The 111,724-nt window shown below is 41.0% G+C and carries 121 protein-coding genes and 2 tRNA genes (2 of these 123 only partly in view); 73 read left to right on the top strand and 50 right to left on the bottom strand.

Annotated features, from left to right (window positions below):
* The 3 genes in view from rseP to K217_RS07465 are tightly spaced (at most 16 nt apart) and all read right to left on the bottom strand, a layout consistent with a single transcriptional unit that may run on beyond the window.
* On the bottom strand, positions 1-109 hold the beginning of the coding sequence (gene rseP, locus K217_RS0103840; RefSeq protein ID WP_029551815.1) for an RIP metalloprotease RseP. 1,181 nt of this gene lie to the left of the window's left edge; only the first 109 of its 1,290 coding nucleotides appear in the window; it begins with the start codon at positions 107-109; its stop codon lies off the left edge, out of view.
* Positions 97-1,419: a glutamate-5-semialdehyde dehydrogenase gene (locus tag K217_RS0103835; RefSeq protein WP_029551814.1), complete on the bottom strand. Its 1,323-nt coding sequence runs from the start codon at positions 1,417-1,419 to the stop codon at positions 97-99. The genes rseP and K217_RS0103835 overlap by 13 nt, the downstream gene beginning before the upstream one ends.
* Positions 1,420-1,435: 16 nt before the next feature.
* Positions 1,436-2,098, bottom strand: coding sequence for a coiled-coil domain-containing protein (locus K217_RS07465; protein WP_052178070.1), 663 nt, complete (start codon positions 2,096-2,098; stop codon positions 1,436-1,438).
* Between K217_RS07465 and leuB the strand changes: the two genes are divergently transcribed.
* Together leuB and K217_RS0103820 are read left to right on the top strand one after the other, a co-directional pair.
* A complete protein-coding gene (gene leuB / locus K217_RS0103825) occupies positions 2,097-3,191 on the top strand; it encodes a 3-isopropylmalate dehydrogenase (RefSeq protein WP_029551812.1) in 1,095 nt (364 codons plus the stop codon). The genes K217_RS07465 and leuB overlap by 2 nt on opposite strands.
* Entirely contained in the window at positions 3,173-4,663 is a 1,491-nt protein-coding gene (locus K217_RS0103820) for a hypothetical protein (RefSeq protein ID WP_029551811.1), read from the top strand. The genes leuB and K217_RS0103820 overlap by 19 nt, the downstream gene beginning before the upstream one ends.
* On the opposite strand, the gene K217_RS0103815 is transcribed toward K217_RS0103820, so the two are convergent.
* The 5 genes from K217_RS0103815 to K217_RS0103795 are packed head-to-tail and all read right to left on the bottom strand — an operon-like array spanning position 4,650 to position 8,530.
* A complete protein-coding gene (locus K217_RS0103815; RefSeq protein ID WP_029551810.1) occupies positions 4,650-4,883 on the bottom strand; it encodes a hypothetical protein in 234 nt (77 codons plus the stop codon). The two genes, K217_RS0103820 and K217_RS0103815, sit on opposite strands and share 14 nt — an antisense overlap.
* On the bottom strand, positions 4,849-5,259 hold the full coding sequence (gene fliS / locus K217_RS0103810) for a flagellar export chaperone FliS (RefSeq protein ID WP_038028094.1): 411 nt from the start codon (positions 5,257-5,259) through the stop codon (positions 4,849-4,851). The genes K217_RS0103815 and fliS overlap by 35 nt, the downstream gene beginning before the upstream one ends.
* Complete coding sequence (fliD, locus tag K217_RS0103805; RefSeq protein WP_029551808.1) at positions 5,256-6,587, bottom strand: flagellar filament capping protein FliD; 1,332 nt, start codon at positions 6,585-6,587, stop codon at positions 5,256-5,258. Before fliD ends, fliS begins: the two co-directional genes overlap by 4 nt.
* Before the next feature lie 3 nt (positions 6,588-6,590).
* Positions 6,591-6,965, bottom strand: a complete 375-nt coding sequence (locus K217_RS0103800; protein ID WP_029551807.1) for a flagellar protein FlaG — start codon at positions 6,963-6,965, stop codon at positions 6,591-6,593.
* Positions 6,966-7,015: 50 nt separating this feature from the next.
* Positions 7,016-8,530 carry a flagellin N-terminal helical domain-containing protein gene (locus tag K217_RS0103795; protein ID WP_029551806.1) on the bottom strand — a complete coding sequence of 505 codons (1,515 nt, stop codon included), beginning with the start codon at positions 8,528-8,530 and terminating at the stop codon, positions 7,016-7,018.
* A gap of 75 nt (positions 8,531-8,605) precedes the next feature.
* On the opposite strand from K217_RS0103795, the gene K217_RS0103790 reads away from it, so the two are divergent.
* Positions 8,606-9,307 (top strand): SapC family protein, encoded by a 702-nt coding sequence (locus tag K217_RS0103790; RefSeq protein ID WP_029551805.1) that lies wholly within the window; start codon positions 8,606-8,608, stop codon positions 9,305-9,307.
* Here the strand turns inward: K217_RS0103790 and K217_RS0103785 are convergent.
* Positions 9,304-11,433, bottom strand: a complete 2,130-nt coding sequence (locus tag K217_RS0103785; RefSeq protein WP_029551804.1) for a methyltransferase domain-containing protein — start codon at positions 11,431-11,433, stop codon at positions 9,304-9,306. The genes K217_RS0103790 and K217_RS0103785 overlap by 4 nt on opposite strands.
* Before the next feature lie 58 nt (positions 11,434-11,491).
* On the opposite strand from K217_RS0103785, the gene K217_RS0103780 reads away from it, so the two are divergent.
* On the top strand, positions 11,492-11,824 hold the full coding sequence (locus K217_RS0103780) for a (2Fe-2S) ferredoxin domain-containing protein (RefSeq protein WP_029551803.1): 333 nt from the start codon (positions 11,492-11,494) through the stop codon (positions 11,822-11,824).
* A gap of 15 nt (positions 11,825-11,839) precedes the next feature.
* Here the strand turns inward: K217_RS0103780 and hfq are convergent, their stop codons facing one another.
* The 4 genes from hfq to smpB are packed head-to-tail and all read right to left on the bottom strand — an operon-like array spanning position 11,840 to position 14,445.
* Positions 11,840-12,082, bottom strand: a complete 243-nt coding sequence (gene hfq, locus K217_RS0103775) for an RNA chaperone Hfq (RefSeq protein ID WP_029551802.1) — start codon at positions 12,080-12,082, stop codon at positions 11,840-11,842.
* A gap of 11 nt (positions 12,083-12,093) precedes the next feature.
* Complete coding sequence (locus K217_RS0103770; protein ID WP_029551801.1) at positions 12,094-13,065, bottom strand: ADP-ribosylglycohydrolase family protein; 972 nt, start codon at positions 13,063-13,065, stop codon at positions 12,094-12,096.
* On the bottom strand, positions 13,065-13,934 hold the full coding sequence (locus K217_RS0103765) for a zinc metalloprotease HtpX (RefSeq protein ID WP_029551800.1): 870 nt from the start codon (positions 13,932-13,934) through the stop codon (positions 13,065-13,067). Before K217_RS0103765 ends, K217_RS0103770 begins: the two co-directional genes overlap by 1 nt.
* 46 nt (positions 13,935-13,980) lie before the next feature.
* The gene (gene smpB, locus K217_RS0103760) at positions 13,981-14,445 is read right to left on the bottom strand and encodes an SsrA-binding protein SmpB (protein ID WP_029551799.1); all 465 of its coding nucleotides are present in this window, start codon (positions 14,443-14,445) and stop codon (positions 13,981-13,983) included.
* Between the two features lie 53 nt (positions 14,446-14,498).
* Between smpB and cysS the strand changes: the two genes are divergently transcribed.
* Both cysS and folD read left to right on the top strand, forming a co-directional pair.
* Positions 14,499-15,974 (top strand): cysteine--tRNA ligase, encoded by a 1,476-nt coding sequence (cysS, locus tag K217_RS0103755; protein WP_029551798.1) that lies wholly within the window; start codon positions 14,499-14,501, stop codon positions 15,972-15,974.
* A complete protein-coding gene (folD, locus tag K217_RS0103750) occupies positions 15,956-16,831 on the top strand; it encodes a bifunctional methylenetetrahydrofolate dehydrogenase/methenyltetrahydrofolate cyclohydrolase FolD (RefSeq protein ID WP_029551797.1) in 876 nt (291 codons plus the stop codon). The genes cysS and folD overlap by 19 nt, the downstream gene beginning before the upstream one ends.
* Here folD and K217_RS0103745 read toward each other — a convergent pair.
* Entirely contained in the window at positions 16,808-17,206 is a 399-nt protein-coding gene (locus K217_RS0103745) for a hypothetical protein (RefSeq protein ID WP_029551796.1), read from the bottom strand. The two genes, folD and K217_RS0103745, sit on opposite strands and share 24 nt — an antisense overlap.
* Positions 17,203-20,643, bottom strand: coding sequence for a reverse gyrase (gene rgy, locus K217_RS0103740; protein WP_029551795.1), 3,441 nt, complete (start codon positions 20,641-20,643; stop codon positions 17,203-17,205). The genes K217_RS0103745 and rgy overlap by 4 nt, the downstream gene beginning before the upstream one ends.
* A gap of 93 nt (positions 20,644-20,736) precedes the next feature.
* On the opposite strand from rgy, the gene K217_RS0103735 reads away from it, so the two are divergent.
* The 11 genes from K217_RS0103735 (at position 20,737) to tpx (ending at position 29,053) form a co-directional block, all read left to right on the top strand.
* On the top strand, positions 20,737-21,930 hold the full coding sequence (locus K217_RS0103735; RefSeq protein ID WP_029551794.1) for a glycosyltransferase: 1,194 nt from the start codon (positions 20,737-20,739) through the stop codon (positions 21,928-21,930).
* Positions 21,931-21,933: 3 nt separating this feature from the next.
* On the top strand, positions 21,934-22,578 hold the full coding sequence (locus tag K217_RS0103730) for a DUF554 family protein (protein WP_029551793.1): 645 nt from the start codon (positions 21,934-21,936) through the stop codon (positions 22,576-22,578).
* A 21-nt stretch (positions 22,579-22,599) separates the two neighbouring features.
* The gene (locus tag K217_RS0103725) at positions 22,600-23,676 is read left to right on the top strand and encodes an aminopeptidase (RefSeq protein WP_029551792.1); all 1,077 of its coding nucleotides are present in this window, start codon (positions 22,600-22,602) and stop codon (positions 23,674-23,676) included.
* Positions 23,634-24,338, top strand: a complete 705-nt coding sequence (locus K217_RS0103720) for a Crp/Fnr family transcriptional regulator (RefSeq protein WP_029551791.1) — start codon at positions 23,634-23,636, stop codon at positions 24,336-24,338. The genes K217_RS0103725 and K217_RS0103720 overlap by 43 nt, the downstream gene beginning before the upstream one ends.
* A 50-nt stretch (positions 24,339-24,388) precedes the next feature.
* Positions 24,389-25,003 carry a ribosome hibernation-promoting factor, HPF/YfiA family gene (gene hpf, locus K217_RS0103715; protein ID WP_029551790.1) on the top strand — a complete coding sequence of 205 codons (615 nt, stop codon included), beginning with the start codon at positions 24,389-24,391 and terminating at the stop codon, positions 25,001-25,003.
* A gap of 27 nt (positions 25,004-25,030) precedes the next feature.
* Entirely contained in the window at positions 25,031-26,074 is a 1,044-nt protein-coding gene (locus tag K217_RS0103710) for a ribonucleotide-diphosphate reductase subunit beta (protein ID WP_155991116.1), read from the top strand.
* 40 nt (positions 26,075-26,114) lie between these two features.
* Positions 26,115-26,495 (top strand): aspartate 1-decarboxylase, encoded by a 381-nt coding sequence (gene panD / locus K217_RS0103705; RefSeq protein ID WP_029551788.1) that lies wholly within the window; start codon positions 26,115-26,117, stop codon positions 26,493-26,495.
* Positions 26,492-26,992 (top strand): 6-pyruvoyl trahydropterin synthase family protein, encoded by a 501-nt coding sequence (locus K217_RS0103700; RefSeq protein WP_029551787.1) that lies wholly within the window; start codon positions 26,492-26,494, stop codon positions 26,990-26,992. Before panD ends, K217_RS0103700 begins: the two co-directional genes overlap by 4 nt.
* A 21-nt stretch (positions 26,993-27,013) precedes the next feature.
* The gene (gene rpsU / locus K217_RS0103695; protein ID WP_029551786.1) at positions 27,014-27,214 is read left to right on the top strand and encodes a 30S ribosomal protein S21; all 201 of its coding nucleotides are present in this window, start codon (positions 27,014-27,016) and stop codon (positions 27,212-27,214) included.
* A 72-nt stretch (positions 27,215-27,286) separates the two neighbouring features.
* Entirely contained in the window at positions 27,287-28,462 is a 1,176-nt protein-coding gene (locus tag K217_RS0103690; protein WP_029551785.1) for a pyridoxal phosphate-dependent aminotransferase, read from the top strand.
* An 81-nt stretch (positions 28,463-28,543) separates the two neighbouring features.
* Complete coding sequence (gene tpx / locus K217_RS0103685) at positions 28,544-29,053, top strand: thiol peroxidase (RefSeq protein ID WP_029551784.1); 510 nt, start codon at positions 28,544-28,546, stop codon at positions 29,051-29,053.
* Between the two features lie 27 nt (positions 29,054-29,080).
* Here the strand turns inward: tpx and K217_RS0103680 are convergent, their stop codons facing one another.
* Complete coding sequence (locus K217_RS0103680) at positions 29,081-30,079, bottom strand: hypothetical protein (protein ID WP_029551783.1); 999 nt, start codon at positions 30,077-30,079, stop codon at positions 29,081-29,083.
* A 168-nt stretch (positions 30,080-30,247) separates the two neighbouring features.
* Here K217_RS0103680 and K217_RS0103675 point away from each other — a divergent pair, with 168 nt between their 5' ends.
* On the top strand, positions 30,248-32,713 hold the full coding sequence (locus K217_RS0103675; RefSeq protein WP_231476990.1) for a BamA/TamA family outer membrane protein: 2,466 nt from the start codon (positions 30,248-30,250) through the stop codon (positions 32,711-32,713).
* Here the strand turns inward: K217_RS0103675 and galU are convergent.
* Positions 32,679-33,566, bottom strand: coding sequence for a UTP--glucose-1-phosphate uridylyltransferase GalU (gene galU, locus K217_RS0103670; protein WP_029551781.1), 888 nt, complete (start codon positions 33,564-33,566; stop codon positions 32,679-32,681). The two genes, K217_RS0103675 and galU, sit on opposite strands and share 35 nt — an antisense overlap.
* Before the next feature lie 34 nt (positions 33,567-33,600).
* Between galU and K217_RS0103665 the strand changes: the two genes are divergently transcribed.
* Entirely contained in the window at positions 33,601-34,782 is a 1,182-nt protein-coding gene (locus tag K217_RS0103665; protein ID WP_029551780.1) for a class I SAM-dependent methyltransferase, read from the top strand.
* On the opposite strand, the gene K217_RS0103660 is transcribed toward K217_RS0103665, so the two are convergent.
* Positions 34,758-35,525, bottom strand: coding sequence for an ABC transporter ATP-binding protein (locus K217_RS0103660; protein ID WP_029551779.1), 768 nt, complete (start codon positions 35,523-35,525; stop codon positions 34,758-34,760). The genes K217_RS0103665 and K217_RS0103660 overlap by 25 nt on opposite strands.
* A gap of 183 nt (positions 35,526-35,708) precedes the next feature.
* Here K217_RS0103660 and truA point away from each other — a divergent pair, with 183 nt between their 5' ends.
* The 9 genes from truA (at position 35,709) to K217_RS07620 (ending at position 42,945) form a co-directional block, all read left to right on the top strand.
* Positions 35,709-36,452 carry a tRNA pseudouridine(38-40) synthase TruA gene (truA, locus tag K217_RS0103655; protein WP_029551778.1) on the top strand — a complete coding sequence of 248 codons (744 nt, stop codon included), beginning with the start codon at positions 35,709-35,711 and terminating at the stop codon, positions 36,450-36,452.
* 124 nt (positions 36,453-36,576) lie between these two features.
* On the top strand, positions 36,577-38,793 hold the full coding sequence (locus tag K217_RS0103650; protein WP_029551777.1) for a penicillin-binding protein 1A: 2,217 nt from the start codon (positions 36,577-36,579) through the stop codon (positions 38,791-38,793).
* The gene (locus K217_RS0103645) at positions 38,793-39,326 is read left to right on the top strand and encodes a gamma carbonic anhydrase family protein (RefSeq protein ID WP_029551776.1); all 534 of its coding nucleotides are present in this window, start codon (positions 38,793-38,795) and stop codon (positions 39,324-39,326) included. Before K217_RS0103650 ends, K217_RS0103645 begins: the two co-directional genes overlap by 1 nt.
* The gene (locus K217_RS0103640; RefSeq protein WP_029551775.1) at positions 39,301-39,663 is read left to right on the top strand and encodes a toprim domain-containing protein; all 363 of its coding nucleotides are present in this window, start codon (positions 39,301-39,303) and stop codon (positions 39,661-39,663) included. Before K217_RS0103645 ends, K217_RS0103640 begins: the two co-directional genes overlap by 26 nt.
* A complete protein-coding gene (locus K217_RS0103635) occupies positions 39,620-40,114 on the top strand; it encodes a hypothetical protein (RefSeq protein ID WP_029551774.1) in 495 nt (164 codons plus the stop codon). Before K217_RS0103640 ends, K217_RS0103635 begins: the two co-directional genes overlap by 44 nt.
* A gap of 59 nt (positions 40,115-40,173) precedes the next feature.
* Positions 40,174-41,124: a bifunctional phosphoglucose/phosphomannose isomerase gene (locus tag K217_RS0103630; RefSeq protein WP_029551773.1), complete on the top strand. Its 951-nt coding sequence runs from the start codon at positions 40,174-40,176 to the stop codon at positions 41,122-41,124.
* Between the two features lie 238 nt (positions 41,125-41,362).
* Complete coding sequence (locus K217_RS0103620; protein ID WP_029551771.1) at positions 41,363-42,223, top strand: menaquinone biosynthesis family protein; 861 nt, start codon at positions 41,363-41,365, stop codon at positions 42,221-42,223.
* Between the two features lie 36 nt (positions 42,224-42,259).
* Positions 42,260-42,742 (top strand): OmpH/Skp family outer membrane protein, encoded by a 483-nt coding sequence (locus K217_RS0103615; RefSeq protein ID WP_029551770.1) that lies wholly within the window; start codon positions 42,260-42,262, stop codon positions 42,740-42,742.
* Positions 42,739-42,945: a Trm112 family protein gene (locus K217_RS07620; protein ID WP_081820024.1), complete on the top strand. Its 207-nt coding sequence runs from the start codon at positions 42,739-42,741 to the stop codon at positions 42,943-42,945. Before K217_RS0103615 ends, K217_RS07620 begins: the two co-directional genes overlap by 4 nt.
* On the opposite strand, the gene K217_RS0103610 is transcribed toward K217_RS07620, so the two are convergent.
* On the bottom strand, positions 42,872-43,552 hold the full coding sequence (locus tag K217_RS0103610) for an HAD family hydrolase (RefSeq protein ID WP_029551769.1): 681 nt from the start codon (positions 43,550-43,552) through the stop codon (positions 42,872-42,874). The two genes, K217_RS07620 and K217_RS0103610, sit on opposite strands and share 74 nt — an antisense overlap.
* A complete protein-coding gene (locus tag K217_RS0103605; RefSeq protein ID WP_029551768.1) occupies positions 43,530-44,459 on the bottom strand; it encodes a LysR family transcriptional regulator in 930 nt (309 codons plus the stop codon). Before K217_RS0103605 ends, K217_RS0103610 begins: the two co-directional genes overlap by 23 nt.
* 107 nt (positions 44,460-44,566) lie before the next feature.
* Between K217_RS0103605 and ffh the strand changes: the two genes are divergently transcribed.
* The 8 genes from ffh to K217_RS0103565 all read left to right on the top strand — a co-directional run bounded on the left by ffh (position 44,567) and on the right by K217_RS0103565 (position 52,169).
* A complete protein-coding gene (gene ffh / locus K217_RS0103600; RefSeq protein WP_029551767.1) occupies positions 44,567-45,880 on the top strand; it encodes a signal recognition particle protein in 1,314 nt (437 codons plus the stop codon).
* A gap of 114 nt (positions 45,881-45,994) precedes the next feature.
* On the top strand, positions 45,995-47,275 hold the full coding sequence (locus tag K217_RS0103595; protein WP_029551766.1) for a YncE family protein: 1,281 nt from the start codon (positions 45,995-45,997) through the stop codon (positions 47,273-47,275).
* Complete coding sequence (locus K217_RS0103590; protein WP_029551765.1) at positions 47,275-48,543, top strand: CobW family GTP-binding protein; 1,269 nt, start codon at positions 47,275-47,277, stop codon at positions 48,541-48,543. Before K217_RS0103595 ends, K217_RS0103590 begins: the two co-directional genes overlap by 1 nt.
* On the top strand, positions 48,540-48,806 hold the full coding sequence (locus K217_RS07725) for a hypothetical protein (RefSeq protein ID WP_155991115.1): 267 nt from the start codon (positions 48,540-48,542) through the stop codon (positions 48,804-48,806). The genes K217_RS0103590 and K217_RS07725 overlap by 4 nt, the downstream gene beginning before the upstream one ends.
* A 52-nt stretch (positions 48,807-48,858) precedes the next feature.
* A complete protein-coding gene (locus K217_RS0103580; RefSeq protein WP_038028092.1) occupies positions 48,859-49,095 on the top strand; it encodes a DsrE-related protein in 237 nt (78 codons plus the stop codon).
* A gap of 13 nt (positions 49,096-49,108) precedes the next feature.
* Positions 49,109-50,527 (top strand): hypothetical protein, encoded by a 1,419-nt coding sequence (locus K217_RS0103575; protein ID WP_029551763.1) that lies wholly within the window; start codon positions 49,109-49,111, stop codon positions 50,525-50,527.
* Between the two features lie 44 nt (positions 50,528-50,571).
* A complete protein-coding gene (locus K217_RS0103570; RefSeq protein ID WP_029551762.1) occupies positions 50,572-51,444 on the top strand; it encodes a metal ABC transporter solute-binding protein, Zn/Mn family in 873 nt (290 codons plus the stop codon).
* On the top strand, positions 51,441-52,169 hold the full coding sequence (locus K217_RS0103565) for a metal ABC transporter permease (RefSeq protein WP_029551761.1): 729 nt from the start codon (positions 51,441-51,443) through the stop codon (positions 52,167-52,169). Before K217_RS0103570 ends, K217_RS0103565 begins: the two co-directional genes overlap by 4 nt.
* Here the strand turns inward: K217_RS0103565 and K217_RS0103560 are convergent.
* From K217_RS0103560 to argH, 3 genes are read right to left on the bottom strand one after another with little or no spacing between them, the layout of a single operon-like run.
* On the bottom strand, positions 52,161-52,892 hold the full coding sequence (locus tag K217_RS0103560; protein WP_029551760.1) for a 6-carboxyhexanoate--CoA ligase: 732 nt from the start codon (positions 52,890-52,892) through the stop codon (positions 52,161-52,163). The two genes, K217_RS0103565 and K217_RS0103560, sit on opposite strands and share 9 nt — an antisense overlap.
* Positions 52,889-53,116: a hypothetical protein gene (locus K217_RS0103555; RefSeq protein WP_029551759.1), complete on the bottom strand. Its 228-nt coding sequence runs from the start codon at positions 53,114-53,116 to the stop codon at positions 52,889-52,891. Before K217_RS0103555 ends, K217_RS0103560 begins: the two co-directional genes overlap by 4 nt.
* Complete coding sequence (gene argH / locus K217_RS0103550) at positions 53,113-54,489, bottom strand: argininosuccinate lyase (RefSeq protein WP_029551758.1); 1,377 nt, start codon at positions 54,487-54,489, stop codon at positions 53,113-53,115. The genes K217_RS0103555 and argH overlap by 4 nt, the downstream gene beginning before the upstream one ends.
* 89 nt (positions 54,490-54,578) lie before the next feature.
* Here argH and K217_RS0103545 point away from each other — a divergent pair, with 89 nt between their 5' ends.
* The 11 genes from K217_RS0103545 to K217_RS0103495 are packed head-to-tail and all read left to right on the top strand — an operon-like array spanning position 54,579 to position 66,686.
* A complete protein-coding gene (locus K217_RS0103545; protein ID WP_029551757.1) occupies positions 54,579-56,543 on the top strand; it encodes an aconitate hydratase in 1,965 nt (654 codons plus the stop codon).
* A complete protein-coding gene (locus tag K217_RS0103540) occupies positions 56,540-57,538 on the top strand; it encodes a malate dehydrogenase (protein ID WP_029551756.1) in 999 nt (332 codons plus the stop codon). Before K217_RS0103545 ends, K217_RS0103540 begins: the two co-directional genes overlap by 4 nt.
* A gap of 14 nt (positions 57,539-57,552) precedes the next feature.
* Positions 57,553-58,113 (top strand): tetratricopeptide repeat protein, encoded by a 561-nt coding sequence (locus K217_RS0103535; protein ID WP_029551755.1) that lies wholly within the window; start codon positions 57,553-57,555, stop codon positions 58,111-58,113.
* A complete protein-coding gene (gene glyS / locus K217_RS0103530) occupies positions 58,110-60,095 on the top strand; it encodes a glycine--tRNA ligase subunit beta (protein WP_029551754.1) in 1,986 nt (661 codons plus the stop codon). Before K217_RS0103535 ends, glyS begins: the two co-directional genes overlap by 4 nt.
* Before the next feature lie 2 nt (positions 60,096-60,097).
* A complete protein-coding gene (gene ppsA / locus K217_RS0103525) occupies positions 60,098-62,659 on the top strand; it encodes a pyruvate, water dikinase (RefSeq protein ID WP_029551753.1) in 2,562 nt (853 codons plus the stop codon).
* Positions 62,656-63,525: a type IV pilus biogenesis protein PilM gene (locus K217_RS0103520; RefSeq protein ID WP_029551752.1), complete on the top strand. Its 870-nt coding sequence runs from the start codon at positions 62,656-62,658 to the stop codon at positions 63,523-63,525. The genes ppsA and K217_RS0103520 overlap by 4 nt, the downstream gene beginning before the upstream one ends.
* Entirely contained in the window at positions 63,522-64,169 is a 648-nt protein-coding gene (locus tag K217_RS0103515; protein ID WP_029551751.1) for a PilN domain-containing protein, read from the top strand. Before K217_RS0103520 ends, K217_RS0103515 begins: the two co-directional genes overlap by 4 nt.
* Complete coding sequence (locus K217_RS0103510) at positions 64,166-64,828, top strand: hypothetical protein (RefSeq protein ID WP_197017591.1); 663 nt, start codon at positions 64,166-64,168, stop codon at positions 64,826-64,828. The genes K217_RS0103515 and K217_RS0103510 overlap by 4 nt, the downstream gene beginning before the upstream one ends.
* Positions 64,825-65,049, top strand: coding sequence for a hypothetical protein (locus K217_RS0103505; RefSeq protein WP_029551749.1), 225 nt, complete (start codon positions 64,825-64,827; stop codon positions 65,047-65,049). The genes K217_RS0103510 and K217_RS0103505 overlap by 4 nt, the downstream gene beginning before the upstream one ends.
* Positions 65,030-66,319: a 30S ribosomal protein S12 methylthiotransferase RimO gene (gene rimO / locus K217_RS0103500; RefSeq protein ID WP_029551748.1), complete on the top strand. Its 1,290-nt coding sequence runs from the start codon at positions 65,030-65,032 to the stop codon at positions 66,317-66,319. Before K217_RS0103505 ends, rimO begins: the two co-directional genes overlap by 20 nt.
* The gene (locus K217_RS0103495) at positions 66,312-66,686 is read left to right on the top strand and encodes a RusA family crossover junction endodeoxyribonuclease (protein WP_231476989.1); all 375 of its coding nucleotides are present in this window, start codon (positions 66,312-66,314) and stop codon (positions 66,684-66,686) included. Before rimO ends, K217_RS0103495 begins: the two co-directional genes overlap by 8 nt.
* Here K217_RS0103495 and K217_RS0103490 read toward each other — a convergent pair whose 3' ends face one another.
* Complete coding sequence (locus K217_RS0103490) at positions 66,687-68,060, bottom strand: LysM peptidoglycan-binding domain-containing protein (protein WP_038028091.1); 1,374 nt, start codon at positions 68,058-68,060, stop codon at positions 66,687-66,689.
* The gene (locus K217_RS0103485; protein WP_029551745.1) at positions 68,029-68,322 is read right to left on the bottom strand and encodes an acylphosphatase; all 294 of its coding nucleotides are present in this window, start codon (positions 68,320-68,322) and stop codon (positions 68,029-68,031) included. The genes K217_RS0103490 and K217_RS0103485 overlap by 32 nt, the downstream gene beginning before the upstream one ends.
* 117 nt (positions 68,323-68,439) lie before the next feature.
* Between K217_RS0103485 and fliN the strand changes: the two genes are divergently transcribed.
* Positions 68,440-68,814, top strand: coding sequence for a flagellar motor switch protein FliN (fliN, locus tag K217_RS0103480; protein ID WP_029551744.1), 375 nt, complete (start codon positions 68,440-68,442; stop codon positions 68,812-68,814).
* On the opposite strand, the gene K217_RS0103475 is transcribed toward fliN, so the two are convergent.
* Together K217_RS0103475 and K217_RS0103470 are read right to left on the bottom strand one after the other, a co-directional pair.
* Entirely contained in the window at positions 68,811-69,251 is a 441-nt protein-coding gene (locus K217_RS0103475; RefSeq protein WP_029551743.1) for a ribonuclease H-like YkuK family protein, read from the bottom strand. The genes fliN and K217_RS0103475 overlap by 4 nt on opposite strands.
* On the bottom strand, positions 69,229-69,576 hold the full coding sequence (locus K217_RS0103470; RefSeq protein WP_029551742.1) for a hypothetical protein: 348 nt from the start codon (positions 69,574-69,576) through the stop codon (positions 69,229-69,231). The genes K217_RS0103475 and K217_RS0103470 overlap by 23 nt, the downstream gene beginning before the upstream one ends.
* Before the next feature lie 18 nt (positions 69,577-69,594).
* Between K217_RS0103470 and mnmG the strand changes: the two genes are divergently transcribed.
* Both mnmG and K217_RS0103460 read left to right on the top strand, forming a co-directional pair.
* The gene (gene mnmG, locus K217_RS0103465) at positions 69,595-71,439 is read left to right on the top strand and encodes a tRNA uridine-5-carboxymethylaminomethyl(34) synthesis enzyme MnmG (protein WP_029551741.1); all 1,845 of its coding nucleotides are present in this window, start codon (positions 69,595-69,597) and stop codon (positions 71,437-71,439) included.
* A gap of 1 nt (position 71,440) precedes the next feature.
* The gene (locus K217_RS0103460) at positions 71,441-72,817 is read left to right on the top strand and encodes a high affinity choline transporter 1 (RefSeq protein ID WP_029551740.1); all 1,377 of its coding nucleotides are present in this window, start codon (positions 71,441-71,443) and stop codon (positions 72,815-72,817) included.
* Here the strand turns inward: K217_RS0103460 and K217_RS0103455 are convergent.
* The 3 genes from K217_RS0103455 to K217_RS0103445 are packed head-to-tail and all read right to left on the bottom strand — an operon-like array spanning position 72,791 to position 76,047.
* Positions 72,791-74,008 (bottom strand): 2,3-bisphosphoglycerate-independent phosphoglycerate mutase, encoded by a 1,218-nt coding sequence (locus K217_RS0103455; protein ID WP_029551739.1) that lies wholly within the window; start codon positions 74,006-74,008, stop codon positions 72,791-72,793. The genes K217_RS0103460 and K217_RS0103455 overlap by 27 nt on opposite strands.
* A 45-nt stretch (positions 74,009-74,053) precedes the next feature.
* The gene (locus K217_RS0103450) at positions 74,054-75,478 is read right to left on the bottom strand and encodes a hypothetical protein (RefSeq protein ID WP_029551738.1); all 1,425 of its coding nucleotides are present in this window, start codon (positions 75,476-75,478) and stop codon (positions 74,054-74,056) included.
* Positions 75,475-76,047, bottom strand: a complete 573-nt coding sequence (locus K217_RS0103445) for a GTP-binding protein (protein ID WP_029551737.1) — start codon at positions 76,045-76,047, stop codon at positions 75,475-75,477. Before K217_RS0103445 ends, K217_RS0103450 begins: the two co-directional genes overlap by 4 nt.
* Before the next feature lie 57 nt (positions 76,048-76,104).
* Here K217_RS0103445 and K217_RS0103440 point away from each other — a divergent pair.
* Positions 76,105-76,178, top strand: a tRNA-Lys gene (locus K217_RS0103440).
* Here K217_RS0103440 and glmU read toward each other — a convergent pair.
* Both glmU and K217_RS0103430 read right to left on the bottom strand, forming a co-directional pair.
* Positions 76,160-77,569 (bottom strand): bifunctional UDP-N-acetylglucosamine diphosphorylase/glucosamine-1-phosphate N-acetyltransferase GlmU, encoded by a 1,410-nt coding sequence (gene glmU, locus K217_RS07565; protein ID WP_029551736.1) that lies wholly within the window; start codon positions 77,567-77,569, stop codon positions 76,160-76,162. The genes K217_RS0103440 and glmU overlap by 19 nt on opposite strands.
* A 143-nt stretch (positions 77,570-77,712) precedes the next feature.
* Positions 77,713-78,153 carry a nucleoside deaminase gene (locus K217_RS0103430; RefSeq protein WP_029551735.1) on the bottom strand — a complete coding sequence of 147 codons (441 nt, stop codon included), beginning with the start codon at positions 78,151-78,153 and terminating at the stop codon, positions 77,713-77,715.
* A 20-nt stretch (positions 78,154-78,173) separates the two neighbouring features.
* Between K217_RS0103430 and miaB the strand changes: the two genes are divergently transcribed.
* Positions 78,174-79,484: a tRNA (N6-isopentenyl adenosine(37)-C2)-methylthiotransferase MiaB gene (miaB, locus tag K217_RS0103425; protein WP_029551734.1), complete on the top strand. Its 1,311-nt coding sequence runs from the start codon at positions 78,174-78,176 to the stop codon at positions 79,482-79,484.
* On the opposite strand, the gene K217_RS0103420 is transcribed toward miaB, so the two are convergent.
* The 7 genes from K217_RS0103420 to K217_RS0103390 are packed head-to-tail and all read right to left on the bottom strand — an operon-like array spanning position 79,470 to position 87,000.
* Positions 79,470-80,624, bottom strand: coding sequence for an ABC transporter permease (locus tag K217_RS0103420; RefSeq protein WP_029551733.1), 1,155 nt, complete (start codon positions 80,622-80,624; stop codon positions 79,470-79,472). The genes miaB and K217_RS0103420 overlap by 15 nt on opposite strands.
* Positions 80,621-81,304 carry a PilZ domain-containing protein gene (locus tag K217_RS0103415; protein WP_029551732.1) on the bottom strand — a complete coding sequence of 228 codons (684 nt, stop codon included), beginning with the start codon at positions 81,302-81,304 and terminating at the stop codon, positions 80,621-80,623. The genes K217_RS0103420 and K217_RS0103415 overlap by 4 nt, the downstream gene beginning before the upstream one ends.
* 41 nt (positions 81,305-81,345) lie before the next feature.
* A complete protein-coding gene (locus K217_RS0103410; protein WP_029551731.1) occupies positions 81,346-81,927 on the bottom strand; it encodes a tRNA threonylcarbamoyladenosine biosynthesis protein TsaB in 582 nt (193 codons plus the stop codon).
* The gene (gene gatA / locus K217_RS0103405; protein WP_029551730.1) at positions 81,924-83,363 is read right to left on the bottom strand and encodes an Asp-tRNA(Asn)/Glu-tRNA(Gln) amidotransferase subunit GatA; all 1,440 of its coding nucleotides are present in this window, start codon (positions 83,361-83,363) and stop codon (positions 81,924-81,926) included. The genes K217_RS0103410 and gatA overlap by 4 nt, the downstream gene beginning before the upstream one ends.
* 13 nt (positions 83,364-83,376) lie before the next feature.
* On the bottom strand, positions 83,377-84,309 hold the full coding sequence (gene fabD / locus K217_RS0103400; RefSeq protein ID WP_029551729.1) for an ACP S-malonyltransferase: 933 nt from the start codon (positions 84,307-84,309) through the stop codon (positions 83,377-83,379).
* 43 nt (positions 84,310-84,352) lie between these two features.
* Positions 84,353-86,686 carry a Lon protease family protein gene (locus K217_RS0103395; RefSeq protein WP_029551728.1) on the bottom strand — a complete coding sequence of 778 codons (2,334 nt, stop codon included), beginning with the start codon at positions 86,684-86,686 and terminating at the stop codon, positions 84,353-84,355.
* Positions 86,683-87,000: an MTH1187 family thiamine-binding protein gene (locus K217_RS0103390; RefSeq protein WP_029551727.1), complete on the bottom strand. Its 318-nt coding sequence runs from the start codon at positions 86,998-87,000 to the stop codon at positions 86,683-86,685. The genes K217_RS0103395 and K217_RS0103390 overlap by 4 nt, the downstream gene beginning before the upstream one ends.
* Positions 87,001-87,130: 130 nt before the next feature.
* On the opposite strand from K217_RS0103390, the gene K217_RS0103385 reads away from it, so the two are divergent.
* The 8 genes from K217_RS0103385 to K217_RS0103350 are packed head-to-tail and all read left to right on the top strand — an operon-like array spanning position 87,131 to position 94,352.
* On the top strand, positions 87,131-87,451 hold the full coding sequence (locus K217_RS0103385; protein ID WP_029551726.1) for a hypothetical protein: 321 nt from the start codon (positions 87,131-87,133) through the stop codon (positions 87,449-87,451).
* A 3-nt stretch (positions 87,452-87,454) separates the two neighbouring features.
* Positions 87,455-88,246 carry a 3-methyl-2-oxobutanoate hydroxymethyltransferase gene (gene panB / locus K217_RS0103380; protein ID WP_029551725.1) on the top strand — a complete coding sequence of 264 codons (792 nt, stop codon included), beginning with the start codon at positions 87,455-87,457 and terminating at the stop codon, positions 88,244-88,246.
* Positions 88,239-89,876: a GspE/PulE family protein gene (locus tag K217_RS0103375; RefSeq protein ID WP_029551724.1), complete on the top strand. Its 1,638-nt coding sequence runs from the start codon at positions 88,239-88,241 to the stop codon at positions 89,874-89,876. Before panB ends, K217_RS0103375 begins: the two co-directional genes overlap by 8 nt.
* A complete protein-coding gene (locus K217_RS0103370) occupies positions 89,873-90,271 on the top strand; it encodes an acyl-CoA thioesterase (protein ID WP_029551723.1) in 399 nt (132 codons plus the stop codon). Before K217_RS0103375 ends, K217_RS0103370 begins: the two co-directional genes overlap by 4 nt.
* 51 nt (positions 90,272-90,322) lie before the next feature.
* Positions 90,323-91,576, top strand: coding sequence for a M16 family metallopeptidase (locus K217_RS0103365; protein ID WP_029551722.1), 1,254 nt, complete (start codon positions 90,323-90,325; stop codon positions 91,574-91,576).
* The gene (locus K217_RS0103360) at positions 91,573-92,826 is read left to right on the top strand and encodes a M16 family metallopeptidase (RefSeq protein WP_029551721.1); all 1,254 of its coding nucleotides are present in this window, start codon (positions 91,573-91,575) and stop codon (positions 92,824-92,826) included. The genes K217_RS0103365 and K217_RS0103360 overlap by 4 nt, the downstream gene beginning before the upstream one ends.
* Before the next feature lie 48 nt (positions 92,827-92,874).
* On the top strand, positions 92,875-94,065 hold the full coding sequence (locus K217_RS0103355) for a (Fe-S)-binding protein (RefSeq protein WP_029551720.1): 1,191 nt from the start codon (positions 92,875-92,877) through the stop codon (positions 94,063-94,065).
* Between the two features lie 8 nt (positions 94,066-94,073).
* Positions 94,074-94,352 carry a hypothetical protein gene (locus K217_RS0103350; protein ID WP_029551719.1) on the top strand — a complete coding sequence of 93 codons (279 nt, stop codon included), beginning with the start codon at positions 94,074-94,076 and terminating at the stop codon, positions 94,350-94,352.
* Here the strand turns inward: K217_RS0103350 and K217_RS0103345 are convergent.
* From K217_RS0103345 to epmA, 4 genes are read right to left on the bottom strand one after another with little or no spacing between them, the layout of a single operon-like run.
* Positions 94,309-95,268 (bottom strand): bifunctional riboflavin kinase/FAD synthetase, encoded by a 960-nt coding sequence (locus K217_RS0103345; RefSeq protein ID WP_038028089.1) that lies wholly within the window; start codon positions 95,266-95,268, stop codon positions 94,309-94,311. The two genes, K217_RS0103350 and K217_RS0103345, sit on opposite strands and share 44 nt — an antisense overlap.
* Positions 95,256-95,846: a LabA-like NYN domain-containing protein gene (locus tag K217_RS0103340; protein ID WP_029551717.1), complete on the bottom strand. Its 591-nt coding sequence runs from the start codon at positions 95,844-95,846 to the stop codon at positions 95,256-95,258. Before K217_RS0103340 ends, K217_RS0103345 begins: the two co-directional genes overlap by 13 nt.
* Positions 95,847-95,855: 9 nt before the next feature.
* Positions 95,856-97,076: a baeRF12 domain-containing protein gene (locus K217_RS0103335; protein ID WP_029551716.1), complete on the bottom strand. Its 1,221-nt coding sequence runs from the start codon at positions 97,074-97,076 to the stop codon at positions 95,856-95,858.
* Entirely contained in the window at positions 97,073-97,984 is a 912-nt protein-coding gene (gene epmA, locus K217_RS0103330) for an elongation factor P--(R)-beta-lysine ligase (protein WP_038028088.1), read from the bottom strand. Before epmA ends, K217_RS0103335 begins: the two co-directional genes overlap by 4 nt.
* A 37-nt stretch (positions 97,985-98,021) precedes the next feature.
* On the opposite strand from epmA, the gene K217_RS0103325 reads away from it, so the two are divergent.
* From K217_RS0103325 to K217_RS0103270, 11 genes are all read left to right on the top strand, one after another.
* On the top strand, positions 98,022-99,116 hold the full coding sequence (locus K217_RS0103325) for a glycosyltransferase (RefSeq protein ID WP_231476988.1): 1,095 nt from the start codon (positions 98,022-98,024) through the stop codon (positions 99,114-99,116).
* Positions 99,117-99,277: 161 nt separating this feature from the next.
* Positions 99,278-100,462, top strand: a complete 1,185-nt coding sequence (locus tag K217_RS0103315; RefSeq protein ID WP_029551712.1) for a porin — start codon at positions 99,278-99,280, stop codon at positions 100,460-100,462.
* Positions 100,463-100,554: 92 nt separating this feature from the next.
* Positions 100,555-100,761 carry a hypothetical protein gene (locus K217_RS0103310; protein ID WP_029551711.1) on the top strand — a complete coding sequence of 69 codons (207 nt, stop codon included), beginning with the start codon at positions 100,555-100,557 and terminating at the stop codon, positions 100,759-100,761.
* The gene (locus tag K217_RS0103305; protein ID WP_029551710.1) at positions 100,762-100,989 is read left to right on the top strand and encodes a hypothetical protein; all 228 of its coding nucleotides are present in this window, start codon (positions 100,762-100,764) and stop codon (positions 100,987-100,989) included.
* Positions 100,990-101,301, top strand: a complete 312-nt coding sequence (locus tag K217_RS0103300; RefSeq protein ID WP_029551709.1) for a hypothetical protein — start codon at positions 100,990-100,992, stop codon at positions 101,299-101,301. It abuts the gene before it with no gap.
* Positions 101,302-101,550: a hypothetical protein gene (locus K217_RS0103295; protein ID WP_029551708.1), complete on the top strand. Its 249-nt coding sequence runs from the start codon at positions 101,302-101,304 to the stop codon at positions 101,548-101,550.
* Between the two features lie 47 nt (positions 101,551-101,597).
* A complete protein-coding gene (gene sucD / locus K217_RS0103290; protein WP_029551707.1) occupies positions 101,598-102,479 on the top strand; it encodes a succinate--CoA ligase subunit alpha in 882 nt (293 codons plus the stop codon).
* Positions 102,480-102,547: 68 nt separating this feature from the next.
* Positions 102,548-102,766 carry a ferredoxin gene (locus tag K217_RS0103285; protein WP_029551706.1) on the top strand — a complete coding sequence of 73 codons (219 nt, stop codon included), beginning with the start codon at positions 102,548-102,550 and terminating at the stop codon, positions 102,764-102,766.
* The gene (locus K217_RS0103280) at positions 102,730-102,945 is read left to right on the top strand and encodes a ferredoxin (RefSeq protein WP_029551705.1); all 216 of its coding nucleotides are present in this window, start codon (positions 102,730-102,732) and stop codon (positions 102,943-102,945) included. The genes K217_RS0103285 and K217_RS0103280 overlap by 37 nt, the downstream gene beginning before the upstream one ends.
* Complete coding sequence (locus tag K217_RS0103275) at positions 102,938-103,699, top strand: MBL fold metallo-hydrolase (protein WP_029551704.1); 762 nt, start codon at positions 102,938-102,940, stop codon at positions 103,697-103,699. The genes K217_RS0103280 and K217_RS0103275 overlap by 8 nt, the downstream gene beginning before the upstream one ends.
* Complete coding sequence (locus K217_RS0103270) at positions 103,696-104,172, top strand: YqaA family protein (RefSeq protein ID WP_029551703.1); 477 nt, start codon at positions 103,696-103,698, stop codon at positions 104,170-104,172. The genes K217_RS0103275 and K217_RS0103270 overlap by 4 nt, the downstream gene beginning before the upstream one ends.
* A gap of 2 nt (positions 104,173-104,174) precedes the next feature.
* On the opposite strand, the gene K217_RS0103265 is transcribed toward K217_RS0103270, so the two are convergent.
* The 4 genes from K217_RS0103265 to atpA form a co-directional block, all read right to left on the bottom strand.
* Positions 104,175-104,246: transfer RNA gene (locus K217_RS0103265), tRNA-Ile, on the bottom strand.
* Positions 104,247-104,260: 14 nt separating this feature from the next.
* On the bottom strand, positions 104,261-104,992 hold the full coding sequence (locus K217_RS0103260) for an aminotransferase class IV (protein WP_052178068.1): 732 nt from the start codon (positions 104,990-104,992) through the stop codon (positions 104,261-104,263).
* On the bottom strand, positions 104,992-105,783 hold the full coding sequence (locus K217_RS0103255; RefSeq protein WP_029551701.1) for a DUF72 domain-containing protein: 792 nt from the start codon (positions 105,781-105,783) through the stop codon (positions 104,992-104,994). Before K217_RS0103255 ends, K217_RS0103260 begins: the two co-directional genes overlap by 1 nt.
* Positions 105,780-107,291 (bottom strand): F0F1 ATP synthase subunit alpha, encoded by a 1,512-nt coding sequence (gene atpA / locus K217_RS0103250; protein WP_029551700.1) that lies wholly within the window; start codon positions 107,289-107,291, stop codon positions 105,780-105,782. Before atpA ends, K217_RS0103255 begins: the two co-directional genes overlap by 4 nt.
* Before the next feature lie 180 nt (positions 107,292-107,471).
* Here atpA and K217_RS0103245 point away from each other — a divergent pair, with 180 nt between their 5' ends.
* Positions 107,472-108,998: a bifunctional ADP-dependent NAD(P)H-hydrate dehydratase/NAD(P)H-hydrate epimerase gene (locus K217_RS0103245; RefSeq protein WP_029551699.1), complete on the top strand. Its 1,527-nt coding sequence runs from the start codon at positions 107,472-107,474 to the stop codon at positions 108,996-108,998.
* Entirely contained in the window at positions 108,961-109,431 is a 471-nt protein-coding gene (locus tag K217_RS0103240) for a murein hydrolase activator EnvC family protein (protein WP_052178066.1), read from the top strand. Before K217_RS0103245 ends, K217_RS0103240 begins: the two co-directional genes overlap by 38 nt.
* Here K217_RS0103240 and K217_RS0103235 read toward each other — a convergent pair.
* The 3 genes from K217_RS0103235 to K217_RS0103225 form a co-directional block, all read right to left on the bottom strand.
* Positions 109,423-110,937: a tRNA nucleotidyltransferase/poly(A) polymerase-related protein gene (locus tag K217_RS0103235; RefSeq protein WP_029551697.1), complete on the bottom strand. Its 1,515-nt coding sequence runs from the start codon at positions 110,935-110,937 to the stop codon at positions 109,423-109,425. The two genes, K217_RS0103240 and K217_RS0103235, sit on opposite strands and share 9 nt — an antisense overlap.
* 46 nt (positions 110,938-110,983) lie before the next feature.
* Positions 110,984-111,193 carry a cold-shock protein gene (locus K217_RS0103230; protein WP_029551696.1) on the bottom strand — a complete coding sequence of 70 codons (210 nt, stop codon included), beginning with the start codon at positions 111,191-111,193 and terminating at the stop codon, positions 110,984-110,986.
* A 124-nt stretch (positions 111,194-111,317) separates the two neighbouring features.
* Positions 111,318-111,724: the 3' portion of a polyprenyl synthetase family protein gene (locus K217_RS0103225; protein WP_052178064.1), read on the bottom strand. 466 nt of this gene lie beyond the right edge of the window; the window shows 407 of its 873 coding nt (coding positions 467-873); its start codon lies beyond the right edge, outside the window; its stop codon occupies positions 111,318-111,320.

Raw genomic sequence — 111,724 nt, 5'->3', positions numbered from 1 at the left:
AAAAGACTTCCACCTTTACACCAAAAAGCTTGGCAAACAAGAAGTGCCCAAGCTCGTGAAACCAAATTAAAACACCTATGAGTACTAAAAAAGCTACTACGTATTCCATTCCGCAAGAATCTCGTCAGGTATTCTAAAGTTATCCCTAAGTTGCCCGTTGCCAAGTATTACAAACTTTTGTATGGTTAGCTCTTCCAAAGCCATTGGACCTCTTGCGTGTATTTTGTCTGTGGAAATACCCATCTCTGCTCCAAGCCCAAACTCGTTGCCATCGGTAAATCTTGTAGATGCATTAACATAAACCGCAGCGGAATCTACTTCTGCAAGGAACTTCATAGCCTTTGTGTAATTTTCTGTTATTATGGCGTCTGAGTGCTTTGAACCATACTTTTCTATAAATTCTATGGCTTCGTCCAAACTGCCCACCACCTTTATGGCAAGTATCAAGTCCAAAAACTCTTCGTAGTAATCCTCCTCCGTTGCGGGAACAGCCTTCACAAAGTCAAGCTTTGGATGGGATTTTATTACCTTTAGGCTCTCTTCATCGCACCTTAGCTCCACACCAGCCCTTCCGAGTATGTAGGCCATCTTTGGAAGAAAGCTATTAAGAATATTTCTGTGGATTATCAGGTTCTCTACCGCATTGCAAACAGATGGTCTTTGAACCTTTGCGTTATAAACTATGTGATAAGCCTTTTCCAAGTCCGCCTCTTCATCTACGTATATGTTGCAAACTCCTTTGTAGTGCTTTATAACCGGTACTTTTGCGTTTTCGGCTACCGCCCTAATTAAACTTTCTCCACCCCTTGGAATAGCTACATCTACCTTACCCTCCATTTTAAGGATTTCCCAAACTATCTCCCTTTCCGGTCTATCTATGAACTGAATAGCTTCTTCCGGAAACCCCTCTTTAACTGAAGCTTCTCTTAACAGTTCCACAAGCGCCCTGTTTGAGTTTATAGCTTCCTTTCCACCTCTGAGTATTACAGCGTTGGAAGACTTTATACAAAGGGAAGCTGCCTCTACGGTTACGTTGGGCCTTGCTTCGTAGACGATAAAGATCACACCCAAAGGCACCCTCATCCTTCCAACCCTTAAGCCGTTGGGAAGGGTCCACATACGGGTTATTTCTCCCACAGGGTCCGGAAGGCTCGCCACATCCTTCAGCACCTTTATCATACCATCTATTCTTTTGTCGTTTAGAACAAGCCTATCTATCAAAGCAGGAGAAAGACCTTGGGCTACCGCATACTCCACATCTTTTTTGTTTTGCTCCTTTATGTGGTCCCTTTTTTTGTCCAAAAGCTCTGCAGCGGTTAAAAGGGTTCTGTTTTTTACCTCCGTAGGAATAGAGCTCAAGGTCCTTAATACCTTCCTTGCCCTATCTACCTTTTCTTCTGCATAAACTTTTAGCTCCATGGCAGAACTCCTTAACTTAGTTTGATAGTTTTGATTCAAGCTTTTCTACCCTAAGAAGTATATCGTTGATTATTTCTTTGTTCGAAATAGCTTCCTTTAATTCACCGCTTATCTCAGATAGTTTATAATGCAGATAGTCTATCCTACTGTTTATCTGATCAATCCTTGCGGTGTTTTCCCTTATCTCGTATTTTAGTTCAGCCCTTATTTCGTCAATTCTTTTGTTTGTTTCGTCAATCCTTATAGTATTTTGCATGATTTCTGCTTTCAGTTCAGCCCTTGTTTCGTCAATTCTTTTGTTCGTGTCGTCAATTCTTTTGTTTGTTTCATCAATCCTCATAGTATTTTGCATAATTTCTGCTTTCAGTTCAGCTTTTGTCTCATCAATTCTTTTGTTTGTCTCATCAATTCTTTTGCTAAGCTCGTCTATTCTTTTGTTTGTTTCGTCCAACTTTCTTTCCAAGGCAAGCTGACGTTCTTCCAAAGCGCTCATTCTGGCTTCTATGCCAGCCATTCTTGCGTTCATTGATTCAATAGCCAATCTGTATCCGCTTAGCTCACCGCTCACAGATACCTTAAAGTCCCTAAGTTCTTCTTTTATCTCTCCAAGGACAACATCCTTTAACTTTTCCAAAATTTTCTCCAAATCCACAGGATATATTATAATTCTTTCCCTCATGGGGGTCTATAAAATAGCGGTTTTGAAAGGGGACGGAATAGGTCCAGAGATCGTAGATTCTGCAATAAAAGTGCTAAGGCATGTGGAAAAGCTCTCTGGACACAGCTTTGAGTTGGAAGAGGGTCTAATTGGTGGCATAGCCATTGACCAAAAGGGTGAGCCTCTTCCAAAGGAGACCCTGGACCTATGTTTGCAAGCGGATGCGGTGCTTCTTGGAGCGGTGGGTGGTCCAAAGTGGGATAACCTACCCACATCCAAAAGACCGGAGAAAGGATTACTGCAGATAAGAAAAGCTTTGGACCTTTACGCAAACTTAAGACCTGCAAAGGTTTATGAGCCTCTGATTCAAGCGTCTCCCTTAAAAGAAGAAACCGCAAGAGGAACTGACTTTATCGTAATTAGGGAACTGACCGGAGATGTGTATTATGGAGAACCAAGGGGGATCTTTATAGAAAACGGCAAGCGTGTTGGCATAAACACCATGAGATATACGGAAGATGAGATAAGGAGGGTTGTAAAGAAAGCCTTTGAGATAGCAATGAAAAGAAGAAAGAAGCTAACCAGCGTGGATAAGTCCAACGTGCTTGAGGTTAGCGGGCTTTGGAAAGAGATCGTGGAAGAGGAGAGTAAAAATTACCCGGAGGTGGAGTTGGAACACCTTTACGTAGATAACTGCGCAATGCAGATAGTAAGAAGGCCCTCTTCCTTTGACGTGATCGTCACAGGAAACATCTTTGGAGACATACTCTCAGACGAAGCTGCGGTAATAACAGGAAGCTTGGGTATGTTGCCTTCTGCAAGCCTTGGAGAAAGGTATGCCCTTTATGAGCCAGTGCATGGCTCTGCTCCAGACATTGCGGGTAAAGGCATAGCCAATCCAATAGCCACCATACTTTCAGTTTCCATGATGCTAAGGTATTCGTTTAACTTAGAAAAGGAAGCGCAAGCCATAGAAAAAGCTGTGGAAAAAACTCTTGAAAAGGGCTACAGAACACCGGACATATACTCGGAAGGTTGCCTAAGGGTTGGCACCCAGCAAATGACTGACGCTATAATAAAGTCCTTGGAGGAAGTATGGCAAGAGTTATATTGATCTTTCTATTTTTTCTCTCCTTTGGCTTTTCGGACGAGCTGAAGGAAAAGCTAAAAGCCTTCTTTGAGAGGGAAGGTTACGTTATAAAGGTAGAGGGAGATAGGGTTTGGGTGGATATAAAAAATCTGAGAGAAAAGGAAGAGCTGACAGTCCTTAGGGAAGGAGAAGAGATCATCCATCCTATCACAAAGCAATCCCTCGGGAAAGAGTTAGAAAGAATTGGTAAGATAGTGGTGGAAGAGGTTAAAGATAACTTTTCCGTGGGAAAGCTGGTAGAAGGTAGAGGTATAAAGCCCGGTGATAGGGTAAAGGTTGAGATAAAGAGTCTTTGCTACGAAGGCTCAGAAGAGGGATACTTTCTGTTAAGCTCTGTGTTTGCCAGAGTAGAAAAGGGTAAAGGTTGCGCTTATACAGTTAGAGAATTTGAAAGGGGCTATGGGGTAGAATTTAAGGGCTCTGCTATAGCTTTTTTTGAAAAACCTACAGTGGGAGTGCCAAAGGCAAGCTTAGAGGACATAAATATTTTGGTTAAAGGAAAGTTTGTAAAACAGCTACCAGGTCTCCCCATCTCTGCGGATGTGGGAGATGTGGCAGGAGACGGAAAGGACCATCTGGTAATTCTCTTTTCTGGAAGGGTAGAGGTGTATGAAATCGTCAGAAACGACATAGTTTTAAAAGCTTCTTACTCTTTACCTGCGGGAGTGCCCGTATCCGTAGTGGTGGCATCCATAGGAGATGAAAAGAAGGATTACATAATCGTAAATATGGTCTCTGGAACAAGGGCAAACTCTGTAATACTCAAGATGGTAGGCGGAGTTTTAGTGCCTGTGCTAAAGGATGTGCCATACATAATGGGTGTTTTGGACAAAACAAAACCAAAGGAAACCTTTCTGGGCCAAAGGTTTGACTCAAAGGTAAAGTTTGGTAACGTGCTGAGGTTGAGTTTTGAAGGAAACAAACTCCAAGAAAGAGGCTTCTTTTTAGCACCAAGGGGTTTTAGAATAGACTCTGCCATATACTACGAAAACTATCTAATTTTTGTGGATGGGACCGGAAGGCTAAAAGTCTTTGAAGGTGATTCGGAAGTTTATGCGTCGGAAGACAGCTTTGACGGTTCCTACGCTTACGCAGAAATAGTTGAGGATATAAAGGACAGAGTGGTTTTCTATCCAAAACCGGCTTTGGTTAATTTGCTAAACTTTAGGTTTGCCTTGGTGCCAAAAAACACGGCAGGGAACGTGCTTAAAATTTTGGACATTCTTAAGTTTTCCAGAGGGGAGCTTGTGATAGTTGGAGAAAGGAAAAAAAGTCTCGTGTTCTCAAAGACAGTTAGGGGAAGCGAGTTTTTGGAAGCCATTCAAGCGGTAGTTAGCACAAAGGACGGAAGGGTTTTTGTTCTTACAGGAAGAGTGGGCACCATTCCGGTGCAAGATAAAGGAGAATTATACGAGTTAGAATTTAGACTCCTTTAAACCTTCTTAGATTTACAAGTGCCTGCGCTAAGGAGTTTCTGTAATCCTCTGCGCACTTTATCGTGTGTTCTATAAGCCTTAGCAATTCCTCAGCCTGCTCTTTTGTTAGGTTGTCCATTGGAAGACTGGAAAGCTCCTGAAGTTTCTCAAGAGCTGTGTTTATTTGCCTTTCCTTTAGAGCTAACTCACATTCCAGGAGCAACCTTTTGGCTTTTTCCATAATGGATCCTTTCTACCTCTTCCCAAGACTCCCTTAAGCCTTTGAGTATGTTTATTATCCTTTCAAGCTTTGCTGGGTCTTCTTTGAACATCTGGGACGTTAGCTCATCCATCAAAGCAGTGTATATCTCCCTTAGGTTCTTTGCTATCTCTCCTCCTTTTTCCATGTTCAAGGTTGCGTCCAACACGTTTATGATCTCTAAGGCTTTTCCTATGGCTTGGTATTTTCTCTCTTTCAAATCAAAGTCCTCTGAAGGGCTGTCCATCAACTCAAGGGCGGTTTCAAGGGAAGAAATAGCCTTATCGTAAAGCATTATAACAAGACGCACTGGGTTTGCATTCATCACCATGTTTTCAAGGTAAGGGTTATTGATCATTTTTTACCTCCTTGCATTTCAGATAGGGATACTATAAAGATTCTCATTCTTTCCATGATCTCTTGCGCCTGGTTTATAAAAACTTCCACGCTGGAAAACTCACGCTTTAATCTTTGCTCTTCCTCGATCAACTGTTCCTGAAACTTAGCCATCCTTTCGTTTATGTCATCTATACTGGACTGATAGTCGTTGATGAAGAACTGAAAGTCTATCCTTGTTTGTTCCAAATAGGTTCCATAGCTAATTTTTAAACCTTCTATTAGTCTCTTTAGCTCTTGGGGATTGTTAGAAGCCAGCTCATCCACAGCAGAGCCGTTAAAGGTAAGTGTTCCATCTTCGTTATAAGAGACTATACCGTATCTGAATAGAGGGTCCAACATGTTTGCCAAAGAGTTTTTAACTCCTGTTATTATCTGATCACCTTGGAATAGCCCTTTATCTTTGTCCGTCATCTCGTTTATCTGCTTAACAACAGCGTTGTATTTATTCACAAAGTCCGAAAAGAAATTCTTTACCTTTGAGTAATCGTCCCTTATGGTTATCGTAGCGCTCCCAGTATTCTTCAGTTCTACGGTCAGACCAGTTATTACGTTTTCCAAAGTGTTTGAGGGATTGCTAAAGGTAGTGCTTCCTATGGTGATCTGCGCATTCTTGGCAAATTGTAGAGGGTTGCCGTAGTCAAGCCCCCAGGTTCCGTTTAGGTTCATAGCGCTTGCTTCAGAAATTACAAAGGTGTTAGTTGAAGGGTCTGTTTCCAACCTTGAGTCTGCCTCGTTCTTTTCAGATAGCATAAGTCTGTATTTTGTTCCGTCGTAAAAGATGCTTGCCACTATTCTTGAGCCTGCCCTTTCGTTTATCTGTCTTACAAGGTCCTCAAGCTTGCCACTACCTGCGCTTATACTAAAAGTTTCGTAGTCACCATCGTCTTTTGCATATCGCAGTTGAAAGTCGTTCCAAGTTATGGTATCGTTCAGATCCCTTACTCCACCTCTTGAAAGCATTATTTCCTTAGAAGATAGCTGATCTACGGTTACGTTTAAGGTTACGTTAGGGGCATCTGCACTTGCAGTGGCAGTTAGTACGTCCGTGTTAGAAGAGGTGGCACTTTTTTGCTTGAATAGGTCCTCCACTGAAAGGTTGGAAAAGAGGTTGTTGAAGGCGTCTACAGCATTTGCCAGCTTTGATAGGCTCTCTTGCTTTGCTTTTATCTGAGCGCTCTCCTGAGCCATCCTCTCAAGGGGCAAAGACTTTATGCGCAAGATTTGATCCACTATGGAACCCCAGTCAAACTTCCCGGTTATGTTGCTAAAGTAAATCTCTCCAGCCATGATTTATACCTCTTTTTCTATAAGCAAACCTAAAAGCTGGTCTATGCGTTTCATAAGCTCCAAAAGATAGTCAGGTGGTATCTGTCTTATTACCCTGTTGGTCTCCCTCTCTATAATCTTCACCACCGGTATTTCCAATTCCTGGTCTATGTCTATTTTAAGGTATTTGCTTAGCATGTCAAACTTTCTTTTTATTTCCTCAAAAAGCCTTTGGAGTTCTTCAGAGCTTACTTTCCTCTCAGCTTGAGCTTCTTTTATCTGTTGCTCCATTTCTTTTTGGATCTTTTTTAGCGTACCTTCTACGTTGGACAAAAGCTTCTGTCCCTCCACGTTTAACTCTTTGTATTCAAAACCTTGACTTACCTTATCTACCCTCATGGCTAAAACCTAAAAAAAGGAAGGGTCAAAGACCCTTCCTTAAATACTTTTTACCTGAGAAGCTGTAGCACCAACTGAGGCAATGCGTTCGCCTGCGCCAACATAGCTATAGTGGACTGCATCTTTATTTGTAGTTTGGTGAAGTTTGTCATCTCTTCTGCGTAGTCGGTATTCCTAATGACGTTTTCCGCTTCCTTGGTATTGTCATAGGCTACCTTTTGGGCGTCAAAGATAGACTGCAGGTTGTTCATCACCGCACCAATGTCAGAACGCAGTCTATCCACATACTGCATCGCCTTTTTGGTAATAAGCAGAGCCCTTTCTGCTCCCTCGTTTGAAGTTACATCTATGGCGTATAGGTTAGTGAAGGTGGAGTTTATAGTAGCATCAGGCCCAGTTCCACCCACAATATCAATCCCACTTTCATTTACCACAAAGCTGTCTGTTCCTGCTATATGCAAGCTACCCACCTTTATGGCGTGGGCAGTGCCTGAACTCGTAAAAGAAAAACTATTTGCACCTTCTAGAAGTTGGCCAAGGTTAACATATACAGTGCCACTTGATACGTTAACTTCAGCCTCTATGCCTATTGTCTCTCCGTTGGAAGTTTCCAAGACTAACTTTCCGTTATCTGCACGGGCTGAAATGGGGGAGTTTGCTGCAGAAGCTGCGGAGTTGATCTGAGTCACTAAATCGTTCAGCGTGGTAGCTGCGGTAATTCCAGTTATTGAAAAGGTAGGACTGGTTACGCTTTCTTGTCCAATGTAAAAGTGAAGTGTCACAGTACCATCGCCGGTGATTAATCCAGTGTAAGTTTCTGCCACACTTCTGTTGCTTGCGGTTGCCTCTATGCCCATGGCAGCCAAAGTGGCGTTGTTGTTTATGTTGCGTGCGGCGGTAGCAGCGTCAACAAGGTATGTTCCAGAAGTAACACTCAACACATTCTGCCCCGCTACCCTTAAGTATTCGGTTGCTGAAGATAAAAGAAACTCGTCTGGAGCAGAAGAAGAAATTTCTCCGGTACCTGAGGTAATACGTCCAGTTCCGCTTACTATATGCGCTCCCAAGGACTCAGCCCTCACGTCCCCTATGGAGACTAATACAGTTTGATCCATCCTTGGTCCGTAGTGGATGTATTTGCCGGTAAATGTTCCATCCAAAAGCTTGATCCCGTTGTATTCTGTGTCTGTTCCGATCTTTTGGATGGCGTCCCTTAGGTTTGCTATTTCCTGTTGTAGAGAAGCTCTCGCGTTGGGGTCGTTGATATCGTTTGCTGCTCTTACTGCCCTTGCATAGATCCCCCTTAGCCTTTCAAAGATCTGACCAGCTGCATTTTCCGCAATCCTGAGGGCGGATATGCCAGTTCTTATGTTCCTGTTGCCTTCTTCTAAACCGGTAGCAACAATGGACAGCTGGTCTGCTATAAACAGCCCTGCTGCGTCATCTGCAGCTTCCAAAATCCTCATACCCGTAGACAACCTCAGGAGAGACTTGTTCATCTCCCTTTGGTTTACAAGGTATGCGGTGTGGGTTGATGCAGCTTCGTAGTTAAAGTTGATCCTCATAGCTAACACCTCCTTTAAGGTTTTCTAATTCTTTATATCGGACTTTTTTTCAATTTTTTAATTAAAATTTCTTCCGTGTTGGGGGTTTTTCGGGCTATAAAAAAGCCTACGTTTCTTGATACTGAGTTGCACAAAGAGCTAAGGATAAAGCTTCCAGAAGATTACAGCTTTTGCTGGGACGTGGATGTGGTGCCTGTAGGGTTTTCCGAAATCTTGAGCGTTTCTATGTATTATCCGGTGTTTTTTGGTGTTTCAGAAGGGGAAGTATTTCCTTTTGTGGTGATGGGGATAAACCGTAGGAACGTATATTTAGATCCCGAGGGAAGGTTCAAGGTGGATGTAATACCCAATGCGATAAAGCTCTATCCTTTTTCTGTTGTGCGCACAAAAGAAGGAGAAGTCAAGCAATGGACGGTGGTATTTGATAGGGTTTGGGAAGACAAAGAAGGAGAAAGGCTCTTTGATGAAGAAGGCAATGAAACCGCCTTTTTCTCAGACATAAAGTCCAAGCTTGAGGAGTTGGCTTTTGACTTTGAAAAGGCTCTCAACTTCTCCAAGGAGATGTTAGAAATTGGATGTCTAAAGCTTCTTTCAAGCTTAGAGGTGGAAGCCAAGGGGGAAAAGGCAGTTTTTAAGAACGTGCTAATAGGAAACATTGACACCCTTTCAAAACTTTCTCCAGAAAAGCTATATTACCTAAACAACGTAGGCTATCTACCCATTTTGTATTCCGTATACTTCAGCATCAGAAACTTTAAGCTTTTTGACCTTCTTTAGTGAGGCCACATAATATCTGCGCAGGATATGGCAATGCTGTCTTGCAAAACTTTCTCCCAGTTTATACCACTATCACCTTTTACTCCTATGGCAAACTGAAAGTTACCAAGCAGTCGGGCATTTACATAAAGAGGTTTCAGATTTTCAAGAATTATGTAAGCTACCGTTTGTGGAGTAAGGTTGATAATTCTGTTTTGGTTGTCCTTCAACTGAACCGCTTTTGGAGTAATACCCTCAAGGACAGTTCCAGTCAAAAGAGGCTCGGTAAAGACTACAACCTCCTTAAAACCTGCCAACTTCAGCGCATAAAAAAGCGTCCAGGGCTTGAACCTGTTGATGTGGTTCGGTGGATAGTCACCCCACCACCATTTGAACTTTCTGTAGCTCAGCGCCATGTTTTCAAACTTAAAGTAGGGGGGACAGCTGAGGATCACAAAGCCACCCTCTTCTAACATACTGTAGATCTCATTTAAAAACTTCATCGGCTCCTCTAAGTGCTCAATAACCTCAAAGGCGGTGATTACCTTGTAAGGGCCTCTGTAGTCCTCCGGAAGCTCGTCAAAGGTCAAAGCCTTTACAACCTTAAGTTTATACTTTTTCCTTGCTATTTCTACTGCCTTTTCTCCCGCATCCATCCCGTAAACGTCAAACCCAAACTTTTTGGCTATTAAAAGAAAGTTTCCAGTGCTACAACCCACATCCAACAGCTTTCCCTTTGGAATCAGAGAAAGTATAGGTAGTAGAACGTTAAACCTTGGCAATCTTTCCCATTTTTTGCGCTCAAGCTCTTCCTCTTGGGCATCCAAATAAGATGTGTAAGGTATTTGGGTAAATTCTAACAAACCTTCTGTTTCTCCCTCATAAGCTTGGTCGTAGTCCATAGCCCTTCTTGGATAGCTAAATTGCAAACCACAGGATGGACATTCAAATATGCGGTAGCCGTTTATTACCTCAAAAAGGCTAAAGTTAGAAGAGTTCTGACACAACGGACACCTTTCTGGCTTTGGATAGTCTTCCTGAGTTGTTAGTTCTGCATCCCTTAGGGCGTAGTATATAACCTTTGGTGGTATGTTCTCAAAGCATGGACTGTAAAACTGGTTTTTAAGCTTTGCCTCTGGGCATGGCTCTCCTATGGCATGTATTCCACAAGGAGACTTGCAAGTTTGCCCGGTGTAATTTGCCCTTACGGGAATAACCGTTGGATAGGTGCCTGCGGTATTGAATATCTCTATTGGACCACTTATGGCAACGGTGGGTTTTTTTAGACCACCTGCTATGTGAAGGGTGGCGGTGTCTGTGGTTAATACGACGTCTGAAAGATAAACAGCAGCAACCAAGTATCTTAAGTCCTTCATAAGGTAAGATAGGTTCGCAGCCTTTATTCCGTAAATGTCAAGGGAAGTTTCCACTACGATGTCTTCTGTTGGAAGACTGCACACTACGGGCACGTATTCCTTTGAAATGTATTCTTCCAAATCCTTCAGCATCTTTGGTGGTAAGGTGCGATGAACAGAGGAGGCAAGGTAATGGAAAAGCAAAACCTTTTTACCACCAGACAGCCTTCTTATTTCTTCAAAAACGGGCCTTAGTTCCTCCACCACTTTATGGTCTACATAAACGTCCGGCGTTTCGTCTTCCGCAAAGTATAGCCTTAGTTTCCACAAAAACCACTTGACCATGTTGAGGTTATCAAAGGATGGAGTATTGACCATCTCCACAGCCCTTACTATGTAGTTTGCTTTCAACACATCCCTCAGTAGTGTAGGATGGGGGAGTAATCTATCTATATAGGGCAGTTTTTCTAAAACAGGCTTTGCCCTGCCAGACACCGCTACCCAAAGCTTAGCCCTCGGATACCTTCTTTTTAGTTCCCTAAGTGCTACCGTAGAACAAAGCACGTCTCCTATTGCTCCTTGCATAAAGACAAATATGGTTTTACCGTTTAGATTTTCTCCTTCGTAAATGGGCGGAAGTTTTGTGGATGTTTGTTTGAAGCTTTCCCGAATTTGCTCAGGCAAGAGCTTAAAGACATCCTCTGCAAACAAAAGCTCCTCTCCTTGGTTTATGCTGAACTTGTATCCGTTAAACTCAAAGTTAAGCTTTTTTGTTGCCCTGACGGTAATCATTGGGTGCATTATAAACCATCGCTTATAATTTATGCAAAAAAATTTAAGGAGGTAAAGCATGGAGTTTAAGCACGTGTTCGTATGCGTCCAGCAAAGGCCACCGGGACATCCTATGGGCTCCTGTTCGGACAGGCAAAGCAGGGAAGTTTTGCAAAGGTTTATGGAAAAACAGCAAATGGACCCTGAACTTTTTATGAGCTGTATGATAACACCCACAGGTTGTTTAAATGCCTGTGGAGTGGGACCTGTGGTAGTGGTTTATCCAGAAGGTGTGTGGTATGGAAGGGTAAGACCAGAGGATGTGGATGAGATAATAGAAAAGCACATCAAAAAGGGAGAGGTAGTGGAGAGGTTGGCTATTTCTAAAGGCAAACCTCCGGGAATGTTTTAAAACAAAGCCGGGCATTTAAGCCTGCCCGGGTACACCTTCCTCTTCAAATTCAATCTGAATATGTTCCGAAGGCACTATGGTGCTTATGGCATGTTTGTAAACTAAGGTTTGTTGTCTTTTATCTTCTATAAGGATTGTAAAGGTATCAAAGGACTTTATCCTACCTTGAATGCGCACTCCGTTGATGAGATACACGATCACTTTCACTTTTCTTTTCCTTATAGTGTTCAAAAAGGATTCCTGTAAATTATAAGGCATAAGGCAACCTCCTATCTTTCTTGTGTTATTTCAAAAAGTTTTTTGGCTAAGAAAATATAATAATCTGAGTTTTCCAATTTTTCAACAAGTTCCCTATCAAAAGCTTCTGCACCAAAGTAGGCTCCTATGTATGAACCTACCAAGTAGCCTATGGAATCTGTGTCTCCTCCAAATTTACCATAAGAATTCACACTCTCAAAGAATGCCTTTTGGGGATCATCTAAGTTGCTTAAAAAGATAAACAGAGAAAGGGGAAAGGCTTCCAAAACGTAGGTAGAGTTGCCAAGGGCTGTTATAGCATCGTTCAAAGAAGCACGCTTTTGTAAAAGATCTTTCACGCGCTCTATGTCTTTTTTGCTATTTTCATACTTGGCAAACTCTTGTAGAAAGGAAAGAAGGTTTATTCTTTGCTTTAGCTCCTCCAGATGCCACTCTCCGCTTACCAAACTTGCAATGAAAACAGAAAGCATGGCTGATACGTCATAAACTTCTTTGCTTCTATGAGTCATGATGCATACCAACCTTCCACCTTCTGCAGAAAGATAGGGATTATAAAAGTGGAAAAGTCCCACAACCGTGCTTCTTAACACACCTTCCACAGAAGAAGAGTAAAAACAGGCTTTCTCTAAGCTTATTCCAGAGGAAAGAAGGTCTATGGCTGTTAATAGGGCCGGATCTGGATAGCGATGCTTTGACTCTTCTTTTCTCCACTTTACCAGCTTGCTAAAGAAATGATAGGGGTCTATGCCCTTTCTTTCTACTATGCTTTCAAGAAGCAAAAGACTAATGGTTGTCTCATCAGAAACTTCTTCGGGCTTAAAGCCGTAAGCTGGACTTTGGGGATGGGGATCTACGAATCCTTCTATCGGTCCCCCGTAAAAGCTGAATACTTCTTCCTCAGTTAAGTCTTCTACCGATTTTCCTATTGCATCTCCCAAAGCGGCACCAACGATGGTGCCGACAAACTTACTCTCAAGGTCCATCAGTATAGCTTACCCATTCTTCTTGCCAGCTCTTTTAGCCTCTCTATCCTCTTTTCTGTGGGCGGGTGAGTAGAAAAGAGCTCCCATATGCCTCCACCTTTTAGCGGATTTTCTATGAAGAGGTGGGCAGTTCCTTGATTGACCTCTGCAGGGATGTTATAAACGTAATAGTGGATCTTTTCCAAAGCCCTTGCCAAAGCAAGAGGGTCCCCGCTTATCTTTGCACCCGTTTCGTCCGCCAAATATTCCCTTGACCTTGAGATTGCCATCTGAATTAGAGTAGCTATTATGGGAGTTACGATTATCAAAAGAATACTGCCTACTATAGATAAAGGATTTTGATTGCCCTCTTCATCCCTTGAGTGTCCAAAAAGCAAAGCAAACTGAAGCATATTAACCAAATAAGAAATCGCTCCAGCAATCGTAGCAGCCATTGTTGCTACAAGCACGTCTCTGTTTTTGATGTGTCCAATTTCGTGGGCTAAAACACCCCTAAGTTCGTCTCTATCTAACAACCTGAGTATGCCGGAGGTTACCGCTACTACACCATTGCTCGGACCCCTTCCGGTAGCAAAGGCGTTTGGCTGTTCCATCGGGACTAAATAGATCTTGGGTTTTGGTATGTTTGCCCTCTTGGCAAGTTCCTCCACCATGGCGTGCAACCAAGGAGCCTCTTCGTAGCTTATCTCCCTTGCACCATACATAGCCAAAACGATCTTATCGGAAAACCAGTAAGTCAAAAAGTTCATAATGCCGGCAAGTATTAGCGCAATGGTCATACCAACTTTACCAGCTATCAGATTTCCTACAAACAGAAATATACCGGTTAGCAAACCAAGCAGTAGCACGCTTCTAATCATGTATCCCATACTTTTTCACCTCCTGCAGTAAAGGGGTTTTTATATAAATATAATCTTATCGCCAATGCTTTAGTTCTCTTTCCATCTGTCTTTTCATATCCCTTTCCCTTAGCTCTTCCCTGCGGTCGTATGCTTTCTTACCTTTTACCAGCGCAATTTCTACCTTTACCTTCCCGTTTTTGAAATAAACCCTTAGGGGTATTATGGTAAAACCTTTTTGCTGAACTTTACCAAAAAGTTTAAGGATTTCCCTTTTGTGCAGTAAAAGCTTTCTCTTCCTCAAGGGATCAGGTGGTTTTATGGTAGCATACCTGTATGGAGCTATGTATAGGTTATAAAGCCACGCTTCTCCGTTTTCTATTCTTACAAAACTGTCCTTGAAGGAAACCGTTTGCTTGTTTCTGAGAGCCTTTACCTCTGAACCTTCAAGCACAATACCCGCTTCGTAGGTTTCTATAACCTCATACTCTGCCTTTGCTTCTTTGTTGTAAGCTACGGTAAATTCTCCCGTTTTTTTCAACTTTAGCCTCCTGAGTTGTTTTCAAACACTTTTACGCATTATAATCTAAAGCTATGGGCTTGAAAATATACAACACCTTAAGTGGTAAATTGGAGGAATTTGTGCCTATAAATCCACCTGAGGTTAAGATATACACGTGCGGTGTAACTGTTTATGATGATTCCCACGTGGGACACGGTAGAAGCTTGATAGTCTTTGATGTGTTCAGAAGGTATCTGATGCACCTTGGTTATAAGGTAAAGTTTGTCAGGAACTTCACCGATGTGGATGACAAAATCATAAACAGGGCAAAAAGCGAATGCACGGACTTTATGACCATAGCCAACAGATACATAGCAAGCTATTACAGAGACATGGAAGCCATAGGTGTAAAACCTGCAGATGTAGAGCCAAGGGTAACTGAACACATAAAGGAGATAATAGAGCTGATATCAAAGCTTATTGAGAAGGGTTACGCTTACGAATCTGGTGGAGATGTTTATTTTTCCGTATCCGCATTTCCCGAATACGGTAAGCTTTCAAAGAGAAACCCTGAGGAGTTGGAGGCAGGTGCGAGAGTAGAACCCTCCGAAAAGAAAAGAAATCCTTTGGACTTTGCCCTTTGGAAGTCCGCAAAGGCTGGAGAGCCTGCGTGGGATTCTCCCTGGGGTCCAGGAAGACCAGGTTGGCACACCGAATGCGTAGCAATGATATTCAAACATTTAGGCGAAACCATAGACATACACGCAGGAGGTTTGGACCTTGTTTTTCCTCATCACGAAAATGAAATAGCTCAGGCTGAAGCTTGCACCGGAAAGCCTTTTGCAAGATACTGGATGCACAACGGACTGGTAACCGTAGGCGGTCAAAAAATGTCCAAGTCCCTTGGAAATTACATAACCCTAAGGGAAGTTTATTCTAAATACCATCCAGATGTTTTAAGACTTTTAGTTCTCTTTACCCACTACAGAAGTCCCTTAGACTTCTCTTGGGAAAAGATGGAAGAGACAAAAAAGGCTTACGAAAGGCTAAGAGATGCGGTTCTTGATCTAGAGTTGTTAAAAAACTTTCCTACTGTGGAAGCTTCCGGCGCACCTCATCCACTCTTTGAAAAGGTAAAGGAAGCGGAGGAGAAATTTTTTGAAGAATTAAGTGAAGACTTCAACACACCCGCAAGCTTAGCCCAAATTTTCAACTTAGTTTCGGAACTAAATAAAATAAAGAAAAGCGCCTTTGAAAGAAAGGCAATAACTACACAAGAACTGTCTGCCTATCAGTATGCGGTAGATTCCATTCTAAAACATGTAAAGGGTATATTTGGAATACTCGAAGACATAAAGCCAGAATGTCAAAAGGTTCAGAAAGTGGAAACAGAGCAAGAAAAACCTTTTGTGGATGAAAGACTTATAAGCCTTTTAGTGGATGTTAGAGATAGGGCAAGAAAGATAAAACAGTATGAATTAGCTGACTACATAAGAGAGGAACTTAAAAAATTGAACGTGATTTTGGAAGATACTCCGGCAGGGACAAAATGGAAGGTTCAACGATAATCTTAGATGGCAAAGCGCTTTCAGAAAATATAAGGCAGAAGATAAAAGAAGAAATACAAAGTTACATAGCAAAAGGCTTAAGACAACCCTGTTTGGCAGTGGTGCTCGTAGGGGACGATCCTCCGAGTGTGGTGTATGTAAGGAATAAAAGAAAGGCGTGTGAAAACGTAGGAATAAAGTCTTTGCTTTATCATCTTCCTTATAACACTAACCTCAGTGAGCTTTTGGAACTGATTGCAGAGTTAAACGCAAAAGAAGATGTGGATGGTATTTTAGTGCAATTGCCTTTGCCAAAACACATACCTATGGAGGATGTGATCTTGGCAATTTCACCAAAAAAGGACGTGGATGGATTTCATCCAGAAAACATGGGTAGGCTCTTGGGAAGGCTTGAAGGAGGCTTTATCCCATGCACTCCCTTAGGCATAGACCTTCTTTTAAAACACTATCAAATAGACTTAAAGGGAAAAGACGTGGTTATTGTGGGTGCAGGGTTTATAGTGGGAAGGCCCCTTAGTGCGCTTATGCTTTGGAGGGATGCAACAGTTAGCGTCTGCCATATACATACGAAAGACATAAAAAAATACACCCTTGAAGCGGACATATTAATATCCGCCACGGGAGTTCCACACCTTATAAAGGAAGATATGGTAAAAGAAGGAGCGGTGGTGGTGGACGTAGGAATAAGCAAAGTAGGGGATAAAATTTTGGGAGATGTAGATTTTGAAGCGGTTAAAAACAAAGCCTATGCTATTACACCCGTGCCAGGGGGTGTGGGACCTATGACGGTAAGCGCTTTACTTCTGAATACCCTTCAGGCATATAGAAGAAACTTAGGCAAAGAACACCAACCTTAGCATCCATCCTGTTATAAGCTGAAAACCAACCAAAACCAAACCGAGAAGGCCAAGAATAAATCCAATCTTCTTGGAGCCTTCACTTTTTAGCTTAAAGTAAGCCAAAGTTATGAAGGAAAATACTGTTAGCAGTATGCCGTTCCATTTGTGAGGAAAAGCCCAAAGGAAAGGCAGTTTTGATGCAACCAGCGGAACTTCTGACAATCTAAAACCAAAAAACACCGCTAAAAGAAGGATAAAAGAAAGGACTACGTTTCCGTATAGGGCATACCTGTTTAAACTTTCTCTGCCTGAAAGACTACTCAATATATACATTGAAAACACAACAATAGCCAAGAAAATGGCAGTGTAAGAAAACATTGGGTGTAGTATCATCGCCTTACCTCCACTTCTTGCTCAACACTTATTATGTCCTGATATAAGTCTTTAAGGATCTTTTGGTAGTCCGCTTTACCCTCTGCAACTAAATCCATAAGCTCCTCCAACTCCTTTGTAAATTGCTCAGAGAGAAACTTTTTAATTTTTTCCTCTTTGCTGAGATATTCATACACCATCTTACCCAAACTTGTAGGTATCAAGAAGTTCTTTCTCTCTATCACGTATCCCCTTTCAATTAGCTTGGATATTATCATTGCATAGGTGGATGGTCTTCCCACGCCTCTGTTTTTCATCTCTTGCACAAGCTCTCCATGAGTGTAAAGGTAGGCTTTTGGTTGTTTTCTGAACTGCTTTAGCTCTCTCACGTCCAATTTTCCCTCTAAGGACAAACTCAGTTCCAAAGGAAGAACCTTGTTCCAACCATCTTCCAACACTTCCGCTATGATTTCCTTTTTTTGCTCCAAATTCCCTGCCTTTATTAGAATCTCCTTCACTTTAACTTTTACCGGCTTCATCTGGCTTGCGACGAACCTTTTGAATATTAGCTCGTAAAGAAGTATGTGCTGATTGGTTATGCCTTCAAGCTGTCCGCTCACCTGCATGGACCTTAGTTCTTCTGGTTCAAGCATCTTTGTAGGTCTTATACACTCGTGGGCTCCACCCTCTCCCCAAACCCTTGGATTAAAGTATTCCTCTCCAAACTCTTCTTTTATATACTCCTTTGCTAAGGCAATTCCGTAATCGGAAACCCTCACTGAGTCTGTCCTGTGGTATGTTATAAAACCAAGTTCAAAGAGCGTTTGGGCAAGCTCCATTGTCTTTGGAAGGGAAAATCTATACTTGTCGCTGGCGTCCTTTAGCATGGTGTCCGTTCTATAAGGTGGTGGAGGATACCTTAACTCCTCCTTCTCGGAAAGAGTATGCACTTCCACATACTCTAAGCTGTCAAAAAACTCCTTTGCGGATTGCTTGTCTTCAAACGAAAATTCAACTACGAGCCTTCTGTCCTTTTCTCCTAAATTTACCAAAACTTTATAGATCTTTTTTCTGTGTTCTTTTTCCCTTTCCACTATCCAACCAAGAACGGGTGTTTGAACCCTTCCTGCGGACAGCCAGTTTTTACCAAAAGCGGACCAAAGCATTTGTGAAAACTCAAACCCAACCCATCTGTCCGAAACCCTCCTGACTATCTGCGCCTTAACCTTGTTTTCGTCCACATCCCTTAGCTCGTTGAGGGCTTTGACGATAGCCTTTTTTGTTATCTCGTGAAATTCCATACGTTTTATGCTTTTAGCAAAGGGCTTTAGAAGTTGAGCTATGTCCCACCCTATTTTTTCCCCTTCCGCATCTGGGTCCGTCGCTATGAAAACTTCTTCGCTTTCAAAAGCCAACTTTCTCAAACTTTCCACCAATTCCCTCTTGCCCTCTATGACCTCATACATAGGTTGAATTCCATCGTTCAAAATTACTCCATGAAATCCACCTTCATTGACCAGGTCCAAAACATGTCCCAAAGATGCGGTTATCATCAAATAACGGCTTTCGGTTGAAGTCTCCAAAACCTCATGACCACCAACCCTTCTTCGCACAGCCTTTCCAAAAAAGTTGGCAATGGTCCGGGCTTTGTTGGGAGATTCCACCACTATAAGGACAGGTTTTAAAAGGTCAGTGTTGTTGGAAGGTTTCTCACTCTTTATAAACTCTCTTATAAGGTTCCTGTCCTTTTCTATCTCCTGCATCAGCTCCTCAAGGTTTATCTCTCCCACTTTAACAAATTGAATGTCTTCACTAAACCACCTTACCTTTTTAATTAAATGATTGAAAGCTCTTTTGTCATCTACGAGAACTAAGCTAAGCCCTTTGCTTATTCCACCTGCAAACATTCGTGAAGTCCTACCGCTCGCCTGCAAATAACCGGTCACGTCCGAAACTACCAGCTGATAACCTTCCTCCGTAACCCTCAAACTCACATCTTCGGACTGTCTGAGAATGCTTAAAACCTCTTCTGACCTAAGGAATTCTTCCAGCTCAGCCTTTAACCTATCTATCTTAGCCTTCAACTCAGGCTTGTCGCTTAGAAATTCTTCAGTGAGATACTGATAACTTCTTAACTGAGAAAGCCATCCATCAAGCTTTTGAGAAAGTTGAGGAAGTTTCTTAACTATGTTAGACCTTATGGAACTCAAAGCCCAAAGAAGATGGGACAGATTAGACTCAAGCTTTAACGAAACCACTATCTTTGGCACCCCATAAAACAGAGCATACCTTACTACATGAGGCATGTCAAAGCCACGGGCTAAGGGATTTCTGTAGGATGCTATGCCAATTAGCACATCCACCTGCCCACTTTCAAAGAGCCTTAGGTTTTCTTCCGTCAGCTCTTCGTAGGTTAAAGAAGATATACCCTTAAAGCTTAGCTCTTCTTTAAGAAGATCCACGTATTCCTTACCTTTGTCCGAAGGCACAAAAATAAGACCTCCTTTTCCAAGTTTTCTTATCCACTCTTCCAAAGGTAGGGCATTGATATCTTCGTAAGCATCCACTATGTTTCTCAGGTAAAAGGTAGGTGTGCCTACCTCAAAACCAAGAAGTTCTCTAAAAAGCTTTATCCTGCTGGACTTTGGGTTAGAGGTTGCAGAAGAAACCACAAGGACTCCAGCCTTTTGGTTAGATATCTCCCGTAGTTGTTTGGAATAATCCCTGATCTTGTCCCAGTCCTCCTGACTTTTGTTTGGTTTTTCCTTAAGCTTTATCAGTTTTAGGGCAAGCTCTATATCTTCCTCTGTATATCCCAAAAGGTATAGGGCTTTATCCACGTTCTTTGCAGTCTTCAAAAAGGAATCTACGTCATCCACAAAGATAAAAGAAAAGTCCTTTGGTATAATTTGATAGTTCTTGTAAAGAAACATAGAGGTGGTGATCAAAACGAGGAATTGCCCTTCTACAAGCCTTTTCTTCTTTTCTTCCTTTTCCTTGTTTTTGTCATCTCCAAAGAAAAGTATTTCATTTTCCTTTATGCCAAAATCTTTGAGCTTTCTTACCGTTTGCTCAACCAAAAGCTTTGTAGGAAGTATCACATAGGACTTTTTCCCCTTTTTTGCCAAAAATGAAACCATGGAAAGGCCAAAGGAGGTTTTACCCACACCCGTAGGTGCAAGGAGGGCAAAAGAACTTCCAACCAGCACCCTTTTAGCCCAAGTTTTCTGAAGAGCCCACGGACTTGCAGAAAGTCCCCTTTTAAACTCCTCCATCCACTCCAAAAGCTCCTCTTCCACATTGCATATACTCTTCAATGAACCATCTTTGATACTTTTACAAAGATCATGCTCCACAACCGGAAGACACCTCTCACAAGGAAGACCCTTTGTTAGCCTTTCCGAAGATATATCCCCACCACAATTAGGACACAATTTACTGAAGATAGCCTTTATCATCACTAACTAATTATATACGCTAGGTGAAAAATTACTTAAGCACAGGGATATTATAAATTAAGCGCTTTACTAATTTTAAGTTATAATCAACATATGCGAGTAGCGTTTTTAAAAGTCGGAGAATACGAAGGTTTAGCAAGACACTTTAAAGCTCTTGTCAGAAGCTTCAAAGAAAAAGGTGCAGAAGTGTTGGAGTTAAACATAGCAGAAGGAGAGTTAAACGAAAAAGTTAAAGAGCTTTTAGACTTCTCACCCTTTTTCTGTATAGACCTAAACGCCAACGGTGTGATTACCGTAAATCAAGAGGATAGCAAGAAAGCTCTTTCTGATGCCGCTGGTTTTGTGCATGTGTCTATCTTCACAGATGAACCTTTGTTTAACTTTCCACCGCTTATGGATATAAGCTCTGCCACCAACTTTCTGCCAATAGTTTGTGACCTCAAATACGCAGACAGCTTAGCTTTCCTTGGGATAAAACAGATACCCTCTTACATTACACCTTTCTTAGACCTTCAGCAGATGAAAGAACCAAGCATAGAAAGGAATATAAACCTTGCCTTCTTTGGACCCGCAATAGACCCAAACATCATTGCAAACCATGTCGCTCAAAGTGTTAAGCAAGAGTTCTTGGGCGTATTCTTTGAAGTGGGAGATTTTATGTTTAGAAATCCAGAAGTCCATATACTTCAAGCCCACGACTATATACTTTCAATGTTTAACCCGAACCTTCAGGAAGAATACATCAAGTGGAAGCAAGAAAAACCTCAGGAGTTTTTAACCTTTTTAAATCAAATATCCCTTTATGCTACCGCAAAGAAAAGGTGGTTTTTGCTTAGCTTTCTTGACGGCATGGAGTTAAAGATCTTTGGGGAAGTTCAGGGAGAACTCTTTGAAGGACATCAGTCCATAGTGCCTCAGAACTGGAACGAGCTTCTGGATCTTTTGGGACAAAGTCTTATTGTTATCACTTCCTATCCTCACAGCGTACCAACGGGCATAGGCTTTGTCCCTTTGGAGGTAGCATGTATGGGATGTGCCATGTTTGTGGATTACAGGGCAACCCTCCCTGGCTTTTTCAATCCAGAAGAAGAAGTAATAACCTATCTTCCGTTGGACAGAGCTGAAATAGAAGAGAAAGTTCTTTATTATTTGGACAATCCGGACGAAGCTTTAGAAATTGGAGAAAGGGCAAGACAGAAAGTCTTTGAAAGATACACACCCCAAGACAGAGCAGACTTTCTTTACGAGCTATTTTCCAACATACTTAAAACCTCTCAGCAAAGCTAACATATGTTTGTGGGCTTTGGCACACTGGTAAATACAGCACTTATTCTCCTTGGTTCTGCTGTTGGACTATACGCCAAAAGATACATACCGGAAAGGTTTAAAAACGGTATAACCCACGCCATAGGAGTTTTTACGATCCTTTTGGGAATAAAGCTCCTGACAGAGAACAAACCGGAGATTCTAAAAATTTTCTTTTTGCTCCTCTTTGGAAGTGGGATTGGATATATACTGCGGTTGGAAGAGAGGATGGAAAGGCTTCAGGGAGAGAAAAAGTCTGGATTTTTGACCGCATCTTTGCTTTTTACCATTGGTCCAATGACCTTTATGGGATGCTTTCTTGAGGCAAACAAGAAAGACAGTAGTCTTTTACTTTCAAAGGCACTTATGGATGGGATCTCTTCAACTATCTTAAGTAGTGTATTTGGAAGGGGAGTTTTATTTTCCGCTTTTTATGTCCTTGCTTTCCAAGGGACTTTAACCTTTGGATTTTACCTTTTGGGAAAGTTTGTAGGAGATCAATCTGTTGCAAACACCCTCTTTTTAGGTGGAGGCCTTCTTATCGTGCTGGGTCTTAAAATCTTTGGACTTCTTGAGCAAGTCAGGCTTATAAATCTTCTTCCCTCTTTACTGCTTTCCTTAACCGTTTAAAAAGTATTAAATTTTTATTACATGTTTGAGACTCACATAGAAAGGCTCTATCGTGTCAATATGAATTTGAAAGAGAGCGAGAGTCTGCTTTTAATTACTGACGATACAAAAAGCTATTTGATTGACCTTCTTGAGGAATTTTACGAGGTTGGAAGATCAATATCTAAGCAGGTAAAAAAAATATGCTATCCTTCCCTTGGACAGCACGGAAAGGAGCCACCAGAAGAGGTATGGTTAAACACCTTTGGCGAAGTTGCAATAGATGAGCTAAAAAAGAGAGGTCTGTTTGACAGAATACTAAACAAAGAAAATTATTCAGAGGAAGAGGTTTTAAGCATACTCAAAGAGCATGCAAAGGATGTGCCTCAGGTGGTGGTAGCCTTTCCATACTACTCCACAACCCATACCTTTTACAGAAAAGTTCTTACGAAATACTTCGGGGTAAGGTATGCATCCATGCCCCTTTTTGAACCAGAAATGTTTTACGGTCCCATGGATGTGGATTGGAACGAAGTAGGCAAAATTAGCACAGAAGTGGCGGATATACTAACCGAAGGGGAGTGGGTGGAAATAAAAGCAGATGGAACTCAACTGGAGTTTTCCATAAAAGGAAGGTATGGTATAGCGGATACGGGCCTGTTTCACAACCCTGGAGATTACGGCAATCTACCTGCTGGAGAATCCTTTATCGCACCGTTGGAAGATTCAGCTTACGGTAAGATGACCATTCTTTATGGACCTGACAGGCAATTCGATAGTCCCTTAACCTTCAAGTTTAAAGATGGTGCAGTAGAAGAGGTTGAAGGTTTTGATCAATACGTAGAGTATTTAGAAAAGGTTTTCAAAGAGCACGAAAGGGCAAGGATCATTGCAGAGTTGGGCGTGGGGACAAATCCAAAGGCAAAAAGGGCAGATAACATTTTGGAATGTGAGAAAATAATGGGGACAGTGCATATAGCCATAGGGGACAATCACACCTTTGGTGGTATCAATAAAGTTCCCTTTCACACAGATTACGTTATCTTTGAACCAACAGTAATGATAGGAGGAAAAGGATGGCAAAAGTTACTTCTGCAGAAGGGAAGATTAAGGATTTAAGAAAACTGCACCTTTTTGAGGACCTTTCTGAAAATGAGCTTAAACAAGCCATTCAATATATGCAAGAAAAGACCTTTAAAAAAGGTGAATATCTGTTTTTTGAAGAAGAGGCAGAACCTGGCATATACATACTTCTTGACGGATTGATAAAGCTTTTAAAAGAAACTCACGATGCAAAAATAGTAATAGTTCGTCTTGTATATCCGGGCGACATATTCGGTTGGATAGAATGGGGAAAAAGAACTCCCAAAAATACCTACACAGCTAAGGCTATAACAGAATCAAGAACCCTTTACATATCTAACAAAGATTTTATAAACTTGGCCATAAAACATCCTGCCATTGCTATTAAAATGACCTGTGAGGCTACTGCAACCTTGTTGCAAACATATGAAACTTTAAAGAGTATAGCGGGCGGTAAGGTAGAGGAAAGAATCGCAAAGGTCCTTTTAGAGATAGCAGACAGAATAGGTAAAAAGTATGAGGATACCATAGTCATAGATGCTCCATTGACGAGGAACGACATAGCAGAAATGACCGGCACCACTGTGGAAACTACCATAAGGGTAATGAGTAAGTGGAAGAAGATGGGCATTATAAACACCGAAAGGGGTTTTATAGAGATACTTAAACGTAGAGAGTTGGAAAGGTTATCGGTTTAGCAAAAATTTGTTAAAATTTTTATACTTCCACAAACATTTGGAGGTTTCTTATGAACATAGAATTTGTGGGAAAGGCGGTTCAGTGGACAGACGCTATGAAGAGTTTTGTAGAAAGTAAGTTGGAAAGGTTTTCTAGGCTTTTAAAAGAAGCGGAAGAAGATCAAGTAGAAGTTGTAGTAACCCTATCCGCTTCAAGGGCAAAGCATAAGGAATACGCAGGTGAAAGCAGACCTACAGTTTATAGGGTTGATTTGGATCTGTACTTAAAAACCTGGGGCGGTGGGGTCATCCACGCATGGGAGGAGGATATAGACGTATTTTCCGCATTAGACAAGGTGCTTGATGAAGCGGAAAGGCAGATAATAAAGCTAAAACAGAGAAGATTGGAACAAAGAAGGCGCGGTGCTAAGATAAAGGAAGAAGTTATAAACGCTATGATTGCACCTTCTGAGGAAAGGGAAAAACCTCAGATAATTGAGGAAGAGCTGGTAATAGAAAAGCCCATGAGCGAAGAGGATGCCATCCTTGAGCTTCAAGAAAGTGGTGTCTATTTTCTACCTTTTATAGACGCCAAAACAGGAGAATTGAAAATAGCTTACAGAAAAAGAGGGGGAAGTTTTGGTATATTGAACACTAAGTGTAAAGAGATTTCTCAGAAAATCTAACATCCCCCCAGGTATGCTATACTTTTTATGTTAAAAACTGACATGGAAAGGGTGCTAATTTTTAATCCAAAAGGGGACCGTTCCGCAAGTAAAAGAAGGATCGTCTTTGGAAATCCAACCAACATAATGGAGCTTAACAACATAAAATACCAATGGGCATACGATCTATACAAAACCATGGGTTTTACCAACTTCTGGATACCGGAAGAAATACCAATGCTGGAAGACAAAAAGCAATACGAAAAACTGCTGTCTGAACACGAAAAGAGGGCATACGAACTTGTGCTGAGCTTTCTTATAGCCTTGGATAGCTATCAAGTGAATATGCTAAAGGAGTTTGCAAGGTATTTGACCGCACCAGAACTCGTAATGGCTATTACCTCTCAGGAATTCCAAGAAGCGCTACACTCTTACTCTTATCAGTTCATACTGGAAAGCGTGGTTGATCCAAGAAAGGCAGATGAAATATACAACTACTGGAGAGAAGACGAAAAACTTATGGAAAGAAACAAAGTAATAGCGGAGCTTTACAACGAATTCATAAGAAAACCTAACGAAGAGAATTTTATAAAGGCGGTTTTTGGGAACTATGTGCTTGAAAGCCTTTACTTCTACTCTGGTTTTGCCTTTTTCTACACGCTGGGAAGACAAGGGAAAATGTTAAACACTGTCCAGCAGATAAAGTACATAAACAGGGACGAGCTAACGCATGTGACACTTTTTAGAAATATAATCAACACTTTAAAAGAGGAATCGCCTGAGCTTTTCACTCCTGAGATAAACAGGTGGGTTTATGAGTTTTTCAAGTTTGCGACAGATAAGGAAATAGAGTGGGGCAAATATGTGACCAACAACCAAATTCTTGGGCTAAACGACAAGCTTATTGAAAGATACATAAAGTATTTGTCCAACCTTAGACTTTCTCAAATCGGCTACAAGCCTCTCTATCCAGAAGTTACGGAAAATCCTATGAAGTGGATAGATCAGTTTAGAACGATAAATGACACAAAGACGGACTTCTTTCAAGCAAAACCCCAAACTTACGCCAAAAGAAGCGAGCTGAGGTGGTGAGCTTGCAAAAATCTAAGGATTTTTATATTTTTATACTCCCATGAGGAGGTTTCTGCTAAAATCTAAGATACACAGAGCGCGTATAACTGGCACAGAGTTGCACTACGAGGGTAGCCTGTCCTTAGATGCAGGCCTTATGGAGGCAGCAGACCTTTTGCCTTATGAAAAGATAGAAGTATATAACATAAACAATGGAGTTAGGTTTTCCACTTACGTTATACCCGCACCTAAGTATTCTGGAGAAGTGAGGTTAAACGGAGCTGCAGCAAGATTAGGAGCAGTGGGAGACATAATCATAATAGCATCCTATGGCCTTTTTGACCAAGAGGAGCTGAGCGGTTTCAAACCAACACTTGTATATGTGGATGAGTTTAACAGAATAAAGGAGGTAAAAAGAGAAATATTGGAGGAGCTTGTTTGAAGTGGCAGATATCAAAGACCTTTAGATTTGAAGCAGGACACAGGGTTTGGAAACAAAACTTAACGCATGGGAGAGGTTCAAACTTTTCCTTAGGAAAGGAAATACCTGTAAACAAGTGTGTCAACCTACATGGACATAGTTATGTCTTGGAAGTGGTTTTGGGTTCGGATAGTCTATCCGAGCAGGATATGGTAATAGACTTTTATCACGTCAAGAATGCCCTAAAAGATTTAATAGACACCATAGACCACAGCTTTATAATAGACGTAAATGACCCGATGTATCCAGAACTCAAACAGTTGGCAGAAAAGTACGGAGCATTAAAAATATTTCCCGTAGACTTTTGTCCTACAGCGGAAGCCCTTGCCAAATTCTTTTATGATTTCTTAAAGCAAAAACTAAAAGAAGCAAATTTGTTGGAAGAGGTTAAAGTAATAAAAGTCGTCCTTTGGGAGACCGCAACCTCAAAAGCGGAGTATTCGGAAAACGTGTTATAATTTATAGAGGAGGTGAAAAAGTTGGTATTGGTGGTGGTTGAAGAAAATGAACCCTTTGAAAAGGCACTCAAGAAATTTAAGAGGATAGTAGAAAAAGAAGGAATACTAACAGAAGTAAGAAGACGCCAGTTTTATGAAAAACCAAGCGAGAAAAGGAAAAGAAGAGAACGCCAAGCGAGAAAGAGAATAATTAAGGCTATGAAGAAGAGAAATCTTATCTAAAACTAAACTCATTACCCAATTTCGCTAAAAATAACTCAACGCTTTACCAAATGTGTTTTATAATAAAAGATCATGCTATCCAAAAGAGTATCTCACATAAAGCCTGCACCTACGTTAGCGCTAACCGCTAAGGTAAATTACCTAAAAAGTCAAGGCGTGGATGTGATAGGTTTTGGGGCTGGAGAGCCAGATTTTGACACTCCAGAGTTTGTGAAGGAAGCGTGTATAAGAGCCCTAAAAGAAGGAAAGACAAAATACAGCCCTTCTGCTGGAATTCTTCCTTTAAGAGAAGCTCTTTCAGAAAAGCTTTTAAAAGAGAACGGTGTAGAATACAAACCATCGGAGATAGTCGTAACAGCAGGTGCTAAGATGGCATTGTATTTAGTTTTTACCGCTATACTTGAGGAGGGGGATGAGGTTCTACTACCTTCTCCGTATTGGGTCACCTATCCAGAGCAGATACTTTTATGTGGGGCAAAACCTAAGGAAATAATGCTCAGTGAAGAAAAGCAATTTGTATTAACCGCTGAGGATATACTGCCCCATATAACGAGAAGAACTAAAGCTTTGGTTCTAAACTCCCCATCCAATCCTACTGGAGCAGTAATCCCGGAAGGAGAGATGAGAAAGATAGCAGATCTGTGTTTAAAACACCGCATATTTATAATCTCGGATGAATGTTATGAAGCTTTTGTGTATGACAATGAAAAGTTTGTAAGTCCTGCAAGCCTTTCTAAGGAGATCAGAGAAATAACCTTTACTGTAAATGCCTTTTCAAAGACCTATTCTATGACAGGTTGGAGGATAGGTTATGTAGCATGTCCCGAAAAGTTTTCTAAGATTATAGCAGATCTTAACAGTCAGACCATTTCCAATGCAACAACCTTCGCACAGTATGGTGCCCTTGAAGCTCTGAAAAACCCAGAGAGTAAAAAATTTATTCAAACTATGCATAATGCCTTTCAAAGAAGGAGAGATTTAGCATACGAATTACTTAATCGCATACCCAACGTCAGCGTAGCGAAGCCAAAAGGCGCTTTTTACATATTCCCAAATCTGAGTTTTTACTCCGCTAAATTAGGTTCTGATCTTGCACTGGCTGAATTTTTGTTGGAAAAGGGCAATGTGGCTGTAGTTCCAGGGTCTGCCTTTGGAAGGGAAGGTTACATAAGAATTTCTTATTGCGTTTCAGAGGACATACTTGAAGAAGGAATACACAGAATAGAAAAAACCTTAAGCTTTTTATAAAACTGAGATTAATCATTGTTTGAGACTTATAGGTTTATTTAAAATAAGTAGTAAAAAAAAATTTAAAAGGAGGTATGCGGAATGGCTCAGACTGTTAATTTAAAAGGTAATCCTGTTGCTTTGTCTGGTCCAACTTTGGAAATTGGACAGAAGGCGCCAGAGGCAATTGTGGTAACCAAGGACCTTCAGGAAAAGACTGTGGGTGGTGCAAAGGGGGTAGTTCAGGTTATAGTTACAGTACCCTCCTTGGATACACCTGTATGTGAAACTGAAACTAAAAAGTTTAACGAGCTAATGGCTGGTATGTCTGGTGTTGATGTAACAGTAATTTCTATGGATTTACCCTTTGCTCAGAAGAGGTTCTGCGAAAGCTTTAACATAGGCAACATTACAGTAGCCTCTGACTTTCGCTACAGAGACATGGAAAAGTATGGAGTTTTGATATCCGAAGGGGTGCTAAAGGGTATTCTGGCAAGGGCAGTTTTTGTTGTGGACAAAGAAGGATACATAAGATACATCCAACTTGTTCCAGAAATAACTCAGGAACCTAACTACGAAGAGGTAGTACAAAAGGTTAAGGAGCTTCTATAAATTTACTCCCCCCTTTTTGGGGGGTTTTTACAAATACAAGCTAAAGGTCCTTTTTTCATCACGTGTGCTTGATTCTACATCTTTAAATTTGCCTTCTTTCTTTCCTTCTTGCCCCTGTCTAAACTCCCACAGAAGGTTTTTACCGTTTATGCTGAAAAAATCTACCCTTAAACCCATTTGGGAAAGACTTTCTATAAGCCTATAGCTATCGTATGCTGATGGCACCTTTATGTCTTCTTTGATATTCAAACTTATACTCAGCGAATCTTTCACAAACCTTATCCTTAGGTCTCCATTTTCAAACTTTACATGAAAGATTTTATGCTCCTGCGCACCATAATGTTTTGCATTTCTTACTTCTTGAGTTGGCTTTAACTCTTCTTCAAACTTTAGGACTAATGGTTCTGAGTCGTAACTATCTACGCGCTCCGCTATCTTGTCTTTAATCTTCTCGGGATAGGATATATCAGGTTTATTATCTTCAACACTGTGCCTTATGCGGGACACTTTAGATTGAATGAGATTTTCCAAATTTATGTTTTCATTATGCTTTTCTGTAGCAAAAACTTTGCGAATAAGATTATCTATTTTTTGCTCATTGCTTATTGAGATTGAATGTGGAAAATCCGTTGTGCTGTTTTTTTCACCCATTGGTATAAAATCCTGTAAAACTTTTGTGTTGTTAACCATTTGATCTTTATTTAAACTTGGATAATTGTGTATTTCGTCTTTAGAGCCTTCAACAGGAGCTTTGTTTTCAATTTTTACATTTGGTTGTTGAAAGTCTTCCATGTTTATGTTCAAAGCCTGAAATCCTTTTGGGAATATTTGGATGTTTTCAAAAGACTGCTTATCTTTCTTTGACTGATGAAAGACTAAATCAGTAACTTCTGAACGTAATGTTTCGTCACTTAAGATTAGGTTCAGAACCTGCTCAAAACACAAACAATGAGTAAGGAAAAAGGAATAAGTGTCTTGATTTTCTACATTAAAAACCTTCTTATTAACCCCCCCTATGATTTCCATTGTTTAATATTTATGTCAATGAAAGGCTTTTGTCAATTTCTTTTTGTGTGGTGGGCTGTTATATATCTCCTACCTCTTTCTTCATTTTCTAAGGTATTGCTTATCTCCAACTATCCATTACCCAAGAACAACTTTGAGAGTGTTTTGAATGAAGAAAATTATTCCAAAATGGTGGAAATTTTAAGAAGCTTGGACGAGATAAAGGATGTAAGTGTAGAGGAGAGGAATGGAGATGTGATAATAAGAGTAGAAAGATATCCTATATTGAAAGAGATAAAAATAAGGGGAAACATGGCAGTTTGGAAAGAAGAAATACTAAGCTACTTAGCCCTTTATGAAGGTATGGCGTTAAAGGACGTTGATGCACAAGTTATAGAGAACAAGCTAAGGGAACTATACAGGGAAAGGGGATTTCTTGAGATGCAAGCAAAGGTAGAGCTTGTGATTGATGAATTTGGGTTCGCCAAGATAGATATAAACATAAAAGAGGGCGATGTGTTTTTCCTTGGTGGTGGAATATACAAGGGTTCAAGCTTGGATGCTGAGTTCTTGGACGAAAAATTGGAGTTAATAAAAGGCAAGATAGTTAAGGAGGGGGAGTTAGCCAAAAAGGTTTTTGATCTGCAAGAAGCTTACATAAGCTTAGGTTTTTGGGATAGTTATGTATATTACGAAGGTTTGCATAAAGTAAGTGCGAATAAGCCTTTTTTAAGCGTTTTTATGCCAACAGGTCCTAAGATTAAAAGGCATCCGCTAAAACTGTTAGGGTCACTTGCAGAAGGTTTTAAGAATCTTTTTAGCCATCCTATAAGCACGTTAAAGACCGCTGTAGGTAAAGGAAAGCTTGCCTATCCAGTATTTTCTGTGTTTGAAGGGAAAAGGTATGAGGTCTTTTTTGAAGGAAATCAATTTTTCAATCAGGAAGAGCTGTTGAAGGTTTCGGGTTTAAGAGAGATGGGAGTAGATCTGTTTTCTTTGGAGGAAGCTAAGAATAGGCTTATAGATCTTTACCGTTCAAAGGGTTTCTTTGATGTGGAAATTAGTTATAGTTTGGATGATGAAAAAATTTACTTTTACATAAAAGAAAATAAAAGGTATGGTGCGGTTATAAATGGCGAATATACAGAGTATGATGAAGATATTTTTGAAAAGCGACTAAGAGATATATTGACAGAGATAAAAAAACAAGGATACACCCTTGCGGAAGGTAGTATTAAAAAAGAGTTAGACAAGGAAAAGGGAATTGTGATGGTTTCCTTTGAAATATCCAAGGGAAAAAGGCAAATACTGAGAAGCATCTCATACCCCGGAGATGATAGGGAAATTAAAAAAATATTTCAAGAGATAAACAGAAAGCTTCCAGCGGTATATGACTCTTCCATAATAGAACAGCTAAACGTAAGGCTTAGTAGGTATCTTGAAGGTAACGGTTACATGGAGGGAGTCTTTGACATAGATGTTATTTTGGAAGAAAGTGAAGATACAACTTTTTATTCCTATGTATACAAGGTTGTTAAGGGTCCAAGGTATAGGTTGGGTATGGACCTATACTACGGTGCAAACGTAACAAACAGAAGAGAGCTATCTTACATGACGGTAAAAGAGGACTTTTATACGGAAAGATCCTTAGATGAAACCTTGTATAACTTTATAACAAGCAATTCCTTTGTGGGAGTCAAAATAGACACCTTTTTGGACAAGGATAAAAAGCAGGTTCATAGACTAATTAAACTTCAAGAGGATAAAAGAGGATTTTACGACTTTGGACTCGGATACAACACACAAGAAGATTTGATCTTAGACCTAAGCGTTGGTCTTAAGAATCTGTTTGGAGTTGGTTTAACCACTACTCTCAATTACAAACTTACCGGAAAAAGGGAAACCTACGGTTTAAACTTTGAAGATCCTTTCCTCTTTACCAGAAAACTTTGGTTTAAAAGTAGTCTTTTCAAAGATCATCGAGAGCACAAATCTTACAGCCTTGGCACAGAAGGCTTTGCCTTAAGCCTAGGATACAGGATTACCAGATGGAGCTCTATAGGTCCCGTTTTTTCTATTACAAACAATAGGTTTTTAGGTAGTAGCGCTACAATTAGTAAATATGGACTGTTTTTGTTGAGGGAATACAAAGACGATATTTTCAATCCTAAGCGTATCCAATACAATAACTTGAGTTTTTTTAAAGCTTACGGAGATTTTAGTTACAATAAACTTGAGCTTTCCACCTTTTACCTTATACCTATAGGTTCAAACTTGAACTTAAGCTTTAAAGTTGCCGGCGGTACTGCTCAGGGCAAAGTCCCCATCTTTGATAGATATTTTCTTGGGGGTTTCAGAGACTTAAGGGGCTATTCTTTTGAGGAGATAGGCCAACCAAACGGTGGTAAATCTTTTGTCTTTAGTAGGCTTGAATTAGAAATTCCCTTAAAAGGTTCTATTGTTATGATTCCTTTTTACGATATAGGGGGCGTAGAACCTTCTAACAGTCTTCCAAAGGACATCAAGCACAGTTTTGGTTTTGGAGCAGGTGTTAGAACACCTATAGGTCCAGCAAGAGTAGATTTAGCCTTTCCAGGAGAAAAAGATTTTTTAAAAAAATTTAAGCTTTACCTGTCTGTTGGTTATATTTACTGACAATATCTTCAAGAAATCTGAGAAAATCGTCTCTGAGGTCTTCCCTTTTTAGAGCATACTCTACCAAAGTGGTTAGGTAGCCAAGAGGAGTGCCTGTATCATAAACCTTTGATTCAATCTTTATTGCATAAACCACCTCATCCTCAAGCAAGAGTCTTATGGCATCAGTTAGCTGTATCTCCCCTCCTTTACCTATGGGGGTTACTTTAAGCTTTTCAAAAATCTTTGGAGTAAGAAGATACCTGCCAACTATGGCAAGGTTTGATGGCGCTTCTTCTTTTTTGGGTTTTTCTACCAAATCTTCCACAAGATATATATCCTCTTCTATGTGTTTTACCGAAACAATACCGTATTTGCTTACCATTTCCTTATCAACTTCAAACACCGCTATAACGCTTTTGCCAAAGCGCTCGTATATTTCTATCATCCGCTTTATTACATTTTCCTCTCCATCGATGATTACATCTCCAAGGGCTACTATAAAGGGCTCGTTTCCTACAACAGGTTCTGCGACAAGAACCGCATGACCTAAACCCAATTGTTCCTTTTGTCTTATGTAGATTGGGTTTGTTAGCCTGCTTATTTCCCTTACATTTTTCAACAGGTCATCTTTGCCAGCCTGTTCCAAGTGCTTTTCAAGGTCTGAATTTATGTCAAAGTGATGCTCTATAGGTCTTTTGTGCCTTCCGGTTACAAAGATTATGTTATCCACACCCGCATGAAGACACTCCTCCACTATGAACTGGACCACTGGTTTGTCGATGACCGGGAACATCTCCTTTGGCATTGCCTTTGTTGCCGGGAGAAACCTCGTCCCCCACCCTGCAACTGGTAAAACCGCCTTCCTTATCATAAATTTTTATTTTAGCGCAAAGGAGGGGAATAAGATGGTAGAAGGTCTGATAAAGGATCTATCAAGCCGCGTTAAAGGTGGGTTATCAGTAGAATTTTACGATGGAAGGGTAATAGGAGAAGGTAAGTGTAGGGTTGTGATAAAAGATCCTAAGGTGCTTAAAGATATTCTTAGGGACCCTGAAATGGGTTTTGGAGAACATTACATTAAAGGAAATATTGAAGTTAGAGGAAATCTGGAGGATTTGCTCTGCGGATGTCTGAATTATTTTAGCGAAAAGGGAAAACGGTTAGAATTTAATCCCTTAAAGTTTATTCTTAAGCTATTCAATCTGTTAAAGTTTATAGAAACAAGAGAGGTTCAAAGGCACTATGATTTGGGAAATGATTTTTACAGCCTTTGGCTTGATGAATCTTTGACTTACTCCTGCGCCTTTTTCAAATCCAATGATTCCACCTTAGAAGAGGCTCAGCAGGAAAAGAGGAAGATAATATACGAAAAATTGCAGTTAAAGGAGGGAGACAGGTTGCTGGACATAGGATGCGGATGGGGATCTATCATCCTTGAAGCTGCAAGGCTGTATGATGTAGATACAGTAGGGATAACTGTTTCTAAGCAGCAGTACGATTATGTGAAAAAGAAGATAAAGGAATATAACTTGGAGCAAAAAGTTAAAGTATTCCTCCTTCATTACGAAGATTTGCCAAAGTTAGGGCTAAAGTTTAACAAGATTGTATCGGTGGGCATGTTTGAACACGTAGGGAAAGGAAGGCACAGAAAGTTCTTTGAAGTGGTTTCAAGTATTTTAGAGGAAGGTGGGCTATTTTTACTTCATACAATAGGTAAGGTGCATCCTTCTACTCAGAGCAGGTGGATAAGGAAGTATATCTTTCCCGGAGGGTATTTGCCTTCAATAGAAGAGGTATTGAGAGCTACAAAAGGTTTAGATTTCAATCTCATAGACTTGGACAACTGGAGGATACACTACTACTTTACTTTGAAGGAGTGGTTAAGAAGGTTTTACAGGGTAAGCGACTACGTTATAGAAAAATACGGGAAGGATTTTTATAGGATGTGGGAGCTGTATTTGACCGCCTCTGCGGTTTCCTTTTATATTGGTAGCAATCACCTGTTTCAGTTTCTGTTTTCAAAAGGTGTAATAAACGATTATCCTGTGATGAGACGGGTTTTTTATGATCCTTTGCTTGTTACTTGAAGTTGGCCAAAGCCACTTTTTAAGAACTCTCTAACAAATTCATCTTCGTGCGTCAGAACTTCACGGGGTGTGCCTATAAATACCACTTGCCCATCTTTGATTATCATTATCCTATCCGATATGTTAAAAGCGGAAACCATGTCGTGGGAAACCACTAAAGCGGTGGAGGACGTTTTGTCCCTAAGTTCCTGAATAAGATCATCTATCAATCTGCTGGTTATGGGGTCTAAGCCAGAAGTAGGTTCATCGTAGATGATAAGTTTGGGTTCTGTCGCTATGGCACGAGCTATTCCCACCCTCTTTCTCATCCCACCGGAGAGCTCTGCAGGATAAAGTTCTAAGGTTTCCTCTCCCAAGCCTACCATTTTTAGATACCTTAGCGCTATTGTTTTTAGCTCTTCCTCTTTCATCCGTGAATGTTCAAGATAGTAAAAAACTACATTTTCCCAAACCTTAAGACTATCAAAGAGGGCAGCACTTTGAAAAACATATCCAATACTTTTTCTGAGTTCGTTCAGCTGTATAGGGCTTAGTTTTGATAGGTCATTTCCAAAAACCTTAATTTGACCACTGGTAGGCTTTTGCAAACCAACTATGCACTTTGTAATGGTGGTTTTACCGCTTCCACTCCCCCCAAGTATGGTAAATATTTCCCCTTCTTTAACCTGAAAACTAACGTCCTTTAGTATTTGCCTTCCGTTTATAATTAGGTTTAGGTTGTTAATCTCTATGACAAAGGACATTTCTTCCTCTGAGCTGTGTTAAATTATATCAAAAGCGTTGAGTTGTCTTATTAGAAAGCCCTTTGGAGAGCAAGGATTTTTAATATCCCTAAACCCTAACAAAGGTGGTAATGAAAGAATGCGTTGAGAAGGTAGGAAGGATAAGATAGAGTTTTGCGTGTGTAGTTTTTTATTATATTTTTGATGCACAACTACTGTCTGATGCTTTCTTTCGTAGGGACAAATTTTCACGGTTGGCAAGTGCAACCAAATCTGAGGACTGTGCAGGGAGTTTTGAGTGATGCTTTGGGCACACTCTTTGGAGAAAAAATAAAGCTAATAGGTTGCTGTAGGACGGATGCAGGGGTTCATGCAAAGGAATACATAGCCAACTTCAAAAGCTCCAAGACCTTTCCCTTAGAAAATCTTTTGAAAGCTCTTAATGCGGTGCTACCTGAAGACGTAGGTGTAAAAAAGGTGTGGTTTGAAGACCTTAGCTTTAACGCTAGGTATTCCGTATCCGGTAAGCTTTATGTTTATCGGGTTTTTCCTTCCCATACGAGGGACCCTTTTTTGGAACCTTTTCTGTGGCGCATCCCCTATAATTTGAACAAAGAAATCATGAAGAAAGGTGCGGAGCTTTTTCTTGGAAATCACAACTTTTTAGGCTTTGCCAAGTTAGAAGAGGAGGACAACCCCTTTGTGGAGCTTGAGGAATGTAGTGTGGAAGAAGTAGATGGAATAATAGAGATAAGGGTAAGGGCAAGGAGGTTTTTGAGATACATGGTAAGGCGCATAGCGGGATGTTTAATTTACTTAGGTATGGGTAAGCTAACCATCAGCGATATTAAGGAATTCCTAAACGGTAAAAGGTGTCCTTACACCGCCAAAGCAAAGGGATTAACTCTTGAAAAGGTTTTCCTTCCAAAAAGCCTTACGGACGCATAACCATTCGCTTAGCCTTCCAATTATAATATAACACACTGTGTTTGGAATAATACAGTTTAAATTATCCTTTAGCCAAGTAGAAGCTTTCTTTTGGGGACGTAAAGATGAATAATTGGATAAAGCTATGCGGAAAGTTGCTTATAAGCTATTTTTACTTTTGGTGGTAGTTTTGGGGGCATCTTTCTTGCTTTCAACAGTTTTTGTCCTTTTAATCTACTTCAGTCTTCCTTCGCCCGAAGCTCTCAAGAACTGGAAACCACCGCAAGCTACAGTTATTTACGATCACAAAGGAAGACCTTTTGGAGACATTGGCATTCAAAGGAGGTATTACGTTGAGCTAAAATACATACCATCGCACGTCAGGCACGCCTTTATATCCGCAGAAGACAAAAACTTTTACAAGCATTTTGGCATAGACCCCATAGCTATACTCAGGGCTCTTATAACAAACATCCTCAGCGGAGACATCAAGCAAGGAGCATCCACCATAACCCAACAGCTGGCAAGGAACCTGTTCTTAACTCCCGAAAAAAGCCTTTCAAGAAAGATAAAGGAAGCTTTGCTGGCTATAAAGATAGAAAGGGAGTTTTCAAAGGATCAGATACTGGAACTTTATTTAAATTACATCTACCTTGGACAGGGTGCTTACGGTGTGGAAGCAGCATCAAAGATATACTTTGGTAAGTCAGTAAAAGAGCTGACGGTGGATGAGGCGGCGGTCCTTGCAAGTCTCCCAAAGGCTCCCACAAAATACAATCCCTTTAGAAATCCCGAAAGGATCTTAGAAAGAAGAAACTATGTGCTTTCAAGAATGTTAGAAGATGGATACATAACTCAGGAAGAATTTCAGGCATACAGTCAAAAACCCATAAAGCTAAGATTAGAAAACAGATATTATGGCATGGATTACTTCTTGGACTATGTAAAAGAATACGTGGTGGAGAAATACGGTGAAGTTATCCTTGCAGGGGGATATGCCATCTATACAACCATAGACAAAGACCTGCAGGAGCATGCAAGAAGGGTTTTGGAAAGAGGCATTTTCCGTGTTGCAAAGGCAAACGGAATTCCATCCCTTCCCTCGGATTACTACGAAGCGGAGAGGATGTATAAAGAGCAAAAGGTTGATATAAGACCAGGAAAGGTTCTTATAGGAAAGATCAAGAACGTCTTAGGGGACGAGTATGTTGTAGAGATCGGTCAAGAGGAATTCAGAGCAGAGAAAGGAGAGCTTACGTTTGAAAAGGGCGATTACGTATTTGTCCGATTTTACAGGGTAAAGGGCAAGCTCAAGTGGGAGGTGTTGCCAGACCTTCAGGGTGCCTTGGTAGCTCTTGATGCAAAAACCGGTGCTATTAGGGCAATGGTAGGTGGATATTCTTACATGAGAAGTCCCTTCAATAGGGCGGTTTACGCCAAAAGACAACCTGGATCTGCCATAAAGCCAATTATATACCTATCTGCTTTGATGAAAGGATACACTCAGGTGAGCATAGTGGACGCAAGCCCCAAAAGTTTTTACGATCCATCCACTGGAAAGGACTGGACACCCAAAAACTACGAGGGAATAGACTACGGGCCAGTTTCCTTAAGAACTGCGTTGGCTAAGAGTATAAACACCGCTACGGTGAATCTTTTGGCAGAAATAGGCTTTGACCTTCCTATGGAGGTTGGAAGAAGTCTTGGACTGGAACTAAAACCTTACTACTCAATGGCCCTTGGAAGCATAGAGGTTACGCCCTTAGAGCTCACCTCCGCCTATCAAGCCTTTGCCAACTTAGGTGTTAGATGCAAACCCTACTTTGTGGTAAGGATCATTTCTTTGGATGGGAGGGTGTTGGAGGAAAACGGTCCCCAGTGTGAGCAGGTGCTTCCACCTCAAGAAACGAGGGTGCTTGTGGATATGCTAAGGGCTGTGGTTTTGGAAGGAACTGGTGTTTCTGCTTCTTCCATTCAAAGATACGTAGCAGGCAAAACCGGAACCACCAACGATTATATGGACGCATGGTTTGTGGGCTTTACTCCACACATAGTGGCAGGTGTTTGGGTTGGGTTTGACTTGAAAAGAAGTATGGGGAAAGGAATGGCTGGCTCAAAGGTTGCCCTTCCTATCTGGATTGACTTTATGTCCCTTGCAGCTTACATGTATCCACAGGAGGATTTCCCAATACCAGAAGGGGTAGTTTTTGTGGAGTGTCCTACCCCCATGGCCTTCGTCAGTGGCACAGAAAGTGTGTGTAGTCCAGAAATCCAGAAGGAAAAAGATCAGCAGGACGAATTAGAGGGTATAGTGGATCCAGAGTTTTTGCAGGAAACACCTAAGGTGAAGGAGGTTCCATAATGGCTTTAATAAAACCTTACAGGGGGATATATCCTAAGATCCATCCTTCTGTTTATATGTCCGAAAATGTGGTTGTTATTGGAGACGTAGAAATAGGCGAGGATTCAAGTTTGTGGTTTGGAACAGTAGTCAGAGGAGATGTAAATTACATACGCATAGGTAAAGGGACAAACATTCAGGACAACTCTGTAGTGCACGTGACCCACGAAACTTATCCAACCATCATAGGTGATTATGTAACTATTGGACACAGGGTGGTGCTTCATGGATGTAAAATAGGAAATTTCGTTTTAGTTGGCATGTCTGCGGTGGTGATGGATGGGGTAGAAGTGGAAGATTACGTGCTAATAGGCGCAGGTGCGCTGCTAACGCCGGGAAAGAAATTTCCATCCGGTGTTTTGGTAGCTGGCTTTCCCGCAAAGGTAGTTAGAGACCTCAAACCTGAAGAGATAGAAATGATAAAACAGTCTGCTTATAATTACATCCTATACAAAAACACATACTTAGATGAATCTAAGGGAAGTTTTAGATGAACTAAGGTTAGCTTCAAAAAACGCAGTTGTTGTAGTGGAAGGCAAAAGAGATAAAGAAGCTCTAAAAAAATTGGGAATAGATAACGTTATAACAATTGCTGGGAAAAGACTGACAGACCTTGCGGACATTTTAGAGGGTGAAACTTTTGTCATACCTCTCTTTGACCTGGATACCCATGGAGAAAGGATACATCAAAAGGTGGTAGCCATTCTCTCTTCGCAGGGATATATTTTAAAAAGTGAGTTTAGAGAAAAGCTTAAACAATGTGGAGTGATATACATGGAGGACTTATATGAGAAAGTCAGAAGTCTTAAGAAATCTGCTGATTCAGGATAAGCTCATAAAGCTTAACTTGGACCTGCTGGAGGGATTGTTAAGAGAGATAAAACCAGACATAGAGGAATCTAAAATACTTGTAGAAGCTTGTTTAGCGCCAGAAGAAAGGCAAAACCTTTTGAAGATTTTGATAGATTTTGAAAGAGAATTTACAGAGCTTATCTCTCAATCCTTAGACCAGATCTATGACCTCTATGAAATTTTTAACTTTGATATAACCTTTTTGTCAAACATTCCAGAAGAGTTGGAAAGAGAAATAGAAAGATTGGACGCTGTAAACAGTATAAACAGCTGTTTGGAAGCTATGATAAAACTTTTGGAAAACATCCTAAGCATAGCAGAATGGGACGAAAAGACAAAGGTAATCCTTACACCGTTAAAGATCTACAAAGATGTTCTTGAGCATGCTATAAACTTCAATCAAAGGTTGGGACTAACAACTGTTCTTTGATTTTCCACTCAAACCATGTTATGTTTATCTATAAGGAAAAATAGGGATGGAGGTACTTTATGAAAGCAAAAGAGTGGCTAAATACAATGCCAAGTCAGTTTAGTCCATACGATGTGGATGCTCTATCCATAGAAAACTACAAAGGTATTGTTTTTTCTGGAATGGGTGGGTCTGGAATAGTGGGGGATGTGCTAAAGCTTTTGTTGGAAAGGAGGGGGATAGGTATTCCCGTCATTTCACTCCACGGCTATCAACTTCCGCCCTATGCAAAGCGGGATTGGCTTTTGGTGGCGGTAAGCTACAGTGGAAATACGGAAGAAACTTTAAGCACGGTGCAAGAGGCTATACAAAAGGGACTAAACATAATATGCATCAGCTCCGGAGGCAAACTAAAGGAAGTAGCGGATAAGGAAGGTTTTAGGTTTATCTCCGTGCCTTCTGGCTATGCGCCACGCTATGCCTTTGGTTTCATGCTTTCTGCAGTTATGAGTCTTTTCGGCTTTGGTAAAAGCTTAGAAAACATAAGAAAAAACCTAAACGAAAACAAGGAAGAGATAAAGGAAACCGCTCACAGCATAGCGCAGGTTTTACAAAACTACATTCCAGTAGTCTATAGCACACCTCTAACTGAACCCATTGCCTTCCGTTGGAAAACCCAGATAAACGAAAACTCAAAAACCCTTTGTTATACCGCAGTTCTCCCAGAGCTTCATCACAACGAAGTGGTAGGCTTGGATAACCCCATTGCCAGAAACCTATGTCATTTTATAATACTCTACGACCCAGAGGACCACCCAAGGGTTATAAAAAGAGTTGAAATAACTGTTCAGATATTTAAAGAGTTGGGACTTGCTCCTTTAATCTTACAAGGAAAAGGCCAAAGCTTAGAGGAAAGGCTTATGTATCTTGCCTATTTAGAAGACTGGGTAAGCTTTTATTTGGCTGATATATACGGATATGACCCATTACCGGTTAAAATAATAGACCGCATAAAGGAAAGCCTTAAGTGATGATGTATATAAACGTGCGGTTCAAACTCCAACTTAACAGCTCCGACAGAAAAAGGCTTTTGGAATTAATGCGCAAGCAATCATTCGCAATAAACGAGCCGAGTAATCCCAACTCCCATCAAAATGCTTTGCAAGTTCTGAAGTCCGCCCTTGTCTTGCCTTTGCTGGAAGAGAAATGGCAAAGGCGGACAAGCAGGTTAGTTCCTTTAGAGGTTAGGGAACGCCCCATTATATTTCCATGCTGATAAGAATAGCCCACAGTCCAGACGCAGATGATGCTTTTATGTTCTATCCTTTGACTGCAGGTATTTTAGACACGGAAGGTTTGCAGATAGAACACGTGCTGGCGGATATTCAAACCTTAAACGAGCATGCAATGAAGGGAACTTATGAAGTTTCCGCAGTTTCTTTCCATGTTTATCCTTATATATCAGACAAATACTTAGTCCTTACCAGTGGAGGAAGTGTGGGGGATGGTTATGGACCTTTGGTTGTCGCAAAAGAGGGGCTAAAAAGCTTAAAAGGAGAAAAAGTAGCAGTTCCTGGACTTTTAACCACCGCCTATTTAGTTCTAAAGCTTTACGAGCCAGAAATTGAACCAGTAGTCTATCCTTTTGACCAAGTTCTTGATGCGGTTTTATCTGGACAAGTTAAAGCAGGGCTGGTAATACACGAAGGACAGTTGGGATACAAAGACAAAGGACTTTTAAAATTAGTAGATTTAGGAGAATGGTGGAAATTCCAGACTGGTCTTCCCTTACCCTTAGGGTGCAACGTGGTGAGAAAAGACTTAGGGAATGAAGTTATAAGAAAGATAGAAAGATTGATGAAAAAAAGTGTTGAGTATGCACTTTCCCATAGGGAAGAAGCTCTCAGTTTTGCCATAAAATACGCAAGGGACATAAAAGAAGATAGGGCTAAGGTGGATAAATTCGTGAGTATGTATGTTAATCAAAGGACTTTGGATTATGGGGAAGATGGTAGGAGAGCGGTAAGGTTGCTTTTGGACCTCGGATATAAGCAAGGAATCATAAAGGTTCCACCACCCAAGGTAATATTCTCGGACGAGGATATTCAAACTCAAGACGAGGCTGAATAATTGTTATAATATAAGCTGTTTAATAGGAGGTTTGTAATGAAAAAAATACTACTTTTTTCCTTAGTTCTTGGTGGATTGTCCTTTGCCCAGCAAAGGTTTGCATGCATAGACCCCAACAGGATACTCCAAGAATCCCAAACTGCTAGGAAAGCACAAGAGGAATTGAGAAGTAAGTTTCAGTTTTATCAAAAGCAGTTGGACGAGAAAGCAAAGAAATTAGAGGAATTGAAAAAGCAAATAGAAAGTAAAGCCATAAGTCAAAAGATGAGGGAAGAAAAGATAAGAGAATATCAAAAGTTAGAAACAGAAGCTATGGAATTTCAACAAAAAGCCCAAAAAGAACTTACAGAGTTGAGAATAAAAACAGAAGATGAACTTACAAAAAAAATAAAAGAAATATCTGAAGATATTTCAAAGAAAGCCAATTTCACTGGAGTTTTGGATTGTAGCGTGTTTGTCTATAGGTCTGCGGAAATAGAAATAACGGATGAAGTTATAAAAAGGTTGGATGCAAAATGAGTATAAGCAAAGAGCTTTTGGATATTTTGGCTTGTCCAAGGTGTAAGGGTGATCTAAAATACGATGAAAAGCTGGAAGTTTTGATATGTCAGAGATGTGGCGTGTTTTACGAAATAATTGAAGACATACCTATACTAACTCCCGACTCTGCAAAGCCTCTTTCAGAGCTTGAAAAAGCTCATCCTCAGAAGACACAATCTTAACTCCACTGGGTTTCACCCTTTCACCGAAGTGTATATAATCAACAGGTTTTTTATAGATTTTTTTGTAGTTTTCTACCATCCAGTAGTCCGCGAGGCTATCTCCTACGTAAATTGCACCGTCCAACTGTGCAATTTCCAAACAAAAGTTAAGGGCATATGGATTTGGCTTTCTCAAACTGGGGTCTTCTATCGTGTCGTCATCTACTACAAAATCAAAAAATTCCCAAAGTCCGAACCTGTCAAAGGCATTCCTTAAGTCCTTCCTCGGTCTCCCTGTAAGTATGCCTAAGGGACATTTGAACTCTCTGATCTTTTTAAAAAACTCCCTGCTTAGGATCAACCTCTCCAAATGCTTGAGTCTTTCGTACTCAGCATCAAATTCTTTTATAATCTCCTCCAAAGAAACTTCTTTATTGAAACTTCTTATAACTTCTAAGGTAGCTATGTAATCGTTGTTTATACCATTTTTAAACTTTATTTCTCTGACTTTTTCTATATCCAAGCTAATACCTAAGAATTTTTCTGCAGTATTTTTTATAGCATAATGATAAGAAAGGCTTACGTCTATTATAACACCATCAACATCAAAGATTAACCCTTTCTTCATCTTTTATAAGCTCATTATTGCTTTTGGACAGCAAAAATTTTGCAAACTTGTTTGCTAAAAAGGTTATTTTACTGTCTTCTGGAAAAACTATATAATACCATCTTCTTGCATTAAATCCACTTATCTTTACTTCAACTACGTTGCCTTCTTGCAAATCTTTTTCTAGTATTCCTCTTGAAAGAAAACTACAGCCGTATCCGCTTTTGACCATACTAAGAATAGACCTTCCACAGTTTATTTCAATCTTTATCCTCAATTTTTCAAAGATTATTCCCAATCTTTCCAACTCCTCCTTTACTACCCTCCTAGTGCCCGAACTGATTTCTCTGAATATCAAGTCTGCTGAATATAAATCCTCCGGCTTTATTTCCCCCACCTTGGCAAAAGGATGGGATGGATGGGTAAAAAATACTATCTCGTCGTAAAACCATCGGATCGCCTTGAATTTTTCAGAGGGTTCTCTTTCAATAAGTCCAATGTTTAAAACGCCAGAGGATAACCCTTCCTCTATCTGCTGGGAATTTTCCACAAAAGCCCTTATGGATATGCCTGGCATTTGATTATGAAACTCCACCAACAGCTCTGGAACCTTATACTCACTCAGTGTAGTGCTTATCCCCACAAACAAAGTATCCTTAAAATCCTTCTTTATCTTTGCCATTTCCTCCATAAGGCTTTCATAGTCCCTTAGGAGAGACTTTGCCAGTTCATAGATACGCTTTCCTTCTTCCGTTAGAACCATCCGCCCACCATGCCTTTGAAACAGTTTTGCACCAACCATTTTCTCTAAAGCTTTTATTTGCTGTGTAACCGCAGGTTGGGTGATGTATAGTATTTCAGAAGCCTTTGAAAAACTACCTAAATCGGCAACCGCCACAAAGGTCTTTAACTTTGTAATGTCAATCATTAGTTTTAAAATATAATACAAGATTATAGCAAAGTTAAGCAGAACTTATTACTCTTTATCCCTAAATAGCTTTTATCCAACTGACGTGTTGGTATAATTTTAAAATTATGCTGGAGTTATTAATAGATAAGTTTAGTAAAGCTCTCTCTAAGGCAGAAAAAAGCAGGAAATTAAGCGAGAAGCAGATAAACGACATATTAAGGGAAATAAGGACAGCTTTATTGGAAAGCGATGCGGATTACGAAGTCGTTAAAACCTTTCTCAAAAGGGTAAGGGAAGAAGCTCTCAAAGAGGATATAACTAAAAAGCTTTCACCCTATGAACACTTGTTATTGACGGTTTATGATGAGTTGGTAAAAATACTCGGTGGAAGTAGGTCTGAACTGGAAAAGGGAGTGGTTTTGTTTGTCGGGCTTCAAGGTACTGGAAAGACCACTACCATAGGAAAATTGGCTAAGTATCTAAGGGAACAAGGAAACAAAGTAGCAGTGTCTTCCACAGATGTGAGAAGACCTGCGGCTATGCTACAGCTTCAAAGATTGGCGGAAAAAATAGATGTCCCATACTATAAATTTGAAGAAGGATTGAGTGCCATTGAGATAGCTAAGCTTGCTTCTTCTAAAGCAAAATCTGAAGGAGTGGATTACTTACTTTTGGATACCGCTGGAAGATTACATATAGATGACGAGCTTATGGAAGAGCTGAAAGCCATAAAAGAGGCTGTATCTCCTTCTGAGGTCCTCTATGTAGCGGACGCAATGCAAGGGCAAGAAGCTTTGAGGGTAGCAAAGGTGTTCCACGAAAAGGTGGGGCTTACCGGTGCGGTCCTTACCAAGATGGACGGCGATGCCCGTGGCGGTGTAGCCTTTTCTATAAGGGAAGCTTTGGGAATTCCCATAAAGTTTGTAGGAACAGGAGAAAGGCTTGAGGACATAGAACCTTTCTATCCAGACAGAATTGCTCAGAGAATATTGGGCCTTGGAGATGTGCAAAGTCTAATGGAAAAAGTTCAAAAAGTTATACCGGAAGATGAAGCTCAGGTTATGGCTACAAGGATTTTAACCGGGGAGTTTAATTTGGAAGACATGCTAAAGCAATTTGAGTTTATAGAAAAGATGGGTCCAATAGATAAGCTGTTAAGCATGGTGCCTGGAATTTCTGCTTATGTAAAGTATATTAAAATAGACGAAAAATTAATAAAGAAAAAGAAGGCAATTATCCAATCCATGACCAAGGAAGAAAGGAGAAATCCAAAGATAATAAACATGAGTAGAAAAATTAGAATAGCGAAAGGAAGCGGTACGTCAATATCTGATGTGAATAAACTACTTAAAGAGTACGAACAGATGAAAAAATATATAAGAAGTATGAAAAATGCTAAAGGTCCTCTTGGTATTCCAAGACCACCTTTTAGGTTTTAAGCATATTCTAAAAAACTTACATTAGACACACTTATAAACACCAGAAACAATTTTTATTGAAATGTTCCCTCAAAAAACTAAAATTAGCGCTATAAATCTGTGGGAGGATATACTATGAAAACGAGCAGAAGGGAACTTTTAAAACTTGCGGGCTTTGGTGTCGCTTATGCTACCCTTTATAAGAGCTTTTCTTTTGCAGGTGCTGAAAAGCCAATGGAAACACCTCTCTTTGCCCTTAGGGGGGACGGTTTTGTGGTAGCCATTGATACTAAAAAGGACGAAGTAATAGCAAGAATATCCACTGGTGGGAAGGGTGGGACGCTGGGTTCGGTTAGTAAAAACGGCAGGTATCTCTTTGTCGCAAACAACGCACCAGACCAAAGGACCGTAAGCGTGATAGACACTGTCAATCTAAGGAAGGTTAAAGACATTGAAACTGGTTCAAGGCCTAAGCATCCTGTGGTCTCTCCTGATGGAAGATTGGTAGCGGTGAATCATTCTGGCATTGATAACGGTAAAAATCGTGTTGCTTTTATATCTCCAAAAGACCTTGAGATTGTAAAGATCGTGGAACTGCCTGTATTAAACACAGGACACAAAGGAGATTTTAGTATGCACGGGACCTTTAGCCCAGATGGCAGGTATTACTTCGTAGGAAGTTACTCAGACAACAGGTTCTTTATCATATCCACGAAGGACTTTTCCGTAGTTGCCCATGTGGATGTGTCTGGCAATCCCCATTACTTTGACTTTAACAAAAACACCGTGTGGGTTACTGTAGAGTATAACGAGCCAAAATCTACAAAATCTACTCCCATAGTTTATGTTTATGATATATCTGATGCCTCAAAGCCAAAGCTTTTGAAAACTTTAAGTGTGGAATTAAGCGCAGAGGAGTCGGCAAACCCTGCAAGGATAGAGGGTCATCACGGGAACTTTACCAACGACGGAAAACACTTTATGGTTTGCAACAGAGGAGCGTCTCCCTTTGAAGGAACAACGATTAGGGTTTATAATGCAAACGGTGATTTGGTAAAGGTCATAGACTCTGCGGTTAAGGGAGTAGGACATGCTTATATATCCCCAAACGGAGAGTATGCGGTTATAACCCAATACGGAGATACGAAAGTTGAAATAATAAGCCTGAAGAATTTTGAGAGGATAAAGGTCATAGACGTGGGTGTGGGCAGACACATGGGACACGTGGTATTTTCGGAAGATGGGAAGAAGTTTTACGTTAGCAACAGGGTGGCGGACTCGGTATTTGTGATAGATGCGCAAAAGTTTGAGGTGATAAAAAGGATCCTTACCGCAGAGTCTGGGCAGGCTCAGGGACAACTGGTTAAGCACTTTTACGGAGTGTTTGAAAGGGTAGTAAATCCTTATCTAGTTTAATGAGAATACCAGCCTTAATAGTTGGAGGCTTTTTAGGGAGTGGAAAAACTACCTTCATAATAAGGTCTCTGCTTCCGAAGTTTAAAGAAAAAAGGATAGCTATACTGGTTAATGACTTTGGAAAGGTAAATTACGACAAAATAAGGTTGTATCAGGAAAGTATGGAGGTATATGGGGTTGAGGGAGGGTGCTTTTGCTGTGAGCTTGGAGGAGAACTCTTAAGTGCATTAGCCCAAATAAAGAGAAAAGAGCCTGAATTTCTCATAGTGGAAACCTCTGGCCTTTCGGACCCATCTCCTATTTATTACAGTTTGGAAACTTCTGGTTATGTTGTAGAACTCATCATTGGCGTTTTTGGCTTAGATATGGAGGATGATGTCTTAAAAACAGCTTTGGTCCAATCTCAGATAGATTCAGCCCACTGCTTAGTCCTAACAAAGGCAGACCTTTTAAGCAATGCCCAGCTGAGAGAAAAGTTAGAATTTTTTCACTCTTATCAAAAGCCTCTCTTTTTGGCAAAAGAAGGTTTTGTAGATGAGGACATCCATAAGCTTTTTGGGACTTTGAAAACACCCCCTGCTTTGAAAGGACACCACTCAGTCTTTGATAGCATTACTTTACACCTTGATGGTTATTATTCAAAACAGGAACTTGAAAGTTTTTTGCTAAACCTTCCAAAGGGCGTATACCGAGTAAAGGGAGTAGTCAATTGCCTTGAGAGTCCATTGCCCCTTGGTTTAAACTACAGCTTTGGTTATATCAGTTGGGAAAGATTAGAAACAGAGCAAAAGCCATTTTTGGTTTTTATAGGACAAAACCTGAACAAAAAAATCTTTGAAGAGTTTCCAAAAGGTGGGGATTTAGGTATTGAGCACGAAAAGGTGTGCTTTCCGATAGAAGAGTTTGATGCAAGGGAAGGTATTGCATACATTGAAGGTATAGCTATGGATGAGCTGGATACCGCAGAAAGACTGCTAAATGATTTGGAAGAGGGGGATTTTCTGTTTATTGAAGAAAAAAGGTTTAAAAACTTCAGCGAAGTGAATGATTTGCTAAAAGTATGTATAAACTCGGAAAAAGACAAGATCTTGTTTTGGAAAGTGCCAAGCGGTGTGGTTAGCTACATACTCAGCAAACTGCCCAAGCATAAAAGGGTCTATCATCTAAGCAGTCATTACTTGCTTCCAAAGGCTTATCTTTCATTAAGGTTAGACACTCCAGAAAAGGAAAGTTTTGTGCTATCTTGCTATAATAATACAAAGATATGAAACTCTTAACGCACTTTATCTTGATCCTTCTTCTTTTAGTTTTGGATTTCAAGGCTTCAGAGCATCATCACGAAGACCTTCAATACCATCACGATTGTGAGCTCTGTATAGTCCAGCATCAGCCACAGCACACAAATGACGTAAATTTAGAATTAACTTTCCATTTCCCCACAATTTCCTTAGAAAACCCAAAAGCACCGCAAGTTTTGCCCTCGTCCTCATATAAAAAGCACACACTAACCAGAGCACCACCAACGGAATAAACCCTTCCTAACCACACCACTTTTTAAACACAAAAAACTTCAGGAGGTACAAATGGGTATGTTCTTTTTTCAGGATAACACCTACGTGCTGGTTAAAGGCAATCCAATAGGAGAAAGACTTTCTAAGCTTTTAAAGGACGGAAAGGTTGGCTTTTTGATGGGTTGCGACCAGTGTTGTTATGAGAGAAACATTGCAGACAAGCTGGTAGAAGGTGCGGTCATTGGATGTTTTCCCATGCTTTATGGGAAAGCCAAGCAATTGGGCGTAGAACAAGTAATAACACTTTAAAGGAGGTAGTGCTATGAAGAAGGCAATGCTTTTGCTTTCTATATTTAGCCTTTCTTTTGCCCAAGAAAACTTGGAAGAGCTAAAGCGTCAGCTTGAAGAACAAAGAAGGCTCATAAGGGAACTTGAGAAAAAAATTGAAGCCCTTGAGAAGGCTCAAAAGCCTGAAGCAAAGCAGGAGGACAAGAAGGAAGAAAAACCTATACCTGCAGACAGAACCCTTCAGCTAAGAAGCAAGTACGAAGAAAGGCTTAAAGCATTTCAAATATCTCCCTTCAGGCAGACAGCCTTTTTACCAGACATCTCCTTGATAGTGGATACATCCGTTGTGGGAAGGAACAAAAAAGACAAAGAACTTGGAGAGCTTAAAATCCCTGGCTTGTATCACAAGCACGAACATGACAAACACGGACACGGAGCCCTAAACGAAAAAAGAGGCTTTAACCTAAACTATGCAGAGCTTTTCTTTTATGCACCGGTAGATCCATACTTTGACCTTTACGCCACTATTCCTTTTTCCGAGCACGGTGCGGAAGTGGAGGAAGCTTATGCGGTAACGAGGGGACTTCCCGGTGGTTTTCAACTAAAAGTAGGTAAATTTAGAAGCTCCTTTGGAAGGCTAAACTCTCAGCACCCACACGCCTGGGACTTTGCAACCCAGCCCTTAGTCTATAAAGTCTTCTTTGGAGATGACGGACTTACAGAAAAAGGCATTCAAATAAACTGGCTTGCGCCTACACCTTTCTATTTACTACTCGGTGCGGAAGTCCTCCAAGGAGAGAACGAACAGAGCTTTGGAACGGATGGCTTTAAGATAGGCACAGTAGAGGTCTCGGAAACAAGGAAACCAAACCTATACGTGGGTTTTGTGAAAACGTCTTTTGACGTTGGTAATCTTTCAATCTTAACCGGACTTTCTTATGGCACTGGACACAGCAGAATATACCATAAACACGAAGGTGAAGAGCATGCCTTTGCGGGAAAGACCAAGCTCTATGGCTTTGACCTTACCGCAAGGTATAATCTGGACTCTATAAGGTATATATCCTTCCAAGGGGAGTATATCTACAGAGACAGTAAAGGGACAGGTTTTGAATACGATGGTTCTACGCTAACCACAGAAGAAGTTAAAAAGAAGCAAGGGGGCTTTTATTCTCAGCTTGTCTTTAGGTTTGACAAAATGTGGAGAGCGGGTATTCAGTACAACCTTATAAACAAAAACGACGTCAAAAAAGATGGGGTTAAGAATGATTTGCCAAAGAACCTTTCCGCTTACTATGCTATGCTTGAGTTTAGTCCTACGGAGTTTTCCCGCATAAGACTGCAAGCAGGACAAAACAGGGCATTCTACGAAGGAGGTAGAAGAAAAACAGTAAATGAGGTCATCCTTCAGTTTAACTTTGCCATAGGAGCCCACGGTGCCCATCCCTTCTGACAAGTTTGCCCCCTCTGGGGGCTTTTTAAAAGGAGGCTAAAGACATGAGAGTTATGCTCTTTATTTTGATCCTTGTTGGTTTTAGTTTAGCCCAGCTAAAAGTAGTTGCGACTTATCCCTGGATAGGAGAGCTGGTAAAGGAGATAGGAAAAGATAAGGTAAAGATTCATATCATCGCAAAAGGCACCGATGACCCTCACTTTGTTGTTCCAAAGCCTTCTCACATTGCTAAAATGAGGGACGCAAACCTTTTGATCATCCAAGGTGCAAGCATAGAGATAGGCTTTCTTCCTCCCCTTCTTCAGCAATCCAACAATCCCAGGATTCAGCCGGGTAGAGAAGGCTTTTTGGACCTTTCCCAGTTTGTGGAACTTATAGAGAAACCTCAGAGAGTTTCCAGAGAGATGGGAGATGTGCATCCAGAAGGAAATCCCCATTACAATTTGGACCCACACAACATACCCATTCTGGCAAGGGCTGTCGCAGAAAGAATGTGTCAGCTGGATAGCCCAAACTGCTCTTACTACAGAGCTAATCTTGAAGACTTTTTGGGAAGATGGAACGCAAAGTTAAAGGAGTGGGACAGAGAATTCTCAAAGCTAAGGGGAACTAAGGTTATAAGCTATCACAAGCTGTATAACTATTTCTTAAGTAGATACGGGATAGTTTTGGTGGGAACTTTGGAACCACTTCCGGGCATTCCCCCAACTACCAAGCATATAGAAAATCTCACCGCCCAAGCCCAAGGAGTGAAGTTTATCCTTCAGGATATCTATCACGAAAAGAGGACTGCAGAATACTTGGCAAAAAGGTTAAATGCCAAAGTGCTAATCTTACCCCACGACGTAGGTGCAGTGCCAGAAGCCAAGGATCTATTTTCCTTGTTTGATGAGATCCTCAAAAGGTTCAGCCAATGACAGACATACTCTTAAATGCCCTACTGCTTTCCTTCATTCTTTTGGGCATTCACGCCTACTTTGGGCTTGAGATAGTAAGAAGGGGGATAATTTTTACAGACATTGCCATAGCGCAGGCTTCTGCTTCGGGGCTTGCCCTCTCCCTTTTTTTCTTTGACAGACCCTCCTACTTTCTTTCCTTATCCTTTGCACTGCTTTCAAGTATTCTCATTGCTTTGTCCCAAAGGTTTAAAGAGTATTCAGAAGCTTTTATAGGCTTGATGTATGCTTTGGGCTTTTCTTCGGTGGTGCTTTTGCTTTCCAAATCTCCCCACGGTATGGAAGAGCTTCTAAAGCTTACCGCAAGGGACATTCTTTTTGTCTTTAGAGAAGAAACAATAAAAACAGGCCTTTTGTATGCGTTCATCGGGTTTTTGCTCTACATAAGGGAAAGGTTTTTAAAAGGGTATTTGAAGGATTTTGTCTTTTTTGTCCTGTTTGCTTTAACCGTAACAAGCTCGGTAAATCTGGTGGGAGTGTTGGTGGTCTTTTCCATATTGGTTGCTCCTGCCCTTACCGCCAAGCTCTTAGGAAAGGGTCTTGTGTTTGCTTGGATATATGGCTCTGCGGTTAATACCTTAGCCATAGTTCTTTCCTTTCTTTTTGACCTTCCCACTGGCTTTAGTGTGGTATTCTTTAACTCTTTTTTGGGTGTGCTGGTTTTCTTAGTTCGCCTGTTAAGTTAAAGCTTCTATCAGCACAGCTTTGCTTTCTAAACACTCTATCAGATTTTCCAAGTCTTCCCTTTTCACAAAATAAACTCTCCCGCCTATTGGTTTTCCCAATTCTTTAAGTGGATTTATTCTGATGTAACCCAAGTTACTTGCAACATAGCCCGTAGTGTAGTCTTCGTCGTCGCTCCAACAAAGTTCTGCCAAAACACCACAATGGACGTTTTTTGTAGCCAATGCCAAAGCATCCATAAGCCTGTTTAAATACTTCCTTTTTATCCCCCTCTTTAAAAGGGCTTGCTTTATGGCTTTTCTGTCCTTCCAATCTACCCTTACTGTTCTTATGCCCCTTTCTTTGTCTGGCTCCAATCTTTCCCCCGTTTGCACGTCCATAAGCACTGCACCCCTCATATTACCACCCCTTGGATTTGGTCCTTTGTCCAAAAGCTCTAAAGCCTTCTGCCCAAGCTCCCGCTTTATTCCTACCTCCTCCAACTTTTCCAACGCAAAAGCCCTCGCATCTTCAACACACTTAAAGTCATAACTGTATATAGTTAAAGCCTTTGGGATCAGAAACACCTTCTCTACTTTTTCCACAGTAATTACCAACTTGTCGTAAGCTTTTGGCCTTCTAAGAAGCTCTTGGACCACTTGCTTTAAAGACCCTTCTTCTATAAGCCTTTCCGCTCCAGAAACGTGCAAACCCTTTAGCTCAGCCCTCATACGCACGCTTATCATCCCTTAAACAACCTTCCAAACCAACTAAAAACATATCCCAATCCAAAACCAACAATTAAACTGCCCACTACCAAAAGCCCAAGGGGAATGGGTGGTATGCGATAATACGTTCCGTTAAACTCAGGAGTAAGAACAAACTCCACAGGAGAACTGTTTAGATATACCAAGTAACCAAAACCTAAGAGCAAAGCTATGAAGAAGATAAAGTATATAAAAAGCTTCATAGCAAACCGTCCTCTCTCTTTGCGTTTTCTATCTGCATAAGCACCTGTTCTTTGGATGTGCCTCCGTAGGTTTTCTTCCTGTCTGCGCAAACCCTTGGGTCCAAAAGCTTCAAGGCGGTTTCATCAAAAAGCTCAGAAAACTCTTTTAGCTCTTCCAAGCTAACCTCCTCAAGCCTTTTACCTTTTTCCAAAAGATAGCCCACCAAAGAACCCACTACTTTATGGGCTTGTCTAAAGGGTAAGCCCTTTAGCACAAGGTAGTTTGCCAAATCTGTAGCTAAGGTAAAGCCACCAGCACAGGAAAACATTCTTTCTTCGTTTATCTGCAAACCTTTTAGCAAAAGAGTCATAACTTCCAAAGAGCTTCTTAGGGTATCTAAGCTATCAAAGAGTGGTTCTTTGTCCTCCTGTAAGTCCCTGTTGTATGCATAAGGGAGTCCCTTTAGGGTGGTTAGAAGACTTATTAAATTCCCATAGAGTCTTCCTGTCTTTCCTCTTATTAGCTCCAACACATCTGGATTTTTCTTTTGAGGCATTATGGAACTGCCGGTGCAAAGTCTGTCTGGCAAAGATACAAAGCCAAATTCCTCCGTTGACCACAATATTAAATCCTCTGAAAGCCTTGAAAGGTGCATACCACAAACCGCACAAGCGTAAAGCACGTCAAGGATAAAGTCCCTTTCTGCGGTAGCATAAAGAGAGTTTCTGATAACAGACCTAAATCCAAGTTCCTTTGCGGTATAAAACCTATCTATGGGGAAATCCACACCCGCACTCGCACCGCTACCCAAGGGAAGACCATCTGCAAACCTGTAAGCATTGGCAAATCTTAAGCTGTCTGTCAAAAAGGCTTCTCTGTATGCCAAAAAGTAATGAGCAAGCCTTATAGGTTGAGCCCTCTGAAGGTGTGTATAAGAAGGTATTAAAACATCCACCGTTTTTTCAGCAAGCTCTACCAAAGCTACTCTTAGCTTCCTTAGATCCTTTAGTATTTTTTCTATCTCTTCCTTTAGAAAAAGTCTTTCGTCGGTTGCTACCTGGTCATTACGGGACCTTGCGGTATGCACCTTCCCACCCACCTCTCCTACCTTTTCCGTTAAAGCTCTTTCTATGTTCATATGCACATCCTCTAACTCTTCCAAAAACTCCATCTTTCCACTTTCCACATCTTCCTTTAGCTTTAGCAATCCAGATATTAATAGCTCTTCTTCTTCCTTTGTGATTACTCCAGCTTGGCTCAGCGCCTTTACGTGGGCAATGCTTTGCCTTATATCTTGAAGGGCAAGCCTTTTGTCAAAGCTAACCGATTGAGTAAATTTCTCCACAAGCTTTTCTGTTTTCTCTTTAAACCTTCCTTCCCAAGGTTTTTGCATAGGATTATTTTAAACTTGAATAATTAAACTCAGGACCAAGCTCCAAAAAGTTATAATTAATATCATCAACTTTTGTAAAGGAGGTTTTCATGGCTAAAGGAACTGTTGCATACAAGATCCTTGAAAGTCACTTGGTTAGCGGTAGGCTTGTGCCCGGAGAGGAGATAGCCATAAAGATAGACCAAACGCTTACGCAAGATGCTACGGGAACTATGGCCTACCTTCAGTTTGAGGCTATGGGCGTGGATAGGGTTAAAACTGAGCTTTCCGTTAGCTATATAGACCACAACATGCTACAGACGGACTACAAAAATCCCGATGACCACAAATACCTAATGAGCGTGGCAAAAAGGTATGGTATATGGCTTTCCAAACCCGGCAATGGCATATGCCATCAGGTGCATTTAGAAAGGTTTGCAAAGCCTGGAAAAACCTTGCTTGGCTCAGATTCTCATACACCCACCTCTGGTGGGATGGGGATGATAGCCATAGGAGCTGGTGGGTTGGATGTAGCCTCCGCAATGGCTGGAGAGCCTTTTTATCTAAAAATGCCAAAGATAGTGGGAGTCCATCTAATAGGTAAGCTTCCGGAGTGGGTTACCGCAAAGGATATCATCCTTGAGCTTTTAAGAAGGCTAACGGTAAAGGGAGGAGTGGGAAAGATCTTTGAATACTTTGGGGAAGGCATAAAGGAGCTTTCTGTTCCAGAGAGGGCAACCATAACCAACATGGGTGCAGAGCTTGGAGCTACCACTTCTATTTTTCCTTCCGACGAGATAACCAGAGCATACCTTAAAGCTCAGGGAAGGGAAGAGGACTGGATAGAACTCTTGCCAGACCCAGATGCAGAATACGACGAGATCATAGAGATAGACCTTTCAAAGCTTGAGCCATTAATAGCTTGCCCCCACTCTCCGGATAACGTGGTGCCTGTCAGAGAAGTGGAGGGAATTAAGGTAGATCAGGTGGTAATAGGATCATGCACAAACTCCTCCTTTGTGGATCTTACAAGGGCAGCAAAGCTTTTAGAAGGTAAAAAGGTCCATCCAGACGTAATTTTTGCAGTTGCTCCAGGCTCTAAGCAGGCTTTGGAGCTGATAACCCAAAATGGAGCTTTGTTAAACTTCCTAAAGGCTGGTGCAAGGATTCTTGAAAGTGCCTGTGGTCCGTGCATAGGTATGGGCTTTGCGCCACCATCAGGTGGTGTTTCTGTGCGGAGCTTTAATAGAAACTTTGAGGGAAGGTCTGGCACTCCGGATGCAAAGGTTTATCTTGCCTCTCCAGAAGTCTGCGTTGCCTGCGCCATAGCTGGAGAGATTGTAGATCCAAGAAAGCTTGGTCTAAAGTGGATAAAGGTTGAAATGCCGGAAAGGTTTCCATACGGAGACGAAGCATTTATAGAACCACTTCCGGAAGAAGAAGCCAAGAAGGTGGAGATCTACAGAGGTCCAAACATAAAACCACTTCCCGAGTTTGACGAACTTCCAGAAAGCATAGAAGGAGAAGTTTCTCTCATAGTGGGGGACAACATCACCACAGACCACATCATGCCCGCAGGTGCTAAAATTCTACCTCTGCGTTCCAACATCTACGCCATAAGCGAATACGTTTATCACTACGTAGATCCACACTTTGTAAGCAGGGCAAAGGAGATAAGAGACAACAAAAAGAAGGCAAACATCATAATAGGTGGAGAAAACTACGGACAAGGATCCTCAAGGGAACACGCCGCATTGGCTCCAAGATTTTTAGGAGTTAGAGCGGTAATAGCCAAGTCCTTTGCCCGTATTCACCATGCAAACCTCGTCAATTTTGGTATAGTTCCCTTAGAGTTCAAAAATAAGGAGGACTACAATAAGTTTTCTTTAGGAGACGAGATACTCATACCGGAGTTAAAAGAAAGACTAAAGGAAGGGAAGGAAATCGTTGTTATAAACAAAACCACCGGAGAGGAGGTGCTATGCACCTATAACCTAACACAAAAGCAAATTTCCGTTCTTTTGAAAGGTGGTTTGTTAAATTGGATAAAGAGCAAACAGGGGGTGAAGGTATGAAACTAAGAAAGGTAGTTTCGGTAGTAGGGGCAGGAAATGTAGGAGAGCATACTGCAGCTTTGTTGGCTTTGAGAGGTTTGGTGGATGTGCGCATGTTTGATTTGCCAAAAAAGGATGGAGACAGGATCATAGAACCTGTCAAAGGTAAAGCCTTAGATATACAGCAAATGCTATCAGCTCTAAACATAGACGGAAAGGTGGAGGGCTATTCGGTCAGTCCCGAGGGAGATGGATACGAAGCCTTGGAAGGAAGTGACATAGTGGTAATCACCGCAGGCTTTCCAAGAAGGCCGGGTATGTCAAGGGAGGATTTGCTGGAGAAAAACATAAACATACTCTCGGTTATAGCCCAAAAAATAAAAGAGTTTGCCAAAGACTCTATAGTTATCGTCGTAACAAACCCAGTGGATCTTATGACCTATGCGGTTTATAAACTTCTTGGCTTTGAGCCCAAAAGAGTGATGGGTATGGCTGGAGTTTTGGATTCCGCACGCTTTAAGACTTTCATCTCAAAAGAAATAAAGGTTTCTCCTCAGGACATACACGCTTACGTCATAGGTGGTCATGGAGATGAGATGGTCCCCCTTATATCCATATCCAACGTAGGCGGAATACCCCTAAAGGACATACTCAGTAAAGAAAAACTTCAAGAGCTTATAAGGAGAACTCAGTTTGGAGGTGGAGAGATAGTGGATCTTATGGGAACCTCTGCCTATCATGCCCCTGCAGCCTCCATAGTGGAAATGGTGGAAGCTATAGTTACGGACAACAAAAGGATACTTCCCTGTTCTGTTTACTTGGATGGCGAAGTTGGAGAGTATTACGGGGTTAAAGGTGCGTGTGTGGGAGTTCCCGTAAAGCTCGGAAACTGCGGAATAGAAGAAATAATAAAGATCCCCATGATACCGGAGGAGAGGGAAATGTGGGAAAGATCGGTTCAATCGGTAGTTAAAAACCTAAAAACAGTGGAGGAAATGCTAAGCAAATTGGTTTAAAATGTATTAATGGAATGCTGTTTTTACCTTTAAGGTTTTTAGTTTTACCTATAGCTTTACTGCTGTTGGTAGGTAGCTTTGTTTTATACAAGGAATGGGAAAAAAGAAGGAATCAACAGGTTTCCTATATAGAGTGGGAGATAAGAAAGTACCTGCAGAGTGGAGATTTAGATAAGGTTAAGGGTCTGATAGAAGAAGGTCTAAAAAAGGGTGGTGCTTTTAAGCCTTTGATCCTTTCTTACTCACTGCAGATAGATGTGGGCAAAAAAGAAAGCGAAATAATTCAAGAGATGATATCTAACCTTAGGGACGAAGAGCTGATAGCCCTTTATACTGAAAGACTTGCCTTTGCCTACTTTAAAGAAGGGCAGAAGGAGAAAGCTTTAAAGGTGCTTGAGTCCATAGGAAAAGAAAGGTTTAACCATCCCTCTGCTCAGCTGTTAAAAGCTCAGATACTTCTGGATATGGGGAAAAAAGACGAGGCAAAGAGTGTATTAAATCAAACCATAAAAGATTCAAAAAATACCTATTGGTCGAACATCGCTAAAGTTTTGTTAAAGGAAGTGGAAGGATGAAGCTTTTGTTGGAGATTGGCACAGAAGAACTTCCCGCTAACGTAATAAACCAAGCACTGAAAAGTCTTAAGGAAAGTTTGGAAAAGGTCTTGGGAGTTGGCATACAAAAAACCTATGGCACACCGAGGCGCTTGGCGGTTATTACAGAAGACTTTGAAGACAAACCAGAGGAAAAGGAAGAACTAATATACGGACCACCTTTGGGCATAGCTTACAAAGAGGGGAAACCTACAAAGGCACTTCTTGGCTTTTTGGAAAGGGTTAAAGCTTCTTTGGATGAGGTTTTAGAAGTTGAGCGAGGGGGAGGAAAATACGTAGCGATAAAGAGGGTCTATAAGGACAAAAGCCCTTTGGAAAGGCTTAAGGAAGAATTTGAAAGCATTTTGCTTTCCATACCTTTACCTAAGCGTATGAGATGGGACAGCAGTAGCTTGAGCTTTTCAAGACCAATAAGGTGGATATGTGCGCTTTATGGAGACAAAGTAGTGCATTTGAGTTTTGGTAAGCTAAAAGCCAGCAACCTAACCTTTGGACACAGGTTCCTCTCAAAGGGTCCTATTTTAATAAAAGATGCAGAGGAGTATGAAGAAAAGCTAAAGGAAGGGTTCGTTATACCTTCTTTTGACGAAAGGTTGAGCCTTATTCTGGAAATGCTAAGGGAAGAATCTTATGCCTTGGAAAGCACGCCAAGGTATACAGAGGGACTACCAGAGGAAGTCGCCAACCTTTTGGAATTTCCTTTTCCTGTCGTAGGCAAGTTTGAAGAAAAGTATTTAGAACTTCCAGAAAAGGTTTTGATCACAGTCCTTGCCCACCACCAAAGGTTTTTCTGTCTTGCAAACAAAGAGGGCAAACTCATCCCATACTTTATCGCCTTTAGCAACAACAAACCAAATGAAAAAATCTTAGAAGGATACCAAAAGGTTTTAAGGGCTAGGCTTGAAGATGCCCTGTTTTTCTACAAAGAGGACCTAAAAACACCGTTGGAAAGTTTAGTGGATGCTCTAAAGGGTGTGATCTTCCATCCAAAAGTGGGCAGTATGTGGGAAAAAACCCAAAGGCTTATCTCTCTTTCTGAGAAGATAGCTATGATGCTTGGATTTGATCAAAAGACGATAGAAAAGCTCAAACGAGCTGCGCTTCTTTCTAAGGCAGACATCTTAACAAACATGGTTAAAGAGTTAGACGAGCTTCAGGGATACATGGGTATGGTTTATGCCAAAGCTTGGAGAGAGGATGAAGAAGTAGCAAGGGCTATATACGAGCACTACCTTCCAAGAACACCTTCCGAAGAAGTTCCAAAAAGTCCTATTTCTCAAGTTCTTTCTATAGCTGACAAATTGGACAACCTTTACACCCTCATAAAGGCTGGAGAGATGCCATCCGGAAGCTCAGATCCCTATGGACTTAGGCGCAACGCCTATGGAGTTTTTGCCATAATTCACAAAAATCGCTACAACTTGGACTTGAGAAAGCTTTTGGAAGATCTGCCAGAAGGCTTTGAGGAGTTTATAAGAAGTAGGTTAGAGGCTTACTTAGAACCATACGGTTATGATGTGGTTAGGGCGGTGCTGGAAGTAAAGGACCCACTAAAACCGTATGAAATCATAAAGCTTACCGAAGAGCTTGCCAATCTGAAAGAGTCACAGAAATTTAAAGATATAGTAGAGGCTTACAAAAGGGTGGTTAAGATCCTGCCTGCGGGGTGGGAAGACAGTTTTGTGGAAGAGGAGCTTATGCAAGAGGAGGAAGAGAAAGCTCTTTGGGAGGAGGTCAAGAAGTTAGAAACGGAAAGGGTGGGAGTTTTAGATCTTTGGGATTTGAAAAAAAACATTGACTTGTTCTTTGACAGAGTGTTGGTTATGGATAAGGACCCTTCTCTAAGAAGAAACAGGCTGGCTTTACTTTACAGAATAAAAAAGCTGTTTAATCAATTTGCAGATTTTGAAAAGATCGTTTTTGAACAAACTTTGGAGGTTTAAACATGAAACAGAAACTTGTAGTGTGGTTAGACAGTGTAGGTATAGAGGATGTGCCGTTGGTTGGTGGAAAAAATGCATCCTTGGGAGAAATGTTAAGGAACCTCTCCAGCTTAGGGATCAACATTCCCTACGGCTTTGTGGTAACATCTTACGCTTACTACGAGTTCCTAAGATACAACAAACTGGAGGAAGCCATAAGGAAGATCTTAGACGGTCTAGACCCAAACAATATACAGGACTTAGCTAAGAGAGGTCATGAGGTAAGAGAGCTTATAAGAGGAGGAGAGTTTCCTCCAGAATTGGAGGAGTTGATAAAGAAATACTACTCTGAATTGTCTCAAATGTATAACTCCTTTGCGGTTGATGTGGCGGTTAGGTCTTCGGCTACCGCAGAGGACTTACCCCATGCATCCTTTGCAGGACAGCAGGAAACGTATCTAAACGTGGTGGGTGCAGAAAACGTTTTAACTGCGATAAAGAACGGCTTTGCTTCCCTTTTCACGGACAGAGCAATATCCTACAGACACTCCTTTGGCTTTGATCACTTAAAGGTTGGCATAGCTATGGGTGTTCAAAAGATGGTGAGGTCTGATCTGGGTGCCTCTGGTGTTATGTTCACCTTAGATACAGAATCAGGTTTTAAAAACGCTGTGGTGATAAATGCTACATACGGTTTAGGTGAGCTGTTGGTTCAGGGAATGGTAACTCCGGACGAATACATGGTCTTTAAGCCAACCCTTCAGGCGGGATACTCAGCCATAATAGAGAAAAAATTGGGTAGAAAGGACAGGAAAATGGTTTACGGTGCAGGTCAGGAAAGGACAAAGATAGTAAATGTGCCTCTGTCTGAACAAAAGCGTTTTGCTCTTACAGATGACGAAATTCTAAAGCTTGCAAGATGGGCCATCCTCATAGAAGAACACTACACTAAGAAAAATGGTAGGTGGACGCCGATGGACATAGAGTGGGCAAAGGATGGTATTCTAAACGAGCTGTTTATAGTTCAAGCCAGACCAGAAACTGTCCACTCAAGAAAAGAGGAAAACGTGCTTAAGGTTTACAAATTTAGTGTGCCTTTGGAAGAAAGGGTTAAAAAGAGAGTCCTATACGGTATAGCGGTAGGAGACAAAATAGCACACGGAAGGGTAAGAGTTATTCACGACCTAAAGGATGCGGGGCAGTTTGAAGAAGGGGAGATATTGGTTACAGATATAACTGACCCAGACTGGGAACCTATAATGAAAAAAGCCAGCGGTATTATCACAAACAGAGGGGGAAGAACCGCTCACGCAGCGATAGTTGCAAGAGAGCTTGGTATTCCCGCAGTGGTGGGAACCCACAAGGCTACGGAGGTGCTCAAAACCGGAGATACAATAACCCTTTCCTGCGCAGAGGGTGAGGTGGGCTATATTTATGAAGGATACATACCTTACGAAGTAGATGAGATAAACCTTAGGGAAATACCCAGACCTAAGACAAAAGTTATGATGAACGTAGGCAATCCAGAATCCGCTTTTAAGTATTCCTTTATACCCAACGATGGGGTAGGCTTGGCGAGGGAGGAGTTCATCATAGCAAACTACATAAAGATTCATCCTTTAGCCCTTTTACACTACGAGGATCTAAAGGCTTTGGTAAAGAAGTTGGAAGAGTGTGGTGCTATTGATGATAAGGGTGTTTGCTCCATGGCTTCCATATACAAGCATGCGCAAGAGCCCTTGAAAAGCAAGTTAGCAAAAGGTAAAGACAGAAAACAGATAGCTCTAAGAAAACTCATCGAGGATATTGAAAATCTAACTTTTGGTTATGAAGATAAAACCCAATACTTTGTAAAGAAACTATCCTACGGAATAGCCAAAATATCCGCCGCCTTTTATCCAAATCCTGTGATAGTGCGCTTTTCAGATTTTAAATCCAACGAGTATAAAGGTCTAATAGGGGGAGAGTTGTTTGAACCTGAGGAAGAAAACCCAATGTTAGGATGGAGGGGTGCATCAAGGTATTATTCAGAAACATACAAAGAAGCCTTTGGGCTTGAATGCCAAGCCATTCTAAGAGTTCGCAACAAAATGGGGCTTACAAATACTAAGGTTATGATTCCCTTCTGCAGAACGCCGGAAGAAGGAGAAAAAGTGCTCAAAGTTATGGAGGAATACGGGCTTAAAAAAGGAGAAAACGGTTTGGAAGTTTATGTGATGGCTGAACTTCCATCTAACGTAATTCTTGCAGACAAGTTTGCAGACATATTTGATGGTTTTTCCATAGGTTCCAATGATCTTACCCAACTTACCCTTGGTTTGGACAGGGATTCGGGATTAGTGGCCCATCTTTACGATGAAAGAAATGAAGCGGTGAAAAGGCTCATATCCCAGCTTATAAAGGTAGCAAAGGAAAAGGGAAAGAAAGTAGGCATATGCGGTCAAGGTCCTTCCGATTTTCCAGACTTCGCCGAGTTTTTGGTAGAGGAAGGAATAGACAGTATTTCTTTAAATCCAGACTCAGTATTAAAGACACTACTGGTAATAATAGAAGCAGAAAATAGAAGTAAGCAGGTGCGGATATGAAACTCCTTGAGCGCATCAAAAAATTAAGCCTTCCTACGCTTAAAAAGTCAAAACCCCAGATAGCCCTACAGGTTGGTCAGAGATTTATAAGACTGCTCAAAAGTGGAGAAAAACCATCCTTTCCACCCCAAGAAGTGATCTTTGAGGATGGTGACGAAAATAAAAAAATAACTGTGTTAAAGGATTTGGTGAATAAGTTTGGAATACAAGGGGAGGGGGTTATAACTTGCATACCTGCTACCGATGGTATGCTAAAACTTTATAAATACCCCTCAACCATAAGTCAGAAAGACTTAGAAAATGCCATAAATTGGATAGTAAAAAAAGAATCAGCGGAAATAAAGGAAGAGACAGTGTATGACTATTTCATTCTAAGGGATGAAAAGGTCTTAAATGTAGCCTTAGTAATGGCACGTGCGGAATCTGTTAATAGACTGGCCAACCTGATCCATTCTGTGGGCCTAAAGCCCGAAATAGTTGATTATGAAGTACTTGCCATTGCAAACTACGGAATATATCACAAACTTTCCATTCCCTTCTCTATTTTGTATATAGACTACGATTACTCCATACTTCTATCGTATAGCAGTTCCAATCTTGTTTATTCAATTACACATTGGAGCTATTGGGAATACAGTAAAAACAACGATGAAGAGCTATTGGAAAGCTTTCTTGCAGAAATTAGGAATTTAATCGTCATAAATGATATATCGAACATTTACATCGCCGGTGTAGCATTGGCAGACGAGAGTTTCTTAGAGCGATTGCTTGAAAATTTACCAGTAATAGGAATCCTGGATGTTGGAGAACTCCCGCCCAACTTTTTTGTCCCTTATATACTTAGTATAAGAGAGGGGCTAAAATGATAAGAATTAACCTGCTCAAAGAAAAAAAGCCAAGAAAAGCGGAAATTTCTCCTTACAAAAAAACTTTAAGAGAAATAAGGATAGGCGAACTTGTTAAGTTGGTCAAGGTAGAGGTGTATCTTTCTGTAGCACTATGGCTAAGTGTTTTGGGTGTAGGGGCATGGTATTGGAAAGCCTCAACGCAGTTGAACAAGATAAAAAGGGAAGTGGATCAACTACAAGCGGAAAAAAACAGACTGAGCGTTCAGGTCCAGCGGATAGTTGAGGAGAAAAAGAAGATAGAGTCTGAAATAAACCAATTAAAAAGTGAGATAGACGCCTTGGATCGCAGTAAAGACATATTAATAGGTTTAAAAGAGCTATACATTCCTTTCAACGAAGGATTTAAAACCTTCTCTTCTTCCGTTCCTCCTGCCAGCTGGATCATCGCATACAACCAAACCCTAGACGTAGGGAGTGGAAAACTAACCACAGAATTTGAGTTAAGCTCTTTTGATTATAATAGCATAAGCGCTTACACAGTTAGCTTAAAAAAAGCCAATAACGAAGTTTTTGTAAGTAGCATAGAAAGAAAAACAAATCCCAGTGGCTATGAGTACTATTTGGCTAAGTTAAACATAGAAAGGAATATTGGAGGGAAATGATGGAAAAGCTGAAGGCTCAATGGGAGGCTCTTCCGCAGTGGCAAAAATACGTGATTTTGATCTTTTTACCCATAGCAGTAATAGCTTACATTTATTTAATGTTCCTATCTCCACTACAAGAAGAGCTTGAAAAAGCTAAAAAAGAAAAGGATCAGATCTATTCGGAGATAGAGCAGTTAAAAAGGCTAACAGATCCCAGGTCGTTAGATTCGCTTAAAAGACAAAAGGAACAACTACAGGTACAGCTTTCACAAAAAAAGCAGGAGTTGGAAAAGGTCGTTGGAGAAATCCCCTCTAAAAAGGACCCAGGCACAGTGTATAGAAGATTGGGGCTGATAGCTAAGAAGAATGGGGTTGTAATCCTTTCAGCAAACCTTGGAAAACCTGTTGAAATAGGGTATGATATAGAGAAAGTAGAAGAGGGTAAACGGATTGTTAAGATCGCAAAAGATCAAGGGCAAACGTATGTCAAATATCCTACTGCAGAACTAAAACTCTCTTTTATTGGTAGCTACTCTCAAATAGTTAGTTTTCTGAAGGACTTAGGTGAAGAAGGTTTTGTCTCTTATCCCTCTTCCCTGAGGATTAGTAAGTTTGAAGGAGAAAAGCTCAAAGGAGATATTACCTTATTTGTACTTATGAAGGAGGAAAGTTTATGAAAGTTTTATTCGTATTATTGGTTTTTCTATTTATAGCTTACACAAAGGAGCCTTTTACTGATTTGGAGGGTGTGGTAGGATACATAGTTGTGGAAAGGAAAGGAAAAGTAGAGAATTATTTAGTAGTTGAAGGGAAGGATGGTGGTTTTAGGATGGTAAAAGTTGATAAAAATCCAAAACAGTTTTTAAGGAAGGGAGAAGATGAGTCGCAGAAAAGGTAAGCTAAAAGTAGGAGTTATAAGCTTAGGTTGTTCTAAAAATCTTGTGGATACGGAAGTATTACTGGGCAAGCTAAAACAAGCAGGGGCGGAATTTACTAACGATCCTAAGAAGGCAGACACGATAATTATAAACACCTGTGGGTTTATAAATCCAGCCAAAGAGGAGGCAATAGACTATATCCTTGAGTATGCGGGAAAGAAAAAGGTTATAGTGATGGGTTGTTTGGTAGAGAGATACAAACAGGAGCTGATAAAAGAGATACCAGAGGTCTCAGCTTATTTTGGAACAGAAAGTTGGGATGAGATTTTGGAGTTTTTGGGGCTTGAAAAAGTAAAAGAAAATAAAAGAATTCTTACAACACCAAGGTCCTATGCTTACCTTAAAATTTCCGAAGGATGCAACCGACTTTGCTCCTTTTGTGCTATACCCCAAATAAGAGGTAAGTACAGATCAAAGCCTATAGAAGATTTGGTGGAAGAGGCTAAATGGATAGCTCAGCAGGGGGTTAAAGAAATATGCGTGGTTTCTCAAGACACTACTTATTACGGTAGAGACCTGTATGGAAAAAATGCTATAATTAAGCTTCTTGAGAAGCTTGAGAAGATAGAGGGCATAAACTGGATAAGACTTTTATACTTATATCCAACAGATGTTAGCGATGATCTTATAAACTACATAGCCAAATCTTCAAAGGTCCTTCCCTACTTTGACATACCTTTTCAACACGTTTCTAGCAAAATTTTAAAAAGCATGAGAAGGGGTTACGATAAGAACTTTGTAGAGAAGTTAATAGACAAAATACTCCACACCATACCTGATGCGGTGATAAGAACAAGTTTTATAGTTGGCTATCCAGAAGAAAGTCCGAAAGATTTTCAGGAGCTATTAGAGTTTGTGGAAAAGGGCTACTTTTACTGGGTTGGGGTTTTTAGTTATTCCTTGGAGGAAAATACTCCAGCAGAAGTCTTGGGAGATAGGGTAAGCTACGAGGAGAAGGAAAGAAGGAAGAATGCTCTTTACGAAGCTCAAAACGAGGTGATCCAAAAGAAATACAAAGGTTTGCTTGGAAAAAAATTTAAGATGTTAGTGGATGGATACGATGAAGACTTGGGCATTGTCCCAGTTGGCAGGCTATGGTTTCAGGCTCCAGAGGTAGATGGAGTTTGTTATTTGGAAACTGAGTGGGAAGTGAAAGAGGGAGAATTGGTGGATGTTTTGGTAAAGGACTTCAAAGAACAGGATCTACTGGTTGAATTTACGTGTGAGTGAAGGAAGAAAGAAAATAGAATTACATCTTTCCTCCCTTCCGGTGCCAAAAAGCAACAGATACATAAGAAAAAAAGGTGGTAAGGTTTTTAAACCTCCCAGAATAAAAAACTGGGAAATGAGAGCCATTTGGGAAATTAAGCAGCAATACAGCGGTGATCCATTAGAGGGACCGTTATCTATGGAGGTTATCCTTGTGCTACCAAATAGAAGGAAGAGAGATATTGATAATATGCTGAAAAGTCTTTGGGATGTGTTAGAAAAGGCAGGAGTAATAAAAAATGACAATCAGATATATGAGATAAGAACCATAAAGCGAATAGAAAAAAATACGCAGAAAACCATCATTTACATAGATCATTTGGAATAATTATTGGGCGCTTCTAAAGTATTCTGTGGGATCTAAGGGAATACCTTCCTTATTTCTAAGTTCAAAATAAAGCGCACAGTTCTCAGAGTTGTTTTTCCTTCCCACCAATGCAATTTGTTGGTTTTTGGATACTTGTTCCCCTCTTTTTACTAAATTTTCTTGATTATTTGCATATATAGATATAAACTTTCCATGGTCCAATATAATCATGTTTCCATATGCTTGTAGGTCATTACCACTGTATATTACTTTTCCATCTTCAATCGCTTTAACAGGAGTTCCACACTCTGCAACTATATTCACTCCTCTATTCCTTTTTGTAATACTACCTTCCACAGGCAAAGGCAAGCTGTTTTTTGGAATTCTCTCATCAGTTTGCTCGTTTGGTGTTCTTTCTTCTGTTTTTTGAGGTAGAGAGGGTCTACTTTCTTTCTCTGCAGACACTACATCACGAACCCTATCCTTAACAGGTATTTTTACAACCGTCCCTTTCTCTAACCATTTACCCTTTAGCTCTGGGTTTAACCTCTCCAACTCCTCTTTTGAAACACCCAACCTTTTTGCTACATGCTCAAGTTTAGCACCTTTTTTTACAACATAGGTTTCATAGTTTTCAGTTATTTCTTTTTGTTGCCTTATAGGCACCTTCACCTTTGTGCCTTTTGATAACCACTTTTGTTTCAACTCTGGATTCAACTTTTCTAACTCTTCTTTAGAAACTCCTAAGTTTTTAGCTATATCTTCCAGCCTACCACCTCTTTTGACTATGTATATTTCATACTTTTCAACCTTCTCTTTTTTTCCTCTCTCAACACGGGGCACCTTCACCACAGTTCCTTTTTCCAACCACTTACCCTTCAATTCTGGGTTTAGCCTTTCCAACTCCCTTTCTGAAACTCCAAGCCTTTTGGCTATATGCTCCAGCCTACCACCCCTTTGAACTACATAGGTCTCGTAGTTTTTTATCTGATTTTGAGTTCTTTTACTAACAGATCTTGCAGGAATCTTTATTTCCTGACCTTCTAATAGTTTGGTTGTTTTTAGGTTGTTAAAACTTTTTAACTCTCTCCAATCCACTCCGAATTTCTTTGCTATACTCTCTAAGGTATCTCCTTTTTTGACTTTATAAATAGCGTAATCTTCTGTCCTTGGGTTTTTAGCCTCTGAAACGGGTATGCATATCCTTTCTCCTATCTTCAATTTGTTTGGATTTATATTTTTATTAGCTTCTAATATTTCCTGAGTTTTTACTCCATAGCTTTTTGCTATTTTTTCCAGCGTCTCTCCACTTTTAACCTTGTGATATTTACACTCTTGAGCAAAGGAAAAGTTGAATAAAAGGCTAATACTTAATATAAAAACCCCTTTCTTCATGGCTAACAGCTTCCTTTATTATTTCCATTTTATCCACCCTTGCTCCTTTTGGACCTTCCCACAGTTTCCATATAAAGTCCTGTAGCACATCGTTCTCTCCTTGGGCGAATAATTCAACCCTACCATCCGGTAGATTGCGTACCCATCCATCCAAACCATAACTTTCAGCTAAGCGCTTTGTCCAGCTTCTGAAACCTACACCCTGCACCAAACCAGATAAAAATATCCTATAGGCACTGATATGTTTTGTTTGATGGTCCATCTTGTTAGATTATAACACACGAAACTGCTATGAGTTTCCAATAAAAATTGACATACTGCATAATGGAATACTTAACAACAACTATTTTAGAAGAAAAGCATAAGGTATAATATATCTATGGAAGAGCAAAAAAACGAAGAATTAGCTGATCTGTGGCAAGAAGCGCTTAAGGAACAAGAAGAGAAAACAAAAGAAAAAGAAGAGTCCAAAGCACTTTCAACGTCAGAAATTCAAGAGAAGTTAAAGAAATTTTTAGACCTTCCTTTGGTGGTAGAGGTTGTAGTTGGTTCTACAACGCTTACTTTGGGGGAAATACTGAATTTGGGTCCAGGATCTGTGGTAGAGCTTGATAACTTGGTAGAAGAGCCTGTGGATATAAAGGTAAACGGCAAGCTTATAGCAAAAGGTGAGATAGTGGTCGTGGAGGATAAATTTGGAGTGAAGATAACGGATATTGTAGAAAAAGAAGAAAGGGTTAAAAGATCACTTTAGTATCTTCCAGTTATGTAGTCTGCCACAGAAGATGCTGCTATTGATTTTGGTTTTACCACCGGTTTTAATCCTTGAGCCAAAACAAAGCCTATGGCTTCCTTTAGAATGATGGAAGAGTTGTGCTGAGGGTTTGGGTTTATGTCAAGATGAACCTCAAAAGGTCTGTTGCCCACCACGTCTATGAGCTCTAAGGCGGTATAAACAGCTCTGCTGACTTCTTCCATAAGCCTCTGCCTTAGAGACCTTATACGCTTTACTTTCTCAGTTTTCCAAAAGACCTTTGCTCCTCTACAGGAATCTATATGAACTACTACCACGGTAACGAAAACCGTGCTATCATTTACCTGACGAGAGTCACATCCAACGTATATAGCGGTCCTTTCGGAAGTACCTTTTATAAATTCCTTTACTTCTTCAAAGCTCTTTATTTGGGGCATTGAACGTTCCTTTGAATTCAACTGTCTTTAAATAGGTAGGTTTGAAAAAGATCCAATCTTTCATGTTTTCTGCACTTCTTCCGTAGCACACCTCACACAAAAGCCCGTCAGCTACCAACTTAGAATTGTCATCACAGCAGTCGGACAGGTTCCAAAACTCATAATTGTCGTGAAATATTAGCTTGCGACAACTCAGACATTGGTATAGCTTACATCCCATTGATTCCAAGAACTCTTCAACTTCTTGATCCAAGGGCAAGTCCTCAAGTTCAAAGACTGTCTTTAGAAATTCTATTTGCTTTTGACTTAACTCTTTAACCTTCATGTAATATATTTTATTCACATGTTGGTTGATGAGTTTGATGTAGCTGTAATAGGTGGGGGTCATGCGGGTATAGAGGCTGCTTTGGCATCTGCTCGCATGGGAGCAAAGACAGTAATGTTTGTGCTAAATGCGGATAACATAGGGCAGATGTCCTGCAATCCTGCCATAGGTGGAGTAGCAAAGGGAATTGTGGTAAGAGAAATAGATGCCCTTGGTGGGGAGATGGGAAAGGCTATAGATCATACGGGCATACAGTTTAAGATGCTGAACACGAGAAAGGGAAAGGCTGTTTGGTCTCCAAGGGCTCAGGCGGACAAAAGAGCATACAGAGAATACATGAAAAAGGTCTGCGAAACCCAAGAGAACCTTCACATAAAACAGGACGAGGTAGTGGATATTATCGTAAAGGATGGAAGGGTTGTAGCTGTAAAGACAAGGCTTGGGCTTGAATACAAGGTAAAGGCTGTAGTGGTAACTACCGGAACCTTTTTGAACGGTCTTATATACATAGGAGACAAAACCTTTCCCGCCGGCAGGGCTTGGGAGCCAAACTCTACCGGACTTTCTGAGTTTTACAAAAGGCACGGCTTTCCGCTAATGAGATTTAAGACAGGCACACCTGCAAGGCTTGACAAAAGAACCATAGATTTTTCCAACCTTGAGATTGCACCGGGAGACGATCCACCCCCTAAGTTTTCCTTTTGGACAGAACCCGTAGGCACATACTGGTTTGAAAAAGGGAAAAAACAGGCTGTTTGTTGGATAACCTACACCACACCAAAGACCCACGAGATAATCAGAAAAAATCTACACCGAACCGCGCTTTATGGAGGTCTCATCAAAGGTATTGGTCCAAGGTATTGTCCATCCATAGAGGACAAGGTGGTAAAGTTTCCTGATAAAGAAAGACATCAGGTATTCTTAGAGCCGGAGGGTTGGGACACCATAGAAATATACCCAAATGGTCTTTCTACCTCTCTTCCTGAGGAAGTCCAATGGGAGATGTATAGGTCCATACCCGGTTTAGAAAAGGTGGAGCTCATAAGACCTGCCTATGCCATAGAGTATGACATAGTTCCACCTACTGAGCTTTATCCCACATTAGAGACAAAGAAAATAAGGGGGCTTTTCCATGCGGGCAACTTTAACGGCACCACCGGATACGAAGAAGCAGCAGGTCAAGGCATACTGGCAGGCATAAACGCTTGTCTGAGAGCCTTTGGAAAGGAACCTATATATCTAAGAAGGGACGAAAGTTACATAGGCATCATGGTGGACGATTTAACCACAAAGGGAGTTACAGAACCTTACAGACTCTTTACATCAAGGTCCGAATATAGACTTTACCTAAGACAGGACAATGCTATCCTCAGGCTCGCAAAGTTGGGAAGGGAATTAGGACTTTTGTCTGAAGAGCAGTATAAACTGGTGCAGGAGTTGGAAAGGGAAATAAACTCCTGGCTTGAGTTTTATAAAGGATATAAAGTTTCCGTAGCCATAGGCTCAGATATAAAGCCCTACAGCCTATCCCAGCTACTCACCTCTGAATACTCCATACACGACCTTAAAAGCTTGGGAGTAGCAATTCCAGAACACCCTTATGTCGCAGAGGAGGTGGAGATTGAGCTAAAGTATGAACCCTATTTGGAGAGGGAAAGGAAACTAAATGAAAAGTTGAAAAAGCTTGAGGACACACCCATTCCCGAAGACATAGACTACGATAAAGTGCCCGGGCTAACTCATGAAGCTAAGGAAAAACTTAAGAAGTTCAAACCTTTGACTGTGGGGCAGGCTAGCAGAATAGATGGCATAACGCCCGCTACTATAACCGCTTTGCTCGCATACTTAGGAAAGTTGGACTAATATGATCATAGTTTTTGTAGTCCTTTACATGCTCTTTACTTTGATCTTAGGTGTATATGCAGGTAGGTTGGTTAAAAATTCACGGGACTACATACTTGCAGGTAGAAATCTACCTTTTTATATGGCTACCTTCGTAGCCTTTGCTACCTGGTTTGGGTCAGAAACAGTCTTAGGTGCATCCTCTGTGATGGCAAAGGAAGGTCTTTGGGGTGTAGTGGCAGACCCCTTTGGCGCAGCTCTATGTCTAATACTCGTTGGTCTTTTTTTTGCCAAACCCCTCTACAGAATGAACCTTCTTACTTTTGGAGATTTTTATAGGATCAAATACGGCAGGAAGGCAGAGATAGTCGCAAGCATTATGCTCATTGCTTCTTACTTTGGCTGGATAGCTGCTCAAATGGTTGCCATAGGTATAATCCTTCACATCACCACAGGCATATCTCAAAGCTTTGGCATAATAATTGGCTCCCTTATAGTGCTTTTATACACCTTTTTTGGAGGTATGTGGGCAGTTTCTCTGACGGACTTTATACAGACCGTAGTCATTGTCTTAGGTTTAATCTTTGTGCTTTATGAGGTTTCCAATGGCTTTTCTGATGTAGTCCCAGTAGTTGCATCCCAACCTCCAGAATACTATAAGTTCTTTCCAAGCTTTAGCATAGAGGAGATTCTTCTTTTCGTTAGCGCACTGATAACCATAGGGCTTGGCTCTATACCTCAGCAAGACGTGTTTCAAAGAGTGATGTCTTCGAGATCAGAAAGGGTAGCAGTTCTTTCTTCTATAACCGCAGGGTTTATGTATCTTACGGTAGCCCTAATCCCACTGCTTTTGGCTATATTTGCAAGGGTTAAATATCCAAACCTGCTTGACATAGACCCCCAGCTTATGTTGCCCACCATGATCATGGAGCACACTTCTCAGATAACAAAGGTTTTATTCTTTGGAGCTTTACTTTCTGCTATTATGAGCACCGCAAGCAGTGCTATTTTGGCACCGTCTGCGGTGTTAAGCGAAAACATACTAAGACCAATCTTTAAAAACCTTTCGGACAGAGGTTTTTTAAGACTAACCAGGGTTAGCGTAATTATAGTGACGCTTTTGTCCTTAGCCTTTGCCTTTGGTGGCGAATCTATATTCAGCCTTGTGGAAAGTTCTTCTGCGCTTAGCTTGGTATCCCTTTTCGTTCCTATGGTTGGAGCGCTTTACTTTAAGACTTCGGACCAAACCTCCGCAGTGGCAAGTATGATATGCGGATTTTTTGTGTGGGTTGTGTTGGAATACGTATTCCATCATCAATTTGCACTGCTTGCTGGACTTGGTGCCAGCCTTCTTAGTTTCCTTTTGTTCTCCTTACGCTCCAAACTTAGAAAGTCTTAGGGAATGGGCAAGCATTAAGTTTATCAACTTTTTTGCAGGAAAGATGCCAAGTTCTCCCTTTAAGCACTCTCTTTCGGTAAATCTGTTGGATGTCATACCAAGCACATACGGAGATTTTAAAAGCACGGGCACAGGATGCCAAGAGTGTCCCTTCAAAAGGGAAGGCGTGGAATGATCCCCCGTTATGACCAGCACCTCTGGGTTCAAAGCTAAGATCTGCGGTAATTTACTATCAAATTCCTCTATAACCTTAACCTTACCCTCCCAGTTTCCATCCTCTCCGTAAGAGTCAGTTTTTTTGATATGTAAGAAGAAAAAGTCATAATTATTCCAGTTATCCTTTAGCACTTTTATTTGATCCTCCAGACTTTGTCCTTGAACATCCAAAACATCCATACCAACCAGGCTTGCAAGGCCCCTATACATCGGATAAACCGCTATGGCACAGGCTTTAAGTCCAAACCTTTCTTCAAAACTTTTCATCTTTGGCTTTTGGGAAAAGCCTCTCAAAAGTATATAGTTTGCCTTTGGTTCGTCCTTTAAGACTTCGGAAGCCCTTTCTAAAAACTTTTTTACCACATCTGCTACCTTCTGAGAATGCTCGTTTTTTCCCTTAGGTTCAAGGGGAGGCTTGCCTTCCTTTTGAGGGTCCGTATCGTTTATGAGAGCGCTGTCTTCTGGAAGTGGTTCAGGAAACCTCAAAACTACCGCTAACCTATGTTCCATACCCGCTTCCAAAAGCACCTCTACTCCGTCTATAACTTTTATAGACTCCTTTAGTTTTTGAGTTATCCTTCTGTTTTCCTCCGTAGGGATCCTTCCAGCCCTTCTGTCCTTGACTATTACACTTCCGTTTTGGTATTCCACAGTGGCGTAGTTGCCCCTTATAGCTATGTCTGTTTCCCTTACAGTCAATCCAAGTCCCAAGGCTTCCAATATTCCCCTTCCTATTTGATACTCCACCGGATCGTATCCAAATATACCCAAATGCCCTGGACCGCTACCCGGAGTTATTCCGTAATCCACAGGCAGGTGCAAACCCAAGGCAGACTCCTTAGCTAAGGCGTCCAAGTTTGGAGTGTTTGCAATCTCCAATTCAGTTTTTCCACCCTTTACCGGAAGCCCACCTATTCCATCAAGAACGATCAGCAGGATCTTACTGTTGTTCTTTTGTATTAGACCTTCCAGCATCACTCTAACATTTTAAACTAGAAAACCAACAAGAAAACTTGGTCCTTAACTATCAATAACGATCTCGCTCCAAAGCTTTGTGTAGTCTTCTAAGTCTAAGATCTTAAAAATTTCCTTGTATGGATGTAAAGAATTCTCCAATTCCTCTTCTAACTTCTCTTTGCCTAAAATCTTATAACCCACATCCAAAAGAAAAGACAGAAAGCCCAAGATTTCTTCTTTCCTACCCTTAGGATCCGTTCTAAAGTACACACTCCCTTCCACTACTTTGAACAGGTCAGAGGATGCCAAATAATAGAGTATGCTTTGGATCGCTTGACTGCTATGCCTTAAAATTATGCTATAAACCGTATTGATCAAAAGAAGATGAAGCACTTCCCAAAAGTTTTCCATAGGCTCAAAGGGCACAAGCTCCAATAAAAAGCTCTCCTTATAGGGTTCCATTTTGGATATTTCTATCCCATCCCTATCCAGTAGGGAAGCCAACAAAACACCGTTTTTGCACACAAAGTGCATTCTTTCGTTTCCTCTTTGTAGCGTTAGCAAGCCACTAAATCCTTTCCTTATAATCCCTAAGAAAATTTTTCCCAGTTCCACAAAGTCATCAGAAAGATTGTTTATCAATTTTTTCGTTGAATGTCTTAGCATGAAGTTTTCTAAAAGATTTTCAGACATGCTAACTATGCTTATCGTGTAATCTTTTCTGGTGCTAAGAAGGAAGCCAAAGAAATCAGGGCTGTAGGGATAAAGCGCTAAGAACTTGCCTCTTTTGAAATAGGCATTGTAACTGCCGTTAGCTTTGCTTATACTAATCCAACCTGTAAATTTACTCAGCTTAAGGCTTTCAAATATGGAAAACACGTTTATATTCGTCAAACTTACATTTTTGACTATGTAGTTTATCTCAAAGGCTTTTTTATTAACCTCGGGAGTTATAAACTGTCCTATATCCAGAAATCCTGACCGTAAAAGTTCCTCCAGTTTCCTTATTTCAGAAACCAACGTATTCTTGGACGTAAGGATTGCAGAAATAACAGTCTTTCCATCGTAATGGTGCATACCATCAAAGGGTTTCAACACCCTAAGGGTGGCAAAGGGTGTTATGATAAGAGTTAAAAGGGATTTAAACTCTTGGTAAGCAAGCTGAAGCTGAAGGATCAACTCCTCAGCAGATATAGGTTCGTGCAGTTTAAGGAAGTTATCTCTCTCCACGCCTGTTTTGAATGCGAACAAAGCATTTGGATTATCTAGCATGTTAAATAAGCTATAAATTAAAAGGGACAGCGTGTTGGCCTCTGAATCGACAAGGTCTTCCATTTCTACATAAAAACCCTTTATATAGCCTTTCTCAATGTATAACTCTATGGATTTACCTTCCAAGTAAATCCCAAGTATGCCCTCTTTGTTAGAAAGATATCCATTAACCAGATCAACAAAGTCCTGTTGGGAAACAAAATAACCCGAGATCATCCTAACATTCTCTCCAAACGTGATAGCAACAATGCTTCTATCATACTAAACGCCTCTTTTACCCCTTTACCTCTAATAGCGCTGGCACATACCGAGGATAATCCATCTTTGTTTATTTTCTCCTCTAAGACTTCTAAAGGAAGCACATTGTCCAAATCCATTTTGTTGTATTGTATGACCTTAGGAACCTCTTCGTACCTTTTGCCTACCTTAGATAAATCTTCTTTGAGAAGTTCAAAAAACCTTATGTTTTCCTCAAGCCTGTGGGCTTGAGCATCTGCAACAAAAACTATACCATCCACACCTTTCAAGACAGTTAGCCTCATGTCTTTGTATATTTCTTGACCGGGCACCGTATAGAGTGCAAAATAAGCAGTCATGTTGCTAACAGGCACTTTTTTAGTTGAAAAGTCAAAGACTAGGGTTCTTTCACCTTTTGTATCTATTTTTGCAAGCTTTAAACCTTCCAATTTGGAAAGACTTTCTAAGTTAGTAGTTTTACCAGACATTGCAGGACCATAATAAACAACCTTTAGTCTTATGAGCTTTTTGTCCAAATCTACGATCATAGGCTCCCTCCTTTGAAATTTAATTTACCCTAAAATTAGTATATAATAAATTTTGTAGAGCCGGTAGCTCAGCCTGGTAGAGCAACGGACTTTTAATCCGTGGGTCGAGGGTTCAAATCCCTCCCGGCTCACTTTGAGTAAGCTTTTCTTTGCCTTTGTCCTTTAGCACTTTTAACTTAGCCCTTGCTATAGCCAAAGCACCCCCTTCTATGTTTTTGTTTATTACTGAGCCACCTGCTATGTAAGAATAACTGCCAATCTGTATGGGAGCTATTATCAGAGAATTACTGCCTATGAAGACATTTTCCCCTACGTAACTTTGGTATTTCTTTTTACCGTCGTAATTGGCAAAGACTACACCTGCGCCTACGTTAGTGCGATCGCCAATGGTCGCATCGCCTATGTAAGCAAGATGCTTGGCATTGACTTGGTTTCCTATGTTTGATGCTTTAACTTCTACAAAGTTCCCCACGTGAGATCTTTCACCTACAACTGACTGGTTCCTCACGTGTGCAAAGGGACCCACCACTGCCCCACTTTTTATGTAGGAATCTTTCACCACACTGTATGGTTCCACTATTACGCCTTCTTCAAGAATGGAGTTCTGTATAATGCTTCCCCTTCCTACCCGCACACCTTTACCCAATCTACTGTTTCCCATTATGGCAACCCCTGGTTCTATTTCCACATCACCCTCCAAAACTACGCTTGGCTCTATCCAAACAGTTTCTGGTTGATGGATCGTATTACCCTCCTTAGCTAACTTTTCTATTATCCTTAGCCTTATCACGTTTTCCGCTATAGCAAGCTCCCAACGATTATTAACTCCCATAACCTCCGCCTGCTCCTCCGCCATAAAGCTTCTGACTACAAACCCCCTTTGACTCATTAAATTGATGACTTCAGTAAGATAAAGCTCTCCGCTTACTGGACTTGGCTTTACTGAAAAAATAACGTTCAGCAAATGTGGGCTGTAAAAAAGATAAACTCCACCGTTTATTTCTTTTATCTGTTTTTCTTCAAAAGACGCGTCCTTTTCTTCCACGATTTTTATTACATTGCCCTGACTGTCCTTTACTACCCTTCCGTATCCTGTTGGATCGGGAAAGAAGCTGGAAAGTATAAGGGCGCTTAGCTTTATGTTTTCATACTCTTCAACTAAGTGTATATATCTTTGCATGTTTTTTATGGTTTGGCTTTTTACCAAAGGATTATCCCCGTTGATTACAAGAAGGTAGCCTTGATAATCTCTCCAAAAGTCTATGGCTGAAATGACCGCATCGGCAGTCCCTCCCTTCGGATTTTTTTGAGTAAAAAACAACAGGTTATCTTCCCCCTCAAATATTTTCTTAACCTCTTCAGCCTGATGTCCAACCACGACCCCTATATCTTTTACGTTGAGTTCCTTAATTGTTTGATACACATACCAAACCATGGGCTTGTTCATTATGGTGTGCAACACTTTTGCCTTTTTACTCCTAAACCGACTACCCAATCCTGCCGCAAGTATTAAAGCTCTCATAGTTACTTTCAACCTAACACGTTTTTTGGGAATATATGATAAAACGATTTAAACAGCCTTTCAACTTCACACAATTTAAAACACACAAGCTCCGTCCTTTGTTCCTAATTGATAAGATCCTCATAGCGCTCAATCATGGACTTTCATCTTTTTATTTCAAAAAACTTTTCAACAAGCAGTTGTGCTTCTTTGAAAGGCCTGTACTCCCATTTTACCCTGTGATTAAAACGAAGGTCATCCAACAGATTATAAAGACTCATAACCGCTCCAGTTTTTTCACTTTTTGCCAAGAAAACTACTTTTTCTATGCGAGCTAAAATTAGTGCATAAGCACACATAGGACAGGGCTCCAAAGAAACATACATAGTGCAACCATAAAGGTATTTTGTCTTAAGTTTTTTTAAGGCCCTTTTTATAGCCAACATTTCCGCATGGGCTGTGGCATCTTTTAACCTTTCAACCTTGTTGTGCGCTCTGGATACTATTTTGCGGTCCTTTACGATTATGGCACCTACGGGTACCTCTCCAATCTTATAGGCTTTTTTTGCTTCTTCCAAGCAGGCTTTTATCCACCTTTTTTCCATAGGGGTTTATATTATTAAATATGAAGTTTTTCATAAAAACCTTCGGTTGTCAGATGAACTTTAACGACTCGGAGAGAATAAAGGGGATTTTACATAGCTTGGGATACGAGCAAACAAATAACTACGAAGAGGCGGATCTAATACTTATAAACACTTGTACCATAAGAGAAAAACCAGACCAAAAGGTATACTCCTATCTTGGTGAGTACAAAAAGATAAAGGAAAAGAACCCAAAGGCACTGATAGGAGTGTGTGGTTGTTTGGCTCAAAGAATGGGTTGGGAGCTTGTTAAAAAAGCTCCAGTAGTGGATATTATGTTTTCCTCCTACAACATACACCAGCTTCCAGAGCTTATCCAGCAAGCGCAGGCAGGTTACAAGGCTATAGCCATATTGGAAAATCCACCCGAGGACGAAGATAAGCTTTGGGAGTATCCAACCGTTAGGGACAATCAATACTGTGCATACGTTACAGTTATGAAAGGATGTGACAAAAACTGCACTTACTGTGTAGTGCCAAAGACAAGAGGAAGGCAAAGGTCAAGAAGCTTGGAAAGCATTCTATCGGAGGTAAAGTATCTAATAGATGATGGTGTTAAAGAAATACACCTTCTTGGACAGAACGTAACCGCTTGGGGTCAAGACATAGGCATGCACTTTTCTGAACTGCTTTACAGAGTTGCGGAGGTGGATGGAGTAGAAAGGATAAGATTCACCACAGGACATCCAAAAGATATGGACGAAAAAATAGCAAAGGCAATAGGAGAGATACCTCAGGTTTGCGAACATATACACATGCCTGTGCAAGCAGGTTCTAACCGTATCCTAAAACTCATGGACAGAGGGTACACAAAGGAAGAATACTTGGAAAAAATCCAAATGCTAAGAGAATACAAAAAGGGCATAACTTTTTCTACAGACGTTATTGTAGGCTTTCCTACGGAAACCGAAGAAGACTTTGAGGAAACCATTGATTTGATAAAAACTGTAAAGTTTGAACAGCTCTTTTCCTTTAAGTTTTCTCCAAGGCCCCAAACTCCCGCTTACTCTATGGAAGGTCAGGTAGAAGACGAAATAAAGACCGCAAGGATGGAAAGGCTTTTGAATGTTCAAAAGGCTATTCTTTCTGAAATAGCCAAAGGATACGAGGGCACCTATCAGGAAGTTTTAATTGAAGGTTGGGAAAATGGCAAACTGATAGGAAGGACGCGCACCAACAGATGGGCCAATGTGGAAGGACCAAAAGAGCTCTTAGGTAAAACTGTGTTGGTGCAGGTGGTAAAAGCACATCCGTATAGCTTGGATTGCAAACTTGTTTCAGTCCTTTCTTAGAATTTCTACCACGCTCAATTTCCCTGCCCTGTAGGCAGGTATAAGGCTTGCCAAAAGTGAAATCAGCAATGCCAAAACAAAAGTAATAATTCCATCCACCAGTTCTATGTTGGAAGGAATGTGATCCATCAGATAAACTTCTGAAGGCACCCTTATAAGCCTGTAGTGGTTTATCAAGAACTGCCCAACAAAAGCCAAGAATGTTCCAAAAACGGCACCGCTGAAACCTAAAATAAGACCCTGCATTAAAAAGGTAAGCATTATGTCTTTCCTCTTAAATCCGTAAGTTCTAAGCACCGCTATATCCCTTACCTTGTCCCTTACTTTCATAAAAAGCAGGCTTGTTATGTTAAAGGAGGATAGGGTTGCCATGAGCAGTAAGACAAAGAAAATAGCCATCTTTTCAAGCTGTAAAGCGTTAAAGAGCTGACGATTTAGGTCTATCCACGAACTAACAAAAGCCTTTGAACCGAATATTCTCCCTATCTTTTCCTTTACCTCTTGGGCTAAGTAAGGATCCTTTATATACACCTCGTAACCCTTCAGTTGCCATTGCTGTCCAAAGAATTTTTGAGCATCCTCTATGGGCATTATTACTGTTAGATAATCCTGCTCAAAAGTGCCCGTTTTTATAAAACCTACCACCTTGTAGTATCCCACCTTTGGGACAAAGCCAAGGGGTGTTCTCACACTGAACGGAGAAATTAACACTATCTCATCCCACAATCCTATACCCAATAAACTGGCTAAACCTTCCCCTACCAAAACACCACCTTCTGCGTTTAAACCTACCTCTTCCTTCTTCATTCCCTTCACACTCACCGCTTGCACTCTTCCTTCTTTGGAAATCATACCCTGATATATTGTTACATAAATCACATTCTTTACTTCAGGAAGGTTTTTTAATTTCCTTTCTTCTACCTCGTAGTTACCCTCTTCAATTACGCTGATTATTACATGAGGTGTGGTGGATAAAATTTTTTCTTTGAGCGCCTTTTGAAACCCAGAAAAAGTGCCCATCGTAAGCAATATGGCACTTACGCTGAGAGATATTCCCAAAAAAGCAATTAGAGATACTAACAGAGCAGAACCTTTAACGCTCGTAAGATATCTGATAGCTAATCTAAGAATCAAACTCATAAAGTCCTAAGTTTATCCAGTATTTCTCTTTGGCGATTAATTATGTAGTTCCTTAATTTTTTTAGATCTGAAGGCTTTAAATCTAATTTAAAACCTAATCTAAAATAAACTTCATCTTGCTTACCTATGATATTTTTTAACTCTCCAACTGCATTTATCGGGCTTTCTCCAGGAATCTCTATAATTAAAGGGATGTTATTATGATAAACTTCCTTACTGTCTGTGCCTAAAGCTGAAAACAGCTTTTCTACCTCTTGTTTTGAAAGCACAATACCCACACCTTTTTCGCTAATATCTACTGCCTTTGCAGGACCTATGCATTCGTCGCCTATGCAAAAAGACACAAAAACTGGCTTGTTTTCATCTGGTTCGACCCTTACAAACTCCCTCATTATAACTGGGGGTGGAGGGCTTATACTGTTAGCCGAAAGAACCAGCTCATCTCTTATATTGCTAAAGATGTCACATTCAATGTAAATTTCACCTAACTTTATATACACTTTCTCTTCAGCAAAAGCGCGCCTAAATTTACACTCAGAAAAATCAAAACTTATGAACCTGTCCTGCAAAGAAACCCACTTAACCTTTAACCTAATTTTGACCGGAATACCGTGCCAAGTGGTTATTATTTCATAGCTATGTCCCTCTTTTATGTCTTTTAGTATGTCATAAACATTCATAAAGAGTATTATACGCTGGGTAAGAAATTACCTAAGCACAGTTAAGGCAAAGAATTAATATAATACGGTTCCAACTTAAAAACATCCTCTCCCTTGTCACCGGACAGGAACCTTTCGTATGCCAGAAGGGCTCCGTAGGCTGAAAAAGGGAAAAAATCAAGCTGGTAGTTGGCAAAATCCACAGAATGGGACCTTAGGGCTATTACGTTACCTTCCAAAGGTTCTCCCTTCCAAACTTTTACTGGGCTTAAAGAGCTTCCATCACTCACCCTGTAAAATAGGTTTCTGCTTACCTTCAGGAAAGCAGACTTTGGTGGGGGAGTTAAAGTGTATTTAAGCATAAGTTCTAAGTTTTCGTATGTGTATATAGGTTTTTGGTTTATGTATGCTAAGGTTTTCATAAAGGTTATTCCCACTCTAAGGGAGGTTAGATAACCTACTCCGATGGATACACAAAAGGCATCAAAGTCTTTTGGTTCCAAGCCCAGTTTTCTAAGCACAGTGGGCAAAAGTTCCAAAGACTTTTTGTTGCTATCCTCATAGTAAATTAAGGTTAGCTTTCCATTTTCTAACACCGAAAGGTTTAGGAAAGAAAAGGAAGTGTCTAAGGAAAGTATTTTCATAAAGGTGTTTCTTCGTAGTGTTTGTAATTTTGTTCCCAAAGATAGGCAAGTTTCAAAAGTGTGGTTTCATCAAAGGCTTTTCCTATGAGCTGTCCCCCTACGGGCAGTCCATTGGTCTTTCCTATGGGAACAGATATGGCCGGAAGTCCCGCTAAATTTACGCTAACGGTAAATATATCCGCCAAATACATCTTTATTGGGTCGGAAGTTCTTTCTCCAAACTTAAAGGCAGTGGTAGGTGAGGTGGGACAAGCTATAACATCAACCTTTTTGAAAGCTTCTTCAAAGTCCCTTTTTATGAGAGCTTTTACTTTCATTGCTTTTAGGTAATAGGCTTCGTAGTATCCGGTAGATAGTGCAAAGGTACCCAAAAGTATTCTCCTTTTTACCTCTGGACCAAAACCGTAATCTCTGGTTTCTGCATACATCTGGTTTATGTCTTTGGCTTTTGCCCTGTATCCAAATCGCACGCCGTCATACCTTGCCAAATTGGAGCTTGCCTCCGAAGGTGCGATTATGTAGTATGTGGGTATGGCATACTTGCTGTGGGGAAGGGATACTTCCTCCAATTCAAACCCTTGAGATTCTAAAAACTTTAAAAACCCATCGAAGCACTCTTTTACTCCTTCTTCTATCTCAAATTCAAAAAACTCTTTTGGAATGCCTACCCTTAGCTTTTCTGGGACATTTTCTATCTCCTGGCTGAACTTTGGCACCTCCACCCTTACACTGGTGGAATCTTTTGGGTCAAAACCGCTTATAACCTCCATGATCAGCGCTACATCCTTTGCCCACCTCCCAAAGGGTCCTATCTGATCAAGGGAGGAAGCAAAGGCAACCAGTCCATAACGGGAAACTCTTCCATAAGTTGGCTTTAGCCCAATAACACCACAAAAGCTCGCGGGCTGTCTTATGGAACCTCCCGTGTCTGAGCCGAGGGAAAGTGGTACAGATTGGACCGCAACTGCCACCGCAGAACCACCAGAGGAGCCTCCCGGCACCCTTTCTAAATCCCATGGGTTTTTTGTGGGAAAAAAGGCAGAGTATTCTGTGGATGAGCCCATGGCAAACTCGTCCATGTTGGTCTTCCCAACTATCAAAGCACCCGCAAGCTTAAGTTTTTCTACAACAGTCGCATCGTAAGGGGATATGTAGTTTTCAAGGATCCTTGACGCACATGTGGTGGGGTATCCTTCTACGTTTATGTTGTCCTTTATGGCGATTGGTATGCCATAAAGGGGATAGTCTTCTGGATTTTTGTTTTCCAAAGCCTTTGCCTGTTCCCTTGCATCTTCGTAAAAAGCGGTTATGTATGCTTTAACTTTATCCTCTGTTTCTAAATATCTGCTATAAAAAGCGTCCAGCACTTCCACAGGTTTTACTTCTTTTCTTTTCATCAAAGACAAAAGCTCATAAGCAGATCTCTTCCAAAGCATGATGCCTATTTTATCACAGCGCTTTTTTGAGCTTTTCTAAGTCTTCCAACTTCTCTACGTTAAAAACTGAAACACCACTAACTGTTTGTTGTATCAGTTTAGAAAGTACGTTCTTTGGCCCTATTTCTACAAACACACCCACTCCAAGTTTATCTACCATATACTGCACGCTCTGATACCACCTTACGGGTGAAAACAGCTGACGGTATAGATTTTCTCTAACCTCGTGGGCCATAGTGTGTTCTCTTGCGGTGTAGTTCTGCACTAAGGGAATTGAAAGGTTCTTTATTGGGGTTTGGGCAAGCTTTAGTCTGAAGGCATCTGCCGGTCCTTTCATCAAAGAACAGTGAGAAGGGACAGAAACTTTTAAAGGAATGGCTTTACCTCCCATTTGCTTTGCGATCTCCATAGCCCTTTCCACCGCTTGTTTTTCTCCTGAGATTACAGTTTGCTCCGGTGAGTTGTAATTTGCAGGTTCCACAACTCCCACGTCGCTTGCTTGCCTACATATCTCTTCCACCTTTTCTGGGGAGAGTTTGAGTATTGCAGCCATAGCGCCTTTTCCTTCTGGAACGCCTTCCTGCATGAGCTTTCCTCTTAGGTGAGCTAACCTTACCGCCTCAAAAATTTCCACACCACCTGCTACCACCAAAGCGGAGTATTCCCCCAAAGAGTGTCCAGCTACCACATCTGGTTTTGGAAAGCCAAGCTCTACCATTACCTTATAAATAGCTACAGAAGTTGTCAGTATGGCTGGCTGAGTGTTTATCGTTTTGTTCAATTCCTCTTCTGGACCTTTGAATACTATACTGGGAAGGTCATACCTAAGTGCTTTTTCTGCGGAGTGAAAAACGTCCCTTGCAGTTGGAAACTCTCTGTAAAAATCATAGCCCATCCCAACATACTGAGAACCTTGTCCGGGAAACACATAAGCTATCTTTCTCATAGCCTTGAATGAGTAAAGTATAACACAAAGCAAACCCTATGCTCTAAACTTTGTCCCTCCTCATGGTTATCTTTTTGTAAAATTCCATAAGCCTTTTCTTAACAAGCTTGTGGAATTTTTCAGCGTTCATCTCTGTCATCAGTTCAATAGCATCGTCTACGGTATCTATTAGATATATGTGAAACTCGCCTTTTTCTACACTTTCCAAAACATCATCAGACAAAACTAAGTTATCCCAGTTTTTTGACGGCACTATAACTCCCTGCGTTCCTGTAAAGCCCAATGCCTTACAAACTTTATAAAATCCTTCCACCTTTTCCTTGATTCCACCTACAGGTTGAACATTTCCAAACTGATCTATTGAACCTGTAACTGCTATATCTTGTCTTACTGGAACTTCTGCAATAGCAGAAAGTATGGCTAAAAGTTCAGCCACAGAAGCACTGTCTCCTTCCACTTCTTCATAAGATTGCTCAAAAGTTAGGGTGCAGGAAAGATAAAGGGGAACCTCTTTACCATATTTTCCGTTTAAGTATCCACTAAGTGTTAGAACAGCCTTTGAGTGGATTGGACCACTTAGTGCTACTTCTTTTTCAATACTTACCACACCCTTTTCACCAGGATAAACAGATGCGGTAATTCTTGTTGGTTTTCCAAAGCTAATGTCTCCAAGCTCATAAACGCTAAGCCCATTCACTTGTCCCAAACTTTTGCCTTTTACTGAGCATATTATTTTTCCTTCCAATATAGCCTTTCTTATTTTCTCCTCTATTAGGTTTGATCTGTAGAACTTTTCCTCTATTGCCCTCTTTATATGTTCTCTCCTTATCAGTTTGTCTTCTCCTGCAAAAGTATTAGCCTCTCTCATAATATCCACCATATCTCCCATAACTATGCTGATCTTTTTGGTGCTTCCTGAGAGTGTTACTGCGTGTTTGAACAACTCAGATAGGGCCTCAGGTTCTAAATCTTTTATACCTTCATCTTGTATTATCTTTTTTACCAAGCGTGGGAATTTATCATAAACCTCTTGGTCTAAATCTACCACCGGATCAAATTCTGCCTTGATCTTAAAAAGTCTTCTAAACTCAGGATCATAAAGGGAAAGTAACTGGTAGGTTAGATAATCTCCTATAAGAACTACCTTTAAACGAATAGGTATAGGTTCAGGAGAAATGCCAATATAAGATAAAAATAAGTCTTCTAAGGCGTAACCTGGAATGTGCACCTTTGAGTGCATGATAGCTTTTTTGAATGCATCCCAAAGGAAATAGTTTTTTAGAAGGTCAGACACTCTGAGCAAAAGATATCCACCTCTGGCTTTGTGTAAGCTACCCGCCTTTATGCTCGTGTGATCCGCATAAAGCACGCCCATCTCCATGCTATAGGAAATACTGCCAAAGAGACTCTGAAAAGAAGGCACCTCTTCGTAAATTACAGGGGCACCCTTTAGTTCCGAGTTATCCACAATCAGGTTTATCTTAAATTTTCTAAAGGCCTTTTCCAGGTAAGTTAGCATAAAAGTATTTCCCATAGCACTTTTCCACATAAGAAAAAGGTCCACGCTCTTTACGATCTCTCTCTTTAGCCTTTCCAAAAATTCAGCTATAGTAGGGTATTTACAGTACTTTTCATCACATTTTGAAAATAACTTTTCAACTACAAAAGTTGCTACCTTTTCTTTAAGCTTTCTCAGTTTTTCAATAAGTTCATGGTCCGCCTCTCTGAGTTCTCTGATGTAATCCCTAAATTGTTCTTCAAATTCTGACAGATTCTTTTGAAAGCTTTCTTGAATTTTTGGGTTGGCAAATAGCTCTGGCTCCTCCACTATACGCCTGCCGACTATAGGTAATAGCTTTATTCCCATTGAAGTGACTACAACTCCCAGGTTCTTAGCCTCTGCCTCCTTTGCCAAGTTTGTTAGTATTTCTTCTTTTTTCTTTTCTATTTCCTTCGTTATTCTGGCAACTTCTTCTTCATATTCCTTGCTTTCAAAAGCTTTGGGTATTTCTGTTTTGAGCAGCTCTACTATTCTCTCTATTTCTTCTACAAAACCTCTTCCAACTCCCGCTGGTAAGAGTAGATACTTTGGACGCAGGGGATCGTCAAAGTTATACACATAACACAAGTCTTCGGGAACGGGTTCCGTTTGTGCCTTTTCCTTCAGTCTCCGCAATGCATAGGTGGTTCTTCCTACGCTTTCTGGACCAGAGATAAACAGATTGTATCCTTCACTGGTTGTGCTAAGAGCTAAATCAAAAGCTTTTTCTACTCTATATTGCTTTAGGAAGAGCTCTTCCGGTTCTACTTCGCTTGTTGAAACTTTAAATGCATAACCATACTCTAAGTCTTTTCTGCTTAGCTTTTTTACACTCACAACTTTTTAATCTCTCTACCCAGTTTTTCCTCCACAGATTTTACCTTGGAAACCAATCTACCTGATTTGCCCTCTCTGTAGTCTATTTTCATAGTTATGGAGATTCTGGAACAGTCTTTCTTTAGCTCCTCAAAGCCCCTCTTTAGGACTTCCATCACCTCCTCCCAGCTTTCCCCTTCCACAATGGTTCCCATAGGTGTAAGCACGTAAGGCAATCCTGATTTGTCTATAACATCCACAACCCTTGAGACATAATGGCTCACACTTTCCCCTTTGCCCAAGGGGGTCATACTAACAAATACAAGTATGCTCATGGCTTTTCTTCAATTATAACAGAGTTTGAGGAAGATAGGTTCCTTACAAAGAACTTTCCCTTTAAAATTTCAAGTTATAATAAAAGAGTAGCGCATTTTTTGAGAAATTACATGTGGAGGAGCTATAGTAATGACAAGGGAATATGAATTTGGTTTAAATCTGTTGAATAAAATACACGAAGAATTGGAAGCCCTAAGCAAAGTAGAAGATAGAAAGCTTGCAAAAGAATTAACTCAGGCAGTTATTAACCCTATAATTGCAAGCGCTTATCAGATTAAGGTTGGGGAAGGACCTCACAAGGATAAACTGTTAGGCATACTTTTTCCGTTAATAAGGGAGTTAAGGGAACTTCAGGATCTGGAAAAAGTCAGAGCGTTAGCTTTTGAACTTCTCCAAACGTTGGATGGAGCAAAGGAAGAAGTTTCTTTAAAAGAAGAAGAAAAAAGCTGAGTAATGATTACCATTCGGTCCCTCTTTAAGAAGAAGGAAAATAAGGAAAAGATCACGATGATATCAACTTACGACTATATTTCTGCCAAGCTTTGCGATCAGGTTGGTATTGATTGTATTTTGGTGGGTGATTCGTTGGGAATGGTTTTCCAAGGAAAAAGTTCTACCTTAGAAGTAACCTTAGAGGAGATGATCTATCATACAAAAGCAGTCAGAAGGGGAGCTAAAGAGGCTTTTGTTATAACCGATATGCCCTTTATGAGTTATCACACAAGCTTAGAAAAGGCACTGGAAAACTGTGGCAAGGTGATTAAAGAATCAGGAGCGAATGCAGTAAAGCTGGAAGGTGGAGAAGAGATTGCGGAGTTAGTTTACAAACTGGTAAGCATAGGTATTCCCGTAGTGGGACATGTTGGATTTACTCCTCAAAAGATAAACACCATAGGTGGTTACAGGGTGGTGGGCAAAGAGGAGGAAGCAGAAAGGGTTAAGAGGGATTTTAAGATCTTGCAAGAAGCTGGAGCGTTTATGATAGTTTTAGAGGCGGTTCCCCTAACTCTTGCAAAAGAAATAACAGAGTCTGCTAAGTCTATAACCATAGGAATAGGCGCAGGGCCTTACTGCGACGGACAGGTGCTTGTTTTTCACGACCTGGTAGGTTTGGTGGAGGATATAAAGCCAAAGTTCGTTAGAAGGTACTTAAACGGAATAGAGTTGTTTAGGAAAGCTCTAAGCGAGTTTAAGGAGGATGTAGAAAAGGGACGCTTCCCCACAGAAGCAGAAAGCTATGGATGATGTTAAGCTTTTAGAGTTTTTTAACAGAACAGGATACATAACTAAGGAACAGGTTGCAAAAGCACTATCTTCTAAGGAAAAGGACGAGGATATTATAAGCACGCTATTAAGGCTTGGTTTTTTAGATGATAATAAACTTTTGGATTTTTACGCAAAGTACGCCTCTAACAAACTGTGGAAAGGCAATCCACAGGATATAAATATACCTGCTGAAATACTGAACAAACTGCCTCAGCATATACTAAGAAAACACTTGATAGCTCCTGTTAGCTACAAAGATAACAAGCTTATCGTAGTTATGACAAATCCGTTCAATCAGTCTGCAATAAACGAATTGAGGTTTGCCAGCAGAATTGACAACATAATACCTTATGCAAGCTCAAAGAAGGTTATAGAGGACATTCTAAATAAACTATATCCACCGGAGGGGAAGATTTTAGAAGAAATAGGTGAAGTAGGTGATATTGAAATAGAAGCAGGGGAAACCGAATTATCCCCCGACATTTTGGGACGGGAAGCTTCTGAAGCACCCATAGTAAGACTGGCTAATTTTATTATAATGGAAGCGGTAAATGTGGGAGCGTCGGATATACACATAGAGCCCCAAGAAAAAAAGTTGATAGTTAGATACAGAGTAGATGGAGTATTAAGAATATTTCACGAATTGCCGGTGCATATAAAGGATGCGGTAGCTGCAAGATTTAAGATAATGTCAAACTTGGATATATCAGAAAAGCGCAGGCCTCAGGATGGTAGGATAAGGGTAAAGATCGGTGGTAAAAAGGTAGACCTTAGGGTTTCCACTGTTCCCACTGTTTATGGGGAAAAAATAGTTATGAGAATTCAAGAGGCAGAAAAGTATCTTAATGTAAGGCTGGAAGACCTTGGCTTTGAACCTGACGACTTAGAAAAGTTTAGGAAGGCTATATGGACACCGTGGGGTATGGTGCTGGTTACTGGTCCTACGGGATCTGGGAAAACCACTACTTTGTATGCTGCATTGATGGAGAGAAATAGTCCAGATGTCAACATAATGACAGCAGAGGACCCAGTGGAGGTTTCCATCCCAGGACTAAACCAAGTGCAGATAAACGAAAGAATAGGACTCACCTTTGCGTCAGCCTTAAGAGCCTTTCTAAGGCAAGACCCAGACATAATCCTAATAGGAGAGATAAGAGATACAGAGACCGCAGAAATAGGTATAAGGGCAGCTCTTACTGGACACTTAGTATTTTCTACTTTGCATACCAACGACGCACCTTCTTCTATAACCAGACTTGTTGACATGGGTATAGAACCATTCTTGGTTGGTTCTTCTGTCATACTTGTGGTTGCCCAAAGATTGCTAAGAAAACTGTGTCCTAAGTGTAAAATCGTAGACGATACACCAAGGGAAGCACTGCTGAGATTGGGCGTATTAAAAAGCATAGACGAAGATATAACAATCTATAAGGCAAAGCCCGGTGGGTGCGAGCAATGTAATGGTACGGGCTATAAAGGGAGGATTGCGGTTCATGAAATTTTGGAAGTGGACGAAGAAATGAGAAAACTTATTGTCAAAGGTGCTACCGCTAAGGTCCGCAAAGGTATAACGGATATAGCAGAGGTAGAAAGGGTTTTAGCAAAGTGATATACAAAAGGCGCATTCACTTTTACGAAACAGATGCTCAAGGAATAGTCCATCATTCAAACTACTTTAGGCTCTTCGAGGAAGCAAGGGGTGAGTTTTTGAGAAGCATAGGCGTGCCTTACTCTAAGCTCAGAGAGGAAGGTTATGAAGTTGTCTTGCTTGAAGCCTATTGTCAATTTAGGGAACCCATACTCTACGATCAGGAAGTAAATGTGGAAGTTAATCTAACGGAGATGGATAGGTATTTTTTCCATTTCAGCTATCAGGTGTGGGTTGAAGAGAGACTAAAGGCAGTGGGAAAAACCAAACATTGCTTTACCAAAGGGGCAAAAATAGTTTCTATACCGCAAAAACTTAAAGATCTGTTGGGTTGCAAAATCAACGAAAAAAATTAAAATCATTATCTTGTGATAGCTGTTCTTATTTTACTTTTGGAGGTTGTTTTTATGGCTCAGGCTTTGGCTTTGCAAGAAATAGCAAAGTATAGATTAAACAACGGAGCGGTTTTGGTTGTAAAGAAAAGGGAGGATACAGAGGCGGTATCCTTGCAAGTGTGGTTTAGGGTTGGTTCCATAGAAGAAAACTATCAACAAAAGGGTATGGCACACTTTCTTGAGCATATGCTTTTTAATGGTTCTGAAAAATACGCTTACGGTGAGATAGATAGGATCGTGGAAGGTTTTGGCGGTAGGATGAATGCGGGAACTTCTAAGGAATATACCTTTTACTACATAAACATAGCCAAGCCTTATTGGAAGGAAGCCTTAGAGGTTCTCTATCAGCTTACACAAAAACCCAAGCTAGATGAAGATATGATAGAAAAAGAAAAACCTATAGTTATAGAAGAGCTAAGGAGGGGAAAGGACGATCCTACAGACGTGCTTTGGGAGGAGTTTGAAAAGCTTGTTTATAAAGTTTCTCCCTACAGACATCCCATAATAGGCTATGAAGAAACCATAAGCAGATTTACAAGAGAAAGCTTGCTTGAGTTTTTTAGAAATTACTACCAGCCTCAAAATATGGTAATTGTGGTTGTGGGAGATGTGGATCCGTCAGAGGTGAAGGAATACGTAGAACAAACTTTTGGCAAAGAAGCGGGCAAGCCTGTGGTAAGAAGTCAATATGTCCCAGAACCTGAACAGTTGGAACCAAGGTTTAAGAAAATAGAAGATAAAAGACTTGAGAGGGCCTATTGGATAATAGGTTGGAGAGTAATGCCCGTAGGTGTTAAGGAATACTATTCCCTTTTGGTTTTAGACCAAATCTTAGGTGGTGGAAGGACGTCAATTTTGTATAGGGAGCTCGTGGAAAAGGGTATTGCCTACTCTGTTTACTCAGGGGACTTTGCAAGACCAAGGGACAACCTCTTTGTTATCTCTGCGGTTTCTGACCCAGAAAAATACGAAGAGGTGAAAAAGAAAGTTTATGAGATGCTTGAAACTTTGTCCCAGAACCTCACAGATGAGGATGTGCAAAAGGCAAAGCAAAAGATCATAAACTCGGAAGTTTTTTCCTTAGAAAAAGTTCAGAGGGAAGCATACTACATTGGCTATTCTCTGACTGTGGTGGGACTTTTGGACTACTATCTGTATTTTGAAAACAACATAAGGTCTGTGAGAAAGAAGGACGTGTTAGACGTTTTAAGAAAATACATACTCAGCAAACCTTACTCTGAGATACTTATGGTGCCACAAAGATGAAAACAATCCTTATAATTTTTTTGCTTTTGGGCTTAGTCTATGGAGGTCAGAACTTGAAGGAGGTTGTTTTGGAAAACGGTGTTAAGTTGATCCTAAAGGAGACAAAGGGTAGAGGAATTATTGCAGGCTCCATTTTCATAAAAGGGGGCACACACGGAGAAGGAAAGAGAGGAACCACCAACCTAATGGCAGTCCTTTTGACAAAGGGGACAAAAACCTACAGCTCTTATGAAATTGCCAGCGCCTTTGAAGATTGGGGAGGATTCATAAGTTCTTCTGCTGCAGACGATTATGTGGAGATAAGCTTTGCCACAAGGCCCCAAGGGCTTGATCAAGCTCTGAAGGTTATAGAGAGTATTCTCCTTGAACCATCCTTCAAAGAAGAAAACCTTCAGGTGGAAAAAAGGAGAGCCCTGTCCCGCATAAGGTCAAGAAGGGAGGATGGTTTTGAGCTTGCAATGGAAAAGCTAAGACTTATAACTTACAAAGGAACTACCTACGAAGTTTCCCCCTTAGGGACAGAAGAGGATCTGCAAAAGATAGGTAGGGAAGACCTTTTGAAAAGGTGGGAGGAGCTTTTGAAGGGCAAAAACGTTGTAGTAGCGGTTGTGGGAGATGTTGATCTTGTAGAAATGGAAAGAAAATTTTCAGAAGTCTTTTCTCGCCTACCTTCGGGGGAATTTAGCTTTAGCACGCAGGAGCTTTTGGTAGAAGATAGTCTTATACAGAAGGTTCAAAGGGATGGTTCTCAGGCAACTGTCCTTTGTGCCTTTCAGGGGGTGCCCCCAAAGGGTAAAGACTTTTTTGCCTTTAGAGTTCTAAACAGCATTCTTGGAGATGGAATGACCTCCAAGCTCTTTGACGAACTTAGAGAAAAAAGAGGCTATGCCTACGCTACCTATTCTATGTCTCCCATCAGGCTTTACTCTCCAAGGCTATTTGCCTACATAGGCACTTCCCCCGAAAAGAAGGAAAGTGCAATAAAGGACCTAATATGGGTGGTGCAGGACGCAAACATAACTGAAGAAGACATAGCTCTCGCCAAAAGAAAGATCATAGGTGGTTACCTTTTGGATAGACAAACGAGAGGAAGGCAAGCCTTTTACTTAGGCTTTTGGGAAATTGTAGGATTTGGATACAAGATGGAGCAAGATTACGTAAAGCACATAGAGGAGGTTTCTTTACAAGATGTGCTAAAAGTGAGGGACGCTCTAAAAAAAGGCTATCACTGTGTGGTGGTGGAGCCATAATGAGACTAATCACATAAAGATAAGGTTTTTAGCATATCTTTAAGCCCTATGTATAAAAAGCAAGTAGAGATCTCTTTGGACTTAGCTCAAAAGTGCGTAAAGTGCGCTCTGTGTAAATCCGTTTGTCCCACCTATCCATACATAAAGGAGGAGGGTGGGTTTGCAAGGGGTAGGCTTGTGTTGGCTGAGATGTTGCTAAAGGGGGAAATATCGGAAACTAAGGAAGCTTACAAACACTTAGACCAGTGTGCCATGTGTAGAAGGTGCGAGTGGATCTGTCCCAACGGCGTGGAATACAAGGAAATCATCGTCAGTGCCAGAAACAAACAGGATAGATCCCTCATCAAAGAAACTGGACTTAAAGCCTTGGATGTTTTGCAGTCCAATGTGGGGAGGAAAGCGGTTAAGTTTTTGGGGAAAGTAATGGACAAGCTTCCTTACAAAGAGTTTAGAGTGTTCTTTCCCACAGGAGCGGTCAAGTTTATGCCAAAGCCCGATGGAAAGGCTTTTGGTTTAAGGGGTAAAACCTTCAAGGCTGAGCAGGAAAAAGGAAAACTACTGTTTTTTACAGGTTGTATGATAGACGCCTTCTATTCCAAAACGGGGGAAAGCGTGGTCAAGCTTATGAACAAAGCAGGTTGGACCGTGATAGTGCCGGAGGATATAAAGTGCTGTGGAGCGCCTCATTACTACTCTGGCAACATATCTGCTTTTGAAAAGCTTAAAGAACATAACCTAAAAGAGATGGGAAAGTATGAGTTTGATGCCATAGTGGTAGCCTGTCCCACATGCGGAGGAGCCCTACAGGAAGACTATGGCATAGACAAAAAGGTTTATGACTTTTCTGAGATAATCTTTGAAAGTAGGCTAAATTTCAAAGGAAAAGGGGAAAAGGTTACCTTTCACGTGCCCTGCCATTCATACAGTGCGATGAAGGTGAGTGAAAAGGTTTTTTACGGTGTGATCCAAAGGGTAGAATCAGATGAGCTGATAAAAGGGGAAAAGGATAAGTCCTGCTGTGGCTTTGCGGGACTTTTCTCAATAACAAACCCAAAACTCTCTGAAAAAATTCAAAGAGAAAAGATAGAGGATATCAACAAAACCGGCGCAGACGTAGTTTTGACCTCCTGTCCCGGATGTGTTCTTAACTTAACAGATGGTGTAAAGACCTACAAAACGGGGCAAAAGGTTATGCACCTTGCGGATTACTTGGCAGAACACCTTGAGGAGCGATTATAATTTATTGCATGAAACAAGAGGACATCATTGCCAGAAGCAAGGCTATTGAAATTATAGGCGAGATACATAGATGTTCAGAAGGAGAGAACTCAAAGTTTTACTGCTTGCCTGTAAAGATAATCTTTGACAACGGAGAAGAAAAAGAATACTTACTAAAAGCCCACGGAGAGCCAAAGACGCTTTATGACTTTATAGAAAACAAAAAGGGGCTAAAGGATAAGATGGAAAAGTCCTTTGTGCTTCTCAAAAACGGGGAAATACTTTACGGAAGCTATCTTGCACGGTAGCAATGTCCCTTTCTATTTGTTTGATTAACTCTTCTTTTGAGGAAAACTTTCTCTCCTCCCTTATAAAACTCAAAAACTCCACTTTTACTTTTTTGCTCTTTAAGTTGCCCTTGAAGTCTAAAAGATGAACCTCAAGCACCTTTGTCCTTCCATCAAAGGTAGGCCTATAGCCGTAGTTTGCAACGCCTAAATATTTATCATCTACCATAACCGCATACACTCCTTCTTTTAAACACAGGTTTTCTGTTCCTCCAAGGTTTGCGGTGGGATAGCCAAGCAAACTGCCCCTACCTGAACCCTTCACTACTTTTCTTCTTATGTAATACCTTTCTCCTAAGTATTCAAAAGCTTCTTCTAACCTCCCGCTGTGTAGAAGCCTTCTAATATAGGTGCTACTTATTAGGTGCCCGTTCTTATAAAACGGTTCTGCGGTTTCTACCTCAAAACCCAACTTTTGTCCAAATTCCTTTGCTAATTCTATTTCTCCCTCCCTTCTGTAGCCAAACCTCCAGTCATATCCCACCAAAAGATATTTACACTTTAACCTTCTGTAGATAACATCCTTCAGAAAATCCTCTGCCCTTATTTTAGAAAATTCTCTATCAAAGTTTATATAAACCACTTTATCCACACCAAGACTTAGGATCCTCTCTGCCCTCTCCAAAGGATCTGTTAGTTCGCAAGGCTGTTGGCTTGGAGATAGGATCTTTGAGGGATGTGGATAAAAGCTCAGAACACAAGATTTAAGATTTCTCTTTCTTGCATTATCCACAAGCTTTTGTATTAAATATCTATGTCCAAGATGAACGCCGTCAAAAACGCCCACCGTAATTGCCCAATCACCTTCCAACTCATCTACGCAGTCTAATTCCTTTAAACACTTTGAGTTTAGGTTAAGAGAAACTACCTTTTCCATAGTTTGAGCACCTTTTCCCAAAAGCTAACCTCCTGACTTACCTGCAGTTTTTCCTCCACCACAAACCTATCAAGGTAGTCATCCAATAGAATAAATCTATCGCAGACCTTTCTAAGAATATGAGAACTTGTCTTCTTAAAAGATGCGTTTTCTACCCTTTTACCCAAGCTTTGAATTTCTTCCACTGTATAAGAAAAATCGCTGTCTCCACTTACTAAGATGGCAGTGTCATATACATTTTTATACGCAAGGCTTAACATGTCGGTAGCCAACATTATATCCACCTCCTTCTCTATAAACTCTCCACTGGGAAGTCTTCTTAGGTTTGCAGTCTTTACCTTTATGCCTTGCAGTGATAGTTCCTCTAAGAATCTTTTTTGTCTTAGATAGCTTTCCCACTCGGGTGTGTTCTTTTTTAGGTCCTTTTCCTGTGGAACCGCACCATAAAAATATGCCCTTATAAGCCTTCTGTCCTCTTTTAGAAAGTCCACGAGCTTTGTGTAGTCTATCTTTATGTTCAGCTGTCTTATGGCGTGGAAAATATTAGAGCCATCTATGAATACCGCTACCTTTTCCATAAAAAAAGTTTATATCCGCCACCTCAAAAGAGCTCCCACGCCGTCCAACTTCTTCTGAAGGTCTTCTCTGATTATTACTTCTACGCTTGCCCTCTCTTCTAAAGCAAGTTCTATTATCTCATCCACCACATCCTCCACTGGATAGGGCACCTCTCCATCCACTGGGCATTCGGGCTTTAAGGTTGGCAAGTTAGACTGCGGACAGTAAAAACCCGGTTTTTCAAAGCTATCTGCGACAAGAAGGGTCTTTACGTTTCCTACGTACAACTGCTCAAGAGTCTTTGATAGACCGCTGACCGCTAAACCTTCCCCTTCCAAACTCCTAAGCTGATTTATAAGACTCTCCTCTTGCTCTCTGTCTTTCTGCCAAAGCAAGTCCAAGACTTTTTCCCTAATCTCCTGCTCATTTGCCTCCGAAGGATTTAGCCTTACATAGCCCACCAATCTTTCCAAAAGGTAAGTGTGTAGGTGACTTTCTATGTCTTTTATATCTTCCCTTAAGCTTCCTATGACCAACTTGTCAAACTTGCTTTCTTTCCATGCTTCCATAAGGGCGTCGTTGGCTATTTTAAATATCCTGTGCTTTTCTTCCTGAATCCTCATGTGGAACCTGTATTCACCCATAGAGTGCTGGACCATGTTTGGTGATGAAGCCCTCGAGGGTATGGAGTATTTAAAGGTGCCTTGTGCTCCCTTCAACGCAGCACCACCGCTGTGAAACCTATGGGACCTTGTGGCCAACGGTTCCAGAAAATCAGAAACTTCTACAATGCTTTCAAAATCCATCAAAAAGAACCTAATGTGCTTTCTGTCTAAAAGAACAACGCCAATTCTACCTAATTCTTCGTCTATGGCTGCTATTTCCCTGACCAACGGATTTACTGACACCATCAACCTGTCTCTGTATGCGTAAGGAAGCTTTACGGGAACAAATACGTTTTTACTACTGCACGAAAAGATGGCTATTGCTCCACAGGACTTCAAATTTTCCGGATCGCCAACAAAAGCCTCCATTTTTTGAAAGTCTTCTAATACAGAGTCAAAGACTTCTCTGCTGAGGTTTCTCTTTTCCAGGTTCGCTTTTTGAGCCTTTACCATGTTTTTAAAGACCTTTAGATATTTCTGATCCGCTCTGCTTTCTGGTGTAAGTCTCAAATAAAGGCTTGAAACTAAAAAGGGAGCATAGGAAGGTTCCAAAAGTGTTTTAAGGGCGTCCTTTAGACTGTTCATTCTTTTTCCTCCATCGTAAAGGTCCAAGGAAGTTTGTCTAAGCTTTCTATATTATAAACTACCATAAACAATCTTTCTAAGCCTATGGAACATCCTGCAAATTCTGGTAGATTGGCTAACGCATGCAAAAGCTCTTCATCCACCGGAAGTTTTCTATCCTTTACCCACAACTCCATTCTTTTTCTTACTTTTTCCGGGTCCCTTTCCTCCGTCCATCCGTTTGCTATTTCGACACCCTTTATGTATAGCTCAAATCTTTCTGCGTATCTGTCCCTTACCACGCTGTAAATTGCAAGCTGGGAAGGGAAATTTACGAGGAAGGTAGGATTTTCAAAGCCAAGGTGCTTTTCCAAATCTATGTATAGGCGGTAAAATAAGCTCTCCCAATTTTCCTTATCGTCAAACTCATATCCGTAAGATATGAGATTGTTTTTTAGGACCTCTTCATCTTCGGATAGAACCACACCTAAGTATTTTTCAAAGGCACTTTCAAGCTCAAGGACCTCGTAGTTTTCAAACCCAAAGACTTTTAAAAGTTCTCCAATCTCTTCTATAAGGTGCTCGTAGTTTGCCCTTAGCTTATACCACTCCAGCATGGTAAATTCTGGTCTGTGTAGTCTTCCGTATTCTCCATTCCTGAAAACTTTGGTTATCTGGAACATGTTTGTCGGGAACTTTGCAAGCAATTTTTTCATTGCGTGCTCGGGTGAAGTATGAAGCCAAAACTCCCTTTCCTTTCCCTTTAGATTAAGCTTGACCTTGATAGGTTCTAAGTTGGGATCCACGTTTGGGTATTTCTGTAAGGTCGGAGTTGTTACCTCTAAGTAACCTTTTGATTTAAAGAAGTTCCGTATGGTGTCTAAAAAATCTGCCCAGGCGGTAAGCAAGTTTTCTGTCTTTTTAAACATAAGCGTGAAATATTATATTACTTAGAGTGCGGTGAAGGTGTTGGAAGTTATAGACGGCTTAGGATGGTGCGGAACTAAGGAACAGACCTACCTAAACGCTTTACACCTTAGCAAACACTTTGAAGTGCATCTTGCCTTAGCCTTTGGGCACAGAGAGATGATAGAAAGGCTAAAAGGAAAGGTGGAACTAAAGTTCTACGAGGTGGATAACGGCAGTAAAAGAAGGTTTAACATAAAAAATTACTTAAGACTATACCAAATTGTCAAAGAGGGAAACTACGATGTTTTGATAGCCAACTCCTCTTGGTCTTTAAATTACGTGATTGGCATACTGCCGTTTTTGAAGAAAAAACCTAAGATAATAGCCCTAAGAAGGTCTGGCTTTACTCCTTCCTTTTTCTCAAAGCATCTTAAATATAGGTTTGCGGATAAGATAGTTGTAGTTTCCAAAAAGGTGGCGGAGCATCTTATAAACATTGGCTTTTTTCCGGAGAAGATAGTGGTTATAGAGTCGGGTATTGACCTTTCAAGGTTCAAACCTTCGGAGGAGCTAAGGGAAGAATACAGAAAAAGGCTTGGCTTGGGAAAAGAACATAAGGTTTTTGTGAATGTTGCCAATTGGCAACCTTGGCGGAAGGGTCAGGATACGCTCTTGGAAGTATTTTCTTGGGTGGTCAAAAAGCACAAAAACTTGAAATTATTACTTGTGGGAAAGGATACAGACTCAGAACAGGCACGAAAGCTTATAAAAAGTTTCAACCTTGAAAACCACACCATAGCGCTCGGCTACAGAGAAGATGTAGAGAAAATCTTACAAGCGGGGGACTACTTTGTGCTTACCTCAAGGTCCGAAGGCATTGCGGGCAGTCTTTTGCAGGCTATGGCCTGTGGTAAAGTAGTTCTTTCTACCTTGGCAGGAGGCATTGGGGAATATCTGATAGACGGCTTCAACGGCTTTAGCGCCCAGGTTGACAACAAAGAAGAAATAGCCCAAAAGCTTGAAAAAATGATAAACATCAGCAAAGAAGAATACTCAAGACTTTCTGAAAACGCAATAAACACCGCAAAGAACTACTCAATAGAGACTAACATCAAAAAGTGGGTTGATCTGATCAACTCCCTTTCCGATTAAAAACTTTTGCAAACTTGCAAAAAATCCAAAGGCGAAAAGTGTGGAAAAACAAAGAGCTTAAAAAAGCCAACTGCAATCCTGCAAATAAAAAAAACGCTTGACAAACTTTTCTTAAAATGCTATTATTAAAACCATCAAAAACTTTAAAGGAGGGTAGAAACATGAGGAAAAGCCTATTAGCTATGGCAGCACTTATGGGGGTTGCCACATTGCCAGCCCACGCCTGGAGGGTAAAGGTAGATGAACAAACCTTTGCCAACATCGGCTTCTCCACCATGATCCGTGGAACCTATGAGGGGAAGAGGAAAACAAACGAAAAAAGCAGGGCTAACTTCAAAGTGCAACTATTCAACATTACCGCCAGTGGGCAAGTGAATAAGCTGGTGTATTTCGGTATGAACTTGGAAGGAACAAGAGCGATAAAGGACAAATATTGTGATGAGATTGAAGATGGTGAACCAAAGTGTACAGAAAGAACTTCAGAACCCTTTGGTGTTAGGGTAAGGGACGCCTTTATAGGCTTGAAGTTTGCAGACGAGCTTAGAGTTCAAGCAGGATTGCAAAGGGTGCCATTCTCCAGAGCATCGCTAACCAGCACATATGCTCTGTTGGTTCCTACTTCGTATGCAGGTCAAGGGCTTGGTCCTGGTGTTAATCCTCTAAATGTGCAGACAAATATTGATGTCAGCCCCAGAGACGCTGGTGTGGTCGTTTGGGGTAACGTAGCAGAAGGAATGCTCAAGTATTACTTAGCTGTAACCGATGGTGCCACCATAGGTAGCTCTACAGACGACAGCCTGGCATACACTTTAAGGCTTCAATTTACTCCCACCATGCTTGGCTTTAAGCCTGAAACTGGATACACCGTAAGCGATACCTACCTTGGAAAGCAAAATGTGTTGTCAATTGGTGCAGGTTATAGGGTAGTGGGTAGGAATGGAAGAGACACAAAGATGTGGACAGTAGATGCACTATACGAGCAAAAGTTTGGAGATATAGTGCCCAACTTGCAAGTGGGATATATAAGTGTTAAAGATGCGAATGGTACATCAGATTTAGACCTTTCACACATCTATGCCCAAGGACAACTGCTTTACGACCAAGTGGTAGGTTTTGGAAAACCAGCCCTCGCTGTAAAGTTTGAGCAAAACAAGAGAAAAGCATCTGGCACTGACCCCAAAAATACAAGGGTAGGCGTGTGGGCTCATTACTACATCAAAGGACAAGCGGCAAAGGTGTCTCTTGGTGTTGATAGCGTGAATCTCAACAGTGCTGCAAAAGCAAACGTTTCTGGTGGTGGCAAAAACTTCACCGACGTGACTCTTCAATTCCAAGTTCAATTCTAACTCTTAAAAGCTCCTTTACTCCAGCCCCGCCTTGTGCGGGGTTTTTTTATTTTGAAACTCTAAATTTCTCAAGAGGCATAAAATAGTATTCTATGAATTGGGAACAGGTTTTGACAATCGTCGTGGGAACTTCTTCCATCGTAGCTGCAGTTATCACCTTAGCGGTTTCCCTCATCAACAAAAGGTTTGAGGACATAAACAGAAGGATAGACTCTTTGGAAAGGCGTATGGAGTCCGAACTGAAAGAGATAAAGTTTTTGCTTTATAAGGTCTTGGAAGTTCCGCACAAGGAGGAGTAAATGGGTTGGGAACAGGTTTTGACAATCATCGTGGGAACTTCTTCCATCGTAGCTGCAATAATTACGTTGGCAGTCTCCCTCATCAACAAAAGGTTTGAAGACATGAACAAAAGATTTGAGGACATGAACAGGAGGATAGACTCTTTGGAGAGGCGCATGGAGTCCGAACTGAAAGAGATAAAGTTTTTGCTTTATAAGGTCTTGGAAGTCCCACACAAGGAGGAATAAATGGGTTGGGAGCAGGTTTTGACAATCATCGTGGGAACCTCTTCCATCATAACTGCAGTTATTACCTTGACGGTTTCCCTCATTAACAAAAGATTTGAGGACATAAACAGAAGGTTTGAGGACATAAACAAAAGATTTGAAGATATTAGCAAAAGGTTTGAAGACATGAACAGGAGATTTGAAGACATGAACAGGAGGTTTGAAGACATAAACAGGAGGATAGACTCTTTGGAAAGGCGTATGGAAACGGAGCTGAAAGAAATAAAGTTTTTGCTTTATAAGGTCTTGGAAGTTCCACACAAGGAGGAATAAATGGGCTGGGAACAAGTTCTGACAATCATCGTGGGAACTTCTTCCATCATAACTGCAGTTATCACCTTAGCAGTCTCCCTCATCAACAAAAGATTTGAGGACATAAGTAAAAGGTTTGAGTACATAAACAGAAGGTTTGAAGACATCAACAGAAGAATAGACTCCGTAGAGAGGAGAATGGAAGAAGGGTTTAAGGAAATTAAGTTTTTGCTCTACAAATTCTTAGAAGTTTCACATAAGCAAGAATAAGGATTACTTGTGCTATAATCTTTTACACTCTTTTATGGGGGGTTGGTATGGCAATACTTGTGGGGAAGGATACCAAGGTTGTGGTTCAGGGTATTACTGGAAAGGAAGGGTCCTTTCATGCTTTGCAGTGTAAAGCCTATGGCACGCAGGTTGTTGCTGGAGTTACTCCCGGAAAGGGTGGGCAAACTGTAGAGGATATACCAGTTTTCAATACTGTAGAAGAAGCGGTTAAAGAAACAGGAGCTAACTGCTCTCTTATATTCGTCCCACCTGCCTTTGCGGCGGATGCCATAGTGGAAGCCTTAGATGCGGGCATAGAGCTTATAGTCTGCATCACAGAAGGTATCCCAGTAAGGGATATGCTGAAGGTAAAACACTACATGATCAGAAACTATCCCAACGCAAAGCTCATAGGTCCCAACTGTCCTGGAGTTATCACCCCCGGAGAGGCAAAAGTAGGTATAATGCCAGGGCATATTTTCAAGAGAGGAAACATTGGGATTGTTTCCAGAAGTGGCACCCTAACTTATGAAGCGTCCTATCAGCTTACGCGCTACGGACTTGGACAATCCACCGCAGTAGGCATAGGAGGAGACCCAGTGCATGGACTATCCCACAAAGACGTTATAGCTATGTTCAATCAGGACCCAGAAACTCAAGCCATACTTATGATTGGAGAGATCGGAGGAACTGCAGAAGAGGAAGCGGCAGAATACATAAAGGAAAACGTCAAAAAACCTGTCTTTGCATACATAGCGGGTATAACCGCACCTCCGGGCAGAAGGATGGGACACGCAGGAGCAATAATCACCGGAGGAAAGGGAACAGCTCAGGCAAAGATGTCTGCATTAAAAGATGCTGGTGTATATGTTATAGAAAACCCAGCGTTTATAGGTAAAACAGTGGCAGAAACACTGGGAGTTATATGATTAAAGACATATTTATTTTCTAAATATGATATAATTTATGCAATTCAAAACTTTTAGGAGGTTAGAGTATGGCTTTGAAGACTAAAGTAGACCCAGACACCTGCACATCCTGTGAGCTTTGCTACGATAGAGTGCCAGAGGTATACAAAAACAGAGGGGATGGAATCGCAGAAGTGGTATCCCCTGGTCCAGATGGTTGGATGGTAGTTCCCCCAGAGCTTGAGCAAGAGGTAAAAGAGGTCACAGACGAATGCCCCAGTGGGTCCATAATTACAGAGGAAGCATAAAGATTGACATAGATACCTGCACCGCCTGCAGGCTTTGCTACGAAGAATTGCCAGAGGTATTCTCAGACAGAGGAGACGGTATTCCCATAGTATATGCAAAGGTTATAACTGAAAGTCTCATAGAAAGAGTCTTTCAAATAGCGCAGGACTGCCCCAGCGGTTCCATAATCCTTGAGTGATAAACTGATATTCGTAGGCACTGCGGGCGGGAGGGCAAGCGTTTTCAGACGCATCCGGCGGTCTGGTGGTTTTCTTCTGAGGCTTTCTGACCTCTGGATCCACACAGACCCTGGTCCTGGAGCCTTTGTTTATTTGCATGATATGGGATTTGACCCAAGAAACTTAGACTGTGTAGTTTTATCCCACATACACTTGGACCACTCTTCGGACATCAACTCAGTAATTGAATCTGCCACCGATGGGGGGAAAAAAAGAGATTTAGTCCTTTTTGCTCCCCTGTCTGCCCTTGAAGGAGAAAACAGAGTAGTTCTGCCTTTTATCAGAAGGGAGAGGATCGCAAAGGAATTTATTTTAGAAGAAGGGAAAGAATACGAATACAAAGGCTTGAGCATAAAGGCTGTTATGAAACACAAACATCACCACACAGAAACCTACGCCATTTTATACAACAGGAGGATTTTATACGTTTCCTGCGCACTTTATGAGGACAGAATGCTTGAAGTCTATCCCAAAAACTTGGACCTCATCATAATAAACACCACCCTTTACGAAAAGAAAAAATACATAGAACACCTTACCGTTCAGGACGCTAAAAAAATCCTTTCCCATCTAAAGCCCAAGCACGCCATACTTACCCACTTTGGATACGAAGTGCTTTTGAACTACAGCTTAGAAGACATAGCGGTGGAAGTTACAAAAGAAACAGGCGTGGAAACCATATGCGCTTACGATGGGATGGAGGTGGAGCTTTGATAGAGAAGTTTTTCCCAGAGCTTAAGGCTTGGGCAGAAAGCTTTGTGTTATCTCATGGCTATACCGCTTTATTCGTTCTTTCCTTTACCGAGTCCATAATCCAGCCGGTGCCTCCTTATCCCTTTGTAGCTACCGCTCCACTTTTTAAGCTAAACCCCTATACCGCAGGTCTCGTAGCCTTTTTGGGAAATATCTTAGGTGCAATTGTGGCATTCTTTTTAGCCAAGCTTTTGGGAGAGAGCTTTGTAAAAAGGCTTTTTAAAGAGAGGCTATACACAAAGGGAGAGGCGCTTTTTAACAGGTATGGATTTTTTGCAGTCCTTTTGGGAGAGCCTTACAAGTTGGTGTGCTGGCTGGCAGGTATTTTTAACATGCCCTTTTTGGCTTTTATAGTAGCCAGCATTTTGGCACGTGCTATAAGGATTGGAGTTTTTGTGTTCTTTGGAGATGTGCTTGGTAGGTTTTTGAACTAAAGTGGGTGCGGGAGGACTCGAACCCCCAACCGGGCGGTTATGAGCCGCCCGCTCTGCCATTGAGCTACGCACCCTTTACTATTTATAATTATAACTCAACTCCGAACCTTTCAATAACTTTTTTTATCTCCAAAGACACGTCCTTCAGAATCCTTAAGCCAAATCCTTCAATCTCAACCGGTAAGCAGTCTATCAAGGCATTAACTATAAAAGCACCCTCAAAATCTTTTAGCCTTTCAACCTTTATGCGTTCCTCCTTAACATCCATAAATTCCTTCAAAATCCTCAAGGTAGTGCCTTCAAGTATTCCACTTTCCTTAGCTGGTGTGTAAAGAGTGTTTCCCTTAAGGAACAAAAGGTTAGCAGAAGAGGTTTCACATACCTCATCCCGCTCATTTACTATAATCCCATCGTAAAAACCTTCCTCCATAGCTTGCCTTTTTACTACCACGTTAAAAAGGTAGTTCGTTGTCTTGTGTCTGCAAGTGGGGTCCGCAGAGTGTCTTCTGTAGGGAGAAATATTTAGTTTGACGGACCCGTTTAAAGGTTTGAACCTTTTGACCAAAATAAGCTTTCCATAATCGTTAGCCTTTCCGCCATAATAGCTTTCCCCTTTGGCTATCAGGCAAAACTTGAGGTAAGTTTGCTCTTTTACCTCTATCGTGCAATCCTTTTTAAACTCTTCGTAGCTTGGACAGGGTATGCCAAAAAACTCTGCAGAGCTTTTTAACCTTTCGTAGTGCAGTCTAAGCCTTTTTTCCGATATGGGCAGTTTCATCGTTTCAAAAAGCCCCTCTCCATAAAGTAGGGTGCGGTTCATCATTCCCACTCCCTTTCTTCAAAGGCTCTTTGTAAGCTTTCCGGAATTTCCACATCAATTCCAAACAAAAGCTTAGTTTGAAGGGCGTTTAGCACTGCCTTAGCCTTTGCAGTGTTGTTAAAAAATATGTAGGTCTCCCTATCTCCCAACTCTTTTATTTTACTTTTAATCTTTCTCAGCTCTTCCAAAGAGTAAAGATAGTCATAGAGGTTTTCTGGGTCTTTTCCGTGAAGTCTGACGTAGTTTATTGCCCCAATTCCCACCCAAGGTCCCACCAAAAACCTCTTATCTTTCGGCGCATCGCTATTCACTAAGGAAAAACCATTTTCTTCCAAAAACTGGTAAAAGTCAGCCCTCCTAAAGCTTTTGTTTCTTACCTCTACCACCTTATCCACACCAGAGAATCCCTTAGAAATCTTTTTCAGGTGCTCAAGACTTTCTGTAGAATAACCAAAGTTGTGCGGAAATTGAAAGAGTATGGCTATAAGCCTTTCTTTCTGAATTATGGGCTCTATGGAATAGACGAACTTTTTTACGTCTTCCGAAGAAAAGTTCCTTCTGTGGGTAAAAACTTGATGAGCCTTTACAGAGAACCTGAGCTTGCTTGTCCTTTCCAGCAAACTTTTTATACTACTTCTATCCGGAAATCTGTAAAAGGAAGAGTTAAGCTCCAATACGTTAAAGAACTTCTCATAATACCTTATCCACTCCTGCCTTTTTAAGTTGGGTGGGTAAAAGACCCCCACCCAGTCTCTGTAGTAAAAACCACTACATCCTACATAAACCTTCAAGGTGTGAATTTAGACTTAAAGTCCTTGAGCGCTTCGTCTATTTTCTTTTTGAGCTCATCATCAAGGGCCTTCTTTTCTTTTATCTCTTTTAGGATATCGGGTCTTTGTTTATCAAGGTATGTGTATAGTTGTTTTTCAAACTTCCTAACCGCTTCCACAGGTAGGTCATCCAAGTATCCATTGGTCCCCGCATATATGGCTACTATTTGCTTTTCCACAGGTATGGGATTGTATGGCTCTTGCTTTAGAAGCTCTACAAGCCTCAGTCCTCTGTTGATGGTCTGCTGGGTTGCTTTGTCAAGTTCAGAGGCAAACTGCACGAAGGCTTCCAGCTCCCTAAACTGAGCTAACTCCAGCCTAAGAGATCCCGCTACCTGTTTCATAGCCTTTATCTGTGCCGCACCACCCACACGCGAAACAGAAAGACCTACGTTTATGGCAGGTCTTATACCTTTGTTAAACAGGTCAGGCTCTAAGTATATCTGCCCATCTGTGATGGATATAACGTTTGTAGGAATGTATGCGGCTACGTCTCCAGCCTTAGTTTCTATTATTGGAAGAGCAGTCAAAGATCCTGCCCCTAGCTCGTCGTTGAGCTTGGCAGCCCTTTCCAAAAGCCTTGAATGAAGATAGAAAACGTCTCCAGGATACGCTTCCCTTCCCGGAGGTCTTCTCATAAGCAAAGATAGTTGTCTGTAAGCTTCTGCATGCTTTGAAAGGTCATCGTAAATTATAAGTGCATGCTTTCCGTTGTCCCTGAAATACTCACCTATGGTGCATCCCACAAAGGGAGCCAAGTATTGCAAAGATGCTGGGTCTGTGGCAGAAGCGACTACCACACATGTATATTCCATCGCTCCGCTTTTTTCAAGCAGTTCTATAATCCGTGCTGTGGTTGATCTCTTTTGCCCTATGGCAACGTATATGCAATAAACATCCGTGTCTTTTTGGTTGAGAATAGTATCTATACATATGGTAGTTTTACCAGTAGAGCGGTCTCCTATAATCAGCTCCCTTTGACCCCTTCCAATGGGAATCATAGCATCTATTGCCTTAATGCCCGTTTGCAGTGGCTCATGCACAGATTTACGCTTTACCACACCGGGAGCGATCTTTTCTACAGGAGACCTGTATTCATACTGCAACGGACCTTTTCCATCTAAGGGATTTCCAAGTGGGTCTATAACCCTACCAATAAGGCCTTCACCTACTGGCGCATCAAGAATTCTACCTGTTCTTCTTACCAAAGATCCTTCCCTTATATTGCTTTCACTGCCGAGCACAATCAGACCCACGTTATCCTCTTCTAAGTTGAAAGCCAAACCTAACGTACCACCTTCAAACTCAACCACCTCGTTTGCCATTACGTTGTCCAATCCGTATGCCCTTGCTACACCATCACCTACGTAATAGACTACCCCCACCTCTTCCATTTTTACAGATTCCTCTAAGCCCTTTAGCTGTTCTTTAAGCATCTGCAAAGCTTCTTCGTAGCTTATGGTTGCCATAACATTACCTCCTACAAACTTTAGAGTAATATTATAATCATAAACTACATGTTACCTTAAGCGAGGAAAGGTATAATGCCTTTGGCTTACCTTTATGGGTAATACCATTGGCTATAGCGGTTTCAGAGAAAGCTATGTTTGGTTAATTTCTCACCCGATGTATAGTGTATTATTTTAAATGTGAAAATCCTTAAAGCGGAAGAGATGATCCTTGCGGACAGGAAAACCATAGAGGGGTTGGGCATACCATCCTTAGTGCTCATGGAGAATGCCTCTTTGAGCGTAGCAAGGGTTATCAGAGAAAGGTTTGGGCAGGATACAAAAATTTTGGTTGTTGCAGGAAAGGGAAACAACGGGGGAGATGGTTTGGCTTGTGCAAGACACCTTCTGCTTTGGGGCTACAAAGTAGATGTTTTTTTGGTCTTTGGGGAGGTAAAGGCGGACGCAGAATTTCAGCTAAAAATTCTCAAAAACTTAGGGCTTGAACCTCTAAAAGAGCTTCCCCCTTTGGAAAACTACCAGCTTATAGTGGATGCCATCTTTGGAACGGGCTTTCAACCTCCCGTAGAAGGTCCAGCCAAGACAGCAATAGAAGCCTTAGAGAGGACAAAAACGCCCATTCTTTCCATAGATATACCCTCCGGACTTTCCGCAGACAGCGGAAAAATTTATACACCGAGTGTTAGGGCAAACATCACCGTTACCTTTCAGTTTCCAAAGGTTTGTCACCTTTTGCATCCTGCCTCCAAAAGGTGCGGGGAACTTTACATAGCCCACATCGGAATTCCAAATGAGTTTGTAGAACACGTAAATAGGGAAGTGATCTTAAGAGTTGAGGCGCCAAAAAGGGAGGTGGATATTCACAAAGGCAAAGCTGGACACGTGCTTTTGGTAGGCTCAAGCGTGGGCAAAACTGGGGCAATTATAATGAGCGCAAAAGCAAGCACAAGGGCTGGAGCGGGTTTGGTTAGCGTAGGTGTTCCAGAAGGCTTAAACCACATATTTGAAACTTCCCTTGTGGAAGAGATGAGTATTCCCTTACCAGGGAAAAAGTTCCTATCCCCTAAGGCTTGCGACTTTATACTTGCAGAGCAGGACAGGTTCAGCGCGCTGGGAGTTGGTATGGGAATGGGAAGATACGAAGAAGGACAGAAGCTCATACTTGAGCTTTTGAAAAACTGGAAAAAACCCATTCTGTTGGATGCGGACGCCATAAACAACTTAGCGGACAGTGGAAAGGTTGGTGTTCTGAAAGACAGAGAAGGTCCTACCATACTTACGCCTCATGTGGGAGAGTTTGAAAGGCTTTCTGGCTTAAACAAAGAGGAAATAGTCTTTAATCTTATGGACACCGCTTTGGAGTTTGCGGTTAATTACAACTGTTATGTGGTTTTAAAGTCTTCAAGAACCGCCATTGCCTGTCCAGAAGGAAAGGTTTTTCTTTCCACCAGAGGAACACCCGCTATGGCAAAGGGTGGGGTAGGGGACGTGCTTTCTGGTATTTTGGTAGCCCTTTTGGGAAGAGGTTTTGAGGTTAGCTATGCCCTAAGGCTTGGCGTTTTTCTCCATGGTTTAGCAGGGGAGATAGCTGAAAAATACAGACACACAGAAAGCGTTAAAGCTCTTGACTTGGTAGAACACCTACCAGAAGCCTACAGGATGCTGGAAAATGGTTCCTATGGTCTTCCTTTTGTTTATCTTTATTAGTTCCTGCGTTCAGATAGAAATAAGGGACAAAAAACCCACTGCTCCAAAATACACGCCTAAACCTCAGGAAGCTGTAAAGCCAAAAGAACAACCTGTAGTAGTTCCTATGCCAGTAAAGGGCACACCCACAAAGTCTGAAAGGGGATACTTTATAAAAACTGCCTGCGGTGAATTCTTTAGGGCATTGGAAAACGGAAAGGTCCTTTATGCGGGGGACGATCTGAAAAGCCATGGTTTGGTGGTTATGGTGGAACAAGAAAACGGATATATAGCGGTATATACTAAGGCAGGTAATCTTTTTGTAAAGAAAGGGGAAATGGTCAAGAAGGCTCAGGTTTTGGGAAGGGTGGGAAGGGATAGAGAAAACTGTGGTATAGGCTTTGAGCTAAGGCTTCAGGATGGATCGCCCATAAATTTTGAGTTCTCAAGGTGAAAAGTTTTCCTTTACAAACTTTATTGCGTCTTCTTTGGTTTTTACCAAACCTTCCCATTGAGCCTTTTCTAAGGCTTTCTTTACTTCCCCTACCTTTGGGCCCGGACCTATGTTCAAAAGGTTCATAATTTCTTCTCCAGATAGCAAGGATTTTGTAGGTATGCTTTCAAGGGTTTTTCTTCTAAACTCGCTCAGATCATGAATTGTCCTTAACAGCCAGTTTATCTCTTCTTCTGTGTCCCCACTACCAAAAGCATCTGCGATCGCATGGAGAAAAAGCCAAGGAGCTATTTCTCCACAGTCTCTCCAGAATTTAGCCCTTCCTCTGTCTGTAAGTTCTCCTTTTCTTAGAGATTCTCTCAGATAAAAGGGCCTTAGATGATTCTCTACTATTGAGCATACGAACTTAATCGCATCCTCCCCAAGCTTTAGCCTTTTGCCTATTTCCATTGCAATTTGCGAGCCGAGTTTGTCGTGGTTGTAAAAGGTTATTTTCCCTTCTCTGACCTCAAAGGTGTGAGGTTTGGCTATATCATGAAGCAAAGCGGATATTTTAAGAAGCTCCAAGTCTGAGAATTCACCCAAAAACTCCTTTTGCCCCACATCTTTTAACAACTCTACAGGTAAATACTTTTCCCTTTCTTCTACCACCTGATCCACAGATTCCATGACCCTCAGCATGTGTTCCCTGAGAGAATACTTGTGATGATTTCCCTGATCCTTTATCTCTTCCCATCTTTCCACCTCTGGGATTATGTGTTGAAGCACACCGTATTCGTAAAGCATTCTTATTACCTTTCCGCTTCTTTTGTGTCTGAAGATCTTTAGAAGCTCCAAGGTTACCCTTTCCACAGGCGCACGCCTTATTAAGTGTGATTTCTCTTTGACAAAGTCCAGAAACTCTTCTGAAAGCTCCAAGTCCTTCTCTACGCTAAGCCTAAAGCCACGAAGAATTCTAACTGGATCCTCTTCTAAATTTTTTAAAGACACAGGCCTTAGAATACCACTTTCTAAGTCTTCTATGCCGTGGGCTGGATCGTAGATTATGGTTTGCTTTGCACCTATGCTAAGCACGTCGTCTATGCTAACAGCCATAGCGTTAGCGGTAAAGTCTCTCGATAGCAAGTCCTCCACAAGGGCCTTTTCTATGTCCTTTCCCTTTATTTGGGCAAAGTCAAAGCGGTATTTGTAAGGCGGAAGCTTCAGTATTACGGTAGCTATGCTGGGTCTTCGGAGGAGTCCCTTTTTTTCAAACTCAAAGTAAGAGCCTCCCACAAGGTTTGCAAACTCACGGGCAACTTTTAGTGGATCGCAGGTCAAGAGCAAATCCACGTCTATTTTATAACCTACCGGTTCTCCAAGGATGCGGTCCCTTACCCAACCACCAACCACAAAACAATAACAGTCTCTTGGCAATACCTTTGCTATGTCGTCAAAGTAAGAAAGATAAAAGTTCAGACCATGGGCAGTATGCTTTATGTTTTTCTGAAATAGAATATGCTCCATAAGAATATAGTATATTTTTTTAAACCCCCGAAGGGGCTGTGGCGCATCAATAAATAACTCTTACGTTTTTGGCTCTTGGACCTTTGACGTCCTGCTCTACCTCAAACTCTACCTTTTGACCCTTTTGAAGGGTTTTAAAACCCTTTTGCTGTATAGCGGAAAAATGCACAAACACATCTCCCTGATTGTCATCGCGGGTTATAAACCCATAACCTTTGTCCTTGCTGAACCACTTTACTGTGCCTCTTAACGTCATGGTGCTAAAAACCTCCTAAAAAAGTTTTATCAGAGCGGAACTACAGAAGGTTAGGCGCCCTCCCTTCTATAGAACAACTCTGTTGAGTAAATTATATTCCAAACTACAAAAATTGCAACTTTGTTTAATAATCCCTTTTGACGACGCTTTCTAAAAGCTCCACAAGATTTGAACTGTTTTCAAACTTGGATATGTATTCTATAGCTTGCTCTATTTCCTGCCATGCTCTCCTTTTTGTGTTTTCTACTCCTCCAAGTTCTATAACCTTTTGCCTTAGTTCTTCCCTTCTTTCCTTTCCAAACCTTTCCAAAACCCACTCTTCGTCAAGCTGATCTATAACAGAGATGAGTGGATAGGTGCATTTTCCTTCCTTCAAGTCGTTGCCGGCGGGTTTGCCAAGTCTATCTTCTGAACCGACATAATCCAAAGCGTCGTCTATAAGCTGAAAGGCTCTTCCTACCTTTAGGCCTATTTTGTAGAAGTCTTCATAAAAAGGGCTTCCTGCCATTAGGGCACCAACTCCCATACTTG

The organism is Thermocrinis jamiesonii (assembly GCF_000702425.1).
In the GTDB taxonomy this organism is placed as follows: domain Bacteria; phylum Aquificota; class Aquificia; order Aquificales; family Aquificaceae; genus Thermocrinis; species Thermocrinis jamiesonii.
Note: the sequence above shows the minus strand (reverse complement) of the source record. Positions and strands in the feature narration are given on the sequence as shown.

Excerpts from the sequence above, each read along its gene's own strand:
- K217_RS0103835 (WP_029551814.1), bottom strand. The coding sequence starts at position 1,419 with ATGGAGCTAAAAGTTTATGCAGAAGAAAAGGTAGATAGGGCAAGGAAG.
- leuB (WP_029551812.1), top strand. The coding sequence starts at position 2,097 with ATGGGGGTCTATAAAATAGCGGTTTTGAAAGGGGACGGAATAGGTCCA.
- K217_RS07465 (WP_052178070.1), bottom strand. The coding sequence starts at position 2,098 with ATGAGGGAAAGAATTATAATATATCCTGTGGATTTGGAGAAAATTTTG.
- K217_RS0103820 (WP_029551811.1), top strand. The coding sequence starts at position 3,173 with ATGGCAAGAGTTATATTGATCTTTCTATTTTTTCTCTCCTTTGGCTTT.
- K217_RS0103815 (WP_029551810.1), bottom strand. The coding sequence starts at position 4,883 with ATGGAAAAAGCCAAAAGGTTGCTCCTGGAATGTGAGTTAGCTCTAAAG.
- fliS (WP_038028094.1), bottom strand. The coding sequence starts at position 5,259 with ATGATCAATAACCCTTACCTTGAAAACATGGTGATGAATGCAAACCCA.
- fliD (WP_029551808.1), bottom strand. The coding sequence starts at position 6,587 with ATGGCTGGAGAGATTTACTTTAGCAACATAACCGGGAAGTTTGACTGG.
- K217_RS0103800 (WP_029551807.1), bottom strand. The coding sequence starts at position 6,965 with ATGAGGGTAGATAAGGTAAGTCAAGGTTTTGAATACAAAGAGTTAAAC.
- K217_RS0103795 (WP_029551806.1), bottom strand. The coding sequence starts at position 8,530 with ATGAGGATCAACTTTAACTACGAAGCTGCATCAACCCACACCGCATAC.
- K217_RS0103785 (WP_029551804.1), bottom strand. The coding sequence starts at position 11,433 with ATGATTACCGTCAGGGCAACAAAAAAGCTTAACTTTGAGTTTAACGGA.
- K217_RS0103780 (WP_029551803.1), top strand. The coding sequence starts at position 11,492 with ATGGAGTTTAAGCACGTGTTCGTATGCGTCCAGCAAAGGCCACCGGGA.
- hfq (WP_029551802.1), bottom strand. The coding sequence starts at position 12,082 with ATGCCTTATAATTTACAGGAATCCTTTTTGAACACTATAAGGAAAAGA.
- K217_RS0103770 (WP_029551801.1), bottom strand. The coding sequence starts at position 13,065 with ATGGACCTTGAGAGTAAGTTTGTCGGCACCATCGTTGGTGCCGCTTTG.
- K217_RS0103765 (WP_029551800.1), bottom strand. The coding sequence starts at position 13,934 with ATGGGATACATGATTAGAAGCGTGCTACTGCTTGGTTTGCTAACCGGT.
- cysS (WP_029551798.1), top strand. The coding sequence starts at position 14,499 with ATGGGCTTGAAAATATACAACACCTTAAGTGGTAAATTGGAGGAATTT.
- folD (WP_029551797.1), top strand. The coding sequence starts at position 15,956 with ATGGAAGGTTCAACGATAATCTTAGATGGCAAAGCGCTTTCAGAAAAT.
- K217_RS0103745 (WP_029551796.1), bottom strand. The coding sequence starts at position 17,206 with ATGATACTACACCCAATGTTTTCTTACACTGCCATTTTCTTGGCTATT.
- rgy (WP_029551795.1), bottom strand. The coding sequence starts at position 20,643 with ATGATAAAGGCTATCTTCAGTAAATTGTGTCCTAATTGTGGTGGGGAT.
- K217_RS0103735 (WP_029551794.1), top strand. The coding sequence starts at position 20,737 with ATGCGAGTAGCGTTTTTAAAAGTCGGAGAATACGAAGGTTTAGCAAGA.
- K217_RS0103730 (WP_029551793.1), top strand. The coding sequence starts at position 21,934 with ATGTTTGTGGGCTTTGGCACACTGGTAAATACAGCACTTATTCTCCTT.
- K217_RS0103725 (WP_029551792.1), top strand. The coding sequence starts at position 22,600 with ATGTTTGAGACTCACATAGAAAGGCTCTATCGTGTCAATATGAATTTG.
- K217_RS0103720 (WP_029551791.1), top strand. The coding sequence starts at position 23,634 with ATGGCAAAAGTTACTTCTGCAGAAGGGAAGATTAAGGATTTAAGAAAA.
- hpf (WP_029551790.1), top strand. The coding sequence starts at position 24,389 with ATGAACATAGAATTTGTGGGAAAGGCGGTTCAGTGGACAGACGCTATG.
- K217_RS0103710 (WP_155991116.1), top strand. The coding sequence starts at position 25,031 with ATGTTAAAAACTGACATGGAAAGGGTGCTAATTTTTAATCCAAAAGGG.
- panD (WP_029551788.1), top strand. The coding sequence starts at position 26,115 with ATGAGGAGGTTTCTGCTAAAATCTAAGATACACAGAGCGCGTATAACT.
- K217_RS0103690 (WP_029551785.1), top strand. The coding sequence starts at position 27,287 with ATGCTATCCAAAAGAGTATCTCACATAAAGCCTGCACCTACGTTAGCG.
- tpx (WP_029551784.1), top strand. The coding sequence starts at position 28,544 with ATGGCTCAGACTGTTAATTTAAAAGGTAATCCTGTTGCTTTGTCTGGT.
- K217_RS0103680 (WP_029551783.1), bottom strand. The coding sequence starts at position 30,079 with ATGGAAATCATAGGGGGGGTTAATAAGAAGGTTTTTAATGTAGAAAAT.
- K217_RS0103675 (WP_231476990.1), top strand. The coding sequence starts at position 30,248 with ATGGTGGAAATTTTAAGAAGCTTGGACGAGATAAAGGATGTAAGTGTA.
- galU (WP_029551781.1), bottom strand. The coding sequence starts at position 33,566 with ATGATAAGGAAGGCGGTTTTACCAGTTGCAGGGTGGGGGACGAGGTTT.
- K217_RS0103665 (WP_029551780.1), top strand. The coding sequence starts at position 33,601 with ATGGTAGAAGGTCTGATAAAGGATCTATCAAGCCGCGTTAAAGGTGGG.
- K217_RS0103660 (WP_029551779.1), bottom strand. The coding sequence starts at position 35,525 with ATGTCCTTTGTCATAGAGATTAACAACCTAAACCTAATTATAAACGGA.
- truA (WP_029551778.1), top strand. The coding sequence starts at position 35,709 with ATGCACAACTACTGTCTGATGCTTTCTTTCGTAGGGACAAATTTTCAC.
- K217_RS0103650 (WP_029551777.1), top strand. The coding sequence starts at position 36,577 with ATGCGGAAAGTTGCTTATAAGCTATTTTTACTTTTGGTGGTAGTTTTG.
- K217_RS0103645 (WP_029551776.1), top strand. The coding sequence starts at position 38,793 with ATGGCTTTAATAAAACCTTACAGGGGGATATATCCTAAGATCCATCCT.
- K217_RS0103640 (WP_029551775.1), top strand. The coding sequence starts at position 39,301 with ATGAATCTAAGGGAAGTTTTAGATGAACTAAGGTTAGCTTCAAAAAAC.
- K217_RS0103635 (WP_029551774.1), top strand. The coding sequence starts at position 39,620 with ATGAGAAAGTCAGAAGTCTTAAGAAATCTGCTGATTCAGGATAAGCTC.
- K217_RS0103630 (WP_029551773.1), top strand. The coding sequence starts at position 40,174 with ATGAAAGCAAAAGAGTGGCTAAATACAATGCCAAGTCAGTTTAGTCCA.
- K217_RS0103620 (WP_029551771.1), top strand. The coding sequence starts at position 41,363 with ATGCTGATAAGAATAGCCCACAGTCCAGACGCAGATGATGCTTTTATG.
- K217_RS0103615 (WP_029551770.1), top strand. The coding sequence starts at position 42,260 with ATGAAAAAAATACTACTTTTTTCCTTAGTTCTTGGTGGATTGTCCTTT.
- K217_RS07620 (WP_081820024.1), top strand. The coding sequence starts at position 42,739 with ATGAGTATAAGCAAAGAGCTTTTGGATATTTTGGCTTGTCCAAGGTGT.
- K217_RS0103610 (WP_029551769.1), bottom strand. The coding sequence starts at position 43,552 with ATGAAGAAAGGGTTAATCTTTGATGTTGATGGTGTTATAATAGACGTA.
- K217_RS0103605 (WP_029551768.1), bottom strand. The coding sequence starts at position 44,459 with ATGATTGACATTACAAAGTTAAAGACCTTTGTGGCGGTTGCCGATTTA.
- ffh (WP_029551767.1), top strand. The coding sequence starts at position 44,567 with ATGCTGGAGTTATTAATAGATAAGTTTAGTAAAGCTCTCTCTAAGGCA.
- K217_RS0103595 (WP_029551766.1), top strand. The coding sequence starts at position 45,995 with ATGAAAACGAGCAGAAGGGAACTTTTAAAACTTGCGGGCTTTGGTGTC.
- K217_RS0103590 (WP_029551765.1), top strand. The coding sequence starts at position 47,275 with ATGAGAATACCAGCCTTAATAGTTGGAGGCTTTTTAGGGAGTGGAAAA.
- K217_RS07725 (WP_155991115.1), top strand. The coding sequence starts at position 48,540 with ATGAAACTCTTAACGCACTTTATCTTGATCCTTCTTCTTTTAGTTTTG.
- K217_RS0103580 (WP_038028092.1), top strand. The coding sequence starts at position 48,859 with ATGGGTATGTTCTTTTTTCAGGATAACACCTACGTGCTGGTTAAAGGC.
- K217_RS0103575 (WP_029551763.1), top strand. The coding sequence starts at position 49,109 with ATGAAGAAGGCAATGCTTTTGCTTTCTATATTTAGCCTTTCTTTTGCC.
- K217_RS0103570 (WP_029551762.1), top strand. The coding sequence starts at position 50,572 with ATGAGAGTTATGCTCTTTATTTTGATCCTTGTTGGTTTTAGTTTAGCC.
- K217_RS0103565 (WP_029551761.1), top strand. The coding sequence starts at position 51,441 with ATGACAGACATACTCTTAAATGCCCTACTGCTTTCCTTCATTCTTTTG.
- K217_RS0103560 (WP_029551760.1), bottom strand. The coding sequence starts at position 52,892 with ATGATAAGCGTGCGTATGAGGGCTGAGCTAAAGGGTTTGCACGTTTCT.
- K217_RS0103555 (WP_029551759.1), bottom strand. The coding sequence starts at position 53,116 with ATGAAGCTTTTTATATACTTTATCTTCTTCATAGCTTTGCTCTTAGGT.
- argH (WP_029551758.1), bottom strand. The coding sequence starts at position 54,489 with ATGCAAAAACCTTGGGAAGGAAGGTTTAAAGAGAAAACAGAAAAGCTT.
- K217_RS0103545 (WP_029551757.1), top strand. The coding sequence starts at position 54,579 with ATGGCTAAAGGAACTGTTGCATACAAGATCCTTGAAAGTCACTTGGTT.
- K217_RS0103540 (WP_029551756.1), top strand. The coding sequence starts at position 56,540 with ATGAAACTAAGAAAGGTAGTTTCGGTAGTAGGGGCAGGAAATGTAGGA.
- K217_RS0103535 (WP_029551755.1), top strand. The coding sequence starts at position 57,553 with ATGCTGTTTTTACCTTTAAGGTTTTTAGTTTTACCTATAGCTTTACTG.
- glyS (WP_029551754.1), top strand. The coding sequence starts at position 58,110 with ATGAAGCTTTTGTTGGAGATTGGCACAGAAGAACTTCCCGCTAACGTA.
- ppsA (WP_029551753.1), top strand. The coding sequence starts at position 60,098 with ATGAAACAGAAACTTGTAGTGTGGTTAGACAGTGTAGGTATAGAGGAT.
- K217_RS0103520 (WP_029551752.1), top strand. The coding sequence starts at position 62,656 with ATGAAACTCCTTGAGCGCATCAAAAAATTAAGCCTTCCTACGCTTAAA.
- K217_RS0103515 (WP_029551751.1), top strand. The coding sequence starts at position 63,522 with ATGATAAGAATTAACCTGCTCAAAGAAAAAAAGCCAAGAAAAGCGGAA.
- K217_RS0103510 (WP_197017591.1), top strand. The coding sequence starts at position 64,166 with ATGATGGAAAAGCTGAAGGCTCAATGGGAGGCTCTTCCGCAGTGGCAA.
- K217_RS0103505 (WP_029551749.1), top strand. The coding sequence starts at position 64,825 with ATGAAAGTTTTATTCGTATTATTGGTTTTTCTATTTATAGCTTACACA.
- rimO (WP_029551748.1), top strand. The coding sequence starts at position 65,030 with ATGAGTCGCAGAAAAGGTAAGCTAAAAGTAGGAGTTATAAGCTTAGGT.
- K217_RS0103490 (WP_038028091.1), bottom strand. The coding sequence starts at position 68,060 with ATGAAGAAAGGGGTTTTTATATTAAGTATTAGCCTTTTATTCAACTTT.
- K217_RS0103485 (WP_029551745.1), bottom strand. The coding sequence starts at position 68,322 with ATGGACCATCAAACAAAACATATCAGTGCCTATAGGATATTTTTATCT.
- fliN (WP_029551744.1), top strand. The coding sequence starts at position 68,440 with ATGGAAGAGCAAAAAAACGAAGAATTAGCTGATCTGTGGCAAGAAGCG.
- K217_RS0103475 (WP_029551743.1), bottom strand. The coding sequence starts at position 69,251 with ATGCCCCAAATAAAGAGCTTTGAAGAAGTAAAGGAATTTATAAAAGGT.
- K217_RS0103470 (WP_029551742.1), bottom strand. The coding sequence starts at position 69,576 with ATGAAGGTTAAAGAGTTAAGTCAAAAGCAAATAGAATTTCTAAAGACA.
- mnmG (WP_029551741.1), top strand. The coding sequence starts at position 69,595 with ATGTTGGTTGATGAGTTTGATGTAGCTGTAATAGGTGGGGGTCATGCG.
- K217_RS0103460 (WP_029551740.1), top strand. The coding sequence starts at position 71,441 with ATGATCATAGTTTTTGTAGTCCTTTACATGCTCTTTACTTTGATCTTA.
- K217_RS0103455 (WP_029551739.1), bottom strand. The coding sequence starts at position 74,008 with ATGCTGGAAGGTCTAATACAAAAGAACAACAGTAAGATCCTGCTGATC.
- K217_RS0103450 (WP_029551738.1), bottom strand. The coding sequence starts at position 75,478 with ATGATCTCGGGTTATTTTGTTTCCCAACAGGACTTTGTTGATCTGGTT.
- K217_RS0103445 (WP_029551737.1), bottom strand. The coding sequence starts at position 76,047 with ATGATCGTAGATTTGGACAAAAAGCTCATAAGACTAAAGGTTGTTTAT.
- glmU (WP_029551736.1), bottom strand. The coding sequence starts at position 77,569 with ATGAGAGCTTTAATACTTGCGGCAGGATTGGGTAGTCGGTTTAGGAGT.
- K217_RS0103430 (WP_029551735.1), bottom strand. The coding sequence starts at position 78,153 with ATGGAAAAAAGGTGGATAAAAGCCTGCTTGGAAGAAGCAAAAAAAGCC.
- miaB (WP_029551734.1), top strand. The coding sequence starts at position 78,174 with ATGAAGTTTTTCATAAAAACCTTCGGTTGTCAGATGAACTTTAACGAC.
- K217_RS0103420 (WP_029551733.1), bottom strand. The coding sequence starts at position 80,624 with ATGAGTTTGATTCTTAGATTAGCTATCAGATATCTTACGAGCGTTAAA.
- K217_RS0103415 (WP_029551732.1), bottom strand. The coding sequence starts at position 81,304 with ATGAATGTTTATGACATACTAAAAGACATAAAAGAGGGACATAGCTAT.
- K217_RS0103410 (WP_029551731.1), bottom strand. The coding sequence starts at position 81,927 with ATGAAAATACTTTCCTTAGACACTTCCTTTTCTTTCCTAAACCTTTCG.
- gatA (WP_029551730.1), bottom strand. The coding sequence starts at position 83,363 with ATGCTTTGGAAGAGATCTGCTTATGAGCTTTTGTCTTTGATGAAAAGA.
- fabD (WP_029551729.1), bottom strand. The coding sequence starts at position 84,309 with ATGAGAAAGATAGCTTATGTGTTTCCCGGACAAGGTTCTCAGTATGTT.
- K217_RS0103390 (WP_029551727.1), bottom strand. The coding sequence starts at position 87,000 with ATGAGCATACTTGTATTTGTTAGTATGACCCCCTTGGGCAAAGGGGAA.
- K217_RS0103385 (WP_029551726.1), top strand. The coding sequence starts at position 87,131 with ATGACAAGGGAATATGAATTTGGTTTAAATCTGTTGAATAAAATACAC.
- panB (WP_029551725.1), top strand. The coding sequence starts at position 87,455 with ATGATTACCATTCGGTCCCTCTTTAAGAAGAAGGAAAATAAGGAAAAG.
- K217_RS0103375 (WP_029551724.1), top strand. The coding sequence starts at position 88,239 with ATGGATGATGTTAAGCTTTTAGAGTTTTTTAACAGAACAGGATACATA.
- K217_RS0103365 (WP_029551722.1), top strand. The coding sequence starts at position 90,323 with ATGGCTCAGGCTTTGGCTTTGCAAGAAATAGCAAAGTATAGATTAAAC.
- K217_RS0103360 (WP_029551721.1), top strand. The coding sequence starts at position 91,573 with ATGAAAACAATCCTTATAATTTTTTTGCTTTTGGGCTTAGTCTATGGA.
- K217_RS0103355 (WP_029551720.1), top strand. The coding sequence starts at position 92,875 with ATGTATAAAAAGCAAGTAGAGATCTCTTTGGACTTAGCTCAAAAGTGC.
- K217_RS0103350 (WP_029551719.1), top strand. The coding sequence starts at position 94,074 with ATGAAACAAGAGGACATCATTGCCAGAAGCAAGGCTATTGAAATTATA.
- K217_RS0103345 (WP_038028089.1), bottom strand. The coding sequence starts at position 95,268 with ATGGAAAAGGTAGTTTCTCTTAACCTAAACTCAAAGTGTTTAAAGGAA.
- K217_RS0103340 (WP_029551717.1), bottom strand. The coding sequence starts at position 95,846 with ATGGAAAAGGTAGCGGTATTCATAGATGGCTCTAATATTTTCCACGCC.
- K217_RS0103335 (WP_029551716.1), bottom strand. The coding sequence starts at position 97,076 with ATGAACAGTCTAAAGGACGCCCTTAAAACACTTTTGGAACCTTCCTAT.
- epmA (WP_038028088.1), bottom strand. The coding sequence starts at position 97,984 with ATGTTTAAAAAGACAGAAAACTTGCTTACCGCCTGGGCAGATTTTTTA.
- K217_RS0103315 (WP_029551712.1), top strand. The coding sequence starts at position 99,278 with ATGAGGAAAAGCCTATTAGCTATGGCAGCACTTATGGGGGTTGCCACA.
- K217_RS0103310 (WP_029551711.1), top strand. The coding sequence starts at position 100,555 with ATGAATTGGGAACAGGTTTTGACAATCGTCGTGGGAACTTCTTCCATC.
- K217_RS0103305 (WP_029551710.1), top strand. The coding sequence starts at position 100,762 with ATGGGTTGGGAACAGGTTTTGACAATCATCGTGGGAACTTCTTCCATC.
- K217_RS0103300 (WP_029551709.1), top strand. The coding sequence starts at position 100,990 with ATGGGTTGGGAGCAGGTTTTGACAATCATCGTGGGAACCTCTTCCATC.
- K217_RS0103295 (WP_029551708.1), top strand. The coding sequence starts at position 101,302 with ATGGGCTGGGAACAAGTTCTGACAATCATCGTGGGAACTTCTTCCATC.
- sucD (WP_029551707.1), top strand. The coding sequence starts at position 101,598 with ATGGCAATACTTGTGGGGAAGGATACCAAGGTTGTGGTTCAGGGTATT.
- K217_RS0103285 (WP_029551706.1), top strand. The coding sequence starts at position 102,548 with ATGGCTTTGAAGACTAAAGTAGACCCAGACACCTGCACATCCTGTGAG.
- K217_RS0103280 (WP_029551705.1), top strand. The coding sequence starts at position 102,730 with ATGCCCCAGTGGGTCCATAATTACAGAGGAAGCATAAAGATTGACATA.
- K217_RS0103260 (WP_052178068.1), bottom strand. The coding sequence starts at position 104,992 with ATGAACCGCACCCTACTTTATGGAGAGGGGCTTTTTGAAACGATGAAA.
- atpA (WP_029551700.1), bottom strand. The coding sequence starts at position 107,291 with ATGGCAACCATAAGCTACGAAGAAGCTTTGCAGATGCTTAAAGAACAG.
- K217_RS0103240 (WP_052178066.1), top strand. The coding sequence starts at position 108,961 with ATGGTTCCTATGGTCTTCCTTTTGTTTATCTTTATTAGTTCCTGCGTT.
- K217_RS0103235 (WP_029551697.1), bottom strand. The coding sequence starts at position 110,937 with ATGGAGCATATTCTATTTCAGAAAAACATAAAGCATACTGCCCATGGT.
- K217_RS0103230 (WP_029551696.1), bottom strand. The coding sequence starts at position 111,193 with ATGACGTTAAGAGGCACAGTAAAGTGGTTCAGCAAGGACAAAGGTTAT.